At 71.3% G+C, this 109,722-nt stretch carries 111 protein-coding genes (2 of these 111 running past the window's edge); 51 read left to right on the top strand and 60 right to left on the bottom strand.

The genetic code is table 11. The features are described 5' to 3' along the window. The 3 genes from AB0C38_RS07530 to AB0C38_RS07520 form a co-directional block, all read right to left on the bottom strand. Positions 1-492: the start of a LuxR C-terminal-related transcriptional regulator gene (locus tag AB0C38_RS07530; RefSeq protein ID WP_360668135.1), read on the bottom strand. The gene continues 1,791 nt to the left of window position 1, outside the view; 492 of the gene's 2,283 nt are visible here — the first part of the coding sequence; the start codon lies at positions 490-492; its stop codon lies off the left edge, out of view. 63 nt (positions 493-555) lie between these two features. Further along, entirely contained in the window at positions 556-1,536 is a 981-nt protein-coding gene (locus tag AB0C38_RS07525; protein WP_360668132.1) for an alpha/beta hydrolase, read from the bottom strand. Between the two features lie 84 nt (positions 1,537-1,620). After that, on the bottom strand, positions 1,621-2,223 hold the full coding sequence (locus AB0C38_RS07520; protein ID WP_360668129.1) for a hypothetical protein: 603 nt from the start codon (positions 2,221-2,223) through the stop codon (positions 1,621-1,623). Positions 2,224-2,324: 101 nt separating this feature from the next. Here AB0C38_RS07520 and AB0C38_RS07515 point away from each other — a divergent pair, with 101 nt between their 5' ends. Both AB0C38_RS07515 and AB0C38_RS07510 read left to right on the top strand, forming a co-directional pair. Then, a complete protein-coding gene (locus tag AB0C38_RS07515) occupies positions 2,325-2,456 on the top strand; it encodes a hypothetical protein (protein ID WP_360668126.1) in 132 nt (43 codons plus the stop codon). A 100-nt stretch (positions 2,457-2,556) separates the two neighbouring features. Continuing rightward, positions 2,557-3,129, top strand: coding sequence for a VOC family protein (locus tag AB0C38_RS07510; RefSeq protein ID WP_360668123.1), 573 nt, complete (start codon positions 2,557-2,559; stop codon positions 3,127-3,129). A 9-nt stretch (positions 3,130-3,138) separates the two neighbouring features. On the opposite strand, the gene AB0C38_RS07505 is transcribed toward AB0C38_RS07510, so the two are convergent. Both AB0C38_RS07505 and AB0C38_RS07500 read right to left on the bottom strand, forming a co-directional pair. After that, positions 3,139-3,498: a hypothetical protein gene (locus tag AB0C38_RS07505; protein WP_360668120.1), complete on the bottom strand. Its 360-nt coding sequence runs from the start codon at positions 3,496-3,498 to the stop codon at positions 3,139-3,141. 99 nt (positions 3,499-3,597) lie between these two features. Then, on the bottom strand, positions 3,598-4,629 hold the full coding sequence (locus tag AB0C38_RS07500) for an ion channel (protein ID WP_360668117.1): 1,032 nt from the start codon (positions 4,627-4,629) through the stop codon (positions 3,598-3,600). Between the two features lie 199 nt (positions 4,630-4,828). On the opposite strand from AB0C38_RS07500, the gene AB0C38_RS07495 reads away from it, so the two are divergent. From AB0C38_RS07495 to AB0C38_RS07480, 4 genes are all read left to right on the top strand, one after another. After that, positions 4,829-6,856 carry a glycogen debranching protein gene (locus tag AB0C38_RS07495; RefSeq protein ID WP_360668114.1) on the top strand — a complete coding sequence of 676 codons (2,028 nt, stop codon included), beginning with the start codon at positions 4,829-4,831 and terminating at the stop codon, positions 6,854-6,856. A 149-nt stretch (positions 6,857-7,005) separates the two neighbouring features. Next, positions 7,006-7,332 carry a hypothetical protein gene (locus AB0C38_RS07490; protein ID WP_360668111.1) on the top strand — a complete coding sequence of 109 codons (327 nt, stop codon included), beginning with the start codon at positions 7,006-7,008 and terminating at the stop codon, positions 7,330-7,332. A 28-nt stretch (positions 7,333-7,360) separates the two neighbouring features. Next, positions 7,361-7,822 carry a hypothetical protein gene (locus tag AB0C38_RS07485; RefSeq protein ID WP_360668108.1) on the top strand — a complete coding sequence of 154 codons (462 nt, stop codon included), beginning with the start codon at positions 7,361-7,363 and terminating at the stop codon, positions 7,820-7,822. A 22-nt stretch (positions 7,823-7,844) separates the two neighbouring features. Next, positions 7,845-8,159 (top strand): hypothetical protein, encoded by a 315-nt coding sequence (locus AB0C38_RS07480; RefSeq protein WP_360668105.1) that lies wholly within the window; start codon positions 7,845-7,847, stop codon positions 8,157-8,159. Here AB0C38_RS07480 and AB0C38_RS07475 read toward each other — a convergent pair. Next, positions 8,152-8,805 (bottom strand): TetR/AcrR family transcriptional regulator, encoded by a 654-nt coding sequence (locus tag AB0C38_RS07475; protein ID WP_360668101.1) that lies wholly within the window; start codon positions 8,803-8,805, stop codon positions 8,152-8,154. The genes AB0C38_RS07480 and AB0C38_RS07475 overlap by 8 nt on opposite strands. Positions 8,806-8,919: 114 nt before the next feature. Between AB0C38_RS07475 and AB0C38_RS07470 the strand changes: the two genes are divergently transcribed. Both AB0C38_RS07470 and AB0C38_RS07465 read left to right on the top strand, forming a co-directional pair. Then, entirely contained in the window at positions 8,920-9,519 is a 600-nt protein-coding gene (locus AB0C38_RS07470; RefSeq protein WP_360668099.1) for an SRPBCC family protein, read from the top strand. A gap of 16 nt (positions 9,520-9,535) precedes the next feature. Beyond that, positions 9,536-9,904, top strand: a complete 369-nt coding sequence (locus AB0C38_RS07465) for a hypothetical protein (protein ID WP_360668096.1) — start codon at positions 9,536-9,538, stop codon at positions 9,902-9,904. Here the strand turns inward: AB0C38_RS07465 and AB0C38_RS07460 are convergent. After that, a complete protein-coding gene (locus AB0C38_RS07460; RefSeq protein ID WP_360668094.1) occupies positions 9,894-10,190 on the bottom strand; it encodes a DUF1540 domain-containing protein in 297 nt (98 codons plus the stop codon). The genes AB0C38_RS07465 and AB0C38_RS07460 overlap by 11 nt on opposite strands. A 163-nt stretch (positions 10,191-10,353) precedes the next feature. Then, on the bottom strand, positions 10,354-11,193 hold the full coding sequence (locus AB0C38_RS07455; RefSeq protein ID WP_360668091.1) for an LLM class F420-dependent oxidoreductase: 840 nt from the start codon (positions 11,191-11,193) through the stop codon (positions 10,354-10,356). Between the two features lie 111 nt (positions 11,194-11,304). Between AB0C38_RS07455 and AB0C38_RS07450 the strand changes: the two genes are divergently transcribed. The 4 genes from AB0C38_RS07450 to AB0C38_RS07435 all read left to right on the top strand — a co-directional run bounded on the left by AB0C38_RS07450 (position 11,305) and on the right by AB0C38_RS07435 (position 14,237). After that, positions 11,305-11,778 (top strand): hypothetical protein, encoded by a 474-nt coding sequence (locus AB0C38_RS07450; protein ID WP_360668088.1) that lies wholly within the window; start codon positions 11,305-11,307, stop codon positions 11,776-11,778. Positions 11,779-12,141: 363 nt separating this feature from the next. Then, positions 12,142-12,921, top strand: coding sequence for a choice-of-anchor P family protein (locus AB0C38_RS07445; protein WP_360668085.1), 780 nt, complete (start codon positions 12,142-12,144; stop codon positions 12,919-12,921). 4 nt (positions 12,922-12,925) lie between these two features. Then, the gene (locus AB0C38_RS07440; protein WP_360668082.1) at positions 12,926-13,495 is read left to right on the top strand and encodes a class F sortase; all 570 of its coding nucleotides are present in this window, start codon (positions 12,926-12,928) and stop codon (positions 13,493-13,495) included. A 193-nt stretch (positions 13,496-13,688) separates the two neighbouring features. Next, positions 13,689-14,237 (top strand): DUF1062 domain-containing protein, encoded by a 549-nt coding sequence (locus tag AB0C38_RS07435; protein ID WP_360668079.1) that lies wholly within the window; start codon positions 13,689-13,691, stop codon positions 14,235-14,237. A 17-nt stretch (positions 14,238-14,254) separates the two neighbouring features. Here AB0C38_RS07435 and AB0C38_RS07430 read toward each other — a convergent pair whose 3' ends face one another. Genes AB0C38_RS07430 through AB0C38_RS07420 form a run of 3 tightly spaced genes read right to left on the bottom strand, consistent with a single transcriptional unit; the run spans position 14,255 to position 17,675 of the window. Beyond that, on the bottom strand, positions 14,255-15,001 hold the full coding sequence (locus AB0C38_RS07430; protein WP_360668076.1) for a succinate dehydrogenase/fumarate reductase iron-sulfur subunit: 747 nt from the start codon (positions 14,999-15,001) through the stop codon (positions 14,255-14,257). Beyond that, positions 14,998-16,935, bottom strand: coding sequence for a fumarate reductase/succinate dehydrogenase flavoprotein subunit (locus AB0C38_RS07425; protein WP_360668073.1), 1,938 nt, complete (start codon positions 16,933-16,935; stop codon positions 14,998-15,000). The genes AB0C38_RS07430 and AB0C38_RS07425 overlap by 4 nt, the downstream gene beginning before the upstream one ends. After that, positions 16,935-17,675, bottom strand: a complete 741-nt coding sequence (locus AB0C38_RS07420; RefSeq protein WP_360668070.1) for a succinate dehydrogenase cytochrome b subunit — start codon at positions 17,673-17,675, stop codon at positions 16,935-16,937. Before AB0C38_RS07420 ends, AB0C38_RS07425 begins: the two co-directional genes overlap by 1 nt. Positions 17,676-17,715: 40 nt before the next feature. On the opposite strand from AB0C38_RS07420, the gene AB0C38_RS07415 reads away from it, so the two are divergent. The 5 genes from AB0C38_RS07415 to AB0C38_RS07395 all read left to right on the top strand — a co-directional run bounded on the left by AB0C38_RS07415 (position 17,716) and on the right by AB0C38_RS07395 (position 24,114). Then, on the top strand, positions 17,716-18,666 hold the full coding sequence (locus AB0C38_RS07415) for a LysR substrate-binding domain-containing protein (RefSeq protein ID WP_360668067.1): 951 nt from the start codon (positions 17,716-17,718) through the stop codon (positions 18,664-18,666). A 23-nt stretch (positions 18,667-18,689) separates the two neighbouring features. After that, positions 18,690-20,261 carry an amidase gene (locus AB0C38_RS07410; protein ID WP_360668064.1) on the top strand — a complete coding sequence of 524 codons (1,572 nt, stop codon included), beginning with the start codon at positions 18,690-18,692 and terminating at the stop codon, positions 20,259-20,261. A 263-nt stretch (positions 20,262-20,524) separates the two neighbouring features. Continuing rightward, positions 20,525-21,808 (top strand): phosphopyruvate hydratase, encoded by a 1,284-nt coding sequence (gene eno, locus AB0C38_RS07405; protein WP_360668061.1) that lies wholly within the window; start codon positions 20,525-20,527, stop codon positions 21,806-21,808. Positions 21,809-21,853: 45 nt separating this feature from the next. Continuing rightward, the gene (locus tag AB0C38_RS07400) at positions 21,854-23,308 is read left to right on the top strand and encodes a phospholipase D family protein (RefSeq protein ID WP_360668058.1); all 1,455 of its coding nucleotides are present in this window, start codon (positions 21,854-21,856) and stop codon (positions 23,306-23,308) included. A gap of 35 nt (positions 23,309-23,343) precedes the next feature. After that, a complete protein-coding gene (locus AB0C38_RS07395) occupies positions 23,344-24,114 on the top strand; it encodes an isocitrate lyase/phosphoenolpyruvate mutase family protein (RefSeq protein WP_360668055.1) in 771 nt (256 codons plus the stop codon). Positions 24,115-24,117: 3 nt separating this feature from the next. Here the strand turns inward: AB0C38_RS07395 and AB0C38_RS07390 are convergent, their stop codons facing one another. The 4 genes from AB0C38_RS07390 to AB0C38_RS07375 form a co-directional block, all read right to left on the bottom strand. Then, complete coding sequence (locus AB0C38_RS07390; protein WP_360668052.1) at positions 24,118-25,692, bottom strand: succinic semialdehyde dehydrogenase; 1,575 nt, start codon at positions 25,690-25,692, stop codon at positions 24,118-24,120. A 7-nt stretch (positions 25,693-25,699) separates the two neighbouring features. Continuing rightward, a complete protein-coding gene (locus AB0C38_RS07385; protein WP_360668049.1) occupies positions 25,700-27,325 on the bottom strand; it encodes a GMC family oxidoreductase N-terminal domain-containing protein in 1,626 nt (541 codons plus the stop codon). Positions 27,326-27,416: 91 nt separating this feature from the next. Further along, positions 27,417-27,737, bottom strand: coding sequence for a hypothetical protein (locus AB0C38_RS07380; protein ID WP_360668046.1), 321 nt, complete (start codon positions 27,735-27,737; stop codon positions 27,417-27,419). 525 nt (positions 27,738-28,262) lie between these two features. Then, complete coding sequence (locus AB0C38_RS07375) at positions 28,263-28,871, bottom strand: TetR family transcriptional regulator (protein ID WP_360668044.1); 609 nt, start codon at positions 28,869-28,871, stop codon at positions 28,263-28,265. Between the two features lie 57 nt (positions 28,872-28,928). Between AB0C38_RS07375 and AB0C38_RS07370 the strand changes: the two genes are divergently transcribed. Beyond that, positions 28,929-29,366: an SRPBCC domain-containing protein gene (locus tag AB0C38_RS07370; protein ID WP_360668042.1), complete on the top strand. Its 438-nt coding sequence runs from the start codon at positions 28,929-28,931 to the stop codon at positions 29,364-29,366. A gap of 22 nt (positions 29,367-29,388) precedes the next feature. Here the strand turns inward: AB0C38_RS07370 and mftR are convergent, their stop codons facing one another. After that, entirely contained in the window at positions 29,389-30,030 is a 642-nt protein-coding gene (gene mftR, locus AB0C38_RS07365) for a mycofactocin system transcriptional regulator (RefSeq protein ID WP_360668039.1), read from the bottom strand. 106 nt (positions 30,031-30,136) lie between these two features. On the opposite strand from mftR, the gene mftA reads away from it, so the two are divergent. The 7 genes from mftA (at position 30,137) to mftD (ending at position 35,852) form a co-directional block, all read left to right on the top strand. Further along, positions 30,137-30,241, top strand: a complete 105-nt coding sequence (gene mftA / locus AB0C38_RS07360; protein ID WP_360668036.1) for a mycofactocin precursor MftA — start codon at positions 30,137-30,139, stop codon at positions 30,239-30,241. Continuing rightward, positions 30,231-30,524: a mycofactocin biosynthesis chaperone MftB gene (gene mftB / locus AB0C38_RS07355; protein ID WP_360668033.1), complete on the top strand. Its 294-nt coding sequence runs from the start codon at positions 30,231-30,233 to the stop codon at positions 30,522-30,524. Before mftA ends, mftB begins: the two co-directional genes overlap by 11 nt. Continuing rightward, a complete protein-coding gene (mftC, locus tag AB0C38_RS07350) occupies positions 30,524-31,690 on the top strand; it encodes a mycofactocin radical SAM maturase (protein ID WP_360668030.1) in 1,167 nt (388 codons plus the stop codon). Before mftB ends, mftC begins: the two co-directional genes overlap by 1 nt. A gap of 2 nt (positions 31,691-31,692) precedes the next feature. Beyond that, positions 31,693-32,367: a mycofactocin biosynthesis peptidyl-dipeptidase MftE gene (gene mftE / locus AB0C38_RS07345; RefSeq protein ID WP_360668027.1), complete on the top strand. Its 675-nt coding sequence runs from the start codon at positions 31,693-31,695 to the stop codon at positions 32,365-32,367. Beyond that, on the top strand, positions 32,364-33,137 hold the full coding sequence (locus AB0C38_RS07340) for a mycofactocin-coupled SDR family oxidoreductase (protein ID WP_360668024.1): 774 nt from the start codon (positions 32,364-32,366) through the stop codon (positions 33,135-33,137). Before mftE ends, AB0C38_RS07340 begins: the two co-directional genes overlap by 4 nt. 112 nt (positions 33,138-33,249) lie before the next feature. Further along, positions 33,250-34,662 (top strand): mycofactocin biosynthesis glycosyltransferase MftF, encoded by a 1,413-nt coding sequence (mftF, locus tag AB0C38_RS07335; RefSeq protein WP_360668021.1) that lies wholly within the window; start codon positions 33,250-33,252, stop codon positions 34,660-34,662. Continuing rightward, positions 34,659-35,852 (top strand): pre-mycofactocin synthase MftD, encoded by a 1,194-nt coding sequence (mftD, locus tag AB0C38_RS07330; protein WP_360668018.1) that lies wholly within the window; start codon positions 34,659-34,661, stop codon positions 35,850-35,852. The genes mftF and mftD overlap by 4 nt, the downstream gene beginning before the upstream one ends. A 3-nt stretch (positions 35,853-35,855) precedes the next feature. On the opposite strand, the gene AB0C38_RS07325 is transcribed toward mftD, so the two are convergent. Beyond that, a complete protein-coding gene (locus AB0C38_RS07325; RefSeq protein ID WP_360668015.1) occupies positions 35,856-36,284 on the bottom strand; it encodes a MerR family transcriptional regulator in 429 nt (142 codons plus the stop codon). Between the two features lie 37 nt (positions 36,285-36,321). Between AB0C38_RS07325 and AB0C38_RS07320 the strand changes: the two genes are divergently transcribed. Next, the gene (locus AB0C38_RS07320; RefSeq protein WP_360668012.1) at positions 36,322-36,939 is read left to right on the top strand and encodes a methyltransferase domain-containing protein; all 618 of its coding nucleotides are present in this window, start codon (positions 36,322-36,324) and stop codon (positions 36,937-36,939) included. Here the strand turns inward: AB0C38_RS07320 and AB0C38_RS07315 are convergent. Then, complete coding sequence (locus AB0C38_RS07315) at positions 36,926-39,217, bottom strand: glycoside hydrolase family 3 N-terminal domain-containing protein (protein WP_360668009.1); 2,292 nt, start codon at positions 39,215-39,217, stop codon at positions 36,926-36,928. The genes AB0C38_RS07320 and AB0C38_RS07315 overlap by 14 nt on opposite strands. A gap of 147 nt (positions 39,218-39,364) precedes the next feature. Between AB0C38_RS07315 and AB0C38_RS07310 the strand changes: the two genes are divergently transcribed. Further along, a complete protein-coding gene (locus AB0C38_RS07310; protein WP_360668007.1) occupies positions 39,365-40,768 on the top strand; it encodes an alpha/beta hydrolase in 1,404 nt (467 codons plus the stop codon). A gap of 22 nt (positions 40,769-40,790) precedes the next feature. Here the strand turns inward: AB0C38_RS07310 and AB0C38_RS07305 are convergent, their stop codons facing one another. Further along, positions 40,791-41,582, bottom strand: a complete 792-nt coding sequence (locus tag AB0C38_RS07305; protein ID WP_360668004.1) for a serine protease — start codon at positions 41,580-41,582, stop codon at positions 40,791-40,793. Between the two features lie 250 nt (positions 41,583-41,832). Here AB0C38_RS07305 and AB0C38_RS07300 point away from each other — a divergent pair, with 250 nt between their 5' ends. Beyond that, positions 41,833-42,597, top strand: coding sequence for a polysaccharide lyase family 7 protein (locus tag AB0C38_RS07300; protein ID WP_360668001.1), 765 nt, complete (start codon positions 41,833-41,835; stop codon positions 42,595-42,597). Between the two features lie 43 nt (positions 42,598-42,640). Here the strand turns inward: AB0C38_RS07300 and AB0C38_RS07295 are convergent, their stop codons facing one another. The 3 genes from AB0C38_RS07295 to AB0C38_RS07285 form a co-directional block, all read right to left on the bottom strand. Next, the gene (locus AB0C38_RS07295; protein WP_360667999.1) at positions 42,641-43,663 is read right to left on the bottom strand and encodes an LLM class flavin-dependent oxidoreductase; all 1,023 of its coding nucleotides are present in this window, start codon (positions 43,661-43,663) and stop codon (positions 42,641-42,643) included. Between the two features lie 91 nt (positions 43,664-43,754). Continuing rightward, the gene (locus AB0C38_RS07290) at positions 43,755-44,372 is read right to left on the bottom strand and encodes a hypothetical protein (protein ID WP_360667996.1); all 618 of its coding nucleotides are present in this window, start codon (positions 44,370-44,372) and stop codon (positions 43,755-43,757) included. Positions 44,373-44,389: 17 nt separating this feature from the next. Then, a complete protein-coding gene (locus AB0C38_RS07285) occupies positions 44,390-44,827 on the bottom strand; it encodes a hypothetical protein (RefSeq protein ID WP_360667993.1) in 438 nt (145 codons plus the stop codon). 311 nt (positions 44,828-45,138) lie between these two features. On the opposite strand from AB0C38_RS07285, the gene AB0C38_RS07280 reads away from it, so the two are divergent. Both AB0C38_RS07280 and katG read left to right on the top strand, forming a co-directional pair. Continuing rightward, the gene (locus tag AB0C38_RS07280) at positions 45,139-45,591 is read left to right on the top strand and encodes a Fur family transcriptional regulator (RefSeq protein ID WP_360667990.1); all 453 of its coding nucleotides are present in this window, start codon (positions 45,139-45,141) and stop codon (positions 45,589-45,591) included. After that, entirely contained in the window at positions 45,588-47,819 is a 2,232-nt protein-coding gene (gene katG, locus AB0C38_RS07275; RefSeq protein ID WP_360667988.1) for a catalase/peroxidase HPI, read from the top strand. The genes AB0C38_RS07280 and katG overlap by 4 nt, the downstream gene beginning before the upstream one ends. A 57-nt stretch (positions 47,820-47,876) precedes the next feature. Here katG and AB0C38_RS07270 read toward each other — a convergent pair whose 3' ends face one another. Beyond that, complete coding sequence (locus AB0C38_RS07270) at positions 47,877-53,096, bottom strand: AAA domain-containing protein (protein ID WP_360667985.1); 5,220 nt, start codon at positions 53,094-53,096, stop codon at positions 47,877-47,879. A gap of 389 nt (positions 53,097-53,485) precedes the next feature. Between AB0C38_RS07270 and AB0C38_RS07265 the strand changes: the two genes are divergently transcribed. Genes AB0C38_RS07265 through fxsT form a run of 3 tightly spaced genes read left to right on the top strand, consistent with a single transcriptional unit; the run spans position 53,486 to position 60,191 of the window. After that, positions 53,486-54,967, top strand: coding sequence for a hypothetical protein (locus tag AB0C38_RS07265; protein ID WP_360667982.1), 1,482 nt, complete (start codon positions 53,486-53,488; stop codon positions 54,965-54,967). Next, positions 54,964-55,980: a MoxR family ATPase gene (locus AB0C38_RS07260; protein WP_360667979.1), complete on the top strand. Its 1,017-nt coding sequence runs from the start codon at positions 54,964-54,966 to the stop codon at positions 55,978-55,980. Before AB0C38_RS07265 ends, AB0C38_RS07260 begins: the two co-directional genes overlap by 4 nt. Before the next feature lie 2 nt (positions 55,981-55,982). After that, positions 55,983-60,191: an FxSxx-COOH system tetratricopeptide repeat protein gene (fxsT, locus tag AB0C38_RS07255; protein ID WP_360667976.1), complete on the top strand. Its 4,209-nt coding sequence runs from the start codon at positions 55,983-55,985 to the stop codon at positions 60,189-60,191. A gap of 52 nt (positions 60,192-60,243) precedes the next feature. Here fxsT and AB0C38_RS07250 read toward each other — a convergent pair whose 3' ends face one another. Then, on the bottom strand, positions 60,244-62,022 hold the full coding sequence (locus AB0C38_RS07250) for an HEXXH motif domain-containing protein (RefSeq protein WP_360667974.1): 1,779 nt from the start codon (positions 62,020-62,022) through the stop codon (positions 60,244-60,246). A gap of 26 nt (positions 62,023-62,048) precedes the next feature. Then, positions 62,049-62,225, bottom strand: a complete 177-nt coding sequence (locus AB0C38_RS07245) for a hypothetical protein (RefSeq protein ID WP_360667971.1) — start codon at positions 62,223-62,225, stop codon at positions 62,049-62,051. A gap of 221 nt (positions 62,226-62,446) precedes the next feature. Between AB0C38_RS07245 and AB0C38_RS07240 the strand changes: the two genes are divergently transcribed. Next, positions 62,447-63,259 (top strand): hypothetical protein, encoded by an 813-nt coding sequence (locus AB0C38_RS07240; protein ID WP_360667968.1) that lies wholly within the window; start codon positions 62,447-62,449, stop codon positions 63,257-63,259. Next, positions 63,256-64,092: an LLM class flavin-dependent oxidoreductase gene (locus tag AB0C38_RS07235; RefSeq protein WP_360667965.1), complete on the top strand. Its 837-nt coding sequence runs from the start codon at positions 63,256-63,258 to the stop codon at positions 64,090-64,092. The genes AB0C38_RS07240 and AB0C38_RS07235 overlap by 4 nt, the downstream gene beginning before the upstream one ends. Here the strand turns inward: AB0C38_RS07235 and AB0C38_RS07230 are convergent. Beyond that, positions 64,076-64,657, bottom strand: a complete 582-nt coding sequence (locus AB0C38_RS07230) for a TetR/AcrR family transcriptional regulator (RefSeq protein ID WP_360667962.1) — start codon at positions 64,655-64,657, stop codon at positions 64,076-64,078. The two genes, AB0C38_RS07235 and AB0C38_RS07230, sit on opposite strands and share 17 nt — an antisense overlap. Positions 64,658-64,741: 84 nt before the next feature. On the opposite strand from AB0C38_RS07230, the gene AB0C38_RS07225 reads away from it, so the two are divergent. Continuing rightward, complete coding sequence (locus AB0C38_RS07225) at positions 64,742-65,659, top strand: aldo/keto reductase (protein ID WP_360667959.1); 918 nt, start codon at positions 64,742-64,744, stop codon at positions 65,657-65,659. Here AB0C38_RS07225 and AB0C38_RS07220 read toward each other — a convergent pair. Next, positions 65,630-66,490: an SDR family NAD(P)-dependent oxidoreductase gene (locus AB0C38_RS07220; protein WP_360667956.1), complete on the bottom strand. Its 861-nt coding sequence runs from the start codon at positions 66,488-66,490 to the stop codon at positions 65,630-65,632. The two genes, AB0C38_RS07225 and AB0C38_RS07220, sit on opposite strands and share 30 nt — an antisense overlap. Positions 66,491-66,566: 76 nt before the next feature. On the opposite strand from AB0C38_RS07220, the gene AB0C38_RS07215 reads away from it, so the two are divergent. After that, positions 66,567-67,499 (top strand): LysR family transcriptional regulator, encoded by a 933-nt coding sequence (locus tag AB0C38_RS07215; protein ID WP_360667954.1) that lies wholly within the window; start codon positions 66,567-66,569, stop codon positions 67,497-67,499. Between the two features lie 152 nt (positions 67,500-67,651). Here AB0C38_RS07215 and AB0C38_RS07210 read toward each other — a convergent pair whose 3' ends face one another. Beyond that, positions 67,652-68,416: a hypothetical protein gene (locus AB0C38_RS07210; RefSeq protein WP_360667951.1), complete on the bottom strand. Its 765-nt coding sequence runs from the start codon at positions 68,414-68,416 to the stop codon at positions 67,652-67,654. Between the two features lie 98 nt (positions 68,417-68,514). Further along, the gene (locus AB0C38_RS07205; RefSeq protein ID WP_360667947.1) at positions 68,515-68,850 is read right to left on the bottom strand and encodes a cupin domain-containing protein; all 336 of its coding nucleotides are present in this window, start codon (positions 68,848-68,850) and stop codon (positions 68,515-68,517) included. A gap of 71 nt (positions 68,851-68,921) precedes the next feature. Between AB0C38_RS07205 and AB0C38_RS07200 the strand changes: the two genes are divergently transcribed. Then, on the top strand, positions 68,922-69,857 hold the full coding sequence (locus AB0C38_RS07200) for a helix-turn-helix domain-containing protein (RefSeq protein WP_360667944.1): 936 nt from the start codon (positions 68,922-68,924) through the stop codon (positions 69,855-69,857). 54 nt (positions 69,858-69,911) lie between these two features. Here the strand turns inward: AB0C38_RS07200 and AB0C38_RS07195 are convergent, their stop codons facing one another. The 4 genes from AB0C38_RS07195 to AB0C38_RS07180 are packed head-to-tail and all read right to left on the bottom strand — an operon-like array spanning position 69,912 to position 72,971. Further along, positions 69,912-70,856 carry an ABC transporter substrate-binding protein gene (locus tag AB0C38_RS07195; RefSeq protein ID WP_360667941.1) on the bottom strand — a complete coding sequence of 315 codons (945 nt, stop codon included), beginning with the start codon at positions 70,854-70,856 and terminating at the stop codon, positions 69,912-69,914. Further along, positions 70,856-71,623 carry an amino acid ABC transporter ATP-binding protein gene (locus AB0C38_RS07190; RefSeq protein WP_360667938.1) on the bottom strand — a complete coding sequence of 256 codons (768 nt, stop codon included), beginning with the start codon at positions 71,621-71,623 and terminating at the stop codon, positions 70,856-70,858. The genes AB0C38_RS07195 and AB0C38_RS07190 overlap by 1 nt, the downstream gene beginning before the upstream one ends. Next, positions 71,620-72,489, bottom strand: coding sequence for an amino acid ABC transporter permease (locus tag AB0C38_RS07185; RefSeq protein ID WP_360667936.1), 870 nt, complete (start codon positions 72,487-72,489; stop codon positions 71,620-71,622). Before AB0C38_RS07185 ends, AB0C38_RS07190 begins: the two co-directional genes overlap by 4 nt. Next, entirely contained in the window at positions 72,486-72,971 is a 486-nt protein-coding gene (locus AB0C38_RS07180) for a GNAT family N-acetyltransferase (RefSeq protein ID WP_360667933.1), read from the bottom strand. Before AB0C38_RS07180 ends, AB0C38_RS07185 begins: the two co-directional genes overlap by 4 nt. 213 nt (positions 72,972-73,184) lie before the next feature. Between AB0C38_RS07180 and AB0C38_RS07175 the strand changes: the two genes are divergently transcribed. From AB0C38_RS07175 to AB0C38_RS07165, 3 genes are read left to right on the top strand one after another with little or no spacing between them, the layout of a single operon-like run. Beyond that, positions 73,185-73,673 carry a carbonic anhydrase gene (locus AB0C38_RS07175; protein WP_360667930.1) on the top strand — a complete coding sequence of 163 codons (489 nt, stop codon included), beginning with the start codon at positions 73,185-73,187 and terminating at the stop codon, positions 73,671-73,673. A gap of 2 nt (positions 73,674-73,675) precedes the next feature. Continuing rightward, positions 73,676-73,807 carry a hypothetical protein gene (locus AB0C38_RS07170; protein ID WP_360667927.1) on the top strand — a complete coding sequence of 44 codons (132 nt, stop codon included), beginning with the start codon at positions 73,676-73,678 and terminating at the stop codon, positions 73,805-73,807. Continuing rightward, the gene (locus AB0C38_RS07165) at positions 73,804-74,895 is read left to right on the top strand and encodes a putative sulfate exporter family transporter (protein ID WP_360667925.1); all 1,092 of its coding nucleotides are present in this window, start codon (positions 73,804-73,806) and stop codon (positions 74,893-74,895) included. The genes AB0C38_RS07170 and AB0C38_RS07165 overlap by 4 nt, the downstream gene beginning before the upstream one ends. On the opposite strand, the gene AB0C38_RS07160 is transcribed toward AB0C38_RS07165, so the two are convergent. The 3 genes from AB0C38_RS07160 to AB0C38_RS07150 are packed head-to-tail and all read right to left on the bottom strand — an operon-like array spanning position 74,882 to position 76,613. Further along, on the bottom strand, positions 74,882-76,114 hold the full coding sequence (locus AB0C38_RS07160; protein ID WP_360667922.1) for an MFS transporter: 1,233 nt from the start codon (positions 76,112-76,114) through the stop codon (positions 74,882-74,884). The genes AB0C38_RS07165 and AB0C38_RS07160 overlap by 14 nt on opposite strands. Beyond that, positions 76,111-76,458, bottom strand: a complete 348-nt coding sequence (locus AB0C38_RS07155) for a VOC family protein (protein ID WP_360667919.1) — start codon at positions 76,456-76,458, stop codon at positions 76,111-76,113. Before AB0C38_RS07155 ends, AB0C38_RS07160 begins: the two co-directional genes overlap by 4 nt. Then, positions 76,458-76,613 (bottom strand): CopG family transcriptional regulator, encoded by a 156-nt coding sequence (locus AB0C38_RS07150; RefSeq protein WP_360667917.1) that lies wholly within the window; start codon positions 76,611-76,613, stop codon positions 76,458-76,460. The genes AB0C38_RS07155 and AB0C38_RS07150 overlap by 1 nt, the downstream gene beginning before the upstream one ends. 152 nt (positions 76,614-76,765) lie before the next feature. On the opposite strand from AB0C38_RS07150, the gene AB0C38_RS07145 reads away from it, so the two are divergent. Then, complete coding sequence (locus AB0C38_RS07145; RefSeq protein ID WP_360667914.1) at positions 76,766-78,754, top strand: RICIN domain-containing protein; 1,989 nt, start codon at positions 76,766-76,768, stop codon at positions 78,752-78,754. Here AB0C38_RS07145 and AB0C38_RS07140 read toward each other — a convergent pair. After that, positions 78,748-79,458: a TetR family transcriptional regulator gene (locus tag AB0C38_RS07140; RefSeq protein ID WP_360667912.1), complete on the bottom strand. Its 711-nt coding sequence runs from the start codon at positions 79,456-79,458 to the stop codon at positions 78,748-78,750. The genes AB0C38_RS07145 and AB0C38_RS07140 overlap by 7 nt on opposite strands. 128 nt (positions 79,459-79,586) lie before the next feature. Between AB0C38_RS07140 and AB0C38_RS07135 the strand changes: the two genes are divergently transcribed. Continuing rightward, complete coding sequence (locus tag AB0C38_RS07135; protein WP_360667909.1) at positions 79,587-80,495, top strand: SDR family NAD(P)-dependent oxidoreductase; 909 nt, start codon at positions 79,587-79,589, stop codon at positions 80,493-80,495. A 60-nt stretch (positions 80,496-80,555) separates the two neighbouring features. Here AB0C38_RS07135 and AB0C38_RS07130 read toward each other — a convergent pair whose 3' ends face one another. Together AB0C38_RS07130 and AB0C38_RS07125 are read right to left on the bottom strand one after the other, a co-directional pair. Continuing rightward, the gene (locus AB0C38_RS07130; protein ID WP_360667906.1) at positions 80,556-81,158 is read right to left on the bottom strand and encodes a response regulator transcription factor; all 603 of its coding nucleotides are present in this window, start codon (positions 81,156-81,158) and stop codon (positions 80,556-80,558) included. Beyond that, a complete protein-coding gene (locus AB0C38_RS07125) occupies positions 81,155-82,300 on the bottom strand; it encodes a histidine kinase (RefSeq protein ID WP_360667903.1) in 1,146 nt (381 codons plus the stop codon). Before AB0C38_RS07125 ends, AB0C38_RS07130 begins: the two co-directional genes overlap by 4 nt. 107 nt (positions 82,301-82,407) lie before the next feature. Here AB0C38_RS07125 and AB0C38_RS07120 point away from each other — a divergent pair, with 107 nt between their 5' ends. Genes AB0C38_RS07120 through AB0C38_RS07110 form a run of 3 tightly spaced genes read left to right on the top strand, consistent with a single transcriptional unit; the run spans position 82,408 to position 85,493 of the window. Beyond that, complete coding sequence (locus tag AB0C38_RS07120; RefSeq protein ID WP_360667900.1) at positions 82,408-83,292, top strand: ABC transporter ATP-binding protein; 885 nt, start codon at positions 82,408-82,410, stop codon at positions 83,290-83,292. Positions 83,293-83,307: 15 nt separating this feature from the next. Further along, on the top strand, positions 83,308-84,027 hold the full coding sequence (locus AB0C38_RS07115; RefSeq protein WP_360667897.1) for an ABC transporter permease: 720 nt from the start codon (positions 83,308-83,310) through the stop codon (positions 84,025-84,027). 29 nt (positions 84,028-84,056) lie between these two features. Beyond that, positions 84,057-85,493 carry an alpha/beta hydrolase gene (locus AB0C38_RS07110; protein ID WP_360667894.1) on the top strand — a complete coding sequence of 479 codons (1,437 nt, stop codon included), beginning with the start codon at positions 84,057-84,059 and terminating at the stop codon, positions 85,491-85,493. A gap of 49 nt (positions 85,494-85,542) precedes the next feature. Here the strand turns inward: AB0C38_RS07110 and AB0C38_RS07105 are convergent, their stop codons facing one another. Further along, positions 85,543-85,965 carry a MarR family transcriptional regulator gene (locus AB0C38_RS07105; RefSeq protein ID WP_360667891.1) on the bottom strand — a complete coding sequence of 141 codons (423 nt, stop codon included), beginning with the start codon at positions 85,963-85,965 and terminating at the stop codon, positions 85,543-85,545. A 78-nt stretch (positions 85,966-86,043) separates the two neighbouring features. Between AB0C38_RS07105 and AB0C38_RS07100 the strand changes: the two genes are divergently transcribed. Beyond that, positions 86,044-86,559 carry a hypothetical protein gene (locus tag AB0C38_RS07100; protein ID WP_360667888.1) on the top strand — a complete coding sequence of 172 codons (516 nt, stop codon included), beginning with the start codon at positions 86,044-86,046 and terminating at the stop codon, positions 86,557-86,559. On the opposite strand, the gene AB0C38_RS07095 is transcribed toward AB0C38_RS07100, so the two are convergent. The 4 genes from AB0C38_RS07095 to AB0C38_RS07080 all read right to left on the bottom strand — a co-directional run bounded on the left by AB0C38_RS07095 (position 86,537) and on the right by AB0C38_RS07080 (position 89,266). After that, positions 86,537-87,445 (bottom strand): NADP-dependent oxidoreductase, encoded by a 909-nt coding sequence (locus AB0C38_RS07095; RefSeq protein WP_360667885.1) that lies wholly within the window; start codon positions 87,443-87,445, stop codon positions 86,537-86,539. The genes AB0C38_RS07100 and AB0C38_RS07095 overlap by 23 nt on opposite strands. Positions 87,446-87,457: 12 nt before the next feature. Then, a complete protein-coding gene (locus tag AB0C38_RS07090) occupies positions 87,458-88,096 on the bottom strand; it encodes an HD domain-containing protein (protein ID WP_360667882.1) in 639 nt (212 codons plus the stop codon). A 160-nt stretch (positions 88,097-88,256) separates the two neighbouring features. After that, positions 88,257-88,502: an ATP F0F1 synthase subunit C gene (locus AB0C38_RS07085; protein WP_360667879.1), complete on the bottom strand. Its 246-nt coding sequence runs from the start codon at positions 88,500-88,502 to the stop codon at positions 88,257-88,259. Between the two features lie 275 nt (positions 88,503-88,777). After that, the gene (locus tag AB0C38_RS07080) at positions 88,778-89,266 is read right to left on the bottom strand and encodes a MarR family transcriptional regulator (RefSeq protein WP_360667876.1); all 489 of its coding nucleotides are present in this window, start codon (positions 89,264-89,266) and stop codon (positions 88,778-88,780) included. A gap of 111 nt (positions 89,267-89,377) precedes the next feature. Between AB0C38_RS07080 and AB0C38_RS07075 the strand changes: the two genes are divergently transcribed. Next, positions 89,378-90,568 carry an FAD-dependent monooxygenase gene (locus tag AB0C38_RS07075; RefSeq protein WP_360667873.1) on the top strand — a complete coding sequence of 397 codons (1,191 nt, stop codon included), beginning with the start codon at positions 89,378-89,380 and terminating at the stop codon, positions 90,566-90,568. Between the two features lie 3 nt (positions 90,569-90,571). On the opposite strand, the gene AB0C38_RS07070 is transcribed toward AB0C38_RS07075, so the two are convergent. From AB0C38_RS07070 to AB0C38_RS07025, 10 genes are all read right to left on the bottom strand, one after another. Then, positions 90,572-91,078, bottom strand: coding sequence for a hypothetical protein (locus AB0C38_RS07070; protein WP_360667872.1), 507 nt, complete (start codon positions 91,076-91,078; stop codon positions 90,572-90,574). 64 nt (positions 91,079-91,142) lie between these two features. Then, positions 91,143-92,120: a helix-turn-helix domain-containing protein gene (locus AB0C38_RS07065; RefSeq protein ID WP_360667869.1), complete on the bottom strand. Its 978-nt coding sequence runs from the start codon at positions 92,118-92,120 to the stop codon at positions 91,143-91,145. 17 nt (positions 92,121-92,137) lie between these two features. Next, complete coding sequence (locus tag AB0C38_RS07060; RefSeq protein ID WP_360667866.1) at positions 92,138-93,148, bottom strand: YdcF family protein; 1,011 nt, start codon at positions 93,146-93,148, stop codon at positions 92,138-92,140. Beyond that, positions 93,145-93,996 (bottom strand): phosphatase PAP2 family protein, encoded by an 852-nt coding sequence (locus tag AB0C38_RS07055; RefSeq protein WP_360667863.1) that lies wholly within the window; start codon positions 93,994-93,996, stop codon positions 93,145-93,147. Before AB0C38_RS07055 ends, AB0C38_RS07060 begins: the two co-directional genes overlap by 4 nt. Before the next feature lie 84 nt (positions 93,997-94,080). Further along, positions 94,081-94,698 (bottom strand): hypothetical protein, encoded by a 618-nt coding sequence (locus tag AB0C38_RS07050; RefSeq protein WP_360667860.1) that lies wholly within the window; start codon positions 94,696-94,698, stop codon positions 94,081-94,083. 29 nt (positions 94,699-94,727) lie between these two features. Then, positions 94,728-95,867, bottom strand: a complete 1,140-nt coding sequence (locus AB0C38_RS07045) for a hypothetical protein (protein ID WP_360667857.1) — start codon at positions 95,865-95,867, stop codon at positions 94,728-94,730. Beyond that, on the bottom strand, positions 95,864-96,199 hold the full coding sequence (locus AB0C38_RS07040; protein ID WP_360667855.1) for a hypothetical protein: 336 nt from the start codon (positions 96,197-96,199) through the stop codon (positions 95,864-95,866). The genes AB0C38_RS07045 and AB0C38_RS07040 overlap by 4 nt, the downstream gene beginning before the upstream one ends. Before the next feature lie 22 nt (positions 96,200-96,221). After that, entirely contained in the window at positions 96,222-96,707 is a 486-nt protein-coding gene (locus AB0C38_RS07035) for a YbaB/EbfC family nucleoid-associated protein (protein ID WP_360667852.1), read from the bottom strand. 192 nt (positions 96,708-96,899) lie between these two features. Beyond that, complete coding sequence (locus AB0C38_RS07030; RefSeq protein WP_360667850.1) at positions 96,900-97,859, bottom strand: glycine betaine ABC transporter substrate-binding protein; 960 nt, start codon at positions 97,857-97,859, stop codon at positions 96,900-96,902. A gap of 28 nt (positions 97,860-97,887) precedes the next feature. Then, a complete protein-coding gene (locus AB0C38_RS07025; protein ID WP_360667847.1) occupies positions 97,888-100,383 on the bottom strand; it encodes an ABC transporter permease subunit in 2,496 nt (831 codons plus the stop codon). Positions 100,384-100,452: 69 nt separating this feature from the next. Between AB0C38_RS07025 and AB0C38_RS07020 the strand changes: the two genes are divergently transcribed. Beyond that, positions 100,453-102,300: a cellulase family glycosylhydrolase gene (locus AB0C38_RS07020; RefSeq protein ID WP_360667844.1), complete on the top strand. Its 1,848-nt coding sequence runs from the start codon at positions 100,453-100,455 to the stop codon at positions 102,298-102,300. Between the two features lie 44 nt (positions 102,301-102,344). Here AB0C38_RS07020 and AB0C38_RS07015 read toward each other — a convergent pair whose 3' ends face one another. From AB0C38_RS07015 to AB0C38_RS07005, 3 genes are read right to left on the bottom strand one after another with little or no spacing between them, the layout of a single operon-like run. Continuing rightward, the gene (locus AB0C38_RS07015) at positions 102,345-103,100 is read right to left on the bottom strand and encodes an SDR family oxidoreductase (RefSeq protein WP_360667841.1); all 756 of its coding nucleotides are present in this window, start codon (positions 103,098-103,100) and stop codon (positions 102,345-102,347) included. 11 nt (positions 103,101-103,111) lie between these two features. Then, on the bottom strand, positions 103,112-104,104 hold the full coding sequence (locus AB0C38_RS07010) for an LLM class flavin-dependent oxidoreductase (RefSeq protein ID WP_360667838.1): 993 nt from the start codon (positions 104,102-104,104) through the stop codon (positions 103,112-103,114). After that, a complete protein-coding gene (locus AB0C38_RS07005) occupies positions 104,101-105,654 on the bottom strand; it encodes a long-chain fatty acid--CoA ligase (RefSeq protein ID WP_360667836.1) in 1,554 nt (517 codons plus the stop codon). The genes AB0C38_RS07010 and AB0C38_RS07005 overlap by 4 nt, the downstream gene beginning before the upstream one ends. Before the next feature lie 116 nt (positions 105,655-105,770). On the opposite strand from AB0C38_RS07005, the gene AB0C38_RS07000 reads away from it, so the two are divergent. Then, positions 105,771-106,388, top strand: coding sequence for a TetR/AcrR family transcriptional regulator (locus tag AB0C38_RS07000; RefSeq protein WP_360667833.1), 618 nt, complete (start codon positions 105,771-105,773; stop codon positions 106,386-106,388). Here the strand turns inward: AB0C38_RS07000 and AB0C38_RS06995 are convergent. From AB0C38_RS06995 to AB0C38_RS06985, 3 genes are read right to left on the bottom strand one after another with little or no spacing between them, the layout of a single operon-like run. Then, positions 106,381-106,707, bottom strand: a complete 327-nt coding sequence (locus AB0C38_RS06995) for a DUF4387 domain-containing protein (protein ID WP_360667830.1) — start codon at positions 106,705-106,707, stop codon at positions 106,381-106,383. The two genes, AB0C38_RS07000 and AB0C38_RS06995, sit on opposite strands and share 8 nt — an antisense overlap. After that, positions 106,700-108,064 (bottom strand): acyclic terpene utilization AtuA family protein, encoded by a 1,365-nt coding sequence (locus tag AB0C38_RS06990; RefSeq protein ID WP_360667827.1) that lies wholly within the window; start codon positions 108,062-108,064, stop codon positions 106,700-106,702. Before AB0C38_RS06990 ends, AB0C38_RS06995 begins: the two co-directional genes overlap by 8 nt. A 19-nt stretch (positions 108,065-108,083) precedes the next feature. Beyond that, positions 108,084-109,343, bottom strand: a complete 1,260-nt coding sequence (locus AB0C38_RS06985) for an MFS transporter (RefSeq protein ID WP_360667824.1) — start codon at positions 109,341-109,343, stop codon at positions 108,084-108,086. A 117-nt stretch (positions 109,344-109,460) separates the two neighbouring features. Between AB0C38_RS06985 and AB0C38_RS06980 the strand changes: the two genes are divergently transcribed. After that, positions 109,461-109,722, top strand: the 5' end (the start) of a protein-coding gene (locus tag AB0C38_RS06980) for a GntR family transcriptional regulator (RefSeq protein WP_360667821.1). Its footprint extends 440 nt past the window's final position; only the first 262 of its 702 coding nucleotides appear in the window; the start codon lies at positions 109,461-109,463; the stop codon falls past the right edge of the window.

Genomic DNA, 109,722 nt, shown 5'->3' with positions numbered 1-109,722 from the left:
TTCGAAGTCGCGGACCTCGGGGACGGCCAGCGGCGGGACGGGGAACACGTGCTCCCCTTCGACCCCGAGCACGTGCCGGCTGGTGGTCAGGATCCGCAGGCCCGGGGCGGCCGTCAGCAGCTCGTGGACCAGCTCGGCGCACGATCGTCCCAGGTGCTCGCAGTTGTCGAGGACGAGCAGCAGCCGCTTGTCCCGCAGGAACGCCGTGAGCCCGGCGACCGGGTCGCCGCCGGTGTCGCGCAGCCCGAGCGCGGCACCGACAGTCGGGGCGACCAGGTCCGGGTCGCGCACCGTGGCCAGCTCGATCAGCCACGCCCCGTCCGGGACCATGCGGTGCACCTGCGCGGCGGCCCTCACCGCCAGCCGGGTCTTGCCGACCCCGCCGGTGCCGGTGAGGGTGACCAGCCGCCCGGCCGACAGGAGCCTGCGCGTCTCGCTCAGCTCCCGCCGGCGTCCGACGAAACTCGTCACCTCCGCCGGCAGTGCGGGCACGTCGATCACTTCCTCGCCACGGCTCCGGCCTTCGGGGCCGTAGCCGAGCCTACCGAGGAAGGATCAGCGAAGCAGGTGCTTCAGATCCGCTGCCGCGTGCCGCAGCTCGGCGCGCACCGAGGGCAGGTCGTGGATCGGGTTCAGCAGGGCCATGTCGTGGATCTGCCCGACGTACTGGACCGAGACGACGTCGACGCCGGCCTCGTCGAGCTTGTGTCCATACGCGACACCTTCGTCGCGGAGCACGTCGTTGCCCGAGGTGTGGATGATCGCCGGCGGCAGGCCGCGCAGTCGCTCCACGCTCGCCCGCAGCGGTGACGCATACGGGTTGTCGCGGGTGGTCTCGTCGGGGGCGTAGGTGTCCCACCCGAACTTCATGAAGTCCAGCGGCAGGAAGCGGCCGTCGGCGAACTCGCGGTACGACTCGGTGTCGACCCGCGCGTCGGTGGCCGGGTACAGCAGCAGCTGCGCCCGGATCGGCGGGCCGTCGTGGTCGCGGCTGTAGAGCGTGAGCGCGGCGCTGAGGTTGCCGCCGACGCTGTTGCCCGCGACGGCCAGGCGTGCCGCGTCGAGGCGTTCGGAGGCCCCTTCGCGCGCAACCCACTTGAGGGCGGCGAAACACTCCTCGAGCTGTGTCGGGAAGACCGCGTCGGGGATCGGCGTGTACTCGACGAAGACCACCGCGTACCCGGTCTCGACGACGAGGTCGCGCGTGAGGCGCTGGTGGTTGGCGAAGTCGCCGGCGATCCACACCCCGCCGTGCAGGAAGAGGATGACCGGCAGCGTCCCGGTCGAACCGGCGGGGCGCTGGACGTAGATCTTCACGCGCGTGCCGTCGACCTCGACGTCGCGCTCCTCGACGTCGACCCCGCCGAGGTCGACGTCGACGGACGCCTGCAGGCCGCCGAGCGTGGCGCGCACCTGCGGGCCGGGCAGGAGCCAGAACGGGTCGGGGTTCTTGTTGAGCTCCGCGAGGAACTCGCGGACGCGTCGCTCGATGCGGGGATCGGTCCCCGCGTCGGGGACGTCGAATGTGTCGTTCATGGTCGTTCTCCTGCCGTCTCGCGGGCCCCGAGTATCACGAGGCCCGCGAGCCGCGGGCATCCGTCAAAATACGGAAAGCCGTGCTCAGAGGCAGGGCGGCCGGTAGCCGTCGACGCGCAGGCCGCGGAACTCGAGCTCGTTCGGCGTCTTGCCGACGAAGACCAGGCCGCGGGCCTCCGTCAACGCCGAAGCGAACGAGTACGCCGGTGTGCCCAGCTCGGGCAGCGACGTCCACGCGCGGGGGTTGAAGCTGAAGAACTTCGTGACGAGCCTCCCGCGGGTCGAGGGCACCAGCGTGAGCCACTTGTCGCCGCCGCTCCAGTGGGACGCCGGGCGCAGCTGGACGTAGAGGTCGTCGGTCGCGCGGTAGGTCAGCCAGAAGCCGGCCGAGCGGGAGAGGTCGGCCTGGGCCTCGAACTGGTTGCCGAGCCACACGACGGCCACGTGCCACTCGGCGTTGAGGAACGACACCTTCGCCGCGTATCCGTGGCCTTCGCGGACAAGCAGGGTTCCGGTGGCCGGGACGGTGGTGCCCTCACCGCTGGCCAGCCACTGCTGAAACCGGTCGATCGAGGGGGTCGAGCACTCGCAAGCGGGCTGCGGTGACGCGTTCGCAGCTGGGGTGACCAGGGAAAACGCGAGGAGGGATGCGATGACCGCGAGCGTCCGGGCGAAGGCGAGGCGCATGCCGGGAAGCTACCAGACCGGGTGTGCCCTGCGTCACGGAATGCGCGTCGATCCCGGGCGCTACAGAGGAGTAGGAACCGTACGAATCCCTAGGGAGGGCCATGTCCGCCACGACCACGCCGGAAGAAACGTCCACCACCCCGGTGGTGCCCACGCTCGACGACTTCGACTTCCCGCTCACCGACGGCGCGGCCTGCCGCATCGACGACCCGGACTGCGAAGCCTGCCAGTGACCCGGCGCCCCGGTGCGGTCCCTCCGCGCCGGGGCTCGCAGCGGGCATTGTTGTCGTCGAGCGGCGAACCGCGCCGCGACGCACGAGAGGAGTTCCGATCATGGACATGAAGCTCGAGGTCGTGGTGCTGCCCGTCGCCGACGCCGACCGGACCAAGCGGTTCTACGAGGCCCTCGGCTGGCGCGAGGACGCCGACATCGACTTCGGCGCCTCGCGGATCGTGCAGCTGACCCCGCCGGGGTCGGCGACGTCGGTCCACTTCGGCACCGGCCTCACCGACGCCGCCCCCGGCTCGGTCCGGAGCACCTACCTCGTCGTCGAGGACGTCGAGGCGGCCAGGGCGGAGCTCGCCGGCCACGGCGTCGACGTCAGCGAGGTGTTCCACCGCGACGAGACGGGCGCGTTCGCGCCGGGCGCCCACCCCGATCGCGGCACGTACTCGTCGTTCGCGTCGTTCAGCGACCCGGACGGCAACACCTGGCTGCTGCAGGAGATCACGACCCGGTTCCCCGGACGCGTCGACGGCGTGACGTACGGCTCGGCGGAGGAGCTGGAGCGGGCACTGCGCGAAGCCGCGGCCGCGCACGGCGAGCACGAGAAAGAGACCGGGGAGTACGACGCGGAATGGCCGGTCTGGTACTCGCGGTACATGGCGGAGCACCAGAAGGCCTGAGCCAGCCGCTCAGCGATACGGAGTCTCACGCGGTGCCTGCCGCGCCCGTGGTGGCTGTTGTCCTCGCGGAACCTGCGGTCGCGGCGGGGGCGGCCCCTGGCGCCGTACTGGGGGGCGAGCCGCGGCCGGGCGCGGCGGGCGCTCGCGCCGCTCCGGCTCGGGCTCCCGCGCCGGTGCCCGGGACGGCCGGTTCGCCCACGAGTCGAACAGCACGATCAGCGCCGCGAACACCGCGCAGCCCAGCCCCAGAGCCACGTTGACCAGCGACCCGATGATGCCGGCCACCAGCAGCACGGGCAGCACCGCCATCAGGCAGAACGGGTCGATCCTGCCGAACTTCGGGCGGGACGGCCCCTCCCGGGGACTCACCGCGCGACCTCCGCTTTCCCTCGCGCCATGGTCGCAGTATGCAACTCCGAGCCCGAACCAGCCACCATCAGCCCCCAGAAATCGGACAAAGCGAATAAATCACGGCCTGCGATCCCGCAAAGCCGTCTCGACTTCCCCGCCCGTCAGCCGCCGGGGGCCGACGTAGTACAGCACCGCCCCCGCCGCCAGCTCGGCGTCCCAGCCCGGGTTCACCACCAGGTCCTCCCCCGTGCGCGCGGCCAGCACCGTCGCGCCGTACGCGCGCCCGAGCGCGATGCGGCACCGCGACGCCGGCAGCCGGCCGAGCGACTCCGGCAGCGTCACCGAGAACGTGTCCGCGCCCCCGGCCGTCATCAGCTCGGCGTACACCTCCGCGATCCCCGGCGACGTCAGCTCCTCGGTCACCATCCGGGGCGTGTGCCACTGCACGCAGCGGATCCGCGGGTCCACGTACCGCAGCAGCTCCGCCCGCTCGAGGTCGCGCAGGGTGACCACGACGTGCGACACCGGGCTGGCGTGGTCCACCGTGACCGCGACGGCCAGCGCCTCGTTGTCGTCGGCCATGTCGACCAGGACGGCGGCCGCGTGCGGCACGCCCGCCCGGGCCAGCACCTCGGCGGCCGTCGGCTCACCGCGGACGAACTCCACCGGCTGCTCCGGCATCGGGTGCACCGGCACCTCCGCGCAGAGCACCAGCCCGGTCACGCCGTCGGCCAGCAGCTGGGCCACGATCCGCTCGGTCCGCCCGGCCGCGTACCCGACCAGCACCGTGTGCCCGGTCCCCCGCACCGCCTCCGTCCCCTGCATCCGCCGTCCCTTCGCCTGTTCCAGCACCGAAGCGAGCTTCGTGAACACCGTCGTGAGCGTGGCGAGCCCGCCGGCGATGACGTACGCGCCCACGAAGTGCCCGGCGAGCGTCTCGGGCGAGAAGTCGCCGTACCCGACCGTGGTCGTGGTGACGACGAAGTACCACCAGAAGTTGGCGGGCCGGACCAGCTCGCTGCCGGCCGGCTCGGCGAGCGCCATCAGCGGCCAGCTCGTCGCGAACACGACCACCACCACGGCGACCGGCAGGAGCCAGCCCCGGTTCGGCAACCAGCGCGCGAACAACCGCGAGAGGAAGAACGTCACCGATCCTCCTCGCCGGACTCGGGTCACCGGTCCCGCCACCTGATCACACGGTGCTACCAGGCACAACGATCTTTACCGGACCGTGACGGCCGCCCGGGACGCCGGACAGAAACGGACAGGATCCCCGTGTTCCCAGGGAAAAACCCGCGTTCCGTGGTGGACTGTCCCCGGTCCCCCGGGCGCCGAAAGAGGTACGCGCATGAAGAAACGGGTCCGTTCGACACTCTTCGCCGTGGCTGTCGCGTGCGGTGTCCTCGCCGGCGTGTCCTCCACGAGCCCGGCGTCCGCGAGTCCACCGCCGCCGCAGCTCGAGTTCGCGAACCCCGCCGGCCAGGCCCTCTTCGGCACCGCCTACCGCGCGGCGCTGGACAACCTGCTGCGCACCAACACGATCGGTTACGACCCGAAGTACGACAAGAGCGGGCTGCTCGACCCGTCCGTGGGTCTCGTCCGCGCGGGCGGCGGGTACGACCAGCCGTGGACGCGGGACGCCTCGATCAACAGCTGGAACGCCACCAGCCTCCTTTCCCCCGCCCTCGCGGAGAACACGCTGTGGGCGGTCGTCGACAAGGACGCCGGCGGCGCCCTGCGCGTGCAGCAGGACGACCAGCAGTGGGACCAGGTCGTCTGGGCGACCGCCGCGTGGCACCACTACCTGGTCACCGGCGACGCCGGGTTCCTCGAAAACGCCTACCGCACGACGGCGGACACGCTGGCCATCCGCGAACACGCCACCACGGCCGGCTTCAACCCGAAATACGGGCTGTTCACCGGCCCGTCGTTCTTCAACGACGGCATCGCCGGCTACCCCGCCCCGCCCGCCGACGCCACCGAGTCGGTCAGCACCGGGAGCGCGCCGTGGCCGGGCGTGGCGAGCGGGATGTACTTGAGCACCAACGAGGTCTACTACGCCGCCTACGTCAACGCCGCGAACATGGCGGAGAAGCTTCGCCGTCCGGGTGCGGAGATCGCCGGCTACCGGACCCGGGCCGCCGCCCTGAAAACCGCGATCAACCAGTACTTCTGGAACGCGAAGACCGGCCTGTACGACTACCAGCTCCTCGCCGACGGCTCCCGCGGCGCCTACCAGGAAGGCACCGGGCTGGCGTTCGCGCTGCTCTTCGGCATCGCGAACCCGGCCCAGGCCCGCTCGATCGTCGCCCACGCGCAGGAAATGCCGTGGGGCATGCCCGACACCTTCCCGAACTGGGACCGCTATTCGGACGCGCAGCCGGGCCGGCACAACGCGATCGTCTGGCCGCTCGTGCAGGGGCTGTGGGCCAAGGCGCTGGCCGGGCAAGGCAACCAGAGTGCCTTCGCCTCGGAGACCGCCCGCCTGGCCAAGCTGGCGGACGGGAACAGCGGGTTCTGGGAGATCTACAACGGCCACACCGGCGTCGTGGACGGCGGCTACCAGCGGCTCGGCGACACCGTGAAGTTCCACTGGGGCTCCGAACCCGACCAGACCTGGTCGGGCACCGCGTTCCTCGACATGATCCACACCGGCCTGTTCGGGCTGACGTTCACCGACCGCGGCCTGACGTTCGCGCCCGGGCTCCCGGCGGGCTGGGGCGACGTCACCCTCCGGAACCTGGCCTACCGCACCGGGAACCTGACGATAGCGCTGCGCGGCGCGGGCACCAGGATCAGCTCGTTCACGATCGACGGCCGGCCCGCGCCCGGCAACACCGTCCCGGCCACGCTCACCGGGAGCCACACCATCGCGATCACGCTCACCGGCGCGGCCGCCGGCGACCGCGACGGCGACGGCGTGCCCGACGCGGCCGACCGCTGCGCCGACACCGCGGGCACCGTCGGCGGCTGCCCGGCCCCCGGCCACCTCGAGGCCGAGGACGCGCTCAACACCGGCGGGGTGAAGACGAACGTGAACCACACCGGCTACTCCGGCCGCGCGTTCCTCGACGGGCTCTGGGCCCAGGGCGCGGCGTCGTCGTTCACGCTGCACCGCACGTCGGACGCACCGGCGTCGGCCGCGCTCACCGTGCGCTACGCCAACGCCAACAGCGACGCCCGGACGATGACGCTGTCGGTGGACGGGCGCCCGCTGCGGCAGGTGAGCTTCCCGAAGGTCTCCGACAGCTGGGACACGTGGGGCACCGTGACGTTCGGCGACGTCCCGCTCGCCGGCCGGGACCCGGTGGTCACGCTGTCGTACGCGGCGGGCGACACCGGTTCGATCAACCTCGACTGGCTCGCCGCCGGCTGAGCCGACGTCACCCGAACCGGTGAACCCGGCGCCCGGCCGTCATTTCCGGGACGACGTCCCCTCTTCCCCTACGACGCGGTGGCCGGCCGGCACGCCCCCCGACCGGCCGGCCACCGCGCACACGCACCCCGGCCCCGCATACTGGGGAAGTGAGCGAACCGATCCCGCTGTTCCCGGTCACCCGGGTCGATCCCGAACGGTTCGCGGCCGCGCAGCACCGCCTCTTCACCGGGATGCGGCTGCGGATCGGCCGGTCCGGCGTCGCCCACCGGGTCGCCTGGGTGCCCTGGCTCGACGAGCTGACCCTGCCCGCGCCCGCCTGTCACCAGGGGTGGTCCGGGCTCGGCGCGGCCGGCGAGATCACCCCGACCGACCTGCACGTGACCTGCCGCAAGTGCCTGCGCCTCGGCGGCGAACCGGAGGATTCCGCCCAGCACACCCTCTTCGCCCTGCCGGAGTCCACACCGGCCGGTTAAGCCCGGGCCGGCCGGGTACTTCGACCGGATGACGGAGAACCGAGAGGTCCGGCCGTTCACCGCCGGTCTCGTCGAGGCCGCGATGGCCGGGTCGTACGACGAGGTGGCCGACGCGCTCGGCGTGCTCGCCCGCGCCGGGTCGCCGCACGCCCCCGCCGAGATCGTCGGGGAGCTGGTCGGCCGGTGCGCGTCAGCGGTCCGCGCCCGCCGCCCGGCCGGTCCCGGGGCGGTCTTCACCATCGCCGTGGCGGACGAGCGGGCCCGGCCGGTCGAGGTCGACCGGCTGCCGCCCGGCCCCCTGGCCGCGCTGCGCGCCCTGCTCGCGGACCTCGGCGACGACGCCGCGAGCCGGGACATCCAGGTGGAGCTGGCCACCCGCGGGCAGTCCGACGACGTCGTCGCCGTCGTGATCCACCTGCTCGTGTGGCTCGTCGAACTGTCGGACAGCTCCGCGGCGGCGCTCCCGTCGCTGAGCTGTTTCACCCCGTGACCGCCGGCGGAAGGAAGCCCTGATGAGCACGGTGCCGGACGGCGCGATCGAGGTCAGCGGCGCCGCCGGGGAGACGGCGCTCGTCCGGGCGCGGGGTGCGCCGTCGGCGGAGGGCCTCGCCGCCGCGCTGGCCACCGCGACCGGCGGCGCGCCGGCCGTGCTGGTCGACCTCACCGCCGTCGAGCACTTCACGACCGAAGCCGTCGCGGTGCTCATCCCCCACCTTCAGCGCGCTGGCTGCCGGCTGATCGTCACGGCGTCGGCCGCGGTGGAAGGCAAGCTCGCCCGGCTCGGGCTGGCCGGCATCGTCGCGCCGGCCACGAAGCCCGTCACCTGAGGGCGCGCCGGCCGAGTGCCGCCACTTCCTCGTCGACCAAGTTGCCGGGGTCGAACCTCATGCCGGTGAAGTGACCGGCCAGCTCGAGTGAGAGCACGCCGTGCAGGCGCGTCCAGAACGACAGTGCGCGGTGCAGCACCGCGGCCGGCGCCGGGTGGCCGCCCGCCCACTCCCGGTGGTCTTCCAGGTGGGTGTCGAACGGTGACGGCGGCGCGTCGGCCTGCCCCGCGCCGCAGGCCTCGATGAGCACCGCCATCACCTCGTGCGAGATCGCCGTGGTGTCGTCGGGGGCGTGGTAGCCGGGGACGGGCGTGCCGTAGATCAGGAAGTACCGCTGCGGGTCCTTGCGGGCCCAGTCCCGGATGACGTGCGCCAGCGCGGCCAGGTCCGCGCCGCCGTCGTGGGCCGCGCGGACGGTGTCGGCGATGCTCCGGTACGCGTCGCGGATGAGCGCCGTCACGAGCTCGTCCCGGTTCGCGAAGTACCGGTAGAGAGCCGGCCCGCTCATCCCGAGCTTCTTGGCGATGGCGTTGAGCGACAACGCCGGCACGCCCGCCTCGGCGATCTGCTCCCACGCGTGCTGCTTGACCTCCGCGCGCACCTGCGCCCGGTAGCGCTCGCGCGAGCTCGGCCCCGCGTCCGTCATGAGCGGCTCCTTCCGACTGGTTAGAGGCTATCACTTTTCTTATTGACACTAAGCATCGGTTGGTTATAGCTTCTAACTACAGCAAGAGCCACTAACCAAACGAGAAGAGACGCCATGCTCAAGACCACCCGCGCCCTGCTCGCCGTCCCCCTGGCGACCGCGGCCCTCTTCGCCGCCACGCCGGCGGACGCGGCCACCGCGAGCCCGCTGACCTGCCGCGGTCAGGGCATCGATCCCGCCGCTCAGCTGCACCACCGGACCGAGACGTTCGTCAAGGCGCCCCCGAGCACCGTCTGGAAGGTGCAGACCGCCGTGGCGGGGTGGCCGGACTGGCAGGCCGCGGTCACCAGCGCGAAGCGGCTGGATCCGGGCCCCCTGCACCCGGGGTCGCGGTTCCGCTGGACGACGCCGGCCCCGGCGACGCCGTCCTCCCCCGCCACGACGCTCGTCATCACGTCCACCGTCGGCCAGGTCCAGCCCGGGCGGTGCGTCCGCTGGACCGGCCCGGCGATCGGCGACGGCCTGCGCATCGACCGGGGCGTCCACGTCTGGACGTTCACGCCGGCCCGGGGCGGCGTCGTCGTGCGTACGGAGGAGAGCTGGACGGGTGCCCAGATCGAGGCCGACCCCGCCACGGCCATCAAGTACCTCGCGCCCGGCCTCGACCTCTGGCTGGCCGACCTCAAGACCGCCGCCGAAGCCCGTCACTGCTGACCTCGAAGGAGAAATGATGTCCACACCCATTCGCCCGTCGAAGGCCGTGCTCGTCGCGGCGTGGGCGTTCCCGGTCATGGTTCTCGGCCAGTTCGCGCTGCTCGGCGGCATCCCCGTCGCGATCGTGCTGGCCCGCACCCTGCGTTCCCGCGACGCCCGCTGGTGGAGCGGCCTGATGGCGGCGGCTTACGTCATCCCGCTGGCCGTCTGGCTGCTCGGGCCGAGCTCGGCACCGAGCCTGTCGAAGTTCCTGAGCCCCGTGGCGACGGGAGTTGTCGTCGCGGCCGGCGTCGTGGCGGCCGCCAGGCTGCAGTTCGTACGGCGGCGCGCCGCGGCGCCGGTCGGGAGCCGACCGGCGCCGGGTACGCCGAGTGCTACTTCGTGAAGGTGAGGCAGTTCGCGGAGTTCGCACCCTCGCCCGGGCCGACCCGGACGCTCGAAGCCGTGCACTCCAGCGAGGAGTTGTGCCGGCAGTCGGCCCGCGAGCAGGCACCCACCTGAGCCACGACGCGGTCGAGACCGCCCTTCGTGTTCAGCGGGACGAAGGTGCCGCAGTCCGCGGACCCGTTGTCCCCGCCGACGGTGATGGCGAAGGCGTGGCAGCCGTCGTGGTTGTAGGAACAACCGCTGACGGTGCATTCGTGGACAGCGGGCATTTCGGTGGTGGTCATGCGCGACTCCTGGAATCCGTGGTGGGAAATCAGTTCGGTTTCCCGACGCTGCCACCGGTTCCGGGGTCGCGCAATTCGCGGCAACTCGCCCGGGTGATCCACTCCGCCCGCCCGGGTGAGACCCGCGTGTCCTAACGCGACAGTCGGCTCGGCGCGGTGCTCGTCAAAGCAGCGGCTCGAGCGCCTTCGCCAGCGGCTCCAGCACGGCCGGGGTGTGCGGCGGCGGCAGGTACACGATCGCGAGGTCGAGGCCCGCTTCGCCGAGCGCCTCCGCTTCGGCCGCGACCTTGGCGTAGTCGCCGTCCGGGCCGAGGCGGACGTGCGAGGACAGCGTGATCTCGCCCGGGTCGCGGCCGATGTCGGCGCAGTGGCGGTGCAGCACCTCGCGCTTGTGGGCGAACTCCTCGGGCGTGCCGCCGACGAAGTTCCAGTGCTGGGCGTACTTCGCGGCCGTGCGCAGGGTGCGCTTCTCGCCGCTGCCGCCGATGCAGATCGGCGGGTGCGGCTTCTGCACGCCCTTCGGCTCGTTGCGGGCGTCGGTCAGCTGGTAGTACTCGCCCTTGAAGGTCGTGGACTCCTGGGTCAGCAGGCCCACGAGCACCTCGCAGCCCTCCTCGAAGCGGTCACTGCGTTCCTTGACCGAGCCGAGCTCCATGCCGTACGCGCCGGACTCCTCTTCGTTCCAGCCCGCACCGATCCCGATCTCCAGCCGGCCGCCGGAGACGATGTCGAGCGTCGCGGCCATGTTCGCGAGCAGCGCGGGGTGGCGGTAGTGGATCCCGCTGACCAGCGTGCCCAGCCGCAGCCGCCGGGTGGCCTGCGCGAGCGCGGTCAGCGTGACCCAGCCTTCCAGGCACGGCCCGGACGAATCGGAGAAGATGGGATAGAAGTGGTCGAAGGTCCAGCCGGACTCGAACAGCTCGATCTCGTCGGCGGCCTGCCACACGGCGAGCATGTCCGCCCACTCGGTGTTCTGGGGCGAGGTCTTGATGGCGAATCGCATGATCGTGATCGTAAACCTGGAGTTCCTCCAGGGCGCCCGTCGCTCGATCCGGTGAAGCGGCTCGTCGCGCCGCCGGCTCCGGGTACCCCTGTCGGAAACGAGGAGGAGACGATGCCCGACAACGAACTCCCGGGGTTCCTGATCATCGGCCTGATCTTCGTGATCGCCGACGGCCAGGTCCTCTACCGCGGCGGCCGCCGCTACCTGAGCGGCGGCGACGGGACCGGTGCGATGGCGAGGATGGTGGTGACGGTCTTCCACCTGGTCGCGTTCGGCGTGCTTGCCCTGCTGTCGGTGGTGGGCCCGGGCTGGTCGGGCTCGACGGCCGCCCTCGTCGGCCGGCTGGGCGTCTTCCTGTTGCTGCTGGCGGTGGCCCACGGCCTGACACTGGCGGTCCTCGCCCGCCGCCGGCAGGACACGATCGTCGAGTCCCACTATCAGGAGACCGACCGGCCCGGTGAGGGTCACGTCCGGCCGGTCGGCGAGGCCGGGACCGACCGGACCGTGACGCCGGTGCCCGGGCAGAGCGGTCCGTCGCCGCGGGTGAGCCCGGACCTCGGGAACCACGGGCCGTACCGGGCTTGACGACGCACCGCGGCCGTGGCGGCGGTCCAAACCACCGTGGTGGTCACATGACTCTGCGTGTTCGCCGCCGCCCGTCCAGGTAATCACTCGTCCGTGTCTGATCCGGGGCTGAACCTCCTCGAATGCCGCAGTGCGCACTACTCCGCGTCCACACATTCGGAAAACCCGAGCCCCCGAGTGACCGCTTAGTGTCGTCCCCGAAACGAAAGATCACGTTCAGCGCACCACCGAAATCCCCGCCACCGCAAGGAATCCTTGCCCCCGGTAGCGATTTTGATAGCGTGGCCGGGCTTTCCCTCGCCGCCGGGCCACGTCCCGTTGCGGTGTCTCCCCGTTTTCCGTTCCGGCGAAAGGACTTTCTTCATGCGCACGACCCTGCTCCGAGCCGGGAGCCTGGCCGGGGTGACCGTCGCCGTTCTCGCCGGCTCCACCGGCGTCGCCACCGCGGACGACGCCGTCACCGGGTCCGCCTACGGCGCCTCCGCCTCCGTCACCCTCCTGCCCGGGGTCCTCACCGACGGCAAGGGCAGCACCGTCGACACCGGGCAGCTGGCGAAGTCGGGCGGCGCCGGTCCCGCCGAGGCGAGCATCGCCGACGTCCCGCTCAAGGGCCTCGTCACCGCGCAGGCCATCAGCAGCTCCGTCGTCGGCGGCGCGGGGTCCGTGGCCGCCAAGGCGAGCGTCGCCGAGGTGACGCTGCCGCTGCTCGCCGCGGCCGCCGGGCGCGTGCCGTCGATCCGGCTGATCAGCGCCCGCTGCGGGTCGGCCGACGGGCACGTCACCGGCAGCAGCGACCTCGCCGGCGTCAACCTCGGCCGCCTCGGCACGCTCCCCGCCGCCACCTCGCCCAACCGGAAGCTGGGCATCCCGGGCGTCGCCGAAGTGATCGTCAACGAGCAGAACCAGCGCTACGACGGCTCCCTCGAAGTGACCGCCCTGCACGTCAAGCTGCTCGGCGGCCAGGCCACCGGCGCGCTCGGCAGCGGCGACGTCAAACTCGCTTCCGTCACCTGCGGCCCGTCGAAGGAACGCGCCCCCGAGGCGCCGCCGCGGCCGACCGGGCCCGGGCAGGTCGTCGTCGTCCCCGCCGGTGCCCCGCAGACCGGCGACGGCTCCCTCGCCGGCCTCGCCACCGAGGGCTGAGGCGATGCTGCGCCGCGCCCTCCTCATCGCCGTCTCCGCGCTGCTGCTCGCCGGCTGCGGGGCGGCGGCGACCCCCGCCGCCCCGCCGCAGCCGGCCCCCGCCGCCGCCGCCGCCGCGGTGACGCGGTCCCTGCCGACCGCGCTCGACGTCCCCGCGATCGACGCGCGGTCGTCGCTGGTGTCGCTCGGCCTCAACCCCGACCGCACCGTCGAGGTGCCGCCGGTCGACCAGCCCCTGCAGGCCGGCTGGTACGAGTACGGCCCGACGCCCGGCGAGGTCGGGCCCGCGGTGATCCTCGGCCACATCGACGGCGACCACCGCAAGGGCATCTTCTGGCGGCTGCACGAGCTGAAGCCGGGCGACCCCGTGCACGTCGACCGCGCCGACGGCGGGAAGCTGACGTTCGAGGTGACGAAGGTCGACCAGATCGCGAAGGAGTCCTTCCCGACCGAAGCCGTGTACGGCAACACATCCGACCCGGAGCTGCGCCTGATCACCTGCGGCGGCAAGTACGACGCCGCGAACCGGAACTACCTCGACAACGTCATCGTGTACGCCAAGCTCAAGAAGTAACGCTCCCGGCCCGCGAAAACCGGTGGAACGGCACCGCCCTGCGCGGCTACGGTGCTCCGAACCGAGTCGCCTGGTCGAGGACGTGCCGTTGTACACCATGTGAGAACCCCCCGAGTGCTGAATCGTCGCGCGTCGCGCTGGTGCGCCGCGCTCCTTTTTGCTGCGGACTTCTCACAGAAAACGGTGTACTTCTGTGCTCACGACCTGGGTGGTCGAACCCACCTGCCTGCCGCTCGTCCGCCGCCGCTGTCACGGGTGCGCGGCCGAGCGGTTCCGGACATCCGGAAAATTTCGCGTCAACGCCCACCACAAGCTCCTCGACGCCTGGCTCCTCGTGCTCTGTACCGGGTGCGGGGACACGGCGAAGCTCACGGTCCTGGAGCGCGTGCCCGTGCGCTCCGTCCGGCCCGAGCTGCTGGACCGGTTGCAGCACAACGACCCCGGTCTGGCCGCCGAGCTGCTCCAAGATCCGGTGCTCCAGCGCCGCAACCGCATCGCCCTCGACTGGGACGGCGCGTGGCGCCTCGACACCGGCGGCTCGGACCACCTGGACCGCGAGGTCATCGACGTCGAGGTCCGCTTCACGGCGCGGATCCCGGTCCGGCCGGTGCGCCTGATCGCCGAAGGGTGCGGTCTTTCGCGGGCCGAAGTGGAGCGGCTGATCACGGAGGAGAAGCTCGTTTCGGCGGTCCGGCTGAGCGGCCGGGTCACCGGCGGCTTCACCTTCACGCTCAAACGCTGAACCCGGGGGCGAGCCGCTCAGCCACGGCCGGTGCGGCTCGCCTTCCGGAACTCCCGGTTGAGGCTCGCGATGCTCGCGAACGGGATCCCCTTCGGGCACGACGCCACGCACTCACCGGTGTTCGTGCAGCCCCCGAACCCTTCCGCGTCCATCGTGTCGACCATGTCCAGCACCCGCCGCGCCCGCTCCGGCTGGCCCTGCGGCAGCAGACTCAGGTGCGTCACCTTCGCCGCCGTGAACAGCGTCGCCGAGCCGTTGGGGCACGCCGCCACGCAGGCGCCGCAGCCGATGCACGTCGCGTTGTCGAACGCCAGGTCCGCGTCCGGTTTCGGGACCGGGGTCGCGTGGGCGTCCGGGGCACTGCCCGTCGGGGCGCTGACGAACCCGCCCGCCTGGACGATCCGGTCCAGCGCCGAACGGTCCACCACCAGGTCCTTGATCACCGGGAACCCCTTGGCCCGCCAAGGTTCCACGTCGACCACGTCGCCGTCGGCGAAGGACCGCATGTGCAGCTGGCACGACGTCGTGCGCTCCGGTCCGTGCGCCTGCCCGTTGATCACGACGCCGCACGAGCCGCAGATGCCCTCGCGGCAGTCGTGGTCGAAGGCCACCGGCTCTTCGCCGTGCGCGATCAGCTCCTGGTTCAGCACGTCCAGCATCTCGAGGAAGGACATGTCCGGGCTGACGTCGTCGACCGGGTAGGACACCAGCCGGCCCTCGGTGGCCGGGCCGGCCTGCCGCCAGATGCGGACGGTGAGTTTCATGTGTAGCTCCGCTGGGTCGGGTGGACGTGCTCGAAGGTGAGGTCTTCGCGGTGCAGCACCGGCAGGCCGTCCGGCCCGCCGTACTCCCACGCCGCGACGTAGGAGAACTGCTCGTCGTCGCGTCGCGCCTCGCCGTCGGCGGTCTGGTGTTCCTCGCGGAAGTGCCCGCCGCAGGACTCCTCCCGCGCGAGCGCGTCGACGAGCAGCAACTCGGCCAGCTCCAGGAAGTCCGCCACCCGGTTCGCCTTCTCCAGCTCCTGGTTCAGGTCCTCCGCGCCGCCGGGGATGCGGACGTCCCGCCAGAACTCCGCGCGCAGCCCCGGGATCCGGTCCAGGGCCTTGCGCAGGCCTTCGCGGTTGCGGGACATCCCGCAGTGGTCCCACATCAGCAGGCCCAGCTCGCGGTGGAACGAGTCGACGGACCGGGTTCCCCGCACCGAAAGCAGCCGCGAGATCCGGTCGCGCACCTCGGTCTCCACCCGCGTGACCGCGTCGTCGCCCGGGGAAACCTCGTCCAGGCGAGCCCCGCCGAGGTAGTCGTTGAGGGTCGCCGGGAGCACGAAGTAGCCGTCGGCGAGCCCCTGCATCAACGCCGACGCGCCGAGCCGGTTGGCACCGTGGTCGGAGAAGTTGGCCTCCCCGATGACGAACATCCCGGGGATCGTGCTCTGCAGGTCGTAGTCCACCCACAGCCCGCCCATCGTGTAGTGGATGGCCGGGTAGATCCGCATCGGCGTCCGGTAGGGGTCCTCGGCCGTGATGCGCTGGTACATGTCGAAGAGGTTGCCGTAGCGGACTTCGATCGCCGGGCGGCCCATGCGCGCGATCGCGTCGGCGAAGTCCAGGTAGACGCCCAGGCCGCCGGGCCCGACGCCGAGCCCCGCGTCGCACACGTTCTTCGCCGCGCGCGACGCGATGTCGCGCGGCACCAGGTTGCCGAAGCTCGGGTAGAGCCGCTCGAGGTAGTAGTCGCGCTCGTCCTCGGGGATCTCCTCCGGCACCCGCGTGTCGCCCTTCCGCTTCGGCACCCAGATCCGGCCGTCGTTGCGCAGCGACTCGCTCATCAGCGTCAGCTTCGACTGGTGCTCCCCCGACCGCGGGATGCACGTCGGGTGGATCTGCGTGAAGCACGGGTTCGCGAAGTACGCGCCGCGCTTGTGCGCCCGCCAGATCGCGCTGGCGTTGGAGCCCTTCGCGTTGGTGGACAGGTAGAAGACGTTGCCGTAGCCGCCGGTGGCGAGGACGACGGCGTCGGCGAGGTGTGTCTCGATCGCCCCGGTCACCAGGTCCCGCGCGACGATGCCGCGCGCCCGGCCGTCGACGACGACCAGGTCGAGCATCTCCGTCCGCGGGTGCAGCTCGACGTTGCCCGCGTCGATCTGCCGCGACAACGCCTGGTAGGCGCCGATCAGCAGCTGCTGGCCCGTCTGGCCCCGCGCGTAGAACGTCCGCTGCACCTGCACGCCACCGAACGAGCGCGTGTCGAGCAGGCCGCCGTACTCCCGCGCGAACGGCACCCCCTGCGCCACGGCCTGGTCGATGATCTGCGCCGACACCTGCGCCAGCCGGTACACATTGGACTCCCGCGACCGGAAGTCGCCGCCCTTCACCGTGTCGTAGAACAGCCGGTACACCGAATCGCCGTCGTTGCGGTAGTTCTTCGCCGCGTTGATGCCGCCCTGCGCCGCGACCGAGTGCGCGCGCCGGGGCGAGTCCTGGAAGCAGAACTGCACGACGTGGTAGCCCTGCTCGGCCAGCGTCGCCCCGGCCGAGCCGCCGGCCAGCCCGGTGCCCACGACGATCACGCGGTGCTTGCGCCGGTTCGCCGGGTTCACCAGCTTCGCGGCGAACTTCCGTTCGTCCCACCGGGTTTCCAGGGGGACGCCGGGCGCCTTGGTGTCGGCGATCGGGTCGCCCGTCACGTAGTCGCTCATCAGTCCACCAGTCCCGTCATGATCGCGACCGGGACGAGCGCGTAGCCGCCCGCGATCACGACCGCCGTCGTGCTGCCGAGGATCTTGATCGCCCGTTCCCGCTTCGCGCTGGTGACGCCCAGCGTGCGCGCGGCGCTGGCGAAGCCGTGGTGGATGTGCAGGCCGAGCATCGCGAGCGCGACGAGGTAGATCACGTTGACCCACCAGACCTGGAAGTCCGCGACGAGGTTGTGGTACGGGTCGCCCGGCACGAAGTCCCGGTTCACGGTGCCCACGGTGAAGTCGAGGATGTGCCAGACGACGAACACCGCCAGCGTCGCGCCGCCCCAGCGCATCGTGCGCGTCGCGAAGGTCGCGCGCACCGGCCGGCGGTGGACGTAGGGCACCGGCCGCGCCCGCAGGTCGCGGCGGACGAGCTGCACCGCCGCCGTGACGTGCAGCACCAGGGCGACGAGCAGGACGACGCGCTGGATCCAGAGGAACCAGGCGTAGTGCAGTACCGGCTCACCGATCGTGCGCAGCCAGTGCGCGTAGGCGTTGAGGTCGCCGGCGCCGAAGAACGTCTTGAGGTTGCCGACCATGTGCGCGAACACGAAAGCGAGCAGGAGGGCGCCGCTCACCGCCATGACGATCTTCTTGCCGATCGTCGAGTCCCAGAACCGGCGGAGGTTCGAACGGCGTTCGAGGTCAGTTACCACCTGATCGACGGTAAGAGCGGTTCCACCAGAGGTCAAAGACATCATGACTCTGCACTCGATAGCCACCGTCTATCATCGAGCCATGCAGCTGCACCAGCTCGCCTACTTCGTCGCCGTCGCCGAGCACCGGCACTTCACCCGGGCCGCCGAGGAGATGCGGGTCGCCCAGCCCTCGCTGTCACAGCAGATCCGCACGCTCGAACACGACCTCGGCGCGCCGCTGTTCCACCGGATCCGCGGCAACGTCTCGCTCACCGAGGCCGGCGAGGTCCTGCTGCCGATCGCGCGGCGGATCCTGGCGGAGACCGAAAGCGCGCGGCTCGCGATCCGGGAGCTGGACGAGCTCGACCGCGGCCGCGTGCGGCTCGGCGCGCCGCCCAGCCTGTGCACGGGCCTGCTGCCCGTGATGCTGTCGGCGTTCCGCCGCCGGTACCCGGGCATCCAGCTGGAGCTGCACGAAAGCGGGTCGGGCGACCTCCGGCAGCGGCTGGCCGAAGGCGGGCTGGACCTGGCCCTGCTGGCCGGCGCACGGATGGCGGGCGACCCCCACCTGGCGGCGACGCCCCTGCTGCTCGAAGAGCTGGTCGTGATCTCCCCCGCGGACGCGCCGGTGCCGCGCGCGGGCGCCCGGCTCGACGTCCGTGAGCTCGCGGACGTCCCGCTGGTGATGTTCCGCCGCGGCTACGACGTCCGGGAAGCGACGGTCAACGCCTGCCGCACGGCCGGGTTCGAGCCGTCGTTCGCGATCGAGGGCGGCGAGATGGACGCCGTGCTGGAGCTGGTGCGCGCGGGCGTCGGGTCCGCGGTGGTGCCGAGCAGCGTCGCGGGTGAGCGCTTTCCGATGACGCACTTCGCGCCGGAGGCGGGCATGACCCGGATCGTGCAGCTGGCCTACCGCAAGGAGGTCGAACCCACCCGGGCCGTCCGGGCGCTGCGCACCGCGATCGTCGGGTTCGTGGCCGACCGCGCGAGCCTCCCGCCCGGTATCGAGTCTCTTGTGGACAGAGGAGGATCCCGGCAAATAGGGGGTTGACCGACGCCGCGTTCAGGAGTCCGATGGACGCCGTGAATCGTCTGCGCTCGGCCACCGTGCTCGTCGTCCTCGCCGGTTCCCTCCTGGCCCCGGTCCCCGCCTCCGCGGCCGGCACCGGCCTGGGCTTCGACCTCGACGCGGCCACCATCCCCGAGCTCCAGCAGCGGATGGACCACGGTGGCCTCACCGCCGTGCGGCTGACCACGGCCTACCTGCAGCGCATCGACGCACTCGACGGCAAGGTGCACTCGGTGGTCGCGATCGACCCCGGCGCGCTCCGGGCCGCCGCCGCCAGCGACGCTCGCCGTCGCGCGCACCACACGCTCGGGCAGCTCGACGGGATCCCGGTGCTGCTCAAGGACAACATCGACACGCACGCGCAGCCGGCCACGGCGGGTTCTCGGGCCCTGTCGCGCAACCGCCCGGCCGCCGACGCGGCGCTGGTGAACCGGCTCCAGCGCGGCGGTGCGGTGATCCTCGGCAAGACCAACCTGTCCGAGTGGGCCAACTTCCGCTCGACGCACGCGACGTCGGGCTGGTCCGGGATCGGCGGCCAGACGAACAACCCCTACGTCCTCGACCGCAACCCGTGCGGCTCGTCCTCCGGGTCCGGCGCCGCGGTGGCGGCCACGCTCGCCCAGGTCGCGATCGGCACCGAGACCGACGGCTCGATCGTCTGCCCGGCCGGCGCCAACGACATCGTCGGAGAGAAGCCGACGCTCGGGCTGGTCAGCCGGACCGGCGTCGTGCCGATCTCCGCGGAGCAGGACACCGCCGGGCCGATGGCGCGTCACGTCGTCGACGCCGCCGTCACGCTGTCCGTGCTGCAGGGCCGCGACCCGGCCGACCCCGCGACGGCGGCGATCCCCGCGGGGCAGCCGCGGGACTACGCGGCTCTCCTGCACCCGGGTGCGCTGCGCGGGGCCCGGATCGGGGTCTGGCGGCTGGCCGGCCAGGACGCCGACGTCGACCGGGTCGTCGGAGACGCGGTCCGGACGCTGACCGCCCGCGGCGCGACGGTCGTCGACGTCGACCTGCCGTACCAGGACCAGATCGGGGCCGCGGAGTCCCCGGCGCTGCTCACCGAGTTCAAGCGCGACCTGAACGCCTACCTCACGCACCGGCCCGGCCACCCGGCCACGCTCGACGAGCTGATCGCGTTCAACCGTCGCGACCCGGTCGAGCTGTCGAAGTTCGGCCAGGAGCTGTTCGAACAGGCCGCCGCCGCGCCGTCCCCGAGCAACCCGACCTACCGGCAGCAGCGGGCGACGGCCACTTCGCTGGCTCAGCGGTCGATCGACGAGACGCTCTCGCGGCTGCACCTGGACGCGATCGTCGCACCGACCAACAGCCCGGCGTGGAAGACGGACTACGCGACCGGAGACGCGTACGTCCTCGGTTCGTCGGGCCCGGCGGCCGTCGCGGGCTACCCGAACGTGTCGGTCCCGGCCGGCTTCGCCGGCCCGCTGCCGATCGGCGTCTCGTTCTTCGCCGGCCGCTGGGCCGACGCCCGGGTCCTGGCCTTCGCGGCGGCGTTCGAGCGCGCCGCCCCGGCCCGCCGGGCCCCGGCCTTCCTCCCCACACTCGGCTCCTGACACGCCGTGTCGTCCCCCCAATCACGCGAGATGCCCCTCCAATCACGCGAGATCGCCCCCTGATCACGCGAGTCACGTGCCGGATCACGCGAACCGACCCTCCAGGCACCCGAACCGACCGTCCAGGCACGCGAACCGACCGTCCGGGTTCCCCGCCGACCCGTTAACCCCTTATCGATTCAGACACTCTCTGCTAGCCTCCGTCCCGGACCCGCGCACGGCAGCGCCGCCGGCGCCCCTGGGGAACTCTTCGAGGAGCTGAGATGACGGCAATCGCCCGTGTTCATGGTCGCGAGGTGCTCGACAGCCGGGGCAACCCGACCGTCGAGGTGGACGTCGTGCTGGAGGACGGCTCGCTGGGCCGGGCCGCCGTCCCGTCGGGTGCCTCCACCGGCACGCGGGAAGCGGTCGAGCTCCGCGACGGCGACCAGGCGCGCTACCACGGCAAAGGCGTGCGCAAGGCCGTCACCGCGGTCAACACCGAGCTCGCCGAAGCGGTCGTCGGGCTGAACGCCGAAGCGCAGGCCGAGGTCGACGCCGCGCTGATCGCGGCCGACGGGACAGCGAACAAGGCCCGGGTCGGCGCCAACGCCACGCTCGGGATCTCCCTGGCCGTCGCGAAGGCCGCCGCGGCGGCGAACACGCTGCCGCTGTACCGCTACGTCGGCGGCGTCTTCGCCCACCAGCTGCCGATGCCGATGATGAACATCGTCAACGGCGGCGCGCACGCCGACAACCCGATCGACTTCCAGGAGTTCATGATCGGCCCGGTCGGCGCGGAGACCGTCGCCGAGGCCGTGCGGATGGGCTCGGAGGTGTTCCACACGCTGCGCGCGTCGCTGCGGAAAGCCGGGCACAGCACCAACGTCGGCGACGAAGGCGGCTTCGCGCCCAACCTCGCCTCAGCCGACGAAGCGCTCGAGTTCGTCGTCCGCGCCATCGAGGAAAGCGGCTACACCCCCGGCGAGGACATCGCGCTGCTGCTCGACCCGGCCGCGTCGGAGTTCTACGACAACGGCGTCTACGACTACCGCGGCGAAGGCCGCAAGCGCAGCGTCGAAGAGCACGTCGCCTACCTCGCCGAGCTGACCACCCGGTTCCCGATCGTCTCCATCGAGGACGGGCTCGCGCAGGACGACTACGACGGCTGGAAGCAGCTCACCGACGGCATCGGCGACCGCGTGCAGCTCGTCGGCGACGACGTCTTCTGCACCAACGTCAAGCTGCTGCAGGACGGCATCGACCGCGGGATCGCGAACTCGATCCTGGTCAAGGTCAACCAGATCGGCACGCTCACCGAGACGCTGCTGACCGTCGACACCGCGCACAAGGCGGGCTACTCGGTCGTGATGTCCCACCGCTCCGGCGAAACCGAGGACACCACGATCGCCGACCTCGCCGTCGCCACCGGCTGCGGCCAGATCAAGACGGGTTCGCTGTCCCGCTCCGACCGCACCGCCAAGTACAACCAGCTCATCCGCATCGAGGAGGAGCTGGGCGCCGAAGCCCGGTACGCCGGCCGCGCCACCCTGCGCGGCCGCCGCTGAGCCGGCCGATCGGCGGGCCGGGCCGATCTGTAGTGCCATGGACGGGTGACGACGTTTCGCTCTTTCCTGGACAAGGTGGACGACCGGCTGGGTGACGGGCTCGAGCACGTCCTGTGCGCGCACCACCGGAGACGGCTGCGTGACCTCGGCTGGGGTGACGTGCTCGGGTCCGGTGGTGCGACGGACCGGCTCGGCGGCCGGGCCGCGGTCCGCGACGGCAACCGCGTCGAGGTGCTGATCGACGGCGAAGAGGTGCTGCCGGCGATCGAGGAGGCCATCAGGGGCGCGAAGTCCCACGTGCACATCGCCAACTGGCACGCGAGCGCGGACTTCCGGCTGACGCGCGAGCCCGGCGCCCTCACCCTGCGGGAGCTGCTCGCCGAGACCGCCGGGCGGGGCGTCGAGGTGCGGGTGCTGATGTGGGCCGGGCCGCCGGTCCCGGCGTTCAAGCCGACGCGGGCCCTGGCGAAGCGGGAGCAGCGGAAGTTCACCGACGGCTCGGCCGTGCGCTGCGTGCTGGACTCCCGCGAGCGGAGCATGCACTGCCACCACGAAAAGCTCGTGGTGGTCGACGACGCCGTCGCGTTCGTCGGCGGGGTCGACTTCACCGCGCTGGAGGGCGACCGCCACGACAGCCCGGACCATCCGCCGCGGCCGATCGGCTGGCACGACCTGGCGTCCCGGCTCGAAGGACCGGTCGTCGCCGACGTCGCGAACCACTTCCGGCGGCGGTGGATGGAGGTCGCGGAAGAAGAGCTGCCGGAGCCGGCCGTGCCCCAGCCGGCCGGCGGCAGCCGCGTCCAGTTGCTGCGCACGGTGCCGAACTCGACCTACGACTTCGCGCCGAAGGGCGAGTTCACGATCCTCGACGGCTACCTGCGCGCGCTGCGCTCGGCGCGCCGGCTGATCTACCTGGAGAACCAGTTCCTGTGGTCCCCCGAGATCGCCGAGGTGCTCATCGACAAGCTGCGCACCCCACCGGACGACCGCTTCCGCATCGTGCTGCTGCTGCCGCGCAAGCCGAGCAACGGCGCCGACACCACCCGCGGCCAGCTGGGGAGGCTGCTCGACGCGGACGACGGGAACGGCCGCCTGCTCGCGACGACGATCAGCGCGCACGACGGCGACGCCTCCTCCCCCGTCTACGTCCACGCGAAGGTCGGCATCGTCGACGACGAGTGGCTGACGGTCGGGTCGGCGAACCTCAACGAGCACTCGCTGTTCAACGACACCGAGGTCAACATCGCGACCGACGACCACGAGCTGACCCGCACGACGAGGCTGCGCCTGTGGGCCGAGCACCTCGGCCGGGAGGTGGCCGAGGTGGACGGCGACCCGGCGGACGTCGTCGACGACCTCTGGCGGCCGCTGGCCGAGGAGCAGGCGGAACGGGAACGCCGGGGTGAGCAACGGACCCACCGGCTCGTGCTGCTCCCCGGCGTCTCGCGGCGGGCGGGCCGGCTGCAGGGTCCACTGCGCGGACTCCTTGTCGACGGCTGAAGCGAAGATCGCCCATCGGCCCTAGATTGGGCGGCATGACCTCCACCGCCGAAAAGGCCACCCGGCTGCAGGAGCTGCACGCCGCTCCCGAGCTGCTGCTCGTCGTCAACGTCTGGGACGCCATCACCGCCAAGGTCGTCGCCGAGACGCCCGGCACCGAGGCGCTGGCCACCCCCAGCCACGGCATCGCCGCCTCGCGCGGCTACCCGGACGGCGAAAAGATCCCGCGCGACGAGATGATCGCCGAGGTCGCGCTGATCGTGCGGACGGCGGGCGACCTGCCCGTCACCGCCGACCTCGAAGCCGGCTACGGCGATCCCGGCGGCACCATCGCCCGGGCGATCGAGGCCGGGGCCGTCGGCGCCAACCTCGAAGACCAGATGAAGCCCCTGGGCGAAGCCGTGAAGGCGGTCGAAGCCGCCGTCGCGGCCGCCCAAAAAGCCGGGGTCGACTTCGTGCTCAACGCCCGCACCGACGCCTTCATCAAGACCGACCCCGAGACCGCGCTGACCGAGGCGATCACCCGCGGCCGCGCGTACCTCGACGCCGGCGCGTCCAACTTCTTCGTCCCCGGCAAGCTGGACGAGGCCCAGGTCACGCGGCTCGTGGAAGAACTGGGCGAGCGCAAGGTCAACCTCATCGGCATCCCCGGCTCGATCCCGCTGGCCCGCGCGCAGGAGCTCGGCGTCTCCCGCGTGTCCTACGGCCCGTGGAGCCAGAACGTCGCGCTGACCGCGCTGGCCAAGCTCACCGAAGACGTCTACGCCGGCGGCGGCCTGCCCGCCGACACCCGGAAGCTCAACTGAGCGCTACCGGATGCGCAGCCGCCGCATGAGCTTCAGCCCGGACAGCATGCTTTCGACGTACTTCTCGTAGCCCTGTCCGGGCCGCGGGCCCATGACCTGCTTCTTCAGCACAGCCAGGTTCTGCCCGTCGGTGTATTTCAGCAGACCTTGGTCGCCGTGGCGGGCGCCGACCCCGGAGCTCTTCACGCCTCCGGACGGCGTCCCCTTGGCGGCAAAGGCCGTCGCCAAGATGTCGTTGATGTTGACGTTGCCGGACTCCAGGCGAGCGGCCACCGCACGCGCGGCGCCGAGGTCGCGGCCCCAGACCGAGGCGTTGAGGCCGTAGTCGGTGTCGTTGGCCAGCTCGACGGCCTCGTCGACCGTGCGGTACTTGTGCAGCGCGATCACCGGCCCGAAGGTTTCGGTGACGCCGCAGACCATGTCCTTCGTGACGCCTTCGAGGATCGTCGGCTCGAAGAACGCCGGGCCGAGGTCGGAGCGCGGCTTGCCGCCGCAGAGCACGGTCGCGCCCTTCGCGACGGCGTCGTCGACGTGCTCCTTGACGCGGCGCAGGTGGTCGGGCGAGACGAGCGAGCCCATGTCGGGCCCGAAGTCATAGGCCGCGCGGACGTCCAGCGCGCTCGTGGCCGCCACGAACGCGTCCTTGAACTCGTCGTAGCGGGACTCCGGCAGGTAGATCCGCTCGATGTGCATGCAGATCTGGCCGGTGTTGCCGAACGCGCCGAAGATCGCGCCCTGCACGGCTTCGGTGATGTCGGCGTCGTCGAGCACGATCATCGGGTTCTTGCCGCCGAGCTCCAGGCAGCAGCCGATGAGGTTGCGCCCGGCCCGCTCGCCGATCACGCGTCCGGTTGCCGTGGAGCCGGTGAACATCACGTAGTCGGCCTGGTCGATGAGCGTGGGGCCGACGTCGGGGCCTTCGCCGCAGACGACCTGGAACAGGCCCTTCGGCAGGCCTGCCTCCTCCAGCATTTCGATGCCGTAGAGCGGCGAAAGCGCGGTCTTGTTGTCCGGCTTGAGCACGACCGCGTTGCCGGCCATCAGCGCCGGGATCGCGTCGGAAATGCCGGTGGCGAACGGGAAGTTCCACGGCGCGATGATCCCGACGACGCCCTTGGGCTGCCGGACCTCGGTCGACGACGTCAGCAGCGGCACCGGGCCGCCGCGCTTGGTCGGCGCCAGCAGCTTGGCGGCCCGCCGCAGGTAGTGGCTCATCACCATGGCGGGGTCGCAGGTCTCCTCGATCGCCATCCGCCGGTTCTTGCCGCTCTCGACCTGGATGAGGTCGGCGACGGCCCGCGCGTGGTCGACGAAGAGCGCGTGCGCCCGCTTGAACACCGCCAGCCGCTGCTTGAGCGGCGTGGCCGCCCACTCGCGTTGCGCCTCGCGGGCGACGGCGAACGCCTGCTCGATGTCGGCCGGCGTCGACTGCGGCAGCTCGACGAGCACCTCGCCGGTGTAGACCTCGGTGAGCTTCCAGGTCGCGCCGGCCGAACCCGGCACGCGGGCGACCAGCTGCCGCAGGAACGCGTCGGTCACCGTCGCCGGCCGGGCGAGCTCCAGCGGGGTCACGGTCATGGTCCGCTCACTTTCCCGAGAGGACGAGCTGCGCGCCCAGCTCGCCGATCATGATGGCGGGCGCGTTGGTGTTGCCGCCGGTGATCGACGGCATGATCGAGGCGTCGCAGACCCGCAGTCCCTCGACCCCGCGCACCTTGAGGTCGGGGCCGACGACCGCGAGCTCGTCGACGCCCATCCGGCAGGTGCCGACGCCGTGGTAGACCGACGTCGCGCGGTTGAGGATCGCGTCGCGCAGCTCCTGGCCGCGCAGGTTCGTACCCGGGTGGATCTCTTCCTTGACCGCGCCCTTGAACGCCTTCGACGCGAAGATCTCGCGCACCATCTCCGAGCCCTCGGCGAGCACCTCCAGGTCGGCCGGGTCGGAGAGGTACTGGAAGTCGATGAGCGGCGCGGCGGTGGGGTCGGCCGAGGCGAGCCGGAGCGTGCCGCGGCTCTTCGGGTAGATCAGCGTGGACAGCACGGTGAGCGCGGGGCGCTTGTCGACGTCGTGGCGGATCGGCGCGTCCTGGTTGGGCGAGACGTACGCCCACGGCAGAAGGTGAAGCTGGAGGTTGGGGACCGCGTCGGCCTGCGAGGTCCGCAGGAACGCGACCGCCTCGAACACCGAGTTGGCCAGGAACGTGGTCCCGGGCTTCATCAGCTCACGGGCCAGGCCACGGGCGAAGTACGGCGCCGAGCCCTTGTTCTTGCTGGTGGACACGTGGAACGTCAGCGCGTGGAACATGTGGTCGTGCATGTTGTCGCCGACGGGCAGGTCGGCGAGCACGTCGATGCCGTGCTCCTTGAGGTGCTCGGCGTGGCCGATCCCGGACAGCATGAGCAGCTGCGCGGAGCCGGCGAACCCGGCCGAGAGGATGACCTCCTTGCCGGCGCGGATGGTGCGTTCCCGGCCGCCGTCGACGACCTCGACGCCGACGGCGCGGCCGTGCTCGACGAGGACCTTCTTTACCAGCACCCCGGACTGCAGCTCGAGCGTCGGCGGCGCGAGGTGGTGGAGGTAGCCGCGTGAGGCGCTGTAGCGCAGGCCGTCGGCAGCGTTCTGCTGCATCCGGCTGACGCCCTCTTGGGACTCGGCGTTGTAGTCGTCGAGGATCTCGCAGCCGAGCGCGTCGGCGGTGGCGTCGACGAACTGCAGCGAGCCTTCCTGGGGGATCTTGTTGCGGGTGACCCGGATCGGGCCGCCGGCACCTCGGAACGCGTTCTCGCCGTCTTCGAAGTCTTCCATCCGCTTGTACGCCGCGTTGACGCTGTCGGCGTCCCAGCCGGTGTTGCCCTCGGCGGCCCAGGAGTCGAAGTTGGCGCGGTTGCCGCGGACGTAGACCATGCCGTTGATCGAGCTGGAGCCGCCGACGACCTTGCCGCGCGGCACCGGCATCCGGCGATCGAGAACGTGTTTCTGCGGCACGCCGTAGTAGCCCCAGTCGAACGGCTTCTTGAGCTGCGGCACCGCGTGCATCGGGCCGACCAGCCCCGGCTTCTTGAGCAGCAGCCGCTCGTCGCTCTTCCCGGCTTCGAGGACGATCACGCTGGCCCCGGACTGCGCCAGCCGGCCCGCGATCGCCGCCCCCGAGCTCCCCGACCCGACGACGACGTAATCGGCCTCGTCGCCGCGCGGCGCCCTTTTCGCCATGTCCGCTCCTCGGTCCAGCCCGTGGCAAACTATAACCTGTTCTAGTTTGCTCACGGTATAGCTTCGCCGCCTCGGAGCGCAACGGGTACTCCTACGTGGCGCCCATGGCCTTCTCGATCTCCGCGACCAGCTTGCGCACCCGGCCCGTTTCCAGGCTGCCGTAACAGAACGTGTTCATGTCCACCTGGTCACCGCCGCTGGCCGGGTTCTCCACGACGTCGGTGGAGGCGCCGTCGACGGTGAACGTCAGCCGGCCCGGCCGGGAGAAGCCCGGCTCGGAATTGCTGATGTTCTTGATCTTGGTGACGCTGAAGGTGTGCTTGCGGTCGTTGCCGAAGAAGCCGTCTTTGACGGCCGCACTGATGGTGACTTCCGTGCCGCTGAACCGGATCGACCGCCGTCTGGCGTGCATGCTTCCTCCCCGCGGGACCGGAGGAAAAGCGTAAGCAGTCACCCCATCAGGCGACAAGCACCCAAGTGTGACATCGCGTCACGATCCGCCACTATGCGCTAGCCGGACATTCGCCAGAGGGGGCCCATGTCCGAGCAGTACCCGAGTGATCCCAACACACCGCAGTGGATGCAGGTGGCCCCGGCACCGCCCGGCCCGCGGGGGCGCAACACCTTCGCGGTCGCCTCGCTGGTGCAGATCGGCCGGACCAACCAGACCGGCCACGGGATGGCGATCGCCGGGATCGTGCTCAGCCTGCTGCGGGTGGGGCAGGTTACGTTCCGCCGGTCGAAGCTTCGGTGGGTGTGTTCTATCCCGACAGCAAGGCTTGGCCGGCCGGGAAGTCCGCTGCGGTGTGCACGTTCCAGGTCACCTCGGAGCAGCAATTGACCGGGCCGCTCAAGCACTGAGCCGCAGGGACGCAGGTCGCTTCTCCAGTCGCCGCGCGATCGCCTCGGTCACTCATCTCCGGATCTGTGCCGCCGGTCAGAGTCCCTGCCTCAGTGCGTCGGCCGCCCGGGCGAGGTCGGCGCGGACCTCGCGGGCCGCTCGGGCCGCTCCCTTCGCCTGGTGCCGCTGGAGACTCAGCGCGTACACGTTCCACAGCCCGGTGACCGCCGCCGCCGTGATGCGGACGATCGGGTCGTCCGGGGTCGTGCCGGCCCGGGTGGCCAGCGCCTCGACCGCGGCGTCCGTCAGCCGGTCGCGAGCCTCGCGGTGGTGCGCCACCAGCGCCGGGGTCGCCCGGATCAGCTCGCCGAACCGGCGAACCTCCTCCCAGCCGTGCCGGCGCGCCGATTCGAGCAGGAAGTCCAGCTCCTCGCCGAGCACCTCGAGGGCCGCGTCCAGGGGCGGGCGGTCGGCGAGCCGCGCGCTCAACGCGTCCACGTGCGTGTCCCAGCGGTCGGCGAGCAGGGCTTCCTTGCTGCCGAAGTGGTTGAAGACCGTCTTCTCCGTGACCCCGCACGCCCGCGCGACATCGGCGACGCGCACCGCGTCGAACCCGCGCTCCAGGAACATCCGGGTCGCCGTGTCCGACAGCTGCTGCCGCAGTTCGCGCTTCCGCCGCTCCCGCAGCGTCTCCGGTTTCAGCACCTGAACATCGTACAGCAGGAGTACTATTTATAGTGACTGTAACGAACGGGAGCGACCATGAGCGAGTTCGAGATCGTCCGCGAGTACCCGCAGGCCCGGCCCCGGGTCTGGCGCGCCCTCACCGACCCGGCGCTGGTCCCGCGGTGGACGTCGACCGGCCGCGGCGGCCGTCCCGAAGGCTTCGCGCCGGAGGTCGGCACGCGGTTCCGGTTCGTCGGCCGGCCGGTCCCCGGCTGGGACGGCATCGTCCGCTGCGAAATCCTCGCGGCCGAGGCACCCGAGCTGCTCACCTTCAGCTGGCGCAACCAGGAAACCGACCCGCCCAGCACGGTGGAGTACCACCTCGCCGAAACGACGACGGGAACCCGCCTCACCTACCGGCACACGGGGTTCCGCGGAGCCGGCGGATTCTTCATGGCCCGGCTCCTGCACCGGGTCCGGCGCCGCATGCTCACCGAAGGCTTCCCCGAGGTCCTCGCTGCGAGCGACTGGTAGCCAGGCAGTCCCGACCCGGCGATCAGCCCGGCACCGGGTCGGGCTCCATCCCCAGCACGTCATCGGCGAGCCCGGCCGCGAGAGCCCGCAACGCCGCGTCCAGGTACACCGTCAAGTCGGCATCCGCCCGCGCGGACCAGCGGTCATAAGCCGCACGGCAGGCCGCGAGCACCGCGCGCCCCACCACCAGCGGGTACAGCGACTCCTCCGGCTGCCCCGACCTCCGAGCGACGAACGCGCTCACCGCACGCTCCCACGCGTCGTAGTGGACCGCGGCGCTCGCGGCCAGGTCCGGCACCGTACTCAGCAGCGTCATCCGCCGGCGCAGCTCCGGCACGTCGTCGGCGCGGTAGTGGTTGGCCGCCAGCACCGCGCGGCGCACCGCCTCCAGTACCGGCAGGTCCGCCGGCATCTCGGCGAGCAAAGCCCGGATTGTCTGGACCTCGGTGTCGAACTCGTTCCAGAGCACGTCGGCCTTGGCGTCGTAGTAGCGGAAGAACGTCCGCCTGCTGACGCCGGCCGCGGTGGCGATCTGGTCGACGGTCGTCTCGTGGAAGCCCTGCTCGCTGAACAGCCGCAGCGCGGCGACCTCGAGCTCCCGCGCGCTGGTGCCCGGCGGGCGGCCCCGGCGGGCCGCGGGCCGGGCGAGCACGTCATCGGTCATCCGGGTGCCATTCCCTCGAGAGCCTTGATTATCGACACGGGGTGACATTACCCTCCCCACTATTCGTCACCCAGTGCCGAAAATCATCACTGCCGAAGGAGTCAGGATGAGTGAGAACCCCACCACCGAACCCGCCGCGACCGACGAGGTCCTCACGGAGGAGCTCCTCGTCGAAGAGGTCTCCATCGACGGCATGTGCGGTGTCTACTGAGGACTCGCCGGCGGGTTTCGACCTGGACGGCGCCTGGCGACTGGACGACCGGGTCTCGATCCGGCCCGAGCGGTTCGGCGCCCTGCTGTACCACTTCGGCACCCGCCGGCTTTCCTTCCTGAAGAGCCCGACGCTCCTGGACGTCGTCCGCGGCCTCGCGCGGCACCCGGACGCGCGGGCGGCGTGCGCCGAAGCCGGCGTCGGCGCCGGAGAACTGCCGAGGTACCGCGCGGCGCTGGCCGCACTGGCCGAGTCGCGCATGATCCAGCCGAGGAGCCTCTGATGTCCCTTGTGGACGAATTCCAGTACGGGCTCGACGCCCCCATCTGCCTCACCTGGGAACTGACCTACGCCTGCAACCTTTCGTGCGTCCACTGCCTTTCCTCCTCGGGACGGCGCGACCAGCGCGAGCTGTCCACAGTGGAATGCAAAGCGCTGATCGACGAGTTCGAGCGCATGCAGGTCTTCTACGTCAACATCGGCGGCGGCGAACCCACCGTCCGCCCGGACTTCTGGGAGCTCGTCGACTACGCCACCGAGCACCACGTCGGGGTCAAGTTCTCCACCAACGGCGTCAAGATCACGCCCGAGGTGGCGCGCCGCCTGGCCGCCGGCGACTACGTCGACGTCCAGATCTCCCTCGACGGCGCCACCGCCGACGTCAACGACCACGTCCGCGGCCCCGGCTCCTATGACACGGCGATCCGGGCGATGCAGCACCTCGCCGACGCGGGCTTCGAGAACTTCAAGATCTCCGTGGTGATGACGCGCCACAACGTCAGCCAGCTCGACGAGTTCAAGGCCATCGCCGACCGCTACGGCGCCCAGCTGCGGATCACGCGGCTGCGCCCGTCCGGCCGCGGCGCCGACACCTGGGACGAGCTGCACCCGACCGCCGCCCAGCAGCGCTCGTTGTACGACTGGCTGGTGGCCCACGGCGAGAACGTCCTCACCGGCGACTCGTTCTTCCACCTCGCGGGCTACGGCGAGGGCGACCTGCCCGGGCTGAACCTGTGCGGCGCCGGGCGCGTCGTGTGCCTGGTCGACCCGGTCGGCGACGTCTACGCGTGCCCGTTCGCCATCCATGACACCTTCCTCGCCGGCAACGTCCGCGGCGGCGGTGGGTTCACCAGCGTGTGGCGGGAATCCGAGCTGTTCACGTCGTTGCGTGCGCCGCAGAGTGGCGGCGCGTGCGAGTCGTGCTCGGCGTTCGACGCCTGCCGCGGCGGGTGCATGGCGGCGAAGTTCTTCACCGGCCTGCCGCTCGACGGGCCCGACCCGGAATGCGTGCGCGGGCACGGCGAACTGGCGCTCGCGGGCGTGACGAGCGTCCCGAAGCCGTCGCTCGACCACTCCCACCGGCGGCGTCCGGTCCCGGTCACCATCGGGATGCGCCGCCCGCCGGAGCGTGCCTGCGACGAGAGCCCCCTCGCCGGATTCAGGCGCTGACCGTGCGGCTCGCGGACCTGTCCTGGCCGGACGTCGCCGAGCGCGCGGCGGCCGGCGCGATCCTCGCCGTGCCGGTCGGCGCGACCGAGCAGCACGGCCCGCACCTGCCGCTTTCCACCGACACCGACATCGCGCTCGCGCTGTGCGACCGGCTCTCGGACCAGCGCCCGGACGTCCTGGTGGCGCCGGCCGTGGCCTTCGGGTCCAGCGGCGAGCACGCCGGGTTCGCCGGGACGCTGTCGATCGGCCAGGCCGCCACCGAGCTCCTGCTGCTGGAGCTGGGGCGGTCCGCGGCGGAGACGTTCACGCGGCTGCTGTTCGTCTCCGCGCACGGCGGCAACGCGGCACCGGTCGCCCGGGCCGTCGCCCGGCTGCGCGCGGAGTCGCGGGACGTGTCGGTGTTCCAGCCGCGCTGGGACGGCGACCCGCACGCCGGACGCCCGGAAACCGCACTGCAGCTGGCTTTGCGCCCCGCCGGCGTACGGATGGACCGGGCAGTCGCGGGCGACCGGCGGCCGCTGGGTGAGGTGTTTCCGCTGCTGCGGGAGGGCGGGGTGCGCGCGGTGAGCCGGACCGGCGTGCTCGGCGACCCGACCGCCGCGACTTCGACGGAAGGACGAGCGTTGCTGGACGAGCTGACCGCTCAGCTGGTGTCCCAAGTGGACGGTTGGCGATGAGGACCGCGCTCGTCACCGGCGCGGCGCGCGGGATCGGGGCCGCGACCGTGCGGCACCTGGCCGGTCAGGGATACGCCGTGCTCGCGGTCGACGTCGCCGCCGACGACCCCGCGCTGCCGTATGCGCTGGGGAGCAAGGCCGAGCTGGCCGCCGTCGCCTCGCAGACGGGTGCCGAGGCGTTCGTCGCGGACGTCCGGGACCCGGCGGCGCTGGCGGCCGCGGTGGCCGAAGCCGAACGGCGGTGGGGCGGTCTCGACGTCGCCGTCGCGGCGGCGGGGGTGATCGCCGGGGGCGTGCCGTTGTGGGAGGTGCCACCGGAGCAGGAGGACGCGGTGCTCGACGTGGACCTGCGCGGGGTGCTCAACCTGGCCCGGGTGGCGATCCCGGCGTTGCTGCGCCGTCCCGAGCCGAGGTCGGGCCGGTTCCTCGCGGTCGCCTCCGCCGCCGCGACGCGCGGGCTGCCGATGCTGGCGGCGTACTGCGCGGCGAAGGCGGGGGTCGCCGGTCTGGTCCGCGCGCTGGGCGCCGAGCTGGGCGGGACGGGTGTGACGGCCAACGCGGTCAGCCCCGGCTCCACCGACACGCCGATCCTCGCCGAGAGCGCCCGGCTGTACGGCCTGCCGGGCGCGGAGAATTTCGCCACGCAGCAACCGGTCGGGAGGTTGCTGGAGCCGGCCGAGATCGCGCGGGTAGTGGCGTTCCTGGCGGACCCGGACAGCGGCGCGACGACCGGCGCGGTGGTGCCGGTGGACGGAGGGCTGGCCTTGTGACGGCTCCTCAGCACGAGGCCCTGCCGCTCGGCGTCGCCGGATTCCGGACCGCCCTCGCGCCGAACACCCGGCCACCGCGCGCCGCGGCCCACCTCGACGAAGGGCCGATCCGGTGACCACACCCCTGCCACCAGGCTTCCGGATCACTCTCGACCCGGACACCAAGCAGCTGCGCGATGACCTCTGGTTCGGTGGCTCGCCGGCCCGAGTCCTCCGCCTCACTTCGGCCGGCCAACGAGCCTGGAAAGAATTCGCCGACGGTCCCATCACGTCCCCGGCCGCCGGCGCGCTCGCCCGGCGGCTCACCGACGCCGGCTTCGCGCACCCCATACCGCCCGAACCGGCCGCGCCTGCGGAGCTCACCGTCGTCGTTCCGGTTCTCGACCGGCCTGGGCCCCTTGCGCGCTGCCTGGCGTCGCTCGATGGCACCCACCCCGTGCTTGTCGTCGACGACGGGTCGGAAGACCCTGCCGCGATCGCCGCCATCGCCGCCGCGCACGGGGCGAAACTCGTGCGCCGGGAGGTCAACGGTGGGCCCGGGGCCGCGCGGAACACCGCGCTGGAGCACGTCTCCACCGAGCTGGTGGCCTTTGTGGACAGTGACTGCGTCGCGGCCGGCGACTGGGCCGACCAGCTCGCCGCCCACTTCGCCGACCCCCTGCTCGCCGCCATCGCCCCCCGCGTGCGCGCCTTGGCGGCGGACACCGCCGCCGGGCGGTACACGCGGGCCGTGAGCAGCCTCGACCTCGGTGACCGGCCCGCGCGCGTCGCGCCCCGCACCCGCGTGGCCTACGTCCCGACCGCCGCCCTGGTCGCCCGCCGGTCGGCCTTGACGAAGATCGGCGGGTTCGACCCGGAGCTGCGGGTCGGCGAGGACGTCGACCTCGTCTGGCGGCTGCACGCCGCGGACCACCGGGTCCGGTACGCGCCGGACGTCGACGTCGGCCATCAGGAACCCACGACCTGGCGCGAGCTTCTCGGCCGGCGCGCGCGGTACGGCACGTCCGCCGCCCCGCTCGCGAAGCGCCATCCGGGGAACCTCGCCCCGCTCGTCCTGCATCCGTGGCCGGCCCTGACCGTCGCCGCGGTGCTCGCCCGGCGGCCGCTGCTCGCGTCCGCCGGCTTCGGCGGCGCCCTCCTGACCATGATGAAGACGTTGCGCGCCAACGACATCCCCACCGAAGGCGTGGTCCGCGCGATGGGCACCGCCGTGCACCAGACCTGGCTCGGCGCCGGCCGCTACGGGACGCAGTTCGCCGCGCCGGTCCTCGCCGCGCTCCTCACCCGACGCGGGTGGGGACGCCGCGCCACGGTCGCGTCGCTGCTGCTCGGCCCGCCGCTGACCCGGTGGCTCGCCGATCGGCCGGACCTGGACCCCGTCCGCTACACCGCCGGCGCGCTCGCCGACGACATCGCCTACGGCGCCGGCGTCTGGGCCGGCTGCCTGACCCACCGGACCGCCGTGCCGGTGCTGCCCGAGATCGCCTGGCGCCCACTGCGCGTCGACCGTAAGGAAAAACCATGAGCAACGCCTGGTTCGAGTCCGTCGCGGAAGCCCAGCGGAGGGCGAAGAAGCGCCTCCCCGCGTCCGTCTACTCGGCCCTGATCGCCGGCTCCGAGAAAGGCCTGACGCTCAAGGACAACCTCGACGCCTTCGACGAGCTGACGTTCGCGCCCCGCACGGCCGGACACGCGAGCGAACGCGCGCTCGCCACCACCGTGCTCGGCCGCGAGATCGCGCTGCCGGTGGTCATCTCCCCCACCGGCGTGCAGGCGGTGCACCCGGACGGCGAGGTCGCCGTCGCCCGCGCGGCCGCCGCGCGCGGCACCGCGATGGGCCTGAGCTCCTTCGCCGGCAAGCCGATCGAAGACGTCGTCGCCGCCAACCCCGACACGTTCTTCCAGGTCTACTGGACCGGCAGCCGCGACGACCTCCTCGCCCGGCTGGACCGCGCCCGGCGGGCCGGCGCCGCCGGGCTCATCCTCACGCTCGACTGGTCGTTCTCCCACAGCCGCGACTGGGGCAGCCCGCACATCCCCGAGAAGCTCACCTTCCGCGAGCTGCTGCGGTTCGCACCCGAAGGCCTGGCTCGCCCGCGGTGGCTGCTGGACTACGCGCGCACCCGCCGCCTGCCCGACCTCAGCGTGCCGAACATGGCCGAACCCGGCACGCCGGTCCCGACGTTCTTCGGGGCGTACGGCCAGTGGATGCAGACGCCCCCGCCGTCGTGGGACGACGTGGCCTGGCTGCGCTCGCAGTGGGACGGGCCGTTTCTCCTCAAGGGCGTCATCCGCGTCGACGAGGCCCGGCGCGCGGTCGACGCGGGCGTCAGCGCGATCTCCGTGTCGAACCACGGCGGCAACAACCTCGACGGCACGCCGGCCACGATCCGGGCCCTCCCCGCGATCGCGGACGCCGTCGGCGGCCAGGTGGAAGTCCTGCTCGACGGCGGCATCCGGCGCGGCAGCGACGTCGTCAAGGCGCTCGCCCTCGGCGCCACGGCCGTCCTCATCGGACGCGCGTACCTCTGGGGCCTCGCCGCGAACGGCCAGGCGGGCGTCGAGAACGTCCTCGACGTCCTGCGCAACGGCATCGACTCGACGCTGCTGGCCCTGGGCCACCGCAGCATCCACGATCTGAGCCGCGACGACGTCCGGATCCCGGAGACGTTCACCCGCGCCCTGGGCGCCGACGCGCCGGCCAGGATCCGCTGAGCGTCAGTGCGAGTGGGCCTCTTCCAGCGAGGCCCCCGCCAGGCGCGCCGCGACTCCGCGGCGGAAGTTCGGGCAGTCGTGGACGTCCTCGCGCTCGCACGCCAGACCGTGGGCGATCGCCGTGCGAGCCGCCTGGGCCTGGGCGATGCGCCGGTCGAGTTCGGCGAGCTTGCGTTCGTGCAGCTCGCGCCAGCCCGCCGCGGCCGACGTACGCAGGTCCATGAGCGTCTTCAGTTCGCGCAGGGTGAACCCGACGTCGCGGAAGATCAGGATCTCGCCCACCAGCTCGATGGCCGAAGGCGGGTAACGCCGCTGGCCCGCGACCCGCTCGGGTGCCGGGAGCAGGCCCAGCTCCTCCCAGTACCGCAGCGCGGAAGTGGCCACACCGGTGCGGTGGGCCAGCTCGCCGATCGTCAGGAGTTCCTCGGGCATTTGACTTCGAGCGTACTTGAAGCCGTTGACTCGCGGCATGGCGATGGCAGGGCTCAAGCAGCGCATGATCACGCAGTTCCACCACCCGCACGGCCTCGGCGGGCGCGTGGCCGGATGGGTGATGGCCCACCGGAGTTCGAACCGGCGGCGCAACGTCTGGGTGGTCGAACTGCTGGACGTCCAGCCCGAGGACCGCGTGCTCGAAGTGGGTTTCGGCCCCGGGATCGCCCTCGGCGAGCTGGCCGCCCGCGCCACCCGCGGCCGTGTCTACGGCGTCGACCACTCCGCGGTCATGGTCGAGCGAGCGGGCCGGCGCAACCGCGCCGCGGCGGACCGGATCGAGCTGTTCCCAGCCCCGGTGGACCGGCTGCCGTCGTTCGGCGAACCGCTCGACGCCGTCCTCGCCGTGAACTCGTCGGGCTTCTGGCCCGATCCCCCGCAGCGCCTGCGCGAGCTGCGGAGCCTGCTGCGCCCCGGCGGCCGCATCGCGCTCGCGTCCCAGCCGCGGTGCCCCGGCGCGAACCGGGACACCACGACCAGGGCCGCGGGCGAACTCCAGGACCTGCTCACGCAGGCGGGGTTCACCGACCTGCGGGTGGAGACCCTCGACCTCGATCCGCCGGTCGCCTGCGTGCTCGGCGTCAACCCACGGTGAAGCTCGCGGTCAGCGTGGCCGCCGAACTGGTGCCCACGTAGACCTCGATCTTGCCCGGCTCGACGCGGAACTTCGCGGCGTTGTCGTAGAAGCCGACGTCGTCCGGGGTCAGGGTGAACGACACCGTCTTCGAGGCACCCGCCGCCAAGGTCACCCGCTGGAACCCGCGCAGCCGCCGGACGGGCTGCACGATGGTGGCGACCGGATCGCGCAGGTACAGCTGGACGACCTCGTCGCCCGCGCGGCCGCCCGTGTTCGTCACCCTCGCACTCACCTGGATCCGGCCGCCCCGAGTGGACAATCGGGTGTCCGAAAGCCGCAGGCCGTCGACGCGGAACGTCGTGTACGACAGGCCGTGGCCGAACTCGTAGAGCGGGCCGGTCTCCAGGTCGAGGTACTTCGACGTGTACTTGTTGGCCGGATCCGCGGGCCGTCCGGTGTTCTCGTGGTTGTAGTAGATCGGGACCTGACCGACCGCGCGCGGGAAGCTCACCGGCAGCTTGCCGCCCGGGTTGACCGTGCCGAACAGGACGTCGGCCACGGCGTGCCCGCCCTGGACGCCCGGGGCCCACGCCTCGAGGATCGCGGGCGCGTCGGCGTGCACGGACGCGATCGTCAACGGCCGGCCGTTGACCAGCACCACCACGAACGGCTTCCCGGTCTCCTTGATCGCGGCCACCAACTGCTGCTGGACCCCGGGAAGGTCGATGGTGCTGCGCGCCGCCGCTTCGCCGCTCATGGCGGCGGTTTCCCCGACCACGACGACGGTCACGTCGGCCGCGCGGGCGGCCTGCTGCGCGGCGGCGAACCCGCTGGTGTCGGTCCCGTCGACGGTGCAGCCGGCCGTGTAGGTCACCGCGGCCCCCGGCGCCGCGGCCTTGATCCCGTCGACCACCGTCACCGGCGGGGTCGTGCCCGCGCCGGTGCCCAGGCCCGACCAGGTGCCGTTGAGGTCGTAGGTCGCCGTGCCGAGCGGGCCGACCACGGCCACCTTGCCGACGGACTTGGCCAGCGGCAGCACCGGCCCGTCGTTCTTCAGCAGCACCATGCACCGCCCGGCGGCCTGCCGCGACGCGGCGAGCGCGACGGGTGAAGGCACCTTCACCTCGCCGGCTTCGTCGACGTACGGGCGTTCGAAGAGGCCCAGCTTGACCTTGACCAGCAGGATCCGGCGGACGGCGTCGTCGATCTGGTCGCGGGTGATCCGCCGCTGGGCCAGCAGCTGTTCCCCGAACTTGACGTAGTTGGTGCTGACCATCTCCATGTCGACCCCGGCCGGCAGCGCAGCGGCCGCGGCGTCCGCGCCGTCGCCGGCGAGGCCGTGGTTGATCAGCTCTTCGATGCCGGTGTAGTCGCTGACGACGAACCCGCGGAAGCCGTACGCGCCCTTGAGGACGTCGTGCACGACGTAGCCGTTGCCGTGCGCGGGGACACCGCTGATCGTGTTGAAGCTGGCCATCACGGTCGCGACCCCGGCCTCGACGGCCGCCTTGAACGGCGGCAGGTAGAGGTTGTGCAGGCGCTGCAGCGAGACGTCGACGGTGTTGTAGTCGCGGCCGCCTTCCGCGCCGCCGTAGGCGACGAAGTGCTTGGCGCACGCGGCGAGGCGGTCCGGTGACGAGTAGTCGCCGCCCTGGTAGCCGCGGACCTTCGCCACGGCCATCTGCGAAGCCAGATAAGGATCTTCGCCGTTCCCTTCGGCGATGCGCCCCCAGCGCGGCTCGTGGGTCACGTCCATCATCGGCGCGTAGGTCCAGTGGATGCCGCTGCGCCGGGCCTCCTTCGCCGAGACCGTCGCGTCGGCGGCCGGCACGCCGGGGTCGAAGCTCGCGCCCTGGGCCAGCGGGATCGGGAAGTTCGTGGTGTACCCGTGGATCACGTCGAGGCCGAAGATCAGTGGGATCCGCAACCGCGTCTGCTCGACGGCGATCTTCTGCAACGCGTTGAGCTTCGCGGCGCCCACGACCGAGAAGACACCGCCGAGCTGCCCGGTCGCCAGCGACGTCCGCGCGAGGTCTTCGGTGCCGACCAGCTGGAGCTGCCCGAGCTTCTCGGCGAGGGTCATCTTCTTCAGCAGGTCCTCGACCCGCGGGTTCCGTTCGGGCCGGGCGGCGGGGTCCGCCGCGGCGGACGGGGCGAGCGCCGTGGCGACTCCCCCGGCGGCGAGGAGACCGCCGACTCCGGCGAGCAGGCTTCGCCGGTTGACGCCGTCGGCGGACGGCGAAGCGACTGCGTGGTTATCGGGGTGGCTCTCGAGGTGGCTCTCGGGCTGTTCCATGGCGGGGACCCTTTCGCGAGAGAACGAGGGCGACAGCATAAGCACGATCGCCGCCCGCCGAACGGTTGGTTTTTCCTTCCCGCGAACGCTTGTGGTCCCGCGCCGGGCGTCCTACGGTCGATCCGGACCGACACGTGAGGGGGCGCCGTGCGGGCGTTCGGAGCTGTCCTGGCAAGCGCTCTCCTGCTGACCGGCGCGACCCCCGCCCTCGCGGACGTGGCTTGGTCGCCGTCCCCGATCGCCTGGACGACGTGTCCGGACGACCCGGACAACCCCGGCGTTCCCGACGGGGAGTGCGGCACGCTCCGGGTGCCGCTCGACTGGGACCGGACGTGGGGGCCGTCGATCGGCCTCGCGGTGGCCCGGCACCTGGCCACCGACCCCGCCCACCGCCTCGGCGTCCTGCTGGCCGACGCCGGCGGCCCGGGCTCGTCCGGCGCGGAGATCGCGCTTTCCCCCGGCTACTTCAGCCCGGAGCTCCGGGACCGGTTCGACGTCGTGGGTTTCGACCTGCGCGGGACCGGCAACAGCGGGTTCATCGACTGCGAGATCCCGCCCGGCGCGCCCGACAACGAGCCCGCCGACCGGGCGCGGTTCGAAGCTCTGCGCGCGTACAACCGGCAGGTGGTCGCGGATTGCCGCGCCCGGCACCGGCCGATCTTCGACCACGCCGACACCGCCGCCAACGCGCGCGACCTGGACGCGGTCCGCCGCGCGCTCGGCGAGGACGAGATCAGCTTCCACGGCGCCTCCTACGGCACGCTGCTCGGCCAGCAGTACGCCGAGCGGTACGGGGACCACGTCCGCGCGATGGTGCTGGACGGCGTCATCGACCACAGCGTCGATCTCGGCCACTTCGTCGGCGACCGGGCCGCCGCCGTGGACGAGCTGTTCGGGCAGTTCACCGCGTGGTGCGAACGGACGGTGACCTGCGCGCTGCACGGCCGGGACATCCTGGCGACCTGGCGCCGGGCCCAGGTCGCGGCCGACGGGATGCCGTTCCCTCACAACTGGCTGCGCGACCAGGTGTACAACGACATGCGCGTTCCGGACTGGGACGACGTGGGCCGGGTGATCGCCGACACCGCGGCCGGCAGCCCGCCGATGCGGGCCGAGTTCGTCCCCAACTACCCGTCGATCCGCCTGGCCGTCGTCTGCCAGGACTTCGACCTGCGCATGCCGACCTTCGCGCGGTATTCGGCGATGCACGCCGAGGAGCTGCGCCGGTCGCCGATCATGCGTGGCAGCACGATCGGCCACGACGAAGCCACCGCCTGCCTCGGCGTCGCCGGCCCGCCCGCGAACCCGCCGCACCGGCTGGACATCTCGCGAGCGCCGCGGATCCTGCTGCTCAGCAGCCGCTACGACCCCGCGACGCCGTACACCTGGGCGGTGAACGTCCACCGCCAGGCACCGGCGAACACGACGCTGCTGACCTACGAAGGCTCCGGGCACGGGGCCTACCGGCGCACCCCGTGCACCCGGGCGGCGGTGGACGGCTACCTGCTGACGCTGAAGACATCCCGCCACGACTTCAGCTGTCCGGCCTGAGCCACCGCCGCCGGAGTCCGGCTCAGCCGAGGTGCGAGCTGATCACCGAGTAGTCGTTGCCGACGTTGGTGTACACGCCCGGGAAGTCCTTGCGCGCACAGCCTTCGCCCCACGAGACGATGCCGGCGAGCTTGCCGTCGACGTAGGCGGGGCCGCCCGAGTCGCCCTGGCAGGAGTCCTTGCCGCCTTCGGGCACGCCCGCGCAGAACATCGACGCCTTGTCGTAGGTCGAGCTGCCCGCGCTGTACTTCTCCGCGCAGGTGTCGTTGTCCGCCACCGGCACCGACACCTTGAGCAGCGTGTCGGAGACGTCGCCGCCCTCCGACGTCGTGCCCCAGCCGACCACCGTGACGTCCTTGCCCGCCTGGTAGGCGGCGTCGTCGGCTGACTGCACCAGCGTGGCCGGCTCGTACGGCAGGTCCTTGTCGAGCGTCAGCACCGAGTTGTCGTGCTGCATCCCGCTCATGGTGAAGTCCGGGTTCTGCCAGACGTCGCTCACCCCGGCCTTCGCACCGGAGGTGTCGCTGAACTTCGTCTGGCCGCCGATGATCTCCATCTGCGATGCCTCGACGCCGTCGGTGCAGTGCGCGGCGGTCAGCACCTTGTTCTTCGCGACCAGGGTGCCGGCGCAGTGCTGCGCACCGTTGACGTTGAAGATCACGGTGGCCGGGAACTCGTCGATCGTGGTCGGCGTGCCGCCCACGATTCGCGGGTCACCAGCCGACGCACCGGGTGCGGCGACAACGGCGAAGGCCGCGGCCGTGGCGAGGGCCCGTGCGGCCCGCCGGACCACGGAACGTCCGTCTACCTGCATGAACATCTCCCTTCGGGGACCTGGAAGGTGGTACCCGGGAGCAGACCAGACCGGCCGTGGTCGCGGTTAGCTACGAAAGTCGCTTCCTGACCATTTGACGACGATGGTTGGTTTTTGTCCGACACGAGTGGCGAGCCGGCGGCATACGCGGTAGCGGCTGTCAATCCTTGACATCATGCCGATGCCGTCTTAACGTTTTCACACGCCGCCGAGTTGTCCAGACCATTTATCCCGTGAAAGGACATCCTCGATGCGCGTGCGTTCCCTGCTCGTCCTGCTGGCGGTGCCGGCCCTGATCGCCGGATCAGCCCTCCCCGCGCAGGCGGCCGACCCCTCCGTCGCCCCGGGTGGCAACTTCGACCTGGGAATCTGGCAGCTGCAGGAGCCGGTCGGCTCCCCCGGGTCGCCGACCACCATCTCCTCGTCCCGCCTCAAGGGCGCGAACGGCTTCCAGGACAGCTACTTCTACACCGACACCCGGGACGGCGCGATGACGTTCTGGGCGCCGGAAAAGGGCGTCACCACCCCGAACTCGAACTACGCGCGGTCCGAGCTGCGCGAGATGAACCGCGACGGCTCGGCCGCGAACTGGTCGCTGAGCGGGTCGCACAAGCTGAGCGCGACGCTGCGCGTGGTGTCGGTGACGTCGAACGTGTGCGTCGGCCAGGTCCACCTCGGCACCGGCGGGTCGTCGACGAAACCGTTGCTGGAGCTGTACTACCGGTCCAGCGGCGACATCGTGCTGGGCACGGAGAACTCCCCCGACGGCGGCCAGACGTCGCACACCGTCGGGCACGTGGCGGTCGGCAAGACCTGGACCTACACGATCGGGATCTCCGGCGGCAACACCATCGACCTGACGGTCAACGGCAGCACCACCCACTACTCGATCCCGTCGTCGTTCAAGGCGTACAAGCAGTACTTCAAGGCGGGCTCGTACAACCAGTCCTCGTCGAGCAGCACGACCAAGGGCGCGCGGGTCGGGTTCTACGGCCTGACCGTCTCCCACAGCTGACCGGTCCGGCCCGGTGGCCGCCACCACCAGGCCGGCGGCCGGCTCAGCGCCAGCCCAGCTCCGGGGCGACGTGCGTCAGGATGCTCTCCAGCACGTGGACGTTGTAGTCGACGCCGAGCTGGTTCGGGATGGTCAGCAGCAGGGTGTCCGCGGCCTGGACCGCCTCGTCCTCCTTCAGCTCCCGCACCAGCTCGTCCGGCTCGGCGGCGTACGAGCGCCCGAAGATCGCCCGGGTGTTCTCGTCGATCATGCCGACCTGGTCACGCGAGCTGCGGTCCCGGCCGAAGTACGCGCGGTCCTGGTCGTTCGTCAGCGCGAAGATGCTGCGGCTGACCGACACGCGCGGCTCGCGCGCGTGCCCCGCTTCCGTCCACGCCTCCCGGTAGGCCTCGATCTGCTTGCGCTGCTGGACGTGCAGCGGCTCGCCCGTCTCGTCGTCCTTGAGCGTCGAGCTCTGGAGGTTCATGCCGAGCTTCGCGGCCCAGACGGCGGTCGCGTTCGAGCTCGAACCCCACCAGATGCGCTCGCGCAGGCCCTCGGAGTGCGGCTCGAGCCGCAGCAGCCCGGGCGGGTTGGCGAACATCGGCCGCGGGTTCGGCTGCGCGAAGCCGTCACCCTCGAGCAGCTTGAGGAAGACCTCGACGCGCTCCCGGGCCATGTCCGCGTCGGTCTCGCCGTCGGCGGGGGCGTACCCGAAGTAGCGCCAGCCCTCGATCACCTGCTCGGGGGAGCCCCGGCTCACGCCGAGCTGCAGCCGGCCGCGCGAGATGAGGTCGGCGGCGCCGGCGTCCTCGACCATGTACAGCGGGTTCTCGTAGCGCATGTCGATCACGCCGGTACCGATCTCGATCTTCGAGGTGCGCGCGCCGATCGCCGAGAGCAGCGGGAACGGGCTGCCCGCCTGCCGCGCGAAGTGGTGCACGCGGAAGTACGCGCCGTCGACGCCGAGCTCCTCGGCCGCGACCGCCAGGTCGATCGACTGGTGCAGGAAGTCCGCGGCGGACCGGGTCTCGGAGTGCGGGCTCGCCGACCAGTGGCCGAACGAAAGGAAGCCAATCTTCTTCACACCCACCCCAGCGTCCGGCGCCCGGGAATGATTCCCGGGGTGCGCGAACCGGCCGCCGCCGGACCCCTCGCCCGGCGGCGGCCGGGGGAGCTCAGCCGCAGTGCTCGGCGCGCTCCTGGTCGGTCATCGGCGCGGTGTGCTGCGTGATGTCCCCGGTCGAGCCGGGCACCGGGCCGTCCGCGTCGAAGTCCTGGTACCAGATGTAGTGGTCGTAGAACTTGTCCGGGAAATGCATTTCGTAGGTGCCGTGCACCTTCTGCATCTTCGGCGCGCGTTCCACCCAGCCCTTTTCCCCGGGCCGGACGTCGACGTTGGTCGCCTGCCCTTCGGTGTGCGACGACTCCCACGTGTGCTGGTACGACGTCTCGATCGAAACCTTGAACACTTCCGAGAATCCGTATTCGGCCGAAAGGGAAACGCCGAAGCTGTTCGACTCCCCGGTCGTGTCGGACCAGTTCACCGTGCTGCGCTGCAGGTCGCCGGTGCAGTTGAAGGCCGCTTCGCCGACCTGGTGCCCGGCCCCGGTGTGCTCCTCCGGCGGGCCGGCCGGGTGGAACACGCACGAGTCCGTGCCGTTGTTGCACTTGTCGAGCAGTTCCCGGGCGGTGGGCTGGCCGTCGGCCGACGCGCCGGGGGCCGTGAGGACGAGGCCGGCGGCGGTCAGCAGGCCGAGGCCCGCCGCCGTCCACGCGGTGCGCTTGCTGGTCATGGTGGTCACTCCTTCGCTCAGCTGAAACCGATGGACTGGGTGCGGTCGTCCATGAAGGACCCCACGTTGCCGGTGTTCTCCTTGAACGGGCCGTCCCGGTCGCCGCCGAGGTTCGGCTCCGGGTAGAGCCAGACCCAGCAGTCACCCCACGGCTGCACGGAACTGATCTTGTTCTTCCAGTCGTCGCCGAGGTCGAACTGCCAGTTGACCCAGCCGTCCTTCTTGCACAGTTCGGGTCCGGTGATCGTCAGCGAGTTCCCCGTGTAGTCGGGACCGTCGAAGAAGGTGCCCTGCACGACCTGGCCGGCTTCCTGCTCGACGGCCGCCGAGCGCTGCGTGCCCGAAGAACAGTGCTGCACACCGGTCACCGAATTCAGCACGCAATGCCGGGTCGTCGCCGCCGCGGTCGCCGGAACGGCGCCGAGCAGGCTCATCGACGAAGCCGCGGCCGCCATCGTCAGAACAGTTCTGGTCCAATTCCGCGCCATTGTGAAATCCTTTCATGGAATGCGAAGTGATCTTCTCCATCGAAAGTACGACGGCACCCCCGGGTAATGCGCGCGCGTTGCCCCTCGACACAGCGGGGTCTGCCCCATTCCCCCGCGGGCCCCGGCGCCGCCGTGCGGACCACTCGGCGGCGCGGTACAGTACGCCGTCCCGGTGACAGGGTGCCGCCGAACCTGTCACCCTCGGTGACACGATCATGAAAATTCCCCCCGCCGTAACTTGACTCATTCCAGACAAGCGCCCTAGGGTGGCCGTCGTGATGACCGACTTCGAGGCGCAGCTGCGGGCGGTCTCGTTGCGGGTGACGCGGCCGAGACTGGCCGTGCTCACCGCGCTGCACGACCACCCGCACGTCGACACCGAGACGGTGATCGCGCTGGTGCGGGCCGAGCACCCGACGGTGTCGCACCAGACGATCTACGACGTCCTGCGGGCGCTGACCGACACCGGCCTGGTGCGGCGCATCCAGCCCGCGGGCGCGACCGCCCGGTACGAGTCCCGGGTCGGGGACAACCACCACCACGTCGTGTGCCGCACCTGCGGTGCCATCGCGGACGTCGAGTGCGCCGTCGGCCACACCCCGTGCCTGACCGCTTCGGACGACCACGGCTTCGTGATCGACGAAGCGGAGGTCGTCTACTGGGGCACCTGCCCCGGCTGCGCGGCCGACCCGAACCTCCCCATGATTGCCGCCTCGGAAGGAAGTAGATGAGCAACACCCAGGACAACGCCGGTTGCCCGGTCGCGCACGACTCGGTGACCGCGCACGGCAGCGAGAGCGAGAACCCGGCGATCGACGCCCCGTCCGTGAAGACGGGTGGCCGTCCGCGCACCAACAAGGACTGGTGGCCCAACCAGCTCGACCTGACGGTGCTGCACGCGCACTCGGCGAAGAGCAACCCGCTGGGCGAGAAGTTCGCCTACGCCAAGGAGTTCGCGAAGCTCGACGTCGAGGCCCTCAAGCAGGACATCGCCGGCGTCCTCACCACGTCGCAGGACTGGTGGCCGGCGGACTTCGGCCACTACGGCGGCCTGATGATCCGGATGAGCTGGCACTCCGCGGGCACCTACCGCATCCACGACGGCCGCGGCGGCGCCGGTGACGGCGGGCAGCGCTTCGCGCCGCTGAACAGCTGGCCCGACAACGCCAACCTCGACAAGGCGCGCCGCCTGCTGTGGCCGGTCAAGCAGAAGTACGGCCAGAAGATCTCGTGGGCCGACCTGCTGGTGCTGGCCGGCAACGTCGCGCTGGAGTCGATGGGCTTCGAGACCTTCGGCTTCGGCTTCGGCCGCGTCGACACCTGGGAGCCCGAAGAGATCTTCTGGGGCACCGAAGAGGACTGGCTGGGTGAAGACCGCTACGCGACCGACACCGAGATGGTGCCCGACCTCGGCGCGACCGAGATGGGCCTCATCTACGTCAACCCCGAGGGCCCCCGCGGCAGCGCGGACTTCGAGGCGGCGGCCCACTTCATCCGGGAGACCTTCGCCCGGATGGCGATGAACGACGAGGAGACCGTCGCCCTCATCGCCGGCGGCCACACCTTCGGCAAGACCCACGGCGCCGGTGTCGCCGACGACCACGTCGGCCCGGAGCCCGAGGGCGAGCGGCTGGAGTCGCAGGGCCTCGGCTGGCTGAGCACCCACGGCAGCGGCAAGGGCGCGGACGCGATCACCAGTGGCCTCGAGGTGACGTGGACGGACAAGCCGACCGAGTGGAGCAACCGCTTCTTCGAGATCCTCTTCGGCTACGAGTGGGAGCTCACGACGAGCCCCGGCGGCGGCAAGCAGTACGTCGCCAAGGACGCGCCGGAGATCATCCCGGACGCGTACGACCCGAACAAGAAGCACAAGCCGACCATGCTCACGACGGACCTGTCGCTGCGCTTCGACCCGGTCTACGGCCCGATCTCCCGCCGGTTCCTGGAGCACCCGGACGAGTTCGCGTTGGCGTTCGCCAAGGCGTGGTACAAGCTGCTGCACCGCGACATGGGCCCGGCCAGCCGGTTCCTGGGCCCGTGGGTCGCCGAGCCGCAGCTGTGGCAGGACCCGGTGCCGGCCGTCGAGGGTGACCTCGTGGGCGACGCCGACATCGCCGCCCTCAAGGCGAAGGTGCTCGAGTCCGGCCTCACGACCGCGCAGCTGGTCGGCACGGCGTGGGCGTCGGCCGCGAGCTTCCGCTCCACCGACAAGCGCGGTGGCGCGAACGGCGCCCGGATCCGCCTCGAGCCGCAGCGGAGCTGGGAAGTCAACCAGCCCGAGCAGCTCACGACGGTCCTTTCGGCCCTCGAAGGCATCCAGCGCGAGTTCAACGAGGCCGGCGGCGCGAAGATCTCGCTGGCCGACCTGATCGTCCTGGCGGGTTCGGCGGCCGTCGAGAAGGCGGCGCGCGACGCCGGCGTCGAGACGACCGTGCCGTTCCACCCGGGCCGCACGGACGCGACCGAGGACCAGACGGACACGGACTCGTTCAAGGTGCTCGAGCCGCGCGCCGACGGGTTCCGCAACTACCTGCGGACGGGCGAGAAGCAGCAGCCGGAGAAGCTCCTGGTCGACCGCGCGTACATGCTGAGCCTGACGGCCCCGGAGATGACGGTCCTGGTCGGTGGCCTGCGAGCCCTGGGCACGGGCGGTTCTTCGCACGGCGTCCTGACGGACCGGCCGGGCGCGCTCACGAACGACTTCTTCGCGAACCTGCTCTCGCCGGGCACGCGCTGGAAGGCGTCGGAGTCCGAGGAGAACGTGTACGAGATCCTGGACGCGTCGACGGACAAGCTGAAGTGGACCGCCACGGCGGTCGACCTGGTGTTCGGAGCGAACTCCCAGCTGCGGGCACTGGCCGAGGTGTACGCAAGCGAGGACGCGCGCGAGAAGTTCGTGTCGGACTTCGTGGCGGCTTGGACGAAGGTCATGGAGCTGGACCGGTTCGATCTGGACTGATGGTGCATTGCTGACGGGCCCGGCTGATTCTTCGGATCGGCTGGGCCCGTTCGTTCGTCAGGACCGGGTAGCCCGCACCGCGGCGAAACGAATCTTGACGTTGTCGGTGAGACGCTTGAGGCCGAGCAGTTCCAGTACTGCCCGCTGCAGCGCCTCCTCACCGAGGTTCCCATCCCGTTCCGTGACGTAGTCGAACAGTGCTGCCAGTTCGCTCGGAGGGACCTCGTCGAAGGACCGGGGTCCCAACAAACGCAGGCGTACCTCCGGCTGGTCGGGTAGCCGGTACGTGCGCGGCTTGATCCCGCGCTCACTGAGGGGATTGTCCTCGACGAGCTGCCCCTCGCGGACCGCCTGTGCGATCGCTTTGTTCACCTCGCTCGCGACCAGCTTGGTGACCCGCACGGCGCCGGACGCCCGGACGTAGGCGGTCTGCAGCCGACCGCCCAGCACCGGCCCCTCGGCCTCGACGATGCGCACGAGACCGTCCAGCAATTCCGTCCGTGACGCGGGGCCCACCTGAATCACCGTGCCGTCGAAATGGCCGTAAGCTGCGAGCAGCGAGGCCGCGGTCGCAGACACCGGCGCCTCTGCCTTTGTGAATTTCGAGTCGTCCTCCTGCTCCAGGACTTCCAGTTCAGGCGCTCCCACGATGGCCACCACGCGTTCCGACGCCACGCCCAAAGGCTCGGTCGCCGCCGATACGGCCACGACCTGCTGGAGAGCGACCGGCTCGATCGTGTCCGGTTCGGACCCGACCGGTTCCGGCACGCCCTCGAGCCGCGGGATGAGCACGGGCTCGACTTCCGGCAGACGTGGCTCAGCGGCAGAAGGGTCATCGGCGTCCGGAGCCCATCCCGACGGATGGATGTCGAGTTCCTGCAACGTCTCCCACAACCGGGCCAGAACCGCCGGCCGGTCGGCATAGAACTCCGACTCACGGATGCGGAAGAATCGCCATCCACACCGCTCGAGGTCACGTTGCCGAGCGAGATCGCGCTCGTAGGCCTCCGGCCCATGCCACGCGTCGCCGTCGCATTCGACCGCCAGCCGCGCCTTACGACCGACGACCACCAGGTCGATCCGGTAGCCCTCAGCCGGGAACTGGGGAACGACGCTGTACCCGCGGTCCACGAGGCGGTTGAACACGCGCTGTTCGAACAACGAATCGAAGGGCTCCACCTTCTGGTCTTCGTGTACGGCGGTGTGCCTCGCGTCGTCGACGCCCTCCGTGCGCCCGGACCACGCGTAGCAGTAGTCCAGCAGCTGGAAGCGCATGTCCTCCGGGTTGCCGAGGTCGGACAGGCGCAGGGAGTGGAACACCCACATCTGGTCCTTGGCACGCGAAGCAGCGACGTTGAACCGCTGGACGTACATGTCCTGGGTCAGCGAGCCGATCCGCTTCCCGGGCTCCGGCGCCTTCACCATCGACAGGAACATCACGTCGCGCTCCGAGCCCTGGAAATCCGCCGAGTCGCCGCACCGCAGCTCGCGTGCCTTCCACTCCTCGGGCTGGATGCGTTCCAGCAAAAGCTTCTCGATCCTCCTCGCCTGGGCACGGCCGAGCAACGACACGACACCGAAGGTGAGCCCGTCGTACCGAGGATCAGTGACGCACTTTTCGATCCGATCGACGATGGCGTCCGCTTCCACCGGATTCACCTTGTCGGTCACGCCGCGCTCGTAGCCGTCCTCGAGCAACACCGCCTTGATCGGCTCCAGGCGATCCGCCCCGTACTGGCGCACCGGCACCAGCCGGATGCCGTCGGGCTCATAGGCGATCCGATTGGAGAAGCCGATGATCTCGGGCACGCAGCGCCGGTGCTCGACCAAGGTGGTCATACCCTCGAAGCGCATCTTCGCCTCGTCGAAGAGGCTGCGCTTGGGATCCTGCCACGACGCCCGGTACGGGTCGTCCCACAAGTACTGCTCGGCGAGATCACGCAGTTGCTGTTGGTCGGTGCCCACTGCCGAGGGCGAAACCTGCTTGTCGTCGCCAATCACCACGATCTTGGGCGCGAGGTACTGGAGGAACGTCGCTTCCAGACCCGCTTGCGACGCCTCGTCGACGATCACGACGTCGAACATGTCCGGTTGGACGCGGAACTGTTCGGCGATCCGGTAGACCGGCATGATCCAGACGGGAACCGCGGGGCGGCAGCGGTCCATCGCTGCTTTGATGTCGGCCCGGCGTTTGTCCGCGTACATGCCGGTGCCCTTGCCGAGCAGCTTGACCAGCTGGGCGTACTGGAGGAGATCGGCGCGGGCCTTGCCGGACAGCCGCTCCGGCGAAACGGCGTGTCCCCAAGCGCGTTCGGCGGCCAGCCTCTCGACTCGGCCACGCAGCTGTGCCTCGACCTCCAGCACCTCGGTCTGCAGGGCGTTCACGTCCTCGCCGGTGCGTCCGAGAACCCAGGCTTGCACCGCGGCCCAGGCCCATGCCGCGTCCCAGTCCGCCAGCCTGTTCACCCATGCGGGGTCGCGGGAATCCGCCGACACAGCCTCGTACACACCGGGCAGCGAGTCCGCCAAGGCCGCCGCGATCTCATCGCGACGTCGCGCCAGCCCGGCGACCTCGATCAGCCGGACCAGCCGGTGGCGGGCAACCGCGTACCGCTCGTGGCTGCGCTCCTCCACGGCGGCCGCCAGGTCCTTCACACACGGAGCGGCGTCCGCCCACCGCGCCACGTCGCCGACGGTCCGGGCAAGTTCCAGCAACGGCGATGTGGCGGCCGTCCGGGCGTCGGACACGGCCGCAGCGTCGACAAGCCGCGCGTAAGTCTGAACGGCGTCGAGATCGGTCCAGTTCGGGCGCGGGAGCCCCAGGCCCGCCAGGCCGCGTTCCTCGGTCTCGAGGGTCTCCCCCAGCGCCAGAACGCGGCGCAACTGCGCCAGTTCGGTCACGTGCCACTGCAGTCGTTCGCTCAGTGTGTCTTCCACGGGAATCCGCACCGAGTCCGGCCACGCCCGGTCCAGCGCGTCGAGGGTCCGCGACGCCTCGGCCCAGGTCAGGAAAAGGTCGAGCTGGTCCGCTCCGGTCGGTGGCACACCGTTGACCCGCACCGCCTGGAACAGGGGTTGTGCCTGTTTGACGGCCTTGGCGGCGAACGCTCCCGTTTTGGGTGACCCATCCGGATTCGTCTTGAGTGCGTTGCCGCCTCCGACGTGCGCACGCAGCGCCTTGGCCAAGCCGACGAGCGCACCCATGTCTGCGGGGCCGACCTGCACGTCGGTGAGCGGGCCCAAGCGAGTCACCAGAGGGCCGGCGTAACCGATGAGCTGAACGATCTGGTCCGCCCGCGACCGCCAGTGGTTGGCTCGCCCGGCAAGCACGTCGGCCAGCGAATCGTTGATCCACGCTTCACGCCGGCGTGACAGTTCCTCAGCCCCTCGTGCGAACCCGTTGAGCCGCTGTCGCAGCACGGTTCGCGTCGACAGGTCCAGTCGCCGCACGCCCTCGAACGCGGCGTGGCGGGTGAGGGCGCGGTGACTTTCCTCGGCCGAAATGGCCTGCCGCTCGGCTGTGACCAGCGACGAGAACACCTCAGGGATGGGCACATCGACCAGGGGAATCAGCCGAAGCTGGGACTCGGGCTCATCGCCCACCAGTTCGTCGTCCAGGACACTCCGGTACCACTCGACGAGCTGGCCGGCGGGAATCGGGGAAGGACCGACGACGCTCGGGGAAATCAGTTCGGCGACCCAGCCGAACCGGTCCTGCTCCGATTCGATTCGCTGCGCGATGGCGGCGAGCGTGCCACGGTAGTCGCCGATTTCGAACTCGACAACCTCCTCTCCTCGCGCGTCGAGCAGGCGCCGGTACAACGCGGCACGTCGCAAGCGGAGTTCCTCGATCGTCGTGAGCTGGTCATCGACGACCCGGCGGGCGGCCGCCGCGTCGTATTCGCCGGCCACGTGGCTGATCCGCTCCACGGCGACCTTGAGATCCGCCAGGTCGGAGCGCGAGGAGCCGACTACCGAGACGGCCAGCGGTGCGATCGCCCGTGGGAGCTTCGTCCGCACCTCCTTGAGAGCGCGATCCGTGTGCGCGGTCACCAGCACGCGCTTGCCCTGCGCGAGCAGGTGGGATAGCAGGGCCGCGACAGTGTGGGTCTTGCCGGTTCCCGGTGGGCCTTGGACCAGGGTCTGCGCCTTCGCGTCGACCTGGCTGAGCACGCGCAACTGCCGTTCGTTGACCGGCAGCGGCAGGAACGGGTCCGTGTCGACCTCCACCAGCGCTCCCGGCTCAGGTGAACGTTCCGAGGCCGGCCGGTGGTCGGGATCGACGAGCGGGAGCAGGCCGTCCGGAACGACACCAGACTCACCGAGCTGGTCGGCGACCGAGTCGAGGATGTCAACGATCCCCTGCGTCGAACGCCTGCGCAGGATCAGGGCGGGAGCGAACGCCGCGACGGCGTGCGCGCCCGGCTTCTGCGGCTCGTCCTCGTCGAGATAGGCGGCGTCACTGTCGAGGGCATTCACCAGACGGCGCAGTACGCCGCCCACGCTTTCGCGGTGCACGACGGAGGCGTCGAACTCGCGAGCTTCGTTTCTGATTTGGACGACGTGCGGCGGATTGGCCACACGGCCGGGATCGAGCATCTCCAGTTCGACGGTCAAACCGGCCGAGACCTCGGTCTGGTGGACGGTCAGCCGTCCATTGGCGTCGTCGAAGTGGATCATGGCGGGGACTGTTACGAGGTGCCGCCGGACGACGTAGTCACCTGGCGGCGCCCACGACAGGCAGCCCACTCCGACGACCAGTTCGAGTTCTTCGGCGTGCCCGGTCGCGGTGACGTACGCGGCGAAGAGCTCGTTGTAGACGTTTCGCGCCGGTCGGTCGATGCGCTCGTGTTCGGCCCAGACGGCCCAAGCAGCTTCCCATTCGGCATGGGCGTCGCGGATTCCCGGCGCATCATCGATGGAGGTGCAGCGCTCTCCCCCGGCCAGTGATTCACGCAGCGTCGGCGGCGTGACCGGGTCGTCCCATTCGCCGTCCAGCCAAGATTCCAGCTGCACTTCGGGTTCCGGGGCCTCGTGATGCGCGACCCGCTCGATCGTCAGCAGAGCAGCGGAGTCATCTGCGTTGGCGGAGCGGATGGCGGGATGCTCGGGCAAGCGCCCGAACCACAGCACGGACTCGTAGCTGTCGGTGGTGCGAGGCGGGTTGGACTTGAGTTGCTGGCTCCGTGCGAGGAACCGGAACAACCGCACCGCTCGATCGACCGCAGCACTCCGCTGTGCTGAAGCAGCGCCATCGTTTGCCACTGCCGCCCCCATTTCTTCACCGCCGAACAGACCATCGTGCTCATCGTTTCGGACGCGCCTGGCGATACGACCGACATCACACCGTTACAAAATGCGCTCCGAAACCACTCGGACGTGAGCGCGGCCGACGTCGGGTCCGCCCCGGGAAACTCACGGAGCTGCTCAGCGACGGGCATCCTCTGTGTCTCATGAAAGTGTGACTCAAACCGCCGTGATCAGCGGTGCAGCCTCGGACGGCTACCCTCTCGGAGGCACTTCGCCGTGCGGCAAAGCAGATGATCACGTCCAACCCGTCCGGCCGCTCGCAATAGGCCGTCCGGTTGAGATAGCACCTCAGCGGTTGTCCCGGTGGCCACTACTGGGATATCCCGTTACTTCCGGAGGGTGCGGGAGGGGGCTGGGTGACGTCGTGGAACGGCTCTGACCACCCGAGCTCCCTGGCGTTCCTCATCGACTGCCTGGAGCAGATCCCCTCCCTGCGCGACCCCGGCAGCCGGCGCCTCTGCCTGGAACTCCTGGCCGATCACCTCGGGATGCAGCTGGTCGTCGAGGAGCTGCCGACCACCCGGGCCTGCCTGATCGGCATCGTCCAGGCCTGCCGGCGGCAGCACCCTCGGGCGCTCGGGGCCTTCGTCGACGCCGTCGAGCAGATGGAGCCCGGGTCGATTCCCGTGCAACGCGCGCGGGCCGCCGTCGAGGACATGGCCGCGCTCGATCTCGTCACCGAGTTCGATCGGCAGGAGCTGCTGAACCTTCTCGGCGAGAACCCCAGCAGCCGGCTGGCCGAGCTCGTCCGCGCCGCCGCCGGGCCCGCCGCCGAGCTGACCTCGGCCGACCATCGTCCCGCCGACGCGCTGGCCACGCTCGAACGGATGAACGCGCAGCCGGACGGGATCCCGCCGCTGCTGCTGTTCGTCGAGTATCTCGCGGCCGCCGCCGGTGACCAGCGCGCCGAAGGCCTGCGCGACTGGAACGACCGCCAGGCCGCGCGGCTGGGCGTGACCGAGCAGATCAACACCGTCCGGCTGGCGCAGGCCACCGAACCCGCGACGCCGGAGGAGGTTGTCGCCTACCTCGTCGTCCGCATCGAACCGGACCTCCTCGACACCGGCCTGCTCGTCGTCGTGCACTGGCGGCACAACGATCCGACCGGCTGGCGGCCGCGCCGGAGCGAGCCGTTCACCGGCGACCTCGACGCCGTCCGCGCGCACGTCGCCGACCTGGTCGCCGCGGCCGAGACCGGCTGGGCCAAGGACGCCACCGCGATCCGGATCGAGTTCCTGCTCCCGTATTCGCTGCTGAGCCTGCCCGTGGACCAGTGGGACCTGGAGGCGGGCAGCTCACTGCCGCGCCCGCTGGGCCTGCACTACCAGGTGGTCGTCCGCAGCCTCGACCGCGCGCGCTCGCCCCGCTGGCACCGGGAGTGGCGCCGGCGGTGGGACCTGCTCAAGAAGGTGCCCGCCGGCCTGACGACGCCCGAAGAGCACTGGCTGTGGAGCGACGGCGCGAAACGGCGGCACCTGACCGCGCTCGACGCGAAACTGGCCGAGCAGAAGAAGGTCCTGTCACTCGTGCTGCGTTCGGTGCCCGACAGCGCCGATCCCGGCGAGGTGCTGGTCGGGGTGAGGACCGGGATCCCGGTGATGATCTGGCACCGCACCGAAGCCGCCCGCTCCGCGTTCGAGGCGGAGATCAAGTCCCTGCGCGACTTCCTGCCCGAGCTCGTCGAACACCTGCGCCTGCTGCGCAGCCGGGCCCGCCAGGCGGCCCGGCCCGATTCCCACGTGGGCAGCCGGGTGTCGCTCCTGTGGGACGACCCGGACAGACCCGTCGAGCCGCAGGAACCGCCCGCGGCCCCGATCGAGGAGGTGCCCGCCCGATGAGCGGAGCCGAGATCCCGCCATGGTGCGTCTACCGCGGTCACGGGCTGCCGCCACCGGCCGGTGAGGACGCCCCCGAGCTGCCCGCCCCGCCCAGCTGGCGGACCTTCGACGGCGGACCCGCACTGCCGGTCCCGCCGGTGGCCGACGCCGAGTTCGTCCGCCGCCTCGGGGTGCCGGCCGTGGCCTCGGCGCGCGACGCGACGCTCGAGGAGATCCTGACCGTGAACGCCGCGTTGTACCTGCGGCGGCCGCTGCTGGTCACCGGCAACCCCGGCACCGGGAAGTCCAGCCTGGCCTACAAGATCGCGCGGGAGCTGGGACTGGGGCCGGTGCTGCGCTGGCCGATCAGCAGCCGCACGATCTCCCGCGACGGGCAGTGGACCTACGACGCCATCGGCCGCGTCCAGGCCGCGGCCACCGAAGAGGGCGCGGACATCGGCGGGTTCGTCCGCCTCGGCCCGCTCGGCACCGCCCTGCTCCCCTACGACCGGCCGCGAGTCCTCCTGATCGACGAGCTCGACAAGTCCGACATCGACCTGCCCAACGATCTCCTGGCGGTGTTCGAGGACGGCGACTTCGAGATCCAGCCCCTGGCCCGGATCGCCGCCACCCAGCCCGAAGTCACCGTGTTCACGCACGACCGCGGCGGCCGGGCGACAGTGCGCGAAGGACACGTGCAGTGCCGCGCGTTCCCGGTCGTGGTGGTGACGAGCAACGGCGAACGGGACTTCCCGCCCGCGTTCCTGCGCCGCTGCCTGCGGCTCGACATGCCGCAGCCCGGCTTCGAAGAGCTCGTGAGCATGGTCGCCGCGCACTTCCGCGACGTGCCGGCCCGCAGCGACGACCTGATCCACGAGTTCCTCACCAGCAGCGGACAGGAAGGCGGCCTCGCCAACGACCAGCTGCTCAACGCCCTGCACCTGACGACCTCGGGCGCGCACCAGCACGACGCGAACTGGGAGGTGCTGCGCGACACCCTGTGGCGGCGGCTCAACGTCCGGGGAACGGACTGAGCGTGGCCGACCCGGTCGACCGCCTCGCCACCGAGGCACTCAGCGCGGACGAGATCGCCGACGCGGTCTGGCTCGCCGCCCGCATCGCGGCGAGCGAACCGCCGCGCGCGGAAACGGAACCGGCGCCGCGTCCCGAACGCCCGCCGCCGCCCCCGCCCGACCCGGAACCCGAGCCGGAACCCGAGCCGTCGCCGGAACCCCGCGTCGAACACCCGCCGCCGGGCCGCCCGGACCCGGCCCGGCCGGCCGACCACCCGGAACCGGCCCCGCTCCCCCTCGAACCGGTCCCGGTGCGGCCGCGCGCACGGAGGCCCCCGGCGACACCGCCCGCCCGCACGGTGCCGCCGAGCCTGCCCAAAGGACTGGCGAAGGCACTGCGACCCTTGAACCGTCTCGTCCGGTTGAAAGACCACACCGAACTCGACGAGGAAGAAACCGCCATCGCCGCGGCGGAAACCAAAGTCTGGTTACCGGTGCACCGGCCTTCCCGAGGCCACCCGTTCGAGGTCGTCCTGGTCGTCGACCGCGGTTCTTCGATGGTGCTCTGGGAACGCACTTCCCGCGCCTTTCGCGCCCTGCTGGAAAGGCAGGGCGCGTTTTCCGACGTCAAGACGGTTTCGGTGGACACTGACGATTCCGTCGTGCGGTCCGTGGAAACTGCACCGGGCGCCGGGTGCGAGCCCGCGCAATTGGCCGACCCCACCGGGCGGCGCGTCATCGTCGTGCTCAGCGACGGCGTCGGCCCCGCGTGGCGCAGCGGGTCGATGTTCGAGGTCCTGTCGCTGTGGGCCAAGACGTGCCAGGTGACGCTCTTCCACCCGCTGCCGGCCGAACGCTGGAACTGGACAGGCGTGCGCGTGGTGTCACAGGCGGTGCGCGGAGTCCGGCCCGGCACCCCGAACCCGATTCCGGTGCTGGAGCTGGAACCCCGACACGTGCACCGCTGGGCCGAACTGATCTCCGGCACGTCCGGGATCCGCCTTCCGGTGCTGGTCCCGCCGTCCGACGAAGACCTCGCGCACGACTCGGAGCAGGCGGAAGAACCACCGTCGCCCGCGGAAAGACTCGACCAGTTCCTCGCCACGGGCACCTCGCCCGCGATCCGGCTGGCCGGGCTGCTCGCCGCGGCCCCGCTCACGCTGCGCGTGATGCAGGCGGTGCACGGCACCCTGATGCCCCAGGCCCGGCCCGCGCACCTGGCCGAGGTCCAGCTGGGCCGGTTGCTGCACCGCGTCCCCGTGAATCCGGACGGCGAAAGCCCCGTCGAATACGACTTCGCCCCGGGACTGCGGAGACGGCTGCTGGCGCTGGTGTCGCGCGCGGACACCGCACGGGTCCAGCGGGTGGTCGAAGACGTCCTGGGTCCGCAAGAGCCCGCGGTGGCGAATCTGCGCGGTGCGCTCGCCGCTCCGGACGACGCCACTCTACCGGTGGTTACGTCCCGAACTGAACCGCTGTTGACTGTTCAACGTGACGTTCTGAGAGCCCTGTCGGGACCGTACACCCGGAGGGCGAACCGATTGGGTGATGCCTTGGAACGGTTTCGGGAGTCTCGTAACGATGCCGGGGCGGGGACGACTTCACCTTCCCAAGGCCTAGAAACAAGACTAGGCAAGCATCCGGTAGGGTCCGACCCGCAAACTGAACCGATCAACCCTCGAGGGATCTCAGTGACGACCACGCGTTCGGAGCCGGGCACTGAGCTCCGCCACTCCGGCCAGCAGCCCGCCGTCTGGGGCGGAGTTCCGCTGCGCAACGTCAACTTCATCGGACGCGGGGACATCCTTCGGGCGTTGCACGGTGAACTCTCCAAGTCAACCCGTACGGCTGTACTGCCGGGTGCGCTGCACGGGATGGGGGGTATCGGCAAATCCCAGATCGCCGTGGAATACGTCTACCGGCACGCCGAAGAATACGACCTGATCTGGTGGATCCCCTCGGAGAACCCGTCGGAAATCCAGGCGTCGCTGGTGAAACTGGCGAAGCGCCTCGATCTTCCCGTGGAGCAGTCCGTGGACACCGCGGTGCCCGCCGTGCTGGAGGCGCTGGGCAGCGGCGAACCGTATCGCCGCTGGCTGCTGGTGTTCGACAACGCCGACCGGACCGAGGACGTCCGCAAGTTCTGGCCGCGGCGCGGTGAGGGCCACATCCTCGTGACGTCCCGGAACCCGCAGTGGTCCGAGGTTTCGCAGGCCGTCGAGGTGGACGTCTTCCGGCGGTCGGAAAGCCGGGAACTGCTGCAGCGGCGCAACCACGACCTCGCCGACGAAGACGCCGACCGGTTGGCCACCGTGCTGGGCGACCTGCCGCTGGCCGTCGAGCAGGCCGCGGCCTGGCGCGCCGAAACCGGCATGGCGACCGACGAGTACCTGGAACTGTTCGAGAACAAGCGCACCGAACTGCTCCAGTCCCGGCCGCCGGCGGACTACGACGTCGCGGTCGAAGCCGCGTGGAACGTTTCGCTGGACAGGCTGCGCGAAGAGAACCCCGGCGCGCTGGAACTGCTCGAAGTGTGCGCCTTCTTTTCGCCGGAACCCATTCCGCGGGCGATGTTCAGCGGTGTCCGCAACGTCCCGACCTCCGAGGCGCTCGAGCAGACCCTGGGCGATCCGATCCAGCTGGGCCGCGCGATCCGCGAGATCAACCGCTACAGCCTCGCCAAGATCGACCACCGCAGCGACACGCTTCAGCTGCACCGCCTCGTGCAGCTGGTGCTGCGCAACAAACTCGGGCCGGACGACCAGGAGCGGGTGCGCCACACCGCCCACCTGCTGCTCGCCAACCGTGACCCGAAGCAGCCCGACTCGGTGGAGTACTGGTCGCGCTACGCCGACCTGCTGCCGCACATCCGGGCTGTCGACGCCCGCAACTGCACCGACCGCTGGGTGCGCCGGATGGCGATCAACGCGGTCAACTACCTCTTCGCCTTCGGTGACCCGGCGGGCGCCCTGGAGATGGCTCAGGACTACGCGCAGTTCTGGAACGAAAAGCTCGGCGAGAAACACCCCGACACGCTCGTCGTCTCACGCTGGTGGGGACGCATGCTCCGGGCGCTCGGCCGGTTCGAAGAAGGCCGCACCGTCGCGGAGCGGACCTTGGCGCTGATGCAGGAAACGCTGGGCGAAACGCACGAAGAAACGCTGCTCACCATGCACGGTGTCGCCTCGGACCTGCGGGCCAAGGGCGATTTCGAGCGGGCGCGCCAAATGAACGAGTTCGCCTACCTGAGCGCGCTGGACCGCTTCGGCGACGAAGACCCGGACACGCTCGCCGCGGCCAACAACTACGCGCTCAGCCTGCGGCTGGTCGGCGACTTCGCCGCGGCTCGCGACCTGGACGAGCGGACGGCGCAGCGCAAGCAGACCGTCCTGGGCCCGGACCACCGGCACACGCTGCTGACCCTGGACAACTGGTCGGTCGACCTGCGCGAGACGGGCGACTACCTGCGAGCGCGCCGGGAGCAGGAAGACACCGTCCGCCGGATGCGGTCGCAGCTGGGCGGCCGGCACCCGATGACCCTGGCGGCCATCAAGAACCTCGCGATCGCCTACCGCAAGGCGGGTCTGCACCGCGACAAGAAGGCGCTCACCCTGGCCATGGAGGCCACCGACGGCCTGGTCACCAAGTACGGGGAATCCCATCCCGACGCGATGTCCGCGACGATGGACCTCTCGATCGAGCACCGCCAGGACGGCAACCTCGCCGAGGCGCGGCGGCTCGGCGACCACGTCAAGGGCCTCTACGAAGCGAGCTGGGGCGAGAAGCACCCGTTCAGCGTGGCCGCCGCGACCAACCTCGCGGTCACGTTGCGCCTCCTCGGCTCGGTCGCTCAGGCGCGCGAACTGGGCGAACGAGCGCTGGCCGACATGACCGAAGCGCTCGGCGAAGATCACCCGTTCACGTTGGTCTGCGCGACGAACCACGCGAGCGACCTCGCCGAGTCGGGCGACTACGACGGCGCCTACGCACTCGACCAGGCGACCCTCGAACGCTCCGAGCGCGTGCTCGGCGCGGACCACCCGTCGACGTTGGCGCTCCTGGTCAACCAGGCACTCGACCTGCGCGGGCTCGGGCGCGGCGAAGAAGCGGACAGCCTCCAGCTGAACGCCGTGCAGCGGCTGCGCCAGGTCCTCGGCTCGGAGCACCCGGCGACCGCGGACGCGCAGTTCAACCACCGCGCCAACTGCGACATCGACCCGATGCAGATCTGAGTCGGCCAGCACGATGACCTCCGGCCGGGAAACCGGCCGGAGGTCTTTTGTTTCACCCGAGCCAGCCCGCCAGCCGATCCGGGTTCGGTGCCACCCCACGCCGGTGCCGGACCTCGCGATGCACCGCGTACACGAGTTCCGGGCGGCTCAGCAGAACCGGGTGCCGCGTCGCCAGGGCGAACCCGGCCCAGCCGGCCGCCGAGTCGGGCGTGGTCGTGAGCTGACGCCGGTAGAGCTCGGCCGCCGCCGCGGTGTCGCCGTCGACGAGCGCCAGGTCCGCGGCGGACATCCCGGTGATCTCGGCCATCGCCAGCTCCGGTTCGGCGCGGTAGACGTCGTACAGATCCGGGTCGGTCAGCCAGGTTCGCGTGAGCGTGAGCCGCGCCTGTCCGGCGGAACCCGTCGCCGGGACCAGGGCCGGCGGCACCGCCGGGACGAGCGGGCACGGCCGGTTCCGCAGCCAGGCCTCGGCCAGCTCCCCCACCACCCGGTCCGCGACCCGCAGGTGCCGCAGCCGCCAGGACAACCGGTGGTCGAGGTTCGCGCGCGCGGCCGCGTGCCCGATGTCGTCCGGCAGCGGCTCGGTGCCCCACTCGTGGAGCCGTTCCCGCGCGATCACCAGGAACCGGCGGCCCAGCGCCGACGGGACCGCGTCGGCGAGCAACGTGCCGACGGCGTGCGCCGTCTGCTCACGCCGGTAGGCGAACTCGAACTGCGCGGCTCTGGCCGCCAGTCCCTTCTCCACCGGGTAGTGCCCGCGGTAGAACGCGGTCACGCCCAGGAAGGAATACGCGCCGTGGAGCAGGCCGACGGCCGGCCGCGGGTCGTCGCGCCAGGGAGCGTAGAGCCGCGGGGAGTCGTTGTCCCCGGCGGGATCCAGCAGATCGACGAGCACCAGCAGGACACCGAGCTTGCTGTGCTGGAACTCGTGCACCAGGGTGGCGGCCAGCGTCGTCGCGTCCGGCGGCCGCGACAGCACCAGGGAGCCGAAGACGTCGTTGTGCGACGCGCTGTAGGGGGTGAACCGGTCGATCGCCGCCCGGGGCACCAGGGTGGTGAGCCCGGCGGCGAGCTCCGCCGCGATGGCGGGGTGGTGGGCGGTCAGCAGTCCCCAGGTGTCGTCCAGGATCTCCGCCCACCGCACCACCTCGTCCGCGTCGAGCCGCTGCGGCGGGACGGGTCCGTCGAACTCGCGGTACGGATCGAGGTCGTCGAGGAAGAGCTCGGCGTCGCCGGCGCGCAGGGTGCGCAGGGCGGACCAGCCCGGACCGTCGGCCGAGCTGTCGTCGGGCAGCTGCACGCTCCCGGCCGGGCCCCGCACGAGGACGTGGCCGCGTTCGGCGTGCACCTGCGCGAAATCCCACTCGCGGCGGCTGCGGACGTCGGCGAGCCCGAGGGTCGGCAGCATGAGCCGGCCGCGCCACACCGGGACGCGGGAACGGAAGTCGTGCCCGGCGCGGATGGCCGCGGCGGTGGCGAGCTGGTGGAGAGCGCCGAGATCGGCCCACAACGGCGGGTCGTCACGCCCGCCTTTCGCCAGCCGCTGCAGGACGTTCGCCGCCCACAGGCCGGTGTGCGGGTGCGCGAGGACGCGGTCGGTCGCGGCCGGGTCCCGTTGCTGCGCCTCGATCAGCAACGTCCACGCCTCGTCCAGCGGCGGCAACGGGGACATCGCGGGCTTCAGCTCGGCGGCGCCGTCGAGGACCGCGCGCAGCAGCGTCAGCCGCCGGCTGCGGTCGGCTTGCCCGAGCTGCCCGGCGACGGCCGCGTCACTCCGCCCCGCGGCCATCGCGTCGAGGTTCGTCAGTGACACCCGGTGGGTGTCCAGCATCGGGTCGGGGGTTCCCTACTTCCTGGTCACCGTGCGTCCGGCGCCTGGTTCTGGAGCACCCCGGTCCGGCTGCACTCGGCCCGCCCGGCGAGCTGCCGGAGCGAGAAGCGGAGCGCCGGGTCGTCACTCCCGCGCAGTTCGGCCAGGGGGATCGTGCTCAGATCGACCATCCTCGTGGTGACTTCGCCCCGAGCCTGTCCCATTTCAGGTCCTCCCTCACGACCACCCCGCGATCGGGGGGAGTAATCATCATGCAACACGAAACGGGATTTGTGAGGGTCCGCATGGCGGATCAATGCGGCCGGTCCGAACACTGTGCGTTTCCGGCGCCTCCGTTCGGGCGGCCGGGTGCCCCGTGAGTTCATGCCTGGAATGTGACCTTGTCCCGATACCGTCCCCCGGAACGCGATGCCCAGGGGGTTCCATGCGCAAGGCCGGTCTGACCATCGTCGTGGCGGCTTTCGCGCTCACCGCCTGCGATCCGGGGCCCGGCACCGCGCCGCCGCCGGCTCCGCCCACCGCACTCTCGGCACCGGCCGGCGACGTCGCACACCTCGTGGCGGCCGCCCGGACCGGCATCGCGCAAGCGCCGTCCGTCAGCTTCACCATGGCTGCCGTGTTCGGGGCCGATACCCAGAACGCCACCGGTTCGCTGCGGTTCGACGGCAGCACGAGCGCGCTGAAGATGGTGCTCGACGGCAGCGAAATCCGGGTGCTCGGCCGGAAGACCTACACCCGTTCGCCGCAGGAAGCGGTTCCCGGCAAGCCGTGGGTCGGCACCGATCCTGACAGCGCCGATCCACTGGCCCAAGCCGCGGGCGCCAGCGTCCCGGCGATCGTCAAGCTCCCCGACCTCGGCCTGGCCCTGACGGAGATCGAGCGGACCGGCCGGATCGTCTCGGCGGACCAGACGCGGCTCGGGGCGGTGGCCGTCAACCACTACCGGCTCGAGTTCGACGCCGCGAAGGCGCCGGAACTGTTCCCGGAATTCGCGCAGCCGCCGCTGGACGGAAAGCCGGCCAAGCCGGTCACCGCCAAGCTGCCGGCCGAACTGTGGCTCGACGCGGCGCAGCGTCCCGTGCGGTTCGCCGTCGAGCTGTCCCCGGGACTCCCGGCGGGCGCCGCTCTCAAGGGCACGACCGACTACCACGGCTGGGGCGAGCCGGTGGACATCCGGCCGCCGCCCGCCGACCAGGTCGTCGACCTTTCCGAACTGCTGAAGAAACTGGGGACGTGAACCCTTTGCGCCACGGCATCTACCTCCCGCCGTTCGGACCGTTCGGAGACCCGCGGGTCCTCGTCGAACTCGCGGTGCGCGCCGAGGCCGCCGGGTGGGACGGGATCTTCCTGTGGGACCACGTGATCGGCGCCGTGCCGCCGATCACCGATGCCTGGACCGTGCTGGCCGCGATCGCGCAGGCCACCGAGACCCTCGTGTTCGGCCCCACCGTCACCCCGCTCCCCCGGCGCCGGCCGTGGACCGTCGCCCGGCAGGCGTCCACGATCAGCAGGCTCTCGGGCGGACGGCTCATCGTCGGCGCCGGGCTGGGCTCCGACGAATCCGGCGACTTCAGCGGCTTCGGGGAGAGCACGGATCCGGCCACGCGCTCGGCGATGCTCGCCGAAGGCCTCGACGTCGTGCGAGCACTGTGGACCGGCGAAGCCGTCCACCACACCGGTCCGCACTACCGGCTGGACGTGCCCGCCGCCGAACCGGAACCACACCCCATCCCGATCTGGATGGCCGCCTCCACCGACCATCCGCGTGTCCTCGCCCGCGCCGCCGGCTGTGACGGGATCTTCCCCAACCCCGCCGACCACGAACTGACTCCGGACGAGGTCGCCGATCTCCGCCGCGCGCTGGACCGCGCGGGCCTGCGGGCGGGCAAGCCGTTCGACGTCGTCGTGCGCGGGAACGCCAGTCCGGCCTGGGAAGAGGACAAGAAGGTGGACCTCGCGGGGCTCGCGCAGGCCGGCATGACGTGGTGGCTGGAGTCGTTGATCCACTTCGACCCGCTGGAGCTGTCGCTGGCCGTCGTCGACGCCGGCCCGCCTACCGGCGTGCGCTGATCGCCACCGCGTCGACGATCAGGTCGAGCATCCGGCCGATCCGGTCGGCGTCCTGACCGGCCGAAGTGGACAGGAACACGCCGAGCAGCATCAACGTGACGTCTTCCGGGTCGACGCCCGCGCGCAGCGTTCCCGCCAGCGCCCCCGCGTCGAGGATCGAGCCGATCGCCGCGGTGATGCGCCGGCGCGTCGCGGGGGTCGCGATGCGGCCCGACGCCAGGCTCGCGCGCAGGACGTCGGCCATCCCGCGCTTGGTTTCGACGAAAGCCGCGTAACGGTCCATCCACGCGCGGAGTGCCGCCACGGGCTCGAGCTGCGCGAGCAACGCCGGGGCACTCGCCGTGACGTCGTCGAGCTCGGCCGCGTAGACGGCTTCGACGAGCGCCTCGCGGGTCGGGAAATGGCGGTAGAGCGTGCCGATCCCGACGCCGGCCTCGCGGGCGATCGTCTCCAGCGCGACGGTGCCGTCGGCGGTGGCGAAGGCGGCCCGCGCGACGGCGACGAGCTTGTCCCGGTTGCGCCGCGCGTCGGAGCGCACCGGGCGGTCAGGTTCGGGCGAAGACAAAGCGGAGGTACCTCCGGTTGTGCTACGGTCGACTTAGCGGAGGTTCCTCCGCTTCACCATCATCGCACGAAGACAGGACCACGCATGCCTTCCCTCGAAAGTGCCCCACGCCCAGGTGGCGCCGGCCCGCTCGCCGGCCGCACCGTCTCCCGCGTCGGCTACGGCGCGATGCAGCTCGAACGCCTCCGCGACGACCGCGGCGCGGCCGTCGCGCTGCTGCGCCGGGCCTTCGACCTCGGCGTCGACCACGTCGACACCGCCCAGTTCTACGGCAACGGCTTCGTCAACGACGTCATCCGCGAGGCGATCCGGCCCGGGGACGACGTCCTGGTCGTCAGCAAGGTCGGCGCCGACCCCGACCCCGGCGGCCCGATCCCGCTCCGCCTGGCGCAGCGGCCCGGGGAGCTGCGGGCGAGCGTCGAGGACAACCTGCGGGCGCTCGGCCTCGACCGGATCCCGCTGGTGAACCTGCGCCGCGCGGACCGGCGGCCCGGCGTGGTGGCCGAGGGCGACCAGCTCGTCGACCTCGACGACCAGCTCGCCGTGATGACCGCCCTGCGCGACGAGGGCAAGATCGGCGCGATCGGGCTCAGCAGCGTGACCGTCGACATCCTGCGCCGGGCGCTTCCGGCCGGGATCGCGTGCGTCCAGAACGCGTACAGCCTGATCGGGCGCGACGACGAGGACATGCTCGAGCTGTGCGTCGCGGAGAACATCGCGTGGGTGCCGTTCTTCCCGCTCGGCGGGGCTTTCCCCGGCCTGCCGAAGGTGACCGACGAGCCGGCGGTGCAGGCCGCCGCCGGCGAGCTGGGCCGCACGCCGGCGCAGATCGGCCTGGCCTGGCTGCTGCACCACGCCCCGAACGTCCACCTCATCCCGGGCACCGCGAGCGCGGATCACCTGGAGGGCAACGTTTCCGCGGGCGAGATCGTGCTTGGCGGCTCGACGCTGGCCGCTTTGGACGCCGTCCTGTCACGTTCGCTGGACGCCTCCCTGGGCTGACGGCTTCCAGGACCGGACCGCGCCGAAGCGGACCAGCTCGCCGTACTGAGCCGGCTCGACGGGCCGGAACACGAGATCCAGCACCGCCTCCGCCGCCCGAGCGGGGCTCGGCGCGTCCCGCACGTCCCACCACAGGGCGGACGTCGGCGTGTTGATCATCCCCGGACAGACGGCGGCGAGCAGGATCCCGCGCGCCAGGTCGTCGTCACGGCGCTGCGCGGCCAGCGCCCGCACCGCCGCGACCTGGCCGATCTTGGACGGGATGTTCACGAAGCCCGGCCAGTCGCCGGCGCGGGCGCTGCCGTCCTCGACCGCGTCGCGCCAGGCGGCCACCTGCTTGTCCACTTCGTCCAATGAGGACAGTCCGTCGAAGCGGTCGTGCAGCGCGGGCGCCAGGTGGTGCAGCGTGCCGAGCGAGCTGGCCACGACGAGGAACCGGCCGTCGTCCCGCAGCAGCGGCGCGAAGGCGCGCAGCAGCCGGGTCGTACCGAAGTTGTTGACCTCGGCGTAGGCCCCGATGATGGCACGCATGTCGTCGTCGGGGCCGACGCGCATGACGGCGTTGCCGATCACGACGTCGACGCCGCCGTGCCGCTCGGCCAGCAATGCGGCGAGCCGGCCGGCCGCACCGGGTTCGGCGACGTCGAAGACCTCACCGCGGACCTCGGCGCCGCCGGCCGGCCTGGCGTCGACGGCCTGGGCGACGCGCCCGGCGTCCCGGCCGGTCAGGTAGACGGTGTCCTCAGTGGACAGCCGGGACGCGAGCCCGCCGACCAGGGCGAGGCCCAGTCCCTGGGTGGCACCGGTGACGAGAGCGACTTTCGGGGTCATGTTCACGACTCCACGCTAGGACCGATCCGGCCATGCGGGCAGCGAAAGAACCGCAGACCTGGTATGCGTAAGTGTCATGACCTTCGCCGACGCCTCCCTGACCGCGCTGCGGGTGTTCCGCGAGGTGGCCGAGCGGGGCACGCTCACCGCCGCGGCCACCGCGCTCGGCTACACCCAGTCCGCGGTCTCCCGGCAGATCGCCTCGCTGGAGCGCGCGGCGGGAACGCCGTTGCTGGAGCGGCGTCACGACGGGGTGCGGCTCACGTCGGCCGGGCAGATCGTGGTGCGCCGCGCCGCCGGCGTCCTCGACCAGCTCGACGCGACCGCGCGCGAACTGGCCGGGCTGCCCGGCGAGCAGGGGACGGTCCGGTTGGGCTGGTTCCCGATCGCCGGGGCCTACCTGCTGCCCCGCGCGCTGGCCGCCCTGCGGCGCACGCACCCGGCGATCACCGTGCTCAGCCGGGAAGGCGGCACGCCGGCGCTGGTCCGCGCCCTGCGCGCGGGCACCCTCGATCTCGCGCTGGTGGCCTCGGCGCCGCCGTTCCGCCCGCTCGACACCGAAACCCCGGCGCTGGCCGTGCGGACGCTGGCCGAGCGCAGCCTGCGCGTGGCCGTGCCGGCGAGCCACCCGCTCGCGCGCGGGGAGTACATCGACTTCGCCGACCTGCGCGGGCAGCGCTGGATCGCGGGCACGGGCGACGACCGCGTGATGGGCGTGTGGCCCGGCCTGGACGAGCGGCCCGAGATCGCCCACACCGCCCGCGACTGGCTCGCGAAGCTGCACCTCGTCGCGGCCGGCTGCGGCATCACGACGGTGCCCGGCGCGACGGGTGCGGTGGCGCCGCCCGGGGTGCGGGTGCTGGAGGTCCGCGGCGGTCCCGGAGAGCAACGCCGTGTCTTGCTCGCCCACCTCCCCCGGCCCCTGCCCGAACCGGCGGCTCGGGTCGCCGCGGCGCTGCGCGAAGCCGCTCTGGAGACGGAGGCTGGCGGCCCACTCGCCGTCGGGTGACGGCGAGTGGTGCGGGTGACTGCGGCTGGTGCGGGTGCTCGGCCCGCGGAAAGCCGTGCCCGCGGCGAGGCTGCGGCCCACAGCCCACCGGAGCCGCGGGCGTGGTCTCCACCCGCCGCGGGTCGGCTGAGCCGCGACGGCCTGGCCACCGGCTACGGAAGACCGACCACCGTCCGCGGCGTCAAGCGCCCCTTCTCCGGATCCCGCGTGACCTCTCCCGCGGTGACCGCCGAAGTCAACGCCCCGATCGCGTCCTCGCCGCGGTAGATCGTCTCCAGCAGCGTGAACCGCTGCAGCTCCGCCACCGTGCGCCGGCCCTGCCGTGCCAGTTCCGCCAGCAGCGCCCGCCGCAACGGCAGCAGCTGGGGTGTCAGCGAGATGTCGACCAGGATGCCCTCGGCGTCGCGCGGGTCGCGGTAGCGGATGCCCGCGAACTCGTCCACCGCCCACAGCTCGCTCTTGAACGTCGCGAGGTGCTTCTCGTCCGCCGTGACGAACACCAGCAGGCGCGCCTCGCCGTCCTCGGCCACCAGCTCGACCGAGCAGCCGGCCGCCACCCGGTGGTCCCCCGCCGGCGCGGTGACCACCACCTCGTGCCCCTTGCCGCGGGCCATCGGCGCGATGAGCGGCCATGCCCCGGGACCGTCCAAATGGGTCAGCACGGGCCCGGCCACCTCGACGTCACGAGGATCCGAAGCCACCCGCACCGACAGCCCGGCCGGGACACCCGAGGGCACGGCCGAGCCGACGATCACCAGCTCCAGGTGGTGTCCCTCGAGCCGGTCGGAGAACTCGGCGAACACCCGGAGCGCGTCGGCCGCGAAACCGCCGCACTCCACGTACGTGCCGCCGCGCTGGGATCGCAGGGCCTTCGCCGTCCACGCGTCGAGGTACCGGACCAGCACATCCCGCTCCACCGAGGCATGCTGGTCAGGGCGCCGTACTCGCTCGGCCACGCCTCTGGTTCTACCGCAGTGGATCGCTCCGCACCAGGGCCGCACGACGCCGCCGGCGCTCAGCCCTCCGGGTAGAACAGGAACAGGGTGCAGCCGGTAGCGCTCGCGGGCACGTGCCACGTGCCCGCCGGAGCGTGCAGGAACGTGCCCGCCGGGTGGTCGCGCGCGCCGTCGTTGAATGTGCCGGCGACGACGTAGACCTCCTCCGGGCCGGGTTCGTGGACGTCCCGGCGCGGCCACGACGTCCCGGCGTCCATCTCCAGGACGCCGGCGTGCGCGCCGGTCGGTCCGGTCCACAGTGGACGGAATCGGATGCCGGGGAACAGCTCGCGGACGGGTGCTTCCTTGACGGTGGCCCAGGTGTAGCCGTCCTGCTCGAGGATCTCGGGGTGCATGACCGCCACGGTGCCCCGGCGGACGGACCCGGACCAGTGTCCCGGATGACACCTTGGGGTACTTTCTTGCCATGCATCGCGTGGTGGCCCTCGTCCGGCCGGTGCAGTCGACGTTCGAGCTCGGCTGCGCCGCCGAGGTCTTCGGCACGCCGCGGGCCGGGGTGCCCCGGCACTACGAGTTCGAGGTGTGCGCGGAGACGCCCGGCCCGGTGCCGACGACGGCCGGGTACGCGATGTCCGTCTCGCGCGGCCTGGCGGCGCTGAACTCCGCGGACACCGTGATCATCCCGGGCTGGGCCCCCGTCGAAGCGCCGCTGCCCCCGCGCGTCCGCCGCGCGCTGCTGCGGGCCCACGCGCGGGGCGCGCGCCTGGTCACCATCTGCTCCGGGGTCTTCGCGCTGGCCCGCACGGGTCTGCTGGACGGCCGGTCCGCCACGACCCACTGGGGCCGCGCCGAGCAGCTGCGGCGCGAGTTTCCCCAGGTGCACGTGGAGCCGGACGTGCTGTACGTCGACCACGGCGACGTCGCCACGAGCGCCGGTGCCGGCGCGGGGATCGACCTGTGCCTGCACCTCGTCCGGCAGGACCACGGAGCCGCGCACGCCGCCCTCGTCGCGCGGCACATGGTGATGCCGCCCCACCGCGAGGGCGGCCAGGCGCAGTTCGCCCCGCCTCCCCCGCCGCCGGACGCCCTGGACGGCCTGCTCGGCTGGGCGGGCGACCGGCTCGGGACGGCGTTGTCGGTGGGCGACCTCGCGGCCCACGCCGGCGTCTCGCCCCGCACGCTGGCCCGGCGCTTCGCCGGCCAGCTCGGCACGAGCCCCGGCGCGTGGCTGCTCGCCCGCCGGGTGACGGAGGCCCGCACGCTCCTGGAGGAGACGGACCTCCCGGTCGAGGCGATCGCGGCCCGGGTCGGCCTGGCCTCGGCGGTCAACCTGCGGCGCCGCTTCCGCGCGCAGGTGGGCACGACACCGGGCGCCTACCGGCGGGCGTTCCGGACGCCGTAGCGCGGGTACCCGGGCTGCTGGGGCAGCGGCGTCCCCAGCAGTCCGGGCGCCCGGTCACTTGCGGGGCAGCCCCTGCGGGTTGACCTCCGAGGCCGGCACCGCCTCCGACGCCAGGTTCCAGCGCTTGAGCACCTCCGCGTACTGGCCGTTCTTGATCACCGTGTCCAGCGCCTGCTGCAGCGCCTGCACCAGGCCGTCGTCCTTGTCGGTCATCGCCGCGATGTCGGCCGGGATCGTGCCGCCGCCGGAGACCGTGCCGACGATCTTCGTCTTGCCCTCCACCGCGACGTGGTAGGCCGACGTCGGGTTCGGGCCGACGTAGGCGTCGATGCGGCCGGACTGCAGCGCCAGGTAGTAGTCGGAGGTCGCCTGGTAGTACTGGAACTTCACCGGGGCCAGGCCGGCCGCCTTGTTCTGCTGGTCCCAGCGCAGCAGGATCTGCTCCTGGTTGGTGCCCGCGCTGACGCCCACGGTGAGCCCGGCGATGTCCTTCGCCTCCCGCACGGCGATGTTCTTCTCCGCGCGGACCTCGAACGCGATCGTGTCCTTGCGGTAGGTCGCGAAGTCGTACTTGTCCTTGCGTTCCTCGGTCACCGTGATGTTCGAGAACCCGGCGTCGAACTGCCGGTTGTCCACCGACAGGAACAGGTTCTCCCACGACGACGCCCGCAGGTCGAGCTTCAGCCCGAGCACGTCGGCGACCAGCTGCGCGAGGTCGGGCTCGACGCCGATGACCGTCTTGTCGTCGTCCGCGCGGAACGACAGCGGCGGGGTGCCGTTGCCGGTGGTCCCGACGACGAGCGAGCCGCGGGTGCGGATCCCGGCCGGGACGAGCGCGGCGATCGCGTCGACCTGCTGCGCCCGGATCCGGTGCTGGTCGGCCGTGATGTTCACCCCGCCGGGCCGGGCCGCGGTTTCGGTGGCCGCTTCAGGACTTCCGCACGCACTGAGCGCGAAGACCGAAGCGAGCAGGAGGATGCGTAGTTTCAGGGTTTTCATCAGAGGACTTTCTCCACGAAGGCCCGGGTGCGGGCGTGCTGGGGGTGGTCGAGGACGGCTTCGGGCGGGCCCTGTTCGACGACGCGGCCGGCGTCGAGGAAGACGACGGTGTCGGCGACCTCCCGGGCGAAACCCAGTTCATGGGTGACGACGACCATCGTCGTCCCCGACTTCGCGAGGTCCCGGATGACGGCGAGGACCTCGCCGACGAGCTCGGGGTCGAGGGCCGACGTGGGCTCGTCGAAGAGCAGGACGTCCGGTTCGAGGGCCAGCGCCCGCGCGATCGCGACGCGCTGCTGCTGGCCGCCGGACAGCCGGCGCGGGTACTCGGAAACCTTGTCTTCCAGCCCGACCCGGGCCAGGAGTTCCCGGGCGCGGGCCTCGGCTTCGCCGCGCGGCCGGCGTTGCGCGGAGATCGGCGCCTCGACGACGTTCTCCAGGACGGTCAGGTGCCCGAACAGGTTGAAGTTCTGGAAGACGAACCCGATCCTGGTGCGCTGCTTGAGGATCTCGCGTTCCTTGAGCTCGTGCAGGCGGTCGCCGGAACGGCGGTAGCCCATCAGCTCGCCGCCGACGCTGATGAAGCCGCGGTCGGCCCGCTCCAGGTGGTTGATCAGCCGCAGCAGCGTCGACTTGCCGGACCCGGACGGTCCCAAGAGGACGGTCACCTCGCCTTGGCGCACCTGGAGATCCACCCCGTCGAGGACGGTCAACGCGCCGAAGCTCTTGTGGACACCGCGGACGTCCACCATGAAGTCCGCGCTCATGCGCCCCGCCCCAGGCGCCGCTCGACGAAGAACTGCCCGGCCGACAGCACGGTGGTCAGCGCGAGGTACCAGAAGGTGGCCACCAGCAGCAGCGGGATCACCCGGCCGCTGCGCGTGTAGATCACCTGGACCTGGTAGAAGAGCTCCGGCAGCGCCATCACGTAGACCTGGGACGTCGCCTTCAGCAGGCCGATGATCTCGTTGGCCGCGGTCGGCACGATCGTGCGCATCGCCTGGGGCAGCACGATCCGGCGGAGCTGCCGCCCGGCCGGGATGCCCAGCGCCGCGGCGGCTTCGCGCTGCCCGGCATCCACCGAAAGGAACCCGGCGCGCACGATCTCCGCGGCGTAGGCGCCTTGGTGCAGGGCGAGCCCGAGGCCGGCGGCGAGGAACGGCGGGATCAGGCTCATCGTCCCGACCGAGACGAACGACGGCCCGAACGGGACGCCGAAGGAAATCTCGTTGTACAGGATCGCGAGGTTGTACCAGAAGAGCAGCTGGAGAATGAGCGGGACCGACCGGAAGATCCACGTGTAGGTCCAGCTCACCGCGCGCAGGAGCGGATTCCGGGAAATGCGCATCAACGCCAGGACCGTGCCCAGCAGGAATCCGGCGACGACGCCGAACAACGTCAGTTCCAGCGTCAGCGCGACGGCTTCCAAGATCGATTTCTGGAAGACGAACCGGCTGAACGTCGGCCAGTCGAACGCCTTGTTGGTGACCAGCGCGTGGCCCGCCATCGCGACGAGGACGGCCACCACGGCGGCGGCCACCCAGGTCGCCGGGTGCCGCGCGGGCACGATCTTCAGCGACTCCTCCGGCGAGGCGGCGGGTGCGGGCGACCGGGTCCCGAGGTCGCTGGTCATCTCGCCCCCACCGGGGCGGGAAGCGCTTTCGAGAACGGCAGCCGCGTCGTGGGGACGGCGTCGACGTCGAAGTGCGGCGTGTAGCCGGTGGCCAGGTAGAGCCCGCGTGCCTCGGGCTGGTTCGGGCCGGTGGTGAGGAAGATCCGGCGGTACCCGCGGTGCGCCGCTTCGGCCTCCAGTTCGGCGACGACCCGGCGCGCGAGCCCGCGGCCGCGGTGCGCGCGGTGGGTCCAGATCCGCTTGAGCTCGGCGGTCTCGCCGTCGTAGCGCTGGAAGGCGCCGCCCGCGACGGCGTGGCCGTCCCGCACGAGCAGCAGCAGTCCGCCTTCCGGAGCCGCGAACCGGTCCGCCGGGTATTCGCGGAGTTCGAAGTGGACGTCGTTGAGAACGCGGTGGTAGCGCGTCGAATATTCGCGGGCCAGGTCGGCGAGCAATGGCCGGACCCGCGGATCAGACTGGGCGACCCAGACGGATTCGGGCATGGGGGTACCTGCTCCGGAAAAAGAACGGGGAGAAAAGCGCAGGCGCTTTCCGCTGACGTCGCCGACTCTAGGAAGCCGGGCCCGCGGCGGTCAACGAGCCGGCGCCGGGTTCCAGATCCTGGACCTCGCCGCGTCCCAGTTCCTGGGCACCGTTGCTTTCGGGTGCGGACAGCGGTCCACTCGGCGCACCCGAACTCCGCCGGAAGGATCACCATGTCGGTCACCGACGAGCTCCTGGCCAACAACGCCGACTACGCCGCCCGGTTCACCGGGCCACTCCCGCTGCCGCCCGCCAAGCACGTCGCCGTGCTCGCCTGCATGGACGCGCGCATCAACGTCTACGGCGTGCTCGGCCTGAACGAAGGCGAAGCCCACGTGATCCGCAACGCCGGCGGGGTGGTCACCGAGGACGAGATCCGCTCGCTGGCCATCAGCCAGCGGCTGCTGGGCACCGAGGAGATCATCCTCATCCACCACACCGACTGCGGCATGCTCACCTTCACCGACGACGACTTCAAGAAGTCGATCCAGGAGGACGTCGGCGTCAAGCCCGCCTGGGCCGCCGAAGCGTTCAGCGACCTCGACGAAGACGTCCGCCAGTCGATCGCGCGGATCGAGAACAGCCCCTTCGTCCCGAAGAAGGACTCCGTCCGCGGCTTCGTCTTCGACGTCGCCACCGGCAAGCTGAACGAGGTGCTCTGAGCATGGGCGCCGATCCGGAACCGAAGCCGGCGCCGCGGATCAGCGCCGACTGGGCCGCGGTCGCGGTGGCCGCCGTACTGGTGCTGCTGGCCGCGTTCGGCCTGCTGCCGACGATCACCTTCCTGGTCAAATGAGCACGGACACGACCACCCGGAGCGGTGGGCTGACGACCCTCCCGGTCCTGCGCTACGTGCCCGGCCTGCTGCTGCTCGCCGCCGTCGGGATCGTGGGAACGCTGGCGCAGAACGAAGTGCGCGCCATCGGCAAGGCGACCGGCACCGCGCTGCCCGACCTCGAATACGTGCTGTGGGCGATCATCCTCGGACTGCTCATCCGCAACACGATCGGCGTCCCGGCGCTGTTCCGGCCGGGCGTGGCCACCTACGAGTTCTGGCTGAAGATCGGCATCGTGCTGCTCGGCGCCCGGTTCGTGCTGGGCGACCTGCTCAAGCTCGGCGGCCTGAGCCTCGGCCTGATCCTCATCGACATGGCCGTCGCCACGACGGTGATCCTCTTGGTGGGCAAGCTCTTCGGGCTCGGCGGGAAACTGTCGTCGCTGCTGGCGATCGGCACGTCGATCTGCGGGGTCTCGGCGATCATCGCCGGCCGGGGCTCGATCGACGCCGACGACGAGGACTCCGGCTACGCCATCGCGGCGATCCTCGCCCTCGGCGCGGTCGCGCTGTTCACCTTCCCGCTGATCGGGCACGCGCTGAACCTGTCCGACACGCAGTTCGGCCTGTGGGCGGGCCTGGCGGTGGACAACACCGCGGAGACGACGGCGACCGGCGCGGCCTACTCCCCGCACGCCCAGGACGTCGCCGTCGCGGTGAAGAGCACCCGCAACGCGTTGATCGGGCTCGTCGTCCTCGGGTACGCGGCCTACTGGTCGACCCGGGGCGGCAAGGCCGTCGCGAGTGGACCGAAGGAGCGCGCCGCCTTCGTGTGGCGCACGTTCCCCAAGTTCGTGCTCGGCTTCCTCGCCGTGTCGGCGCTGGCCACCGCGCACGTGTTCACCAAGGCCGAGGTGACCAGCCTCGGCAACCTGTCGAAGTGGGCGTTCCTGCTGTGCTTCGCCGGTGTCGGCCTGAACTTCGACCTGCGGCAGATGGCCCGCAGCGGGTTCCGGCCCCTCGTCGTCGCGGCGCTGGGGCTGGTCGTGGTGGCCGCGTGCTCGCTCGGGCTCGTGCTCCTGACGTCCCAGTGGGTCACCTTCGACTGACCGCGGCGGCCGCGGCGAGCGCGACCGCGAACACCACGTAGGAGGCGGGCAACGCGCCCGCCGAGCTCAGGGTGCCGCCGATCGCGCGGCCCAGCAGCTGGCCGACGCACTCGGCGGTGATCACCGCGGTGGCCAGCTCCGTCGCGGTGAGCCGGCTCGAGCCGGCGGTGCTCGCGCGGACGTACAGGCCGGGATAGGCGAGCCCGACGCCGATCCCGGCCACCGTCCAGGCGGCGAGCAGCACCGGGAACGGGCCGCCGACGGCCAGGACGGCGGTGCCGAGCGCGGTCATGCTCAAGCCGGTCGCGGGAAAGCGGCGCGCGAACAGGCTCGTCACCGCCCAAGCCAGCGGCGCGGCACCGAGGATGATCGCGGCCTGGCCCAGGCTCATGCCGAACCCCGTGGTCAGCAGGACGGTGATCAGGCTGTCGGCCCCGAAGTAGCCGACCGCGAACAGCACCATCGCCGCGAGCGCGGCGGGCGTCCCCGGGCGCAGGCGGGCCGTTCCCGCCGGGAGGATCGCGACCATCCCGGCCGCGGCGACCACCGCGCCGGCGATCGCGAGCGGCCACCACCCCGTGCTCAGCACGACCCCCGCCGCGCCCAGGGGCACCAGCAGCGTCCGCCCCAGTGGCCGCGGCGCGGCGTCCGCGGGCGGGTCGTCGCGGACGGCGCGCACGACCAGCAACCGTCCGAAGAGGACGAAGGGCACCGGCACCAGCAGCGTCCAGCGCCACCCGACGAGGTGTTCCAGGCCCAGCGAAGCGGCCGGGCCGACGAGGGCGGGCACGATCCACATCGCCGACGACGCCGCGACCACCCGCAGGCGCAGCCGCTCGTCGAGGTGCCGGATCGCGGCGCTGACGCCGAACACCGCCAGCAGGCCGCTGGCGAGCCCGGTGGAGAGCTGGCCCAGGGCGAACGTCCACGCGCCCTGGGCGGTGGCCGCCACCACGAGGCCGCCGACGTAGGCGAGCATCCCGGCGGCGAGGGTGCCCCGCGTGCCCAGCCGGCGCAGCACCCGGCTCGCCAGTGGCAGCGCGACGAACAACCCGAGGGTCGAGCCGGCGATCAGGAGCCCGAGCCGGTCCCCCGCCGCCAGGTCATCGGCGACGACCGGCAGCAGCGTGGAGGCGACGAAGCTGGTGACCGCCGCCGCGAACTCGAGCGCGACGACGCCCACGGCGAGGAAACCCGAGCTCCTCACCGGCAAGGTCATGTGTACAGCTCTCGGTCGTACGCGTTGATCTGCACCCACACGCCGTCGGGATCCCGGACGCGCAGCGAGCGCCCGAAGCCTTCGTCGAGCACGGGCCCCGGCTCGTACCCGGCCGCCCGCAGCCGCGCGGCGACGTCTTCCAGGCGTTCGCCGGTCTCGAAGGCCAGCTCGCAGCGGCCCACGTCCTCGGCGGCGCCCCGGTGGATGGCCAGCGTGCCGCCCGCGGCGGGCAGCTCGACCCACCCGCCGGGCCGCGACACCGGCCCGACCGGCAGGCCGAGCACCTCGTAGAACCGCGTCATGGCCTCGACGTCGGCGCTGTAGCGGATCGGCAGCACTCGCATCACGGTCGTTCCCCGTCCGGTCGTAGGTAGTCCTCGAGCACGCGCTCGACGAAAGCCGAAAGCGACTCGTCGGCGTCGACGGAGGCGTGCTTCACCCGCCTGATCAGCTCGACCGGCAGGTAGACGCTGAACTGCCGTTTCGGGTCGGGAGGCATGCCCACATGCTAGCAAATGAGCTTGCCCGCACGTCGAGGAGCAACCGCACCGCCGATCGGCGGCTTCCCCGAACCCGCGCGTCCCTGCACGATGATCATCGCCGGACTCGTGTCTCCGGCGGATCACCGACACAGGACGAGGGGAACCCCGGATGTCTGCTCGAAGATTCATGGTCATCACCGCGGTCGCGCTCACGCTGGCCGGACTGACGTCCACGCCCGCGAACGCGGTCGCCGGCGGCGAGGGGGTGCCGGCCGGCGCGGACCGGTTCGCCGTCCGGATCACCGGCGGCGGCACCGCCTGCAGCGGGGCGCTCGTCGCTCCGCAGTGGGTCGTGACCGCGGCCTCCTGCGTGCCGTCCGCGGACCAGGCGACGGTCACCGCCGGTACCGAGACCCGGCACGTCACCCGCGTCGTGCCGCGGACCGATCGCGACCTCGCCTTGGTCCAGCTCACCTACCCGGTCACCGGCGTCACGCCACTGCGCGTGGGGACCGCGGCGCCCGCGCCCGGCGAGTCGCTCAAGACCGAAGGCTTCGGCCGGACGACGACGGAATGGGTCCCCGACCGCCTCACCGCCACCGCGGTCACCGTGGGCGCGGCGACCGCGACCACGGTCGCACTGACGAGCCCGGCGGGCACCGACCCGTGCAAGGGCGACGCCGGCGGTCCCGTGCTGCGGGAGAGCGCCGGACCGGCCGAGCTGGCCGCGATCGCCGTCACCTCGTGGCAGCACGGGTGCCTCGACAGCACGGAGACGCGCCAGGGCAGCACCGCGGTCCGGGTCGACGACCTCGCCGCGTGGATCATCCAGCAGCTGCAGCCCCCGGTGTTCCGCCTGACCAACCGGGTCACCCAGCGCTGCCTGACCGTCCAGGGCACCGGCAACGACTCGGGGAGCTACCAGTTCGACTGCCCGTCGTCGACGGCGAACCAGTCGTGGGCGCTGGAGCCGGTCGACGGCGGCGGGGTGCTGGTGCGCAACCAGGGCACGAACCGCTGCCTGATCGTGCACTCCGACGGCAGCGGCAACGGCACCCCCGCCATCCAGTTCGAATGCCTGCCGCAGTTCGCCGACCAGCTGTGGGACCTGACCCCGGTCGACGGCGGCATGCAGCTGCGCAACCGTGTCACCGGCCGCTGCCTCGCGGTCCAGAGCAGCAACAACGTCAACGGTGCCCCGGCCTACCAGTTCGACTGCGAGGCGGCCTACACCGACCAGATCTGGGACCTGACCGGTGTCCCCGAACCCGTCCAGGTGCACAACCGGGCGACGCAGCGCTGCCTCGCCGTCCACGGGTCGAACAACGTCAACGACGCCCCCGCCTTCCAGTTCGACTGCACGCCCGCCTACGCCGACCAGGCGTGGGAGGTCGAGCCGAACGCCGCCGGCGGGTTCCTGGTGCGCAACCAGTACACGAAGCGCTGCCTGATCGTCCACGCGGGCGAAGGCGCCGCCGGCTTCGCGAAGCAGTTCGACTGCCTGCCGCAGTTCGCCGACCAGCTGTGGGACCTGAACCCGGCCAAGGGTGGCGTGCAGCTGCGCAACCGGGGCTCCGGCTTCTGCCTGCTCATCGCCGGTGACAACGTCAACGACACCGGGCCGGCCCAGGCCGACTGCGCCACGGCGGGCACGAACAGCGTCTGGGACATCGCCCGCTTCCCGGCCGCCACACCGGCCTCGGCGGCCCCGGCGTGGACCGCCGCCGACGGCCAGCCCTCGCTGGTGGAGGACTTCGGGTACCCGGGCGCGGCGAAGGTGCTCGCCGACTACCAGGTGCAGCTGGTCAGCGGTGACGGCCACATCCTGTTCGCCGACTGCGCCACGCCCCGGACCGGCGATGTCGGCCTGATGCGGGTGCGCAGCACCGAGAACGTCGGCATGAACCACGACGGCCTGGTGTGCTTCCAGGTCAAGGGCACCCCCGGGGACCTGGTACTGAGGATCCCGGCGGTCTACGAGATCCGCGGCGACGGCTACGCACCGGGCGCCGGGCACGCGGTGACGGCCCAGGTGACCACCGACGCGGGCGTCCAGTCCACTGTGGACGTCAACCCGCGCGGGAGCACCCAGGTCGGCATCGGGGCGTCGCCGAACAACGCGCCGACGACGCTCCTGCGTCTGACGGCCGGCTACTGACCCACGGCCGCCGGACCGGCCTCACCGGTCCGGCGGCCATCGGTCCGCTTCCGCGCTCCCGCGATCAGCAATGCCAAGCCGTTTTCCAACGCGGGCGCCAGGTCCAGGTGCAGCGCGGCCAGTGCCGGGTCCACTTCGTACGCAGCGAGGGCGCTGGGTGACGGCCGGCAGTGCGTCCACAGCCCGCCGGTCAGGATCATCGCCAGCAGGCACACCGACGCCGCTTCGTCGCCGACTTCCGGCACGTACCGGCGGACCAGCTCGGCCATCGCGTCCAGCCCCGCCAGCGCGGACCGCTTGAAGCGCACGACGACGTCGGCGGACACGTTGTGTTCCAGGACACCCGCCTGCGCGCCGATGAGGTCGCACAGCACCGTGCGCCGCGCCAGCGAGTGGGCGACGACCGCCGCGAACCGCTCCTCGCGCTCCCCCGCGGGCCGGTCCGGGTCGACGCCGGCGGCCAGCTCGTCCGCCAGTTCCCCCAGCCAGCCCCGCAGCGCCTGGTCGAGCAGCTCGAGCAGCACCGCCTCGCGGGATTCGAAGTAGCGCAACACGTTCGACTTCGCCAGCCCGACCCGCCGGCTGAGCTCGTTGAGGCTCACGTCGGCCACCGGCATCTCGTCGAGCATCGCCAGCGCCGTGCCGAGGATCGTGCGGCGCCGCTCCTCCCGCTGCTCCGCGCTGCGGGCCCGCTGGAACGTCATGACACCCAGCGTAGCGCCCGGCGCGCGAAATTGAAGACCGGCAGTCTCTTGACAAAAGACCGACGGTTCTTTACCGTCGTCCTCATAACAGACCGCCGGTCCGAAAGGGCCGCCACGGAGGGAACGCCATGGGCGAGAACTGGACCGAACGCGACGTACCGAGCCAGCAGGGCCGCGTCGCCGTCATCACCGGAGCCAACACCGGACTCGGGTTCGACACCGCGAAGGTGCTGGCCGAGCGCGGCGCGACGGTGGTGCTGGCCGTCCGCGACGTCGAAAAGGGCAAGCGGGCCGCCGCCCGGCTCGGCGCGAACGCCGACGTCACCGTTCAGGAGCTGGACCTGGGGTCCCTGGACTCCGTCCGGGCCGCCGCGGCCGACCTGCACGGGACGCTGCCGAAGATCGACCTGCTGATCAACAACGCCGGCGTCATGTACCCGCCGAAGCAGACCACCCGGGACGGGTTCGAGCTGCAGTTCGGCACGAACCACCTCGGGCACTTCGCGTTCACCGGCCTGCTGCTCGACCTGCTGCTGCCGGTCGCGGACTCCCGGGTGGTCACGGTCGCGAGCATCGCCCACCGCATCCGCGCCTCGATCCACTTCGACGACCTGCAGTGGGAGAACTCCTACGACCGCGTCGCGGCCTACGGGCAGGCCAAGCTCGCGAACCTGATGTTCGCCTACGAACTGCAGCGCCGTCTCGCCCCGCACGGCACGACGACGTCGATCGCCGCCCACCCGGGCGTGGCCCGCACGGAGCTGATGCGCAACTCCCCCGCGATCGCCCGCACCCTCTTTCCCGTGGTCGCCCCGCTGTTCACCCAGAGCTCGGAGCGCGGCGCCCTCCCGACTCTCCGGGCGGCGACGGACCCCGCGGCCCTCGGCGGCCAGTACTACGGCCCCGCGGGCCCCGGCGGCTACCGCGGACGCCCGCAGGTGGTCACGTCCACCCCGCAGTCCTACGACGCGGGGATCCAGCGGCGCCTGTGGACGGTTTCGGAGGAGCTCACGGCGGTCAAGTTCCCGGTCGGCTGACGGCGAAACCCACCGCGGGTGGACCTCGCCGGCCGGCGAGGTCCAGCACGCTCCCGGTGCCTAGAGCCAGTCGTGCTCGCGGGCGTACCGCGCCGCTTCGTGGCGGGTGCGGGTCTGGGTCTTCTGCATCGCGTTCGACAGGTAGTTCCGCACCGTGCCCTCCGCCAGGTGCAGCTGCCCGGCGATGTCGGCCACCGAAAACCCTTCCCGGGTCGCGCGCAGGACGTCGAGCTCGCGGTCGGTCAGCGGGCAGTCGTCGACCACCGCGAGCGCGGAGACGTCCGGGTCGATCCAGCGCTTGCCCGCGTGCAGCGTCCGGATCACCGAGGTGATGTGCGCCGGTTCCGCCGACTTGCTGACGAACCCCTGGACCCCCAGTTTCAGCGCCTTCCGGAGCACGCCGGGGCGGGCGTGGCGGGTCAGCATCAGGATCACCTGCTCCGGCCGCGAGCGCCGGATCTCCGCCACCGCGCCGAGACCGTCCACAGTGGGCATTTCGAGGTCGATGACGAGCACGTCCGGGCGGTGCCGCAGCGTGGCCGCCACCGCCTGTTCGCCGTCTTCGGCCTCGGCGAGCACGGTGATTTCGCCCTCCAGCGGCAGCAGCGCCGCCAGCGCCTTGCGGAGCAGGGCCTCGTCGTCGGCGAGCACCACGGTGGTCATCGGCCGTCCTCCCGGGTCTTCATCGCCGGAAGGGACGCCGCCGTCCGGAACCGGCCGTCCGCTCGCGACACTTCCAGCTCGCCGCCGTTCTCCACCAGGCGGTGCCGCAACGCCGAGAGCCCGCTGAGCTCGGGCGGGCCGTCTTCGGCCGCGCCGTCGTTGACGATGGCGATCCCGCACCGCGAAAGCGTGATCCGCACCTGCCGCGCCTGGGCGTGGCGCAGGATGTTCGTCGTCGTCTCGCGCAGGACCTGGCCGAGCAGCTCACCCGCGCGAGCGTCCACTTCGGACTCCCGATCGACGCGCACGTGGATGCCCGCGGCCTCGAAGAGGTTCTTCGCGTTCTCCAGCTCCGCGGACAGGTTGAGCCGCCGCTGCGCGTAGGCGAGCTCCTTGGTCTGGACGATCGTGTCGCCGACCAGGCTCCGCACCTCCCCCAGCTCCGCGCGCGCCCGGTCGACGTCGCTGTCCAGCAGCTTCTCGGCGAGCGCGACCTTGAGCTTCACCACGTGCAGCGTGTGGCCCTGGATGTCGTGCAGGTCGCCGGCGAAGCGCACGCGCTCCCGGATCACGGCCAGCTCCGCCTCCCGCTCGCGCGACTGCTCGAGCTCCGCGATCAGGTCGAAGAACTTCTGGCTGGCGAACATGAACGCGGTCGAGATCAGCACGGCGACCGCGGGAACGGCGACGTACTGCACCAGCCGCGTCCCGACGCGGTCGTCGTGCACCAGCAGGTTCGCCGAGCCCAGGACGGCGACCAGCATCCCGAGCCCGACGAGGGCCGCGAACCGGTGGCGCCGCAGCGGCGGGATGAGGAACGACCCCACGAGCGACAGGCCGTAGAACGCGGCGGAGTCGTCGGTCAGCGCGCCGGCCAGCCACACCACGGCGGTGACGACCAGGCTGGGCCGCGCGACGCGGAGGTAGTCGCCCGCGGTCCAGCGCTCGGCGGTCGCCAGGGCCGCGACCAGCCCGACCAGCTGGATCACGACGTGCCACCACGACCGGGCGGTCAGCACCAGCAGCAGCATGCCGACGAACGCGAGCGGGGGGACCGTCGTGATCAGGTTCAGCCGGCGCAGCCGTTCCTGGACCGCCCCGCCGGTCCAGGAACTCCTGCGCGCGATCATCGGCACCTCCATGAGCCGAGCGTATCGGGATCGGCGGGCACCACCAGTGACACTGCGTCATGTGTCGGGGTGACGTCAGCACACTGCCGGGCGGGCGCCGTTCCCGCTGGAATCTGAGCATGTCCACGACACCCGTCATCGACGTCGACCGCCTGAACCTCACCTACGGCGACTTCGCCGCCGTCAAAGACCTTTCGTTCCAAGTGGAACGCGGGGAGCTCTACGCCCTGCTCGGTACCAACGGCGCCGGGAAGACCTCGACCCTGGAGACCGTCGAAGGCCACCGCGCGCCGACCTCCGGCGCCGTCCGGGTGTTCGGGCAGGACCCCCGGGACCGCGCCGCGGTCCGGCCCCGGATGGGGATCATGTTGCAGGAGAGCGGGTTCTCCCCGGACTTGACCGTCCGGGAGAGCGTCGGGCTGATCGGGCGGCTCACCGAGCGCACCGACGACGTCGGGCGGGTGCTCGGCATGGTCGGCCTGACCCGCAAGGCCACGACGAAGGTCGGCCAGCTCTCCGGCGGCGAGAAGCGGCGGCTGGACTTCGCCACCGCCGTGTACGGCACCCCCGAACTGGTCTTCCTCGACGAGCCCACCACCGGCCTGGACATCCAGTCGCGCGACGCGCTCTGGGATGCCGTCGACCGCCTGCGCGAGGACGGCTCGACCGTCGTCCTGACCACCCACTACCTCGAAGAAGCCCAGCAGCGCGCCGACCGCATCGGGCTGATGCACCAGGGCGCGTTCCACCGCGAGGGCACCGTCGCCGAGCTGACGCGGACCCTGCCGGCCACCATCCACTTCGGTCTCGCGCCGCACGCGCCGGCGCCGCCGCTGCTCGCCACGCGCGGGGCGGACGGCAAGTTCCTCGTCGAGACCTTCGCGCTGCAGAAGGACCTGCACACGCTGCTCGGCTGGGCGCAGGACCACGCCGTGGAGCTGCGCGACCTCCAGGCCGGGCCCACGCGGCTCGACGACGTCTTCCGCGCCATCGACAACTCCTGAGAAAGGACCTCCGCCATGCTCACGATCGCTCGCGGCGAGCTGATCCAGATCTTCCGCAACCGGCTCGTCCTGGTCACCGCGCTGGTGCTGCCGGCCGCGCTCAGCGCGTTCTTCGTCGCCAAGCACGACCTCTTCACCGAAGTCGGCAGCCTCGGCTACATCGCCACGCTGGCGTTGTTCTTCGTGGCCGGCATCGGGCTCTACACCACGACGGTGACCACGCTGGCCTCCCGCCGCCAGAACCTGTTCCTCAAGCGCCTGCGCTCCACGGCGGCGGGCGACGCCGGCATCCTCGGCGGGCTGCTGCTGCCGATCACCGTGCTGTCGGTGCTCCAGATCGCCGTCATCCTGGGCGCGCTGGCCATGGTCGCCGGGACGCCGGCGAACCCGGTGCTGCTGGTCGCGGCCGTGGTGTCCGTCGTGGCCATGATGCTCGCGCTCGGCCTGGCCACGGCGGGCCTGACGAACTCGCCCGAACACGCGCAGGTCACCACGCTGCCGGTCAGCCTCGGCGTGATCGCCGTGTCCGGCTGGGTCGGGGTCACCGGCACCGGCGACCTCACGCTGCTCAAGCGCCTGCTGCCGGGCGGCTCCGCGACCGAGCTGGTGCTCGACGCCTGGAACGGCGGCCGCCCGGTCGCCGACTCACTGGTCCTCTTCGGACCGACCTTGGCCTGGGTCGTCGTCGCCGTCGTGCTGGCCACGCGGCTCTTCCGCTGGGAACCGCGCCGCTGACCGCGGCGCGAAACGAGAGAGGGAATCCGATGCGCACAACCTTGCTGGCCGTCGCCGTCGCCGTGCTCGGCGCGACCGTCGTGGTGCCGTCCGCGGCCGCGGCACCGAACGCACCGACCTGGGGCCCGTGCCCGGCCGGAGCCTTCCCGACGCCGGACCTGCAGTGCACGACGCTGAAGGTCCCGCTGGACTACCGGAAGCCGGAGGGCCGGATGATCGACGTCGCGGTCTCGCGCCTGCCGAGCAAGAACCCGGAGAAACGGCGGGGCGTCCTGCTGACGAACCCGGGCGGGCCCGGCGGCGTCGGGCTGGACTACCCGCAGCTGCTGAAGCTGGTGAAACTGCCGCAGAGCGTGCTCGACGAGTACGACGTGATCGGCTTCGACCCGCGCGGCGTCGGGCGCAGCACCCCGGTGACCTGCGACCTGACCGCGGACCAGATGGCCGTCGGCAACCTGCCGTACGCGCACGGCCCGGCCGACGTCGTCAAGCAGGCGAAGCTCGCGAAGACGGAAGCCCGGCAGTGCGCCGATGCGGCGACCGGGTCGATGCTGCCGTACGTCACGACGGCGAACACCGCGCGGGACATGGACCGCATCCGCCAGGCGCTCGGTGAGTCCACTGTGTCCTATCTCGGTGCCTCGTACGGCACGTACCTGGGTGCGGTGTACACGAGCATGTTCCCCGAGCGCAGCGACCGGTTCGTGCTCGACAGCAACCTCGGGCCGGACGGCTACGACATCGGCGCGATGCGCGGCTTCGGCCGTGGGATGGAGGACCGCTTCCCGGACTTCGCGAAGTTCGCCGCGGCCCACCCGGAGTACGGGCTCGGCACGACGCCGGCGCAGGTGACCGCGAAGTACTACGAGCTGGCGACGCGGCTGGACCGGGCGCCGGTCGAGGAATTCACCGGATCGGTCTTCCGCGGCCTGACGTTCGAGGGGCTGTACTCCACCGACCTGAAGCCGCTGGCCGAACAGTGGCAGACCCTGGACCAGGGCCGCGCGCCGAAGCTGCCGGTCCCGGCCGGGGCCGAAAACCTCCTGTCGGCCCGGTTCGCCGTGCTGTGCGGGGACACGGCCTGGCCGCGGTCGGTGGCGGGCTACCAGGTCGACGTGGCGGTCGACCGGATCCGGTACCCGCTGATCGGCGCGGCCACGGCCAACATCGCGGCGTGCGCGTTCTGGCCGTCGGCGCCGGTGGAGCCGAAGGTCCGGATCACCGGCCGGGGCCCGGCGAACGTGCTGATGGTGCAGAACGAGCGTGACCCGGGGACGCCGCTGGTCAACGCCCGCAAGCTGCGCACGGCGTTCGGCGACCGCGCCCGGATGGTGACGATCGACCAGGGCGGCCACGGCGCCTACCTGTTCTCGCCGAACCAGTGCGGGAACAGCACGGTGACCGAGTTCCTGGAGACCGGCTCGCGCCCGGCGCACGACGTGTTCTGCGCCGCGGAAACCCGCTGAGTCCCCCGGAGCCGCGTCGCGAGCACTTCCGCTCGCGGCGCGGTTCCGGCTACCGCCCGAGCGCCCGCGTCTGCTCCCGCAGGACGTCGATCGTGTGCGCCACCCAGTCCGCGATCACCCCCTGCTCGGCCGGCGAGTAGCGCGCTGTCAGCTTCGCCATCGCCCGGTCGAGCCCGGCGAAGACCGCTCCGAACGCGCCGGGCACCGCCGTGATCACCAGCCGGCGCCGGTCTTCCGGGTCCGGCGCCCGGTGGGCCAGGCCCGCCCGCTCGAGCCGGTCCACGACGCCCGTGACCGCTCCCGGCGTCAGTCCGATCTCCTTGGCGAGATCCCCCGCCGAGACCGACCCGGCGCCCGCGATCACCGCCAGCGCACGCTGGTCCACCGCGGTCACGCCCAGGCTCGCGCCCACCGCCTCGTGGAACGCGACCACCGCGGTGCTCAGCTCCCGTCCGGCATCCCGACCTTCCATGCCGTCACTTTACCCGGCCAGATATTTCAGTATGCTGAACTAAATAGTTCAGTGAACTAAAGTATTGGAGCTGGGGCCATGAGCGAACTGAAGCGGGCACTCGAAGTGCCGAGCTGGGCGTGGCGCTGCTACACCGGGCACCTCGGCCTGGTCGTCGGCCTGTCGTCGGTGGCGTCGGTCCAGCGGTTGATCGTCGTCAACTGGACGCGGGAGGTCCCCCACGGCGTCGCCCTCGCGTCCGAGGTCGTCGTACTGGCCGCCCGGATCGCGCTGGTCGTGCTGGTCTGGCGGATCGCGATGCGCGGGCAGACGCTGCGCTGGAGCGCCGCTCGCACGTTCGTCCGCGAGCACTGGCGCAGCCTGCTGTGGCAGGGCGCGTTCCTCGGTGCGGCGTTCGCCGTGTTCGAGGTCCTGGCCGAGCACGTCGTGTCCGCGCTGCTGCCGGAAGCGGCCCGGCAGACCTACCTGGCCGTCCTGCTGTTCGTGAAGAACCCGACGATCATCGCGCTGACGTTCCTCTGGTGGATCGGCGTGCTCCGCCAGGTCTTCCGGGTGCCCGAAGGCCGGCTCGTCAGTCCGTCGCGACCTGGATGATCGTCTTGCCGGGGGTGCGCCGGCGGCGGGCGAACGCGTCGGCCGTCTCGGCGAGCGGGCGCACCTCGCCGACCAGGAGCTTCAGGCGTCCATCCCGGACCCGCTGGGCCAGGTCCGCGAGCCGGGCGCGGTCGGGTTCGACCACGAAGAAGACGGCGCGGCCATCCTGCGGCCGGACCGTCGGCGGCTCGGCGATGGTCACCAGGGTGCCGCCGGGACGCACCAGCGCGGCCGACTTCGCGAGGACGTCGCCGCCGATGACGTCGAAGACCACGTCGGCTTGCTCTCCGTCGGCGTCCGGACTCTGGAAAGCGTGGGCACCGAGGCCGAGCACGAGGTCGCGAGCGTCGGGGCGGCCGGTCGCGATCACCCGGGCACCCGCCTCGCGGGCGAGCTGGACGGCGATCGAGCCCACGCCGCCGGCGGCACCGTGGATCAGCACGGTCTGGCCGGTGGTGAGCCCGCCGTGGTCGAACAGCCCTTGCCACGCGGTCAGCCCGGAGATCGGCAGCGCCGCGGCCACGGTGAAGTCGATGTCGGCGGCCAGCGGCGCGAGGTTGCGCGCCTCGACGGCGGTGTACTCGGCCAGTGCGCCGTTGCGCGTCCAGTCGGCGAGGCCGAACACGCGCTGACCGACGGTGAGGCCGGTGGTGCCGTAGCCCAGCTCGGTGACGACCCCGGCCAGCTCGTGCCCGGGCACGCTGGGCGTGCGGTCACGGCCGGCGCGGTCGGTCCAGCTGCCGGGCCAGCTGAGCTCGCCGGGGGTGAAGCCGGCGGCGTGGACCCGCACGATGACGTCGTTCTCGGCGGCGTGTGGGTGGGGCACGTCGGTCAGGGTGAGCCCGCCGATACCCGCGTCCCGGTCGGTGGCGGTGATGGCTTTCATGACTGCTCCGGTTCAGCTGGGCCAGGCGGACCCGAGGACGCGCTCGACGGTGGTCGTGCGCCGGAACCCGGGGAGGAAGTGTTCGATGACGTCGGCGTTCACGGTGCCGTTGGTGGTGTCCGGGCGGTTCTTCTGCCCCTCGAAGTAGGCGGCCAGGAACTCGTTCTTGAAGTCGCCCCGCGGGTGCGCGGCGACGATCTCGGCGACCCGGTCGGTGTCCAGCTCGCCGAGCCCGAACCCGACGATGTCGGTCAGCACGCCGAAGTGCGTGGTGGCGATCTCCGGGCCCATCCGGCCGGGGATGCCGGGCGTCGTGTGCAGCGCGATCGCCGTCCACACGGTTTCCGCGGCCGAGGCGGAGAACCCGCGGTCCAGCAGGAACTTGCGCCCATGGTCGGCGCCATCGACCTCGAAGCGCTGCTCCACATCGGAGAACGGCGTCGCGAGCCCGGTGTCGTGGAACATGGCGGCCAGGTAGAGCAGCTCGGGATCCGGGTCCGCACCGAGCCGCTCGGCGTGGATCCGCCCGAAGAAGTACACCCGGCGGGAGTGGTGGTAGACGAGCGGGCCGGCCGTCTCCTGGAGGTGCTTCGTCGCTTCGGCGACCGCTGCGGTGTCGGGGACCTCCAGACCTCCGATGACTTCGGTCATGACTTTTGCCTTTCCTCTTCGAGTTTCGCGACGAGCGCGTCGGGTCAAGAACGTCTCGCCTTCACGCTAGCCCTGATGTTTCGTTACAGTCAAACTATGTAACCTATCCAACACGGACGGCGGCGCCTGCGCGCGGGGACGCCACGCGCAGGCGCCGAGCTCACTTGGTGGACGCGATGAAGTACACGACGATACCGATCAACGCGAGGACTTCGGTCAGCACGAAGGTCGAGTAACCGATCGACTGTAGTTTTCCTCGCGCTTCCGGCTGACGCGCGGTACCATTGATGACGGCCGCGAAAATCAGCCCGACTCCGATTCCCGGGCCGATCGCGCCCAGTCCGTAGCCGATGGCGGCGAGGCCGGGGTTGATGTTGACAGTCTGGGCCAGAACAGCGTCGTTCATGGACATTCCCCTTCACATCGGTCCACGCGCACGCTCGCGTGGAACAAGCGGCTTCTCGTGTCGCGGGCAGCAGAGCAAAGGCGCCGGCAGCACCATAAAAGGCGGCGGCTGCGTCAGGTCGATTGATCTCGCCGGGCAGGAAAGCAGACGGGGCGGGAATTCATCGGAACCGATGGTTCGAACACGGCAAGGATATCATCAAATAGGGCAGAATGCCTGTGCACGGAATGCGTTACCGCGGTTCGCTCAGAGCGAACCAGCGGACGCCGCGAAGGTCAGTCCTCTTCGCTCGTCGCCGAGAGGAACGCCGCGAGGTCATCGGTGAAGCGCAGCAGCAGGTCGTAGAAAGTCCGGCGGTCCGTCGCGGACCACCCCGACAGGGCCTCGCCGAACCAGCCGAGCACCGTGGTGACGTACCGGTCGGCCAAGTCGGCGCCGTCGGGGGTCAGCTCCACCAGGCGGGCGCGCCGGTCGTCGGGGTCGGCCAGGCCGTGCACCAGCCGGCGGCGTTCGAGGATGTGCAGGTGCCGCGTGACGTGCGGCCCGGCGACCTGCATGCGGTCCGCGATCTCGCCGACGCGCATCGCCTTCCCGGTCATGTGCAGGGCGAGGATGATCGACAGGCCCGGCCGGTCGAGGTCGGCGCCGACCTGCTTCATCGCCCGCTCCCCCAGGCCGCTGCGGTTCATCAGGTTGCCCAGCTGCACGAGCCGGGGCAGCACGGCACGCAGCTCGGGCCCGTCGCCGGTTTCGGTGGCGGCCATCACACCCCTTAGATAACTAACTTAGGTATATAGTTGCCTCATGCCGCAGGTACTTCCTCGGCATTGTCGCACCTGCGACATAGATACCTAACTTAGCTATCGGGGGTTGTCATGAACACCACACCACGCACCGTCCTGATCTCGGGCGCGAGCATCGCCGGTCCCGCGCTGGCCTTCTGGCTGCGGAAGGCCGGTTTCGCCGTGACCGTCGTCGAGAAGTCGGCCACGATCCGGGACAGCGGCTACCCGATCGACATTCGCGGCACCGCCCTGGACGCCGCCCGGCGGATGGGGATCCTGCCCCGCCTGCGGGACCTGCACATCTCCACCCGCCTGCTGACCTTCCTCGACACCGACGGCAGCGAGATCGCCGCCCTGGAGCCCAACGCGATCGTCGGCGGTGTCGAGAGCGAAGACGTCGAGATCCGCCGGGGCGACCTCACGAGCACCCTCTACGACCTCGTGCGCGACGACGTCGACTTCCGCTTCGGCGACAGCATCGAAACCCTGACGCAGCACGAAAGCGGCGTCGACGTCACTTTCCGGAGCGGCCGGCAGGACACCTTCGACCTGGTGTTCGGCGCCGACGGCCTGCACTCGAACACCCGCGAGCTGATCTTCGGCGACGAAGAGCAGTTCCACCACTACCTCGGCTACAGCTTCGCCGGGTTCACCATGCCCAACGACTTCGGCCTCCACCGCGAAGGGCTCACGTGGAGCACCCCGGGCAAGGGCGCGGCGCTCTACGCGGTCCTCGAAAGCAAGGAAATCCACGGTTTCCTGGTCTTCGCCCGCCCGAACCCGCCGATCGAGGCGTTCCGGAACCCCGACGCCCAGCGCGATCTGGTCGCCGGGACCTTCGCCGGCGAAGGCTGGGAGATCCCGCGCATGGTCGAGGCGATGCGCGAGGCGGACGATCTGTTCTTCGACGTCGTCAGCCAGATCCACCTGCCACGGTGGTCGGACGGCCGGGTCGCGCTCGTCGGCGACGCGGGGTACGCGCCGTCGTTCCTGACCGGCCAGGGCACGAGCCTCGCCCTCGTCGGGGCGTACGTCCTCGGCCACGCGCTGGCCACGATCCCCGACCACACGGCGGCCTTCGCGGCCTACGAGAGCCGGGTGCGGGACTTCGTCGAACGCAACCAGGCCTTGGTGAGCGAAGGCAAGGCCACGCTGTTCCCGGCCACGGCGGAGGCCCTCGAAGAGCGCAACGCCGCGCTCCGGAAGCTCACGAAGGTCCCGGCGCCCACGCCGCGGCCCGAGCACTCGGCGCTCACGCTGCCGGACTTCCCCACCCGCTGAGACTCACCCGTCCAGGTGGGCGGCCAGGGCTTCGGCCGCTTCGCGCGGCGTGCACGCGCCGATCAGCACGTGGGCGGTGAGACCGTCCACCAGCGCCGAGGTCGTGCGAGCCGCGCACCCGCCTGCGGGATCCGTGGTGGCGACGCGGGCGTGGAGATCCCGGTGGGTGGCGCCGAAGCGCAGACGCAGCGGGTCGGCGAGATCCGGGCCCGCCGCCGAGCGGACGAGCAGCCCCAGCCACGACCGGTGCACGGCGAGATCCGGCGCCGCCTGCCCGGCCAGCGTGCCGAGCAGGCCGGGCTCGTGCCGTGCGGCGGCGATCCGGCGGTCGACGGCGTCGACGGTGTTCGTGAGGGTCAAGCGCAGCAACAGTTCTTCGGCGGCGGCGTGGTGCGCCACCCACTCCGGTGACCGCCGCGCCTCGGCGGCGACGGCCGGCGCGGTCACCGCCGCCAGCCCGTCCCGCACGATGATCCGCACCACCGCGTCCGCCACGTCCGTCCCGCGCATCCCCGGCCTCCCTGCCCCGATCCGTGCTCCCATGGTCGCCGTGGCGACCGCGGGGGCACGACGATTAGGGCACGACCGAATCGTCGTGCACCAGGCCGGCACCGCGCGGGGTGCGTTCGTAGAGCACGACCCGGCCGGTGCGGCGGGACCGCACGAGGTTGTTCAGCCGCAGCACGGCGAGGTGTTCGCTGACCGTCGCGGGCGTGACGCCGAGGTGCTCCGCGAGCTCCGTGGTCGACCGGGGCAGGTCGAGCAGGACGAGCAGCGCCGCCCGGCTGCGGCCGACGAGGTCCGCCAGCGGAGCCCGCGCGACCGGCGGCGCCTGTTCCCACAGCCTGCCGACCCCGCGCGCGGGATAGCCGATCGACACCTGGTCGTGGCCGTCGCAGACGCTGATCCGCGGCCAGCCGAACGCGCTCGGCTTGAGCAGCACGCCCACGCCGTTGACGAGGTGCCGGACGTCGTGGTGGGGCAACAGGATGCGGAGCCGGTCCCCCGCGTACTCGATCTGCGGGTGGAGGTCGTCGAAGAGCCGGGCGAGCCCGCCGCCGGTCAGCATCGCGGACCGGTGGGCGAAGTCGGCCTCGTGCAGCGAGCACAGCCGCGGCCACACCGGCTCGATCACCGCGCGCCAGTACGCGGCGAGCAGGTCGCAGAGCGGCCCGAGCGCCCGCGCGGGGTCGTCGTGCAGCGGCCGCAGCACCGGCGGGATCTCCGCCGGCGCCCAGCTTTCGTCGAAGTAGCACCGGACACCGGCGTCGTCGGTGGCCCGCACGCGGCCGAGCTGGTCGTCGAACGTGTCGGCGGGCCCGGTCAGCGGGTTCAGGAATCCGGGGAAGGCGTGGTCGAGCGACAGCAGGGTGAAGAGAACCGTGAGGTCGAGGCCGGCCAGCCGGCTGCGGGCCATCGACACCCACGGGCGGTGGAGGTCCACGCCGCGGCGGCCCGCCAGGACGTCGACGCTGCCGCGGAGCTCGTCCATCGGCGACCGGGCGAACCGCACCTTCGCCAGGTCGAGCGTTCCGAGCACCAGCTCGATCACCGGGCCGATCCTACGCGCTAGAAGGCCTTCAGCACGCTCGCCAGGATGATCGTCGCGCCCACGATGCCGTTGAGGACCCGGTGGTCGGCGATGATGGCCACGAACTCGCGCAGGGTGGCGCTCGGCCAGAAGTACCACGCCGTCGGCGCGCCGATCACCTGGCCGTTCACCTTGACCTTGCGGGCGATCAGGGCCGCGCGCAGGACGTGGAAGTTGTTCGTCACGACGACGCAGCGGTAGCCGGGCCGCCGCTCGCGCATGAGGCCGGCGCTGAACGCCAGGTTCTCCCGCGTGGTCCGCGACCGGTCTTCGAGCACGATCCGCTCGCGGGCGACCCCGCGGTCCACGAGGTAGCCGGCCATCGCGTGCGACTCCGGCAGGTCCTCCCCCGGCCCCTGTCCACCCGAGGCGACCAGCAGCGGCGCGCGCCCCTTCCGGTCCTCGGCGTCCAGCAATCGCCGCCCCCGGTCCAGCCGGCCGGCCAGCAGCGGCGGGACGTTCTTCCCGCCGAGCAGCCCGGACCCGAGGACCACGACGAAGTCGAGCGGGCGGCGGCTGCGGATCCGGCCGTAGACGAGCGAGTAGAGCAGGAAGCAGACGAACAGGAACGACAGGTACGCGACGATCCCGTCGACGCTGTCGCGGATCGCCTCCAGCGGTGCCCAGCCGAGCTGCCCGACCACGAAGTCGAAAACGATCAGCGCGACGATGCCCACGCCGGCCGCCAGGGACAGCAGGTTCGCCGGGCGCCGGCCTTCGCGGCGCAGCATCGTCACGCCGTTGCCGATCAGGAACACCGCCAGCACCACGATCGTGAGCGGGATCAGGGCGAACAGTCCGAACGCGACGATCGCGGCGGCTTCCGGCGAGACCGACGCCAGCAGCGCCAGCATGGCGACGCCGAAGAACGCGAGGGCGAAGAACAGGTAGAAGCCGTTGCGCAGCTTGCGGCGGTCGAGCAGGAAGCTGACCAGGAAGACGGCGGAGCAGAAGACGGCCGCGGCGAGCGGGATCAGGGCGGGGTTCACGCGATCTCCAGCCGGCGCCAGGTCGCGAGGAACGCCAGCGCCGCCGCGATCGACCCGAACGAGGCGAACGAGCTCGCCGCCAGGTACACGACCCAGGCGTTGTCCCGCACGGTTTCGTCGTAGCCGCCGCCGGTCAGCGACGCTCCGATCAGGACGGTCCCCAGCGCCAGGAACACCACCCCGCCGAGCGCGGCGACGGTCACGACGAGCACCCGCGGGATCCGCCGCGGCCCGTCGTGGCGGCGCACGGCCCCGCGGCGCGCGAGCCACCACGACGCCAGGCAGGCGAGCCCGAGGGCGATCGCGTCGGCGGCGAGGGTGTCGGAGAGCCGATGCCACTTCGCCGTCACCGTGTACGCGCCGATGCCGACCGCCCAGGAGAGCAGGAAGAACAGCGTCACGCCGCGCCAGCGGTAGGGCACCACCAGCAGGGCGGCGAAGAGCACGGTCATCGCGATCGTCGTGTGCCCGCTGGGCAGGCTGTTGTCGGCGTAGTGCCCGGTCAGCGGCACGAGCGACGGCCGGGGCAGCACGTACCGCTTGAGCGCCTGCGTCACGAGCTGCCCGGCCACGATCACGCCCACCGCGGCGAAGGCGAGATCCACCCGCCGCCGCAGCAGGCCGACGAGCGCGACCAGCACGACGGCGGCGGCCAGCGAGTAGACGGTGATCCGGCTCAGGGTGTCGTCGGCGACGGTCTGATCACGCGCCGCGGCTTCGTCGGCCCCGCGCAGTGCGGCGTTCTCCAGCGCCTGGCCGGGAACCGTCCAGACGGCGAGGAAGTAGACGGCGACCGCGACGACCGCGCACACAGCCGCGACGACCAGCCAGCGACGGGCGGGAACCAACCGGGACCTCCAACGGGTGCGGCACTACTCCGAACAGAGTAGTTACCACCCGTCGCCGGCCGCACACTGAGGGTTCGAGGCCGGTCAGCGCTCCGGCCAGTGGACGACGTCCGGGTACTCGTGGAACTGCCGCAGGTGCCGGTCTTCGGTCCGGCCCTGCAGCGGGAACTTGAACCGCGAGCCGTCCGGCCAGGTCAGCGTGCGCTTGCGGAAGCTGACCGCCGGGGCGTCCGGGCCCCGCGCCTCCCAGAGGATCCGCGGTTCGGGCGCGTCCTTCGGATCCAGGTACGTCGACCCGGTCTCCACCAGCGCGACCGACGTCGGCGAGCACACCAGCCACGGGCCCTTCGCCCGCCGGAGCCGGTCGAGCGGCTCGAGGACCCGGGCGTCCGCCGGGCCGCTCACGTCGGCGGCACGCTCGGCCTTGCCGCCCCCGCCGCCACCGCTGCCGGCCGCGCTCGCCAGGTACGCGACGAACCCCACGGCGGCGCCGATTCCGCGCGCGACGTTCCCGAACGCCCGCAGCACGGGCTGCGAGCCCTCGACCGTGCCGTCCTCTCGGCGGCCGGGGACGTCGAACCGCAGGTCCGTGTCGCCCAGGCGCAGCACGATCACCGGCTCTTGCCACTGCTCGCGCATCAGTGCTTCCACGCGCTCCCGGAACCCGGGGCGCACGAGCGCGGCGTCCTTCACGGACTCCATGCGGTCGCCGAGCTCGACGGCCTTCCGCTCTAGATGTCCAAGTTCCGCCGGGTCTCCTCCGGACTCTGGTCCCCGCCGATCGCGCTCTTGTCGAACCACGGTTCGTCCTCCTCCGGGGTGACGGCTTCCTTGCCTTCGGTGAACGCCGTCTTGCCGGCGGCGATGCCGGCCTTCACGCTCGCGCCGGCGACCAGCGGGCTCGCGCCTACCGACGTGCCGAACATCGTGGTCAGCGCGCGGTTGCCGGGCGTGAACGGCACGCGGGCCGTGTTCTCCAGCGTGTCGAGGCCGAACCGCGACTCCCCGGCGTACCGGCCGAGCCGGAACTTCCGCGTCATCTCGACGACCTTCGTCGAGTACTTCGCGAGGAACTCGATGAACGTGTCGAGCAGCTTGCCGAACTTGCCGAGGTAGCGGGTGACCTTCTGCAGCACGCTCGCGGCCTTGGCGATGGACGCCGTCATCGCGGCGGCGACCGAGCTGCCGAAGCTGATCACCGAGGCGGCCAGCGCCGGCAGCCAGATGGTGATCAGCCAGGACACCAGCTCGGTGATGATCGCCTTGATCACCTCTTCGATGACCTGCATGACCATCGACCACATCTGCAGCACTTCGGAGACCGACCCGGCCGCCGAGCCGACACCGCGGATGCCGGAGGAGAAGTCGCCGAGCGCCTCCTTGGCCGCCTTGCCGGCCTCGTCGACCCATTCGGCCAGCGCCGTGTCGCCGGTCTTCTCGAAGTCCTCGGCGAGCGCGACGAAGCCGTGCGCGATCGTGGCGAAGTTCTCCGACGCGTGCCCGATGGCCGGGCCGTCGCCAGTGACCGAGTGCAGCGCGTCCTGCAGCGGCTGGACCAGCTCGAGCAGCATGTTCAACCCGTGGCTGACCAGCCAGCCGATCGGGTCCATCGCGAAGGTGACCATGTCGGTCGCGGCGGCGCCGACGAACGCCGCGCCGTCACCGACCAGCGCCTTGCCCGCCGAAGCCAGCTCCCCGGCGCCGTCCGCCGAGGCGGCCTGCTGGGCGTGCTCGGAGATCGACTTGCCGGACTTGTACAGGGTGCCGACCACCGGCGTGGCCTCCGCCGCGCGGTCGAGGTTCGCGCTCGTGCTCTCGTCGTACGGCTGGACGTCCAGCGCGTCCGCGATGCTCCGCTTGGGCTCGGTCACTTGCCCCCTCCGATCGCGTCGATCTCCGCCTCGTACCGGCCGAAGGCGATCACGCCCGCCTCTTCGGTGCCGCGGTACATGTCGGCGGCCTTGGTCATCTTGGTGGTGAGCCCGTCGACGCCGTCCTTGAGCTCACCCAGCAGCTCGCGCAGTTCGCCGAGCCGGTCGGTGTAGCCCTGCTTGGCCCAGATCCCGACTACGCCCCAGGCCGTGTCGGTCACGTCGGCGGCATCGATCTTGGCCCCGAACTTGTCCGCTTCCCCCTCGTAGAAGGGCAGCTGACGCGCGTATCCGGCGATCGCGTCGATGTTGGTCTGGATTCCGTCTGGCATCGCGGAAGTTCCCTCGGTCGGTTCAGGAGCGGCGGAGGATCGGGCCCTGGTCGAAGTCGTCGTCGTCCCCGGGTTCGGGGCGGCGTCGCGGCCGCGGCGCCTGCTGCTCCGACGCGGGTTCCGGCGGCGTGGTTCCGAACGCTTCGGCCTGGGCCTGCCGGACCTGCCCGGAGACGTCGACGCCGAGCTGGTCCCCGAACGCGTCGTCGACGATGCCGGCCTGCTGCTGGGCGGCCCCGGCCACGGCCTGGCGCAGGGTGGCCATGATCCGCTGGGCGAGCTGGCCCGCTTCGAGGTGCATCGCGCCGGCGGTGAGCCGCAGGTCGGTGACGGTCCCGCCGGCCCCCGCGACCACCGTCACGGTGCCGTCCGGCGAGGTCACGGTGGTCTCGACCCGGGCGATCCGCTCCTGCATGTCGCCGACACCGGCGAACCGGGCTTCGGCCTGGCGGACCTTCGACTGGAAGGTCTCGAACTGGGCGATCAGCTGGTCCATCTCGGCCGACATCGTCTCTTCCTTCGCGAGGTATGGGGGCTTTGCCGGAGCATGACAGATTCGGTGGCGTTGCCGTGGCATTTCGGCGGAATGCGAGGTCCCGGCAGCGCCGCCGAGATGCCGCGAATGACTCATTCGGGGCGTCGGAGGTCCCAATGAGTCATTCGCGACCTCGCCGAGCCCGCCGCCCGACCCCGGCCCGAGTCAGCTGATGAAGCCCGCCGACTTGAGCCAGTCGTGGGCCACCGTCGCCGGCTTCTGGCCGTCCACGCTCACCTTCTTGTTCAGCTCCGTGAGCGTCGCCGTGTCGAGCTTCGCCGCGATCGGGGTGAACAGCTGCTCCAGCTGCGGGTACTTCGCGGCGACGCCGGATGCGATCGCGATCGCCGGGTTGTACGTCGGGAAGAAGTGTTTGTCGTCCTCCAGGACCACCAGCTTCTGGCCCGCCACGCGCCCGTCGGTGGAGGCGACCGAGCCGAAGCCGCACGGGTCCCCCTTGCCGATGCTGGGGTACACCACGGCGTCGTTGAGCAGGTGCACCTGCGGATCGGGCAGGCTGAACCCGTAGGTCTTGGCCAAGCCGGGGAAGCCGTCGTCGCGGCTCTTGAACTCCGGGCCCATGCAGGTGGACGCCGCGGCCGGGTCCTTGTTCACGAGGGCCGCGTAGTCCGACACCGTCTTCACGCCGGTCTTGGCCACCGTCTCCGGGTTGCCCGCGATGGCGTACGTGTCGTTGGCCGGCGAGCGGGCCCACCAGGTGACCTTGTTCGCGGCGTCGGCCTGCTTGACCGCGTCGTACTGCGCCTGCGGGTCGGTGATCGGCTTGGTCTGCTTGAGGTAGCTGATCCAGGCGGTGCCGGTGTACTCCCAGTACAGGTCGACCGCGCCGCTGGTGAGCGCCTGGCGGACGTTGCTCGAGCCGGTGATGTTGGTCTTGTCCTGCGGGCTCGCTCCGGCCGCCTGCAGCGCGACGAGCGCGACCTGGCCGAGCAGCAGCTGCTCGTCGAACTCCTTGGAGCTGACGCGGATCTGCGCGCCGCTCAGTGCGTCGATCTTCTTGATGGATCCCTCGCCCACCTGGGCACCGGTCTGGTCCTTGCCGATCGTGCACCCCGCGGCGAGCACCGCGACGAGCGCGAGCACGGCGGCAGTCGTACGTCGCATGGTTCGTCCTCCTGGGATCGTGGGTCGGTTACGTTCCGCGCGGGTGCAGGACCTCCTCCGCGACCAGCCCCAGCCAGTCGGCGAACAGCGCCAGCGCGGCGACGACGATGCCGAAGGTCAGGCTCAGGATCGGGCGGTACAGCCCGATCCCGGCGACGAGCCCGCCGCCGAGACCGCCGCCGTCGATGAACGTCGCCAGCGTCGCGCTCGCGACGGTGAGCACCAGCGCCGTCCGGATCCCGGCGAGGATCACCGGGACGGCCAGCGGCAGCTCGATCCGCCAGAGGATCGCCGTCTTCGTCATGCCCATGCCGCGCGCGGCGTCGACGAGCGTCGGGTCGACGCCGTCGAGCCCGACCATCGTGTTGCGCAGCACCGGCAGGGTCGCGTAGACGACCAGCGCCGTCACCGCCGTCGCGGTGCCCGTGCCGGTCCAGAGCGCGAGCAGCACGACGAGCCCGATCGACGGGATCGCCTGGCCGAGGTTGCCCAGTCCCAGCCCGATCGGCCGCACCCACCGGGCGCCGGGGCGGGTCAGCAGGATGCCCAGCGGGAGGGCGATGGCGATGGTGCACACCGTCGAGATCAGCGTGAGCCGCAGGTGCGCGCCCAGCTCGGTGAAGATCTCGCCGGCGTTGAGGTACCGCTGCTCGATCGAGTCGATCGGCTGCGCGCGTACGAGCAGGAAGAGCACCAGCAGGGTGAGGGCGATGAGCACCGGCCGGACCAGCAGCCCGAGCCGGCGCCGTCGGGGCCGCGACGGCGCGACGCTGTCCGGCGGTTCCCCGGCGTCCGCGACGACGGGCGGGGGCGTCTCGGCGGTGGGTCGCAGCGCCGCGACCAACCCGGGCACATCGCACACGCCCAGCGCGCGCCCTGCGTCGTCCTCGACCACGAGCTCGGTGCGACCGGTGCGCACCATCGTGTCCAGCGCGTCCCGCAGGGTGGCCCCGCGCGGGATCGGCGGCAGTCCGTCCGAACCGGTCACCGGCCGCAGCTCCAGCGCCGACACGGGGATCAGCGCCAGCCGCTTCAGGTTCCGCTTCGAGCCGACGAAGGACGCGACGTAGTCGTCGGCCGGCGCGGCGAGGATCGCCTGGGGCGTGTCGTACTGCGCGATCTCCGAACGCGGGCGCAGCACGGCGATCCGGTCGCCGAGCTTGAGCGCCTCGTCGAAGTCGTGCGTGACGAACACGATCGTCTTGCGCACTTCCCGTTGCAGGCGCAGGAACTCGTCCTGCAGCCGGGCGCGGGTGATCGGGTCGGTGGAGCCGAACGGCTCGTCCATCAGCATGACCGGCGGGTCCGCGGCCATCGCCCGCGCGACGCCGACGCGCTGCTGCTGGCCGCCGGAAAGCTCACGCGGGTACCGGAGACCGTGCTCGCGGGTGAGGCCGACGACGTCGAGCAGCTCCCGGACCCGGGCGGCGACGCGGCGCCGGGTCCAGCCGAGCACCCGCGGCACCACGCCGATGTTGGCGTCCACGCGCAGGTGCGGGAACAGCCCGACCTGCTGGATGACGTACCCGGTGTGGCGCCGGTGCTCGTCGACGTCGAGCGCCGTCACGTCGGTGCCGCCGATCGTGACGGCACCCGACGTGGGCTCGACCAGCCGGTTGATCATCCGCATGGTCGTCGTCTTGCCGCACCCCGACGGCCCGGTCAGCACGACGATCTCGCCCGCGGGGATCCGCATCGTGAGGCGGTCGACCGCGGGCCGCACCTGCCCGGGGTAGTGCTTGCTGATCTCCTGGAGCTCGATCGTCTCGCCGCCGGTGCCGGCCGCCTCCCCCGGTGCCGCGGGAGCTTCGTCCCGGCGAGCGCGGCGCCGCCGGGTGGTGAGCCTGCCGAGCACCACGAAGGCCAGGTCGAACAGCAGCGCCAGCACGACGATGCCGAGCGTGCCGGTCAGCACCTGGTTCAGCGAGTTGACCGCGCCGAACCGGCCGAGCCCGTCGAAGATCTCGTTGCCGAGCCCGGGCCCCTTGACGTACGCGCCGATGGCGGCGATCCCGATCGTGATCTGCGTCGAGACGCGGATCCCCGACAGGATCACCGGCCAGGCCAAGGGCACCCGCACGCGCCAGAGCACCCGCGCGCGGCCGAGACCCATGCCGCGGGCCGCATCCACGACGGCCGGGTCGACCCCGCGCAGGCCGACGATCGTGTTGCGCGTGATCGGCAGCAGCGCGTAGAGCACGAGTGCGAACAGGACGTTCGTCAGCCCGAGTCCAAACGGGCCGATCAGGATGCCGAGCAGCGCGATCGACGGGATGGTCAAGAACGCGGCGGTCGTCGTGGTCGCCAGCTCGCCGAGCCAGCGGCGCCGGTAGGTGAGCAGGCCGATCGCCATGCCGATCAGCACCGCCAGGGCCACCGCCGCGAGGGTGAGGTCCACGTGGAGGATCGCGTCGTTCACGACGTCGATCCAGTTTTCGCGGAGGTACTCCCACAGGCTCAGGTCCGTGCTCCTCGGCGTCGCGGGGCGGAAAGTCACCCCCAGCCCAACACGTCCGGAGGTCATCTGTCCACCCGTCCGGTCCGACCCGCGTGGCCGTATACAACGGTTCGTCCGGTTGGTTAACCTCCGCCCGTGAGATTCCTGGGTGTCGTGCTCACCGTGCTCTCAGCCGTCGGTTTCGTGGTCGTTCCCGCCCCACCGGCCTCGGCCGCGACCGATCCACCGGCCTTCGCGGGACCGCTCAGCACCCGCGGCCGCTACATCGTCGACGCGAACGGCGACCGCTTCAAGCTGAAGGCCGCCAACTGGCACGGCGCGAGCGGCACGTGGACCGGGTCGGGCGACGTGAACGACCCCGCGAACCACCACGCCGGCGAGATCGCCTACCAGACCCCGCTCGGCCTGGACCGCGCTTCGATCGACACCGTCATCGACGGGCTCGCCCAACTGGGTCTCAACAGCGTGCGGCTGCAGTTCTCGAACGCGATGATCCACGACACGCGGCCCGTGCCGGACCTGCCGGCCAACCCGGGCCTGCACGGCCTGACCCCGCTGCAGGTGTACGACCGCGTCGTCGAGCGGCTCACCGCGCGCGGGTTCGCCGTGATCCTCAACAACCACACGACGACGTCGCGCTGGTGCTGCGGGCTCGACGGCAACGAACGCTGGAACACCGCGCAGACCGAGCAGCAGTGGCAGGACGACTGGCTGTTCATGGCCCGCCGCTACGCCGCGAACAAGCGGGTCGTCGGCGCCGACCTGTACAACGAGGTCCGCCGCAACACCCTCGACGACCCGAACTGGGGCTGGGGCAACGACAAGGACTGGCAGCGAGCGAGCCAGCAGGTCGGCGACCGCATCCTCACCGAAGCCAACCGCGACCTGCTGATCATCGTCGAGGGCATCAACTGGACCGGGCTGCCCATCGACGGCTTCGCCCACGGACGGCCCACCTTGGAACCCGCCCGGACGCTGTCGCACACGCTCGTCGACTCCGGGAAGCTGGTCTACTCCGCGCACTTCTACGGCTACACCGGCCCGAACCACTCCGGCGCGACCGGCATCGGCGAGACCCACGACCCGCGCTACCGCGATCTCTCGCCCCAGGAACTGCGCGACACCCTGTACCGGCAGGCGTTCTTCGTCGAGCAGGACACCGGCAAGCACTACACCGCGCCACTGTGGATCAGCGAGTTCGGCGAGGGCCGCGGCACCACCGACGCCGCTTCCCGCGCCTGGTTCGAGAACTTCGTGGACTACTTGGCCCAGACCGACACCGACTTCGCCTACTGGCCCGCGGTGGGCTTCCAGACGAACGGCTCCGGGGACGGGTGGTCACTGCTCGCCTGGGACGCAGCCGGCCACCGCATCGACGTCCTCGACGGCACCGACTGGCGTGGCCCGGCCTGGCAGCGGCTGGTGAACGCGCCCGCGCGGACCGGGCAGGTCGCACCGGCCGAGCACTGGTCGATGCTCGACCTGGACTACGCCGACTTCCAGGAGTCGCGCACGGTCCGCGGGCAGCCGGACTGGGACCCGGGCGCGCGCAAGGGCGCCTGTCCCGACGGCCAGCGCCTCAGCGGTCTCGCGCACACCGGTGGACGCGGGCTCTGCACCGGCACGCTGCCGACACCGGTCTCCTCCACGGTGGTCCGCGACGAGTCCTATGTGGACACAGACTGGGCGTCCGGCTACACGAAGGCGCAGTGTCCGCCCGACCACGCCGTGGTCGGCTACAGCGTCAAGGGCGCGGCGGTGTCCGCGGTGCTGTGCGGCCGCTCCCCCACCCCGCTCGGCAAGACTGGCCGCACGGTCTGGTTCGACCGCGGCGACAACCGTCCTTCCGGCGACCTGGGAGGAGACTTCGCTTCGGGCAGCTACAAGGGACAGTGCGCACCGGGCGAGTACGTCGCCGGCGTCGCGTACACCGGCCGCGTCGGCTCGAACCGCACGCCCGACGCGCTGCTCTGCCGCTCGTGACCGCGGCCGGTGGGTCGCGCGGACCCACCGACCGTCACGTCATGTCACACGAGTGACGCGGTCAGGCCGCCGTCGAGGACGTAGTGGCTGCCGGTGATCCACGTCGCCCGGTCGGACGCCAGGAACGCCGCCACTTCCGCGATGTCCTGCGGGGTGCCGAGCCGGCCCTGCTTCGCCGCGACGAGGTCGCCGAACGGGACCTGGGTCGCCGCCTCGAAGTCGGGGACCAGGCGCTCGACCATGGCCGTGTCCGCGAAGCCCGGGCAGACCGCGTTGACGCGGATGCCGGCCGGGCGCATCTCCACCGCGGCGACCCGGGTCAGCTGGATGACCGCCGCCTTCGTCGCGCAGTAGGAGCCGAGCAGCGGGCTGCCGCCGACACCGGCGATCGAGGAGATGTTGACGATGTTCCCCTTCGACTCCACCAGGTGCGGGGTCGCCGCCTTCATCGCCACGAACGTGCCGCGCACGTTCACCGCGAAGATCTTGTCGAAGCTCTCGGTGGACTGCTGCAGCAGCGGCGACGAGACCTCGATCCCGGCGTTGTTGACCAGGACGTCGAGGCCGCCGAGCAAGTCGACCGCCTGCTGGATGGCCGACTGGACCTGGGCTTCATCCGTGACGTCGCAGTTGGCGACGCCGGCGGCGCCGATCTCCTCGGCCGCCTGCTTGGCCGCGTCGGCGTTCAGGTCGCTGATCACGACCCGGGCGCCGAGTTCGGTGAACAGCGCCGCGATCGCCTTGCCGATGCCGGCGCCCGACCCGGTGACGAAGACGCGCTTTCCCTCGAGTTCGGACATGCTGGTTCCTCTCACATCGCTTCGATCTTGGGCAGGATTTCTTCCTTCAGGCGCTTCATGTCGTCAAGCGTCTTCGCCACCGGCACGTCCTGGAACGGCGGCCACAGGAAGGGCATCGTCAGCCCGGCTTCCTTGTACCGCTTGAGCTGGTCGGTGATCTGCGCCGCCGACCCGACGAGCAGGTTGGTGCCCTTGCCCCGGGGGGTCTGGTCCATGTCCTGGTCGGTGAGGACGAACCAGATCATGCTGGAGATCTCGAGGTCGTCCACCGACCGCTGGGTGTCGAGCTCGTCGAGCTCGCGCTGGATCTCGGTGCGCCACCGCCGGATGTCCTCGGGCGAGTCCTGGATCCCGATCCAGCCCGACAGGTTGTACTTGGCGATGCGGCTGGCCGAGCGCTTCGGGTCCTTGAGACCGCTGAAGAAGATCGGCGGGTGCGGCTTCTGCACCGGCTTCGCCCCGAACCCGGCCGGCTCGAAGTCGGCGAACTCGCCGTGGTACTCGAAGACCTCGTTGGTCCAGATGCCCTGCATGATCTCCAGGGTTTCACGCACGTGCTTGTGCCGCTTGGGAAAGATGTGCGCGGCGCTGGCGGCGGCGAACTCTTCCGGCATCCAGCCGGAGCCGACGGCGACGTTGAGCCTGCCGCCCGAGAGGTGGTCGATGGTGGCCAGCTCCGCGGCGAGCACGCCGGGGGAACGGTACGGCGTGTCGATGATGCTCATGCCGATCCGGACCTTCGAGGTCTTCGCGGCGAGCCACGGGAGCAGCGGCATGCCCTGGAGGAACTCGCCCCGCGAGCTCACCGGGAGCTGCTTGCCCATTTCGTCGAGCATCCCGAAGGGGTACTGCATCTCCCCTCGGTCCGAGGCCTCCGGCACGATGATCCGGTCGAGCGTCCAGACGGAGTCGAAGTCGAGGTCTTCGGCGAGCGCGGTGAGGTCTTCGAGCTCCCGGACGGTCACCTTGTCCCGGAAGTTCGGCAGGTAGAGCGCGAGTTTCATGGTCGGACAGCCTCCTTGCTGCGTTCGGTGAAGGTGGAGCGGATGTCGGCTTTGAGCACCTTGCCGACGGTGGAGCGCGGCAGCTCCGGCCAGATCTCGATCTGCTTCGGCGCCTTGACGCTGCCGATGCGGTCCTTGACGAACGTGATCAGCTCGCCCGTGTCCAGCTCCCGGCCGGGCTGCAGCTGGACGACGGCGGTGACGCGTTCGCCCCACTTGTCGTCCGGCAGCCCGATGACGGCGCAGTCGCGGACGGCGTCGTGGGCCATCACCGCCTGTTCGACCTCGGCGGAGTAGACGTTGAAGCCGCCGGTGATGACCATGTCCTTGGCGCGGTCGACGATGTGGAGGAAGCCCTCGTCGTCGAGGAAGCCGATGTCGCCGGTGTGGTGCCAGCCGTGGGCGGACGCTTCCGCCGTGGCGTCGGGGTTGCGGTAGTAGCCGGCCATCACCAGCGAGCCGCGGACGCAGATCTCCCCGCGCTCCCCCTTCGGGACCGGCCGCCCGTCTTCGTCGAGGATCGCCACCGTGACCAGCGGCGAGGGCCGGCCCGCCGACGACAGCCGTCCCGTGTGGACGGTGCCGTCGGGTCGGCGGTGGTCCGCGGGCGACATCGTCGAGATCATCATCGGGGCTTCGGACTGGCCGAACAGCTGCGCCATCGGGCCGAGGCGATCGAGGGCCTCGGCGAGCCTGGTCGTCGACATCGGGGCCGCGCCGTACCAGAAGCACTGCAGCGACGAGAGATCCGTGCGATCGAGTGCGTCGTGGCCGAGCACCATGTAGATCAGCGTCGGCGGCAGGAACGTGTGGGTGACCCGGTGGCGCTCGATCAGCTCCAGGAACCGGCCGACGTCGGGCTTGGCCATGATCACCACTTCCCCGCCGCGGGCGAGGATCGGGAAGCACAGGACACCGGCCGCGTGGGTCAGCGGGGCCAGGGCCAGGTAGACCGGGCGCCCGTCGAAGGGGTAGCTCATCAGCGTGATCGCCGACATCGCCTCGAGGTTGCGGCCGGTGAGCATGACGCCCTTGGGACGTCCGGTCGTACCGCCGGTCCCCACGAGGGCGACGACGTCGTCGGGTTGCGCCGCCTCGGCGGCGGGGTCGTCGCGGGCGGCGTCGAGCCAGTCCTGGAAGCCCGGCGCGAAGTCGTCGCCGTCCCCGAGGCGGACGAGCGTGGTCAGCTTGGGGAGCTTCGGGGCGATCTCGCGGACGAGGTCCTCGAAGCCGGGCTGGAAGATCAGGGTGGCGCAGTCGAACAGGTCGAGGAGCTCGGCGTTCTCGCCGGCCGCGTTGCGCGGGTTGATCGGGCACCACACGGCACCCGCGCGGGAGATGCCGAAGACGCAGGTGAAGGCGGTCGGGTCGTTGGCCGAGAGGATGCCGACCTTGTCCCCGGGCCGCACGCCGGAGTGCCGCAGCGCGCGGGCGACGGCCCCGGCGAGCTCGACCACTCGGCCGTAGGAAACCGAGTTCCCGTCGAGGGTCAGGCAGGGCGCGTCCGGGTCCAGGGAGGCGCCTTTTTCCAGGTAGAAGTACAGAGACATCGTCGTCCCTCCCGAGCTCCGTCGGTCGCTGGACACGACCTTGGCCGCCGTTTGGACGAATGTCAAGATTTTCTTGGACGATTGGTCAGAGAACCGCTCGATGGTATCTTCGGCCGGTGACCAGCCCAGCCGCTGTCAAGCGCCGGACCCGCGTCGACAAGTTCGAGGACCGTCGCCGCGAACTCGCCGACGCCGCTCTGCTGGCGTTGGCCGACCTCGGTTACGCCCGCACGAGCCTGCGCACGATCGCCGAGCACACCCAGTTCTCGCACGGGTTGCTGCACTACTACTTCGCCGACAAGGTCGAGCTGATCACGTACTGCGTGCGGCGGTACAAGGAAGCGTGCGTGAAGCGCTACGAGGGCGGAGTGGGCGGGGCGGACACCCCGTCCGCGCTGGCCGAAGCGTGCGCGGACGGGCTGGCGGCGGCGCTCGAAGAGGCGCCGCTCATGCACCGGCTCTGGTACGACCTGCGCTCGCAGTCCCTGTTCGAGGCGGCCTTCCGCGACGACGTCGCCGAGATCGACGACAGCCTGCAGGACATGATCTGGCGGAACGTCCGGGCCTATGCCGATCTGACGGGGGCCGATCCGACCTGCGCGCCGTCGGAGGCGTACGCCCTCTTCGACGGTCTGTTCCAGCAAGCGTTGCAGCGGCACATCATCGGCGCCGAGAACGCGCTCGACGACCTGCGCAGCGGCGTGCGCAAGCTGTTCCCCCGCCTCGTCAGCTGACGGCCGGCGGGATCACCATCCGCGCCAGCGGCACGTGGTGCTGCCCCGCGTGCATGTCGCGGTCCCGCAGCGATCCCTGGCTCACCGGGCGCGGGAACGAAATCTTGACGACGTTCAGCGAGGGGATCCGGAAGATCTGGATCGTCTCTTCGTCGACACGGTAGAGCGACGCCACCACGCGCTCGTTCAGGAACGACTCGTCCGCCGCGATCCGGTAGCCGTCCGCGTCGCGCAGGAACAGCTCCATCGTCACCCAGAACGGGCCGGCGTTCTTGGACCGGACCTCGTGGGCCAGCTCCGCCAAAGTGGTGTCAGGCAAGGGTCTTCTCCCCGAACTCGATCCGGAACAGGTCCAGCGGCGCGCAGTCGACGACGTGGTTCAGCACGAACTCGTACGCCGCGCCGCGTTCGACCTCCGCCGGCGACGACGGGAACGCGAAGCTCGGCAGGTAGTCCATCGCCGGGGTGGGCAGGTGCAGCATCAGCGGGTTGGCGACCTTCGCCACCGCTGTGGCCGTCGCCTGGTCGGGGGCGTTGACCAGCAGCATCACACCCACCTCGCGCGGCGGCCCGCTCTCGGGTTCCAGCTCGCCCAGCACCGCGTTGTGGCCGTACAGCCGCAGGTCGAACGCGTACTCGTCGTCGGTCAGGCCCAGCGTCTGGCCGACGCGCTGGGTGATCACCGCACGCATCAGCGACGCCCACTCGTCGATGTCGGCGAGGACCAGCGGGTCGCGGATCGCCGAGAACGACATCGTTTCGTACCCGGTGATCCGCGCGCCTTCGAGCTTGATCGTGTGCTGGGCGGCGACGTGGAACTTCGAGCCGGTGACCCGGACGATCCGGTCGTCGACGGCGGTGTACTCGGCGTCGCGGACGTCGAGGGTGCCGTCGGGTTCGCGCATCTCGAACGGGTTCGCCGTCTCGTAAAGCATGTGGGCCGCCACCAGGATCGGCGTGCACGCCGCGCCGGGGTCGAGCGGCTCGATGGTGAAGCCGTCGGCGTCGATGGTGGCCAGGACGCCGCCCGCGCGCGGGTTGTCGGTGCACTGGCCGCCGCACTCGACGATCTTGGCGGCGTGCCACGTCGGCCCGGCCGGCATGCCCTTCATGAGCGGGTAAGCGGCCGCCACCGCCGTGTCGGTCGCGCGGCCGGCCAGCACCACCTGCGCACCCGCGCGCAGCGCCTCGACGATCGGTTCGTGCCCCATCGCGCCGACGATGTGGGTGCAGCTCTCCAGGGTCTCGGCGGCCAGCTCTCCCAGCGGGGGCAACGGGTGCACCCGGCCGGCACCGAGGTGTTCCTTCAGCTCGGCGGCATCCTGCTCGCTGTAGATCTTCGCGACCTTCAGGTCCAGGCCCTCCTCCGCGAGCACCTCGGCGGCGATCCCGGCGACCCAGTCGACGCCGGTGTCGGTCCCGCTCGTCCCGCAGGAGCCCACGACCACCGGGATCCCGGCGCCGGCCGCGGCCGTGAACAGGCTGCGCAGATCGCGCGCCACGGCCTTGGCGGTCGTCTTGGCCGTCGCGGCCCCGAGGTAGTGGGGGCCGGAGTCCGTGGACCCGCCGTCGATGCTGATGACGTCGGCGCCCAGGGCGATGCCGCGCTCGACGGTCGCGTGGTCCCAGCCCGCACCGAGCATGCCGCTCGGCGCCAGTACTCGCACCTTGTCCATGTCCCTCATTTCTCTCCGTTCACCACGAATCAGGGCTGCGCCGCTGAAGCACGGCGACGCGGGCCACCAGGAGCACCGCGATCGCCGTGACGAGTCCGACGTCGAGGAGCATGAACGGCCAGCCGGTCACGTCGACCATGCCGCCGACCAGTGCCGGGCCGACGAACCCGCCCGCCGACCAGCCGACCGTGTAGAGGCCGGTGTACGTGCCGAGCACGCGGGCCGAGGGCGCGAGGTTCCACAGGACCACGGCCATGTTGACCATGAACGCCGACGCTCCCGCGGCCGCCACGCACATCGCCACCACCGTGCCGGTGGGCGTCCGCACGATCGTCCCGAGCACCATCGCCGCGGCGAACACGGTCATCCCGGTCAGGATCACCCGCAGCCGGCCGAAGCGTTCGGCGAGCAGCGCCACCGGGTAGGCGGCCGCGATGAACGCGACGCCGCTGGGCAAGGTGAGACCGCCGGCGTCGCCGCGGGACAGGCCCAGTGCCTCCATGCCGTAGTTGGTGACGAGCGACCGCGACGCGAACCACGCGCCGCCGAAGGCGAAGACGGCCAGGATGACCAGCAGCCGGCTGCGGTCGGCGTCCCGGACGATGTCGAGCAGGACGTCCCGCATCCGCACGCGGGGTCCGGCGTCCACTTCGGCGCGATCCTCTTCGAGCGCGGCCTGGTAGGCCGGGGACTTGCTGTCGCGCACCCGCCAGGCGAGCACGCCCACGGACACCAGCATCAGGACCGCCGGGATCGCGAAGGACAGCTTCGGGAATTCGTCGATCAGGAAGATGCTGATCAGCGCCGCGACGATCACCGTGATACTGGAGGCGATCTTGACCGCCGCGTTGGCCCGGCTGCGGCGCTCGGGGCCGATGAAGTCCGGGAGCAGCGACTCGGCGATCGGCTTGAACGAGTTCGCGACGAGCGCGTAGCTGAACATCACGAGGATGAGCAGCGGCAGCGAGACCGCGGCGTGCGGGATGAGGACGAACAGCAGCGCCGCCACCGGCATGCCGACGACGAGGTAGGGGATGCGCCGGCCCCAGGACGTGCGGGTGCCGTCCGACCGGTTGCCCATCCACGGCTGGATGAAGATGCCGAGCAGGTTGTCCATCCCCATCAGCGCGCCGATGAGCGCGGCGCTGGCGACGTGCTCGCGCAGCAGCGGCGGGACCTGCGAGTCGTAGAGGTTCCACGTCGACTCCTGCGCGAAGACCGCCAGCGCCACGAAGAACGTGATGCGTCCCGTGCGGACGCGCGGGGTGGTCGACGTCATCGTCGGCACCGTCCCTCCCCCACCGCCCTGGTGGTAACGGCCACCGTACTTTTGCTATAGCAAGATGGTCAATAGTTGCAAACAAGATTTGCCATGGCCAGTAGGCTTGGGCTCGTGATGGGTGAGGCACTGCAGACCGACACGCTGGCCGACCGCGTGTACCGCGCGATCCGCGACGCGATCACCACCGGTGAGCTGCGCCCGGGTCAGAAGGTCACCGAACGCGGCTTCGCCGAGCAGCTGTCGGTCAGCCCGACGCCGGTGCGCGAGGCCATCCGGCGCCTCGAACAGGACGGCCTGCTCGAACGGTCCGGCCCGCGGACGGTCAAGGTGGCGATGTTCGGCGGCGTCGCGATCCAGGACCTCGCCGAGGTCGAGG

Origin of the sequence: Amycolatopsis sp. NPDC048633 (assembly GCF_040650695.1) — a bacterium.
Taxonomy (GTDB): Bacteria; Actinomycetota; Actinomycetes; order Mycobacteriales; family Pseudonocardiaceae; genus Amycolatopsis.
This window is presented reverse-complemented; position numbering and strand designations above follow the sequence as displayed.

Coding starts and splice junctions, on each gene's coding strand:
- AB0C38_RS07385 (WP_360668049.1), bottom strand. CDS start 27,325: ATGGCGAAAAGGGCGCCGCGCGGCGACGAGGCCGATTACGTCGTCGTC.
- AB0C38_RS07475 (WP_360668101.1), bottom strand. CDS start 8,805: ATGACGGACGCGGGGCCGAGCTCGCGCGAGCGCTACCGGGCGCAGGTG.
- AB0C38_RS07075 (WP_360667873.1), top strand. CDS start 89,378: ATGAACACCACACCACGCACCGTCCTGATCTCGGGCGCGAGCATCGCC.
- AB0C38_RS06990 (WP_360667827.1), bottom strand. CDS start 108,064: ATGGACAAGGTGCGAGTACTGGCGCCGAGCGGCATGCTCGGTGCGGGC.
- AB0C38_RS07085 (WP_360667879.1), bottom strand. CDS start 88,502: ATGAACGACGCTGTTCTGGCCCAGACTGTCAACATCAACCCCGGCCTC.
- mftC (WP_360668030.1), top strand. CDS start 30,524: ATGTCCCTTGTGGACGAATTCCAGTACGGGCTCGACGCCCCCATCTGC.
- AB0C38_RS07095 (WP_360667885.1), bottom strand. CDS start 87,445: ATGAAAGCCATCACCGCCACCGACCGGGACGCGGGTATCGGCGGGCTC.
- AB0C38_RS07430 (WP_360668076.1), bottom strand. CDS start 15,001: ATGAAACTCACCGTCCGCATCTGGCGGCAGGCCGGCCCGGCCACCGAG.
- AB0C38_RS07125 (WP_360667903.1), bottom strand. CDS start 82,300: ATGGAGGTGCCGATGATCGCGCGCAGGAGTTCCTGGACCGGCGGGGCG.
- AB0C38_RS07410 (WP_360668064.1), top strand. CDS start 18,690: ATGGACGCCGTGAATCGTCTGCGCTCGGCCACCGTGCTCGTCGTCCTC.
- AB0C38_RS07155 (WP_360667919.1), bottom strand. CDS start 76,458: ATGCGAGTGCTGCCGATCCGCTACAGCGCCGACGTCGAGGCCATGACG.
- AB0C38_RS07100 (WP_360667888.1), top strand. CDS start 86,044: ATGAGCGAACTGAAGCGGGCACTCGAAGTGCCGAGCTGGGCGTGGCGC.
- AB0C38_RS07110 (WP_360667894.1), top strand. CDS start 84,057: ATGCGCACAACCTTGCTGGCCGTCGCCGTCGCCGTGCTCGGCGCGACC.
- AB0C38_RS07140 (WP_360667912.1), bottom strand. CDS start 79,458: ATGACGTTCCAGCGGGCCCGCAGCGCGGAGCAGCGGGAGGAGCGGCGC.
- AB0C38_RS07370 (WP_360668042.1), top strand. CDS start 28,929: ATGAGCGAGTTCGAGATCGTCCGCGAGTACCCGCAGGCCCGGCCCCGG.
- AB0C38_RS07440 (WP_360668082.1), top strand. CDS start 12,926: ATGCTGCGCCGCGCCCTCCTCATCGCCGTCTCCGCGCTGCTGCTCGCC.
- AB0C38_RS07300 (WP_360668001.1), top strand. CDS start 41,833: ATGCGCGTGCGTTCCCTGCTCGTCCTGCTGGCGGTGCCGGCCCTGATC.
- AB0C38_RS07240 (WP_360667968.1), top strand. CDS start 62,447: ATGCGCAAGGCCGGTCTGACCATCGTCGTGGCGGCTTTCGCGCTCACC.
- AB0C38_RS07390 (WP_360668052.1), bottom strand. CDS start 25,692: ATGACCGTGACCCCGCTGGAGCTCGCCCGGCCGGCGACGGTGACCGAC.
- AB0C38_RS07145 (WP_360667914.1), top strand. CDS start 76,766: ATGTCTGCTCGAAGATTCATGGTCATCACCGCGGTCGCGCTCACGCTG.
- AB0C38_RS07225 (WP_360667959.1), top strand. CDS start 64,742: ATGCCTTCCCTCGAAAGTGCCCCACGCCCAGGTGGCGCCGGCCCGCTC.
- AB0C38_RS07015 (WP_360667841.1), bottom strand. CDS start 103,100: ATGTCCGAACTCGAGGGAAAGCGCGTCTTCGTCACCGGGTCGGGCGCC.
- AB0C38_RS07050 (WP_360667860.1), bottom strand. CDS start 94,698: ATGGAGTCCGTGAAGGACGCCGCGCTCGTGCGCCCCGGGTTCCGGGAG.
- mftR (WP_360668039.1), bottom strand. CDS start 30,030: ATGACCGATGACGTGCTCGCCCGGCCCGCGGCCCGCCGGGGCCGCCCG.
- AB0C38_RS07090 (WP_360667882.1), bottom strand. CDS start 88,096: ATGACCGAAGTCATCGGAGGTCTGGAGGTCCCCGACACCGCAGCGGTC.
- AB0C38_RS07325 (WP_360668015.1), bottom strand. CDS start 36,284: ATGCCCGAGGAACTCCTGACGATCGGCGAGCTGGCCCACCGCACCGGT.
- AB0C38_RS07025 (WP_360667847.1), bottom strand. CDS start 100,383: ATGACCTCCGGACGTGTTGGGCTGGGGGTGACTTTCCGCCCCGCGACG.
- AB0C38_RS07470 (WP_360668099.1), top strand. CDS start 8,920: ATGCTCAAGACCACCCGCGCCCTGCTCGCCGTCCCCCTGGCGACCGCG.
- AB0C38_RS07340 (WP_360668024.1), top strand. CDS start 32,364: ATGAGGACCGCGCTCGTCACCGGCGCGGCGCGCGGGATCGGGGCCGCG.
- AB0C38_RS07245 (WP_360667971.1), bottom strand. CDS start 62,225: ATGGGACAGGCTCGGGGCGAAGTCACCACGAGGATGGTCGATCTGAGC.
- AB0C38_RS07515 (WP_360668126.1), top strand. CDS start 2,325: ATGTCCGCCACGACCACGCCGGAAGAAACGTCCACCACCCCGGTGGTG.
- AB0C38_RS07305 (WP_360668004.1), bottom strand. CDS start 41,582: ATGCAGGTAGACGGACGTTCCGTGGTCCGGCGGGCCGCACGGGCCCTC.
- AB0C38_RS07135 (WP_360667909.1), top strand. CDS start 79,587: ATGGGCGAGAACTGGACCGAACGCGACGTACCGAGCCAGCAGGGCCGC.
- AB0C38_RS07205 (WP_360667947.1), bottom strand. CDS start 68,850: ATGCACCCCGAGATCCTCGAGCAGGACGGCTACACCTGGGCCACCGTC.
- AB0C38_RS07320 (WP_360668012.1), top strand. CDS start 36,322: ATGGCGATGGCAGGGCTCAAGCAGCGCATGATCACGCAGTTCCACCAC.
- AB0C38_RS07485 (WP_360668108.1), top strand. CDS start 7,361: ATGACGGAGAACCGAGAGGTCCGGCCGTTCACCGCCGGTCTCGTCGAG.
- AB0C38_RS07185 (WP_360667936.1), bottom strand. CDS start 72,489: ATGACCAGCGACCTCGGGACCCGGTCGCCCGCACCCGCCGCCTCGCCG.
- AB0C38_RS07280 (WP_360667990.1), top strand. CDS start 45,139: ATGACCGACTTCGAGGCGCAGCTGCGGGCGGTCTCGTTGCGGGTGACG.
- AB0C38_RS07480 (WP_360668105.1), top strand. CDS start 7,845: ATGAGCACGGTGCCGGACGGCGCGATCGAGGTCAGCGGCGCCGCCGGG.
- AB0C38_RS07415 (WP_360668067.1), top strand. CDS start 17,716: ATGCAGCTGCACCAGCTCGCCTACTTCGTCGCCGTCGCCGAGCACCGG.
- AB0C38_RS07070 (WP_360667872.1), bottom strand. CDS start 91,078: ATGCGCGGGACGGACGTGGCGGACGCGGTGGTGCGGATCATCGTGCGG.
- AB0C38_RS07190 (WP_360667938.1), bottom strand. CDS start 71,623: ATGAGCGCGGACTTCATGGTGGACGTCCGCGGTGTCCACAAGAGCTTC.
- AB0C38_RS07425 (WP_360668073.1), bottom strand. CDS start 16,935: ATGAGCGACTACGTGACGGGCGACCCGATCGCCGACACCAAGGCGCCC.
- AB0C38_RS06985 (WP_360667824.1), bottom strand. CDS start 109,343: ATGACGTCGACCACCCCGCGCGTCCGCACGGGACGCATCACGTTCTTC.
- AB0C38_RS07455 (WP_360668091.1), bottom strand. CDS start 11,193: ATGCGATTCGCCATCAAGACCTCGCCCCAGAACACCGAGTGGGCGGAC.
- AB0C38_RS07195 (WP_360667941.1), bottom strand. CDS start 70,856: ATGAAAACCCTGAAACTACGCATCCTCCTGCTCGCTTCGGTCTTCGCG.
- AB0C38_RS07200 (WP_360667944.1), top strand. CDS start 68,922: ATGCATCGCGTGGTGGCCCTCGTCCGGCCGGTGCAGTCGACGTTCGAG.
- AB0C38_RS07105 (WP_360667891.1), bottom strand. CDS start 85,965: ATGGAAGGTCGGGATGCCGGACGGGAGCTGAGCACCGCGGTGGTCGCG.
- AB0C38_RS07030 (WP_360667850.1), bottom strand. CDS start 97,859: ATGCGACGTACGACTGCCGCCGTGCTCGCGCTCGTCGCGGTGCTCGCC.
- AB0C38_RS07220 (WP_360667956.1), bottom strand. CDS start 66,490: ATGACCCCGAAAGTCGCTCTCGTCACCGGTGCCACCCAGGGACTGGGC.
- AB0C38_RS07495 (WP_360668114.1), top strand. CDS start 4,829: ATGAAGAAACGGGTCCGTTCGACACTCTTCGCCGTGGCTGTCGCGTGC.
- AB0C38_RS07010 (WP_360667838.1), bottom strand. CDS start 104,104: ATGAAACTCGCGCTCTACCTGCCGAACTTCCGGGACAAGGTGACCGTC.
- AB0C38_RS07080 (WP_360667876.1), bottom strand. CDS start 89,266: ATGGCCGCCACCGAAACCGGCGACGGGCCCGAGCTGCGTGCCGTGCTG.
- AB0C38_RS07290 (WP_360667996.1), bottom strand. CDS start 44,372: ATGACCAGCAAGCGCACCGCGTGGACGGCGGCGGGCCTCGGCCTGCTG.
- mftD (WP_360668018.1), top strand. CDS start 34,659: ATGAGCAACGCCTGGTTCGAGTCCGTCGCGGAAGCCCAGCGGAGGGCG.
- AB0C38_RS07170 (WP_360667927.1), top strand. CDS start 73,676: ATGGGCGCCGATCCGGAACCGAAGCCGGCGCCGCGGATCAGCGCCGAC.
- katG (WP_360667988.1), top strand. CDS start 45,588: ATGAGCAACACCCAGGACAACGCCGGTTGCCCGGTCGCGCACGACTCG.
- AB0C38_RS07450 (WP_360668088.1), top strand. CDS start 11,305: ATGCCCGACAACGAACTCCCGGGGTTCCTGATCATCGGCCTGATCTTC.
- AB0C38_RS07040 (WP_360667855.1), bottom strand. CDS start 96,199: ATGCCAGACGGAATCCAGACCAACATCGACGCGATCGCCGGATACGCG.
- AB0C38_RS07035 (WP_360667852.1), bottom strand. CDS start 96,707: ATGTCGGCCGAGATGGACCAGCTGATCGCCCAGTTCGAGACCTTCCAG.
- AB0C38_RS07520 (WP_360668129.1), bottom strand. CDS start 2,223: ATGCGCCTCGCCTTCGCCCGGACGCTCGCGGTCATCGCATCCCTCCTC.
- AB0C38_RS07175 (WP_360667930.1), top strand. CDS start 73,185: ATGTCGGTCACCGACGAGCTCCTGGCCAACAACGCCGACTACGCCGCC.
- AB0C38_RS07525 (WP_360668132.1), bottom strand. CDS start 1,536: ATGAACGACACATTCGACGTCCCCGACGCGGGGACCGATCCCCGCATC.
- AB0C38_RS07180 (WP_360667933.1), bottom strand. CDS start 72,971: ATGCCCGAATCCGTCTGGGTCGCCCAGTCTGATCCGCGGGTCCGGCCA.
- AB0C38_RS07215 (WP_360667954.1), top strand. CDS start 66,567: ATGACCTTCGCCGACGCCTCCCTGACCGCGCTGCGGGTGTTCCGCGAG.
- AB0C38_RS07445 (WP_360668085.1), top strand. CDS start 12,142: ATGCGCACGACCCTGCTCCGAGCCGGGAGCCTGGCCGGGGTGACCGTC.
- AB0C38_RS07285 (WP_360667993.1), bottom strand. CDS start 44,827: ATGGCGGCCGCGGCTTCGTCGATGAGCCTGCTCGGCGCCGTTCCGGCG.
- AB0C38_RS07130 (WP_360667906.1), bottom strand. CDS start 81,158: ATGACCACCGTGGTGCTCGCCGACGACGAGGCCCTGCTCCGCAAGGCG.
- AB0C38_RS07420 (WP_360668070.1), bottom strand. CDS start 17,675: ATGTCTTTGACCTCTGGTGGAACCGCTCTTACCGTCGATCAGGTGGTA.
- AB0C38_RS07395 (WP_360668055.1), top strand. CDS start 23,344: ATGACCTCCACCGCCGAAAAGGCCACCCGGCTGCAGGAGCTGCACGCC.
- eno (WP_360668061.1), top strand. CDS start 20,525: ATGACGGCAATCGCCCGTGTTCATGGTCGCGAGGTGCTCGACAGCCGG.
- AB0C38_RS07315 (WP_360668009.1), bottom strand. CDS start 39,217: ATGGAACAGCCCGAGAGCCACCTCGAGAGCCACCCCGATAACCACGCA.
- AB0C38_RS07165 (WP_360667925.1), top strand. CDS start 73,804: ATGAGCACGGACACGACCACCCGGAGCGGTGGGCTGACGACCCTCCCG.
- AB0C38_RS07465 (WP_360668096.1), top strand. CDS start 9,536: ATGTCCACACCCATTCGCCCGTCGAAGGCCGTGCTCGTCGCGGCGTGG.
- AB0C38_RS07120 (WP_360667900.1), top strand. CDS start 82,408: ATGTCCACGACACCCGTCATCGACGTCGACCGCCTGAACCTCACCTAC.
- AB0C38_RS07160 (WP_360667922.1), bottom strand. CDS start 76,114: ATGACCTTGCCGGTGAGGAGCTCGGGTTTCCTCGCCGTGGGCGTCGTC.
- AB0C38_RS07260 (WP_360667979.1), top strand. CDS start 54,964: ATGAGCGGAGCCGAGATCCCGCCATGGTGCGTCTACCGCGGTCACGGG.
- AB0C38_RS07250 (WP_360667974.1), bottom strand. CDS start 62,022: ATGCTGGACACCCACCGGGTGTCACTGACGAACCTCGACGCGATGGCC.
- AB0C38_RS07005 (WP_360667836.1), bottom strand. CDS start 105,654: ATGTCTCTGTACTTCTACCTGGAAAAAGGCGCCTCCCTGGACCCGGAC.
- AB0C38_RS07150 (WP_360667917.1), bottom strand. CDS start 76,613: ATGCCTCCCGACCCGAAACGGCAGTTCAGCGTCTACCTGCCGGTCGAG.
- AB0C38_RS07115 (WP_360667897.1), top strand. CDS start 83,308: ATGCTCACGATCGCTCGCGGCGAGCTGATCCAGATCTTCCGCAACCGG.
- mftA (WP_360668036.1), top strand. CDS start 30,137: ATGAGTGAGAACCCCACCACCGAACCCGCCGCGACCGACGAGGTCCTC.
- AB0C38_RS07460 (WP_360668094.1), bottom strand. CDS start 10,190: ATGACCACCACCGAAATGCCCGCTGTCCACGAATGCACCGTCAGCGGT.
- AB0C38_RS07510 (WP_360668123.1), top strand. CDS start 2,557: ATGGACATGAAGCTCGAGGTCGTGGTGCTGCCCGTCGCCGACGCCGAC.
- AB0C38_RS07270 (WP_360667985.1), bottom strand. CDS start 53,096: ATGGGGGCGGCAGTGGCAAACGATGGCGCTGCTTCAGCACAGCGGAGT.
- AB0C38_RS07380 (WP_360668046.1), bottom strand. CDS start 27,737: ATGCACGCCAGACGGCGGTCGATCCGGTTCAGCGGCACGGAAGTCACC.